The organism is Mycoavidus sp. B2-EB (assembly GCF_014218255.1).
GTDB lineage: Bacteria > Pseudomonadota > Gammaproteobacteria > Burkholderiales > Burkholderiaceae > Mycoavidus.
The window spans coordinates 1,728,668-1,841,946 of the sequence record NZ_AP021872.1 but is presented as its reverse complement, the minus strand read 5'-3'; the positions used below and the strand labels follow the sequence as shown (position 1 = coordinate 1,841,946).

109 protein-coding genes, 3 tRNA genes and 6 pseudogenes (2 of these 118 running past the window's edge) are annotated in these 113,279 nt (G+C 48.3%); 56 read left to right on the top strand and 62 right to left on the bottom strand.

Features of this window, described 5'->3' with window-relative positions:
- From argB to MPB2EB_RS08255, 6 genes are all read left to right on the top strand, one after another.
- Positions 1-216: the end of an acetylglutamate kinase gene (gene argB / locus MPB2EB_RS08280; protein ID WP_185181838.1), read on the top strand. The gene continues 684 nt to the left of window position 1, outside the view; only the last 216 of its 900 coding nucleotides appear in the window; its start codon lies beyond the left edge, outside the window; its stop codon occupies positions 214-216.
- An 80-nt stretch (positions 217-296) separates the two neighbouring features.
- Entirely contained in the window at positions 297-1,436 is a 1,140-nt protein-coding gene (locus tag MPB2EB_RS08275; RefSeq protein WP_185181837.1) for a homoserine O-acetyltransferase, read from the top strand.
- Positions 1,433-2,065, top strand: coding sequence for a methionine biosynthesis protein MetW (gene metW, locus MPB2EB_RS08270; protein WP_370576601.1), 633 nt, complete (start codon positions 1,433-1,435; stop codon positions 2,063-2,065). Before MPB2EB_RS08275 ends, metW begins: the two co-directional genes overlap by 4 nt.
- A gap of 59 nt (positions 2,066-2,124) precedes the next feature.
- Entirely contained in the window at positions 2,125-3,390 is a 1,266-nt protein-coding gene (locus tag MPB2EB_RS08265) for an AmpG family muropeptide MFS transporter (RefSeq protein WP_185181836.1), read from the top strand.
- Between the two features lie 8 nt (positions 3,391-3,398).
- Positions 3,399-4,238: a M48 family metallopeptidase gene (locus MPB2EB_RS08260; RefSeq protein WP_232534439.1), complete on the top strand. Its 840-nt coding sequence runs from the start codon at positions 3,399-3,401 to the stop codon at positions 4,236-4,238.
- A gap of 236 nt (positions 4,239-4,474) precedes the next feature.
- Positions 4,475-5,470, top strand: coding sequence for a glycerophosphodiester phosphodiesterase family protein (locus MPB2EB_RS08255; RefSeq protein WP_185181834.1), 996 nt, complete (start codon positions 4,475-4,477; stop codon positions 5,468-5,470).
- A gap of 210 nt (positions 5,471-5,680) precedes the next feature.
- On the opposite strand, the gene MPB2EB_RS08250 is transcribed toward MPB2EB_RS08255, so the two are convergent.
- The 4 genes from MPB2EB_RS08250 to gatC all read right to left on the bottom strand — a co-directional run bounded on the left by MPB2EB_RS08250 (position 5,681) and on the right by gatC (position 9,920).
- Positions 5,681-6,457 (bottom strand): exodeoxyribonuclease III, encoded by a 777-nt coding sequence (locus MPB2EB_RS08250; RefSeq protein ID WP_185181833.1) that lies wholly within the window; start codon positions 6,455-6,457, stop codon positions 5,681-5,683.
- 66 nt (positions 6,458-6,523) lie between these two features.
- Positions 6,524-8,023, bottom strand: a complete 1,500-nt coding sequence (gene gatB, locus MPB2EB_RS08245; RefSeq protein WP_185181832.1) for an Asp-tRNA(Asn)/Glu-tRNA(Gln) amidotransferase subunit GatB — start codon at positions 8,021-8,023, stop codon at positions 6,524-6,526.
- Positions 8,023-9,546 (bottom strand): Asp-tRNA(Asn)/Glu-tRNA(Gln) amidotransferase subunit GatA, encoded by a 1,524-nt coding sequence (gatA, locus tag MPB2EB_RS08240; protein ID WP_185181831.1) that lies wholly within the window; start codon positions 9,544-9,546, stop codon positions 8,023-8,025. Before gatA ends, gatB begins: the two co-directional genes overlap by 1 nt.
- A 74-nt stretch (positions 9,547-9,620) precedes the next feature.
- The gene (gene gatC / locus MPB2EB_RS08235; protein ID WP_185181830.1) at positions 9,621-9,920 is read right to left on the bottom strand and encodes an Asp-tRNA(Asn)/Glu-tRNA(Gln) amidotransferase subunit GatC; all 300 of its coding nucleotides are present in this window, start codon (positions 9,918-9,920) and stop codon (positions 9,621-9,623) included.
- Between the two features lie 154 nt (positions 9,921-10,074).
- Here gatC and MPB2EB_RS08230 point away from each other — a divergent pair, with 154 nt between their 5' ends.
- The 5 genes from MPB2EB_RS08230 (at position 10,075) to rodA (ending at position 16,474) form a co-directional block, all read left to right on the top strand.
- The gene (locus MPB2EB_RS08230; protein ID WP_185181829.1) at positions 10,075-11,118 is read left to right on the top strand and encodes a rod shape-determining protein; all 1,044 of its coding nucleotides are present in this window, start codon (positions 10,075-10,077) and stop codon (positions 11,116-11,118) included.
- 62 nt (positions 11,119-11,180) lie between these two features.
- A complete protein-coding gene (gene mreC / locus MPB2EB_RS08225; protein WP_185181828.1) occupies positions 11,181-12,227 on the top strand; it encodes a rod shape-determining protein MreC in 1,047 nt (348 codons plus the stop codon).
- Positions 12,224-12,736: a rod shape-determining protein MreD gene (gene mreD / locus MPB2EB_RS08220; protein WP_185181827.1), complete on the top strand. Its 513-nt coding sequence runs from the start codon at positions 12,224-12,226 to the stop codon at positions 12,734-12,736. Before mreC ends, mreD begins: the two co-directional genes overlap by 4 nt.
- A gap of 99 nt (positions 12,737-12,835) precedes the next feature.
- On the top strand, positions 12,836-14,797 hold the full coding sequence (gene mrdA, locus MPB2EB_RS08215) for a penicillin-binding protein 2 (protein ID WP_185181826.1): 1,962 nt from the start codon (positions 12,836-12,838) through the stop codon (positions 14,795-14,797).
- Positions 14,798-15,331: 534 nt separating this feature from the next.
- Positions 15,332-16,474, top strand: a complete 1,143-nt coding sequence (gene rodA, locus MPB2EB_RS08210) for a rod shape-determining protein RodA (RefSeq protein ID WP_185181825.1) — start codon at positions 15,332-15,334, stop codon at positions 16,472-16,474.
- On the opposite strand, the gene MPB2EB_RS08205 is transcribed toward rodA, so the two are convergent.
- The 5 genes from MPB2EB_RS08205 to MPB2EB_RS08185 form a co-directional block, all read right to left on the bottom strand.
- Entirely contained in the window at positions 16,471-16,941 is a 471-nt protein-coding gene (locus MPB2EB_RS08205) for a 6-carboxytetrahydropterin synthase (RefSeq protein ID WP_185181824.1), read from the bottom strand. The two genes, rodA and MPB2EB_RS08205, sit on opposite strands and share 4 nt — an antisense overlap.
- Positions 16,942-16,953: 12 nt before the next feature.
- Positions 16,954-17,589 carry a 7-carboxy-7-deazaguanine synthase gene (gene queE, locus MPB2EB_RS08200; protein ID WP_185181823.1) on the bottom strand — a complete coding sequence of 212 codons (636 nt, stop codon included), beginning with the start codon at positions 17,587-17,589 and terminating at the stop codon, positions 16,954-16,956.
- Between the two features lie 35 nt (positions 17,590-17,624).
- Positions 17,625-18,350 carry a 7-cyano-7-deazaguanine synthase QueC gene (gene queC, locus MPB2EB_RS08195; RefSeq protein WP_185181822.1) on the bottom strand — a complete coding sequence of 242 codons (726 nt, stop codon included), beginning with the start codon at positions 18,348-18,350 and terminating at the stop codon, positions 17,625-17,627.
- A 66-nt stretch (positions 18,351-18,416) separates the two neighbouring features.
- Positions 18,417-18,492: transfer RNA gene (locus MPB2EB_RS08190), tRNA-Phe, on the bottom strand.
- Positions 18,493-18,622: 130 nt separating this feature from the next.
- Positions 18,623-19,129, bottom strand: coding sequence for a 2-hydroxycarboxylate transporter family protein (locus MPB2EB_RS08185; RefSeq protein ID WP_232534438.1), 507 nt, complete (start codon positions 19,127-19,129; stop codon positions 18,623-18,625).
- A gap of 743 nt (positions 19,130-19,872) precedes the next feature.
- Between MPB2EB_RS08185 and MPB2EB_RS08180 the strand changes: the two genes are divergently transcribed.
- The 5 genes from MPB2EB_RS08180 (at position 19,873) to MPB2EB_RS08160 (ending at position 25,655) form a co-directional block, all read left to right on the top strand.
- Positions 19,873-20,808, top strand: coding sequence for a LysR family transcriptional regulator (locus tag MPB2EB_RS08180; RefSeq protein ID WP_185181820.1), 936 nt, complete (start codon positions 19,873-19,875; stop codon positions 20,806-20,808).
- Between the two features lie 28 nt (positions 20,809-20,836).
- Entirely contained in the window at positions 20,837-21,892 is a 1,056-nt protein-coding gene (locus MPB2EB_RS08175) for an ABC transporter substrate-binding protein (protein WP_232534437.1), read from the top strand.
- A gap of 454 nt (positions 21,893-22,346) precedes the next feature.
- Complete coding sequence (locus MPB2EB_RS08170) at positions 22,347-23,282, top strand: LysR family transcriptional regulator (RefSeq protein ID WP_185181819.1); 936 nt, start codon at positions 22,347-22,349, stop codon at positions 23,280-23,282.
- A 9-nt stretch (positions 23,283-23,291) separates the two neighbouring features.
- On the top strand, positions 23,292-24,383 hold the full coding sequence (locus MPB2EB_RS08165) for an ABC transporter substrate-binding protein (RefSeq protein WP_185181818.1): 1,092 nt from the start codon (positions 23,292-23,294) through the stop codon (positions 24,381-24,383).
- Between the two features lie 132 nt (positions 24,384-24,515).
- On the top strand, positions 24,516-25,655 hold the full coding sequence (locus MPB2EB_RS08160; RefSeq protein ID WP_185181817.1) for an ABC transporter substrate-binding protein: 1,140 nt from the start codon (positions 24,516-24,518) through the stop codon (positions 25,653-25,655).
- Between the two features lie 19 nt (positions 25,656-25,674).
- Here the strand turns inward: MPB2EB_RS08160 and MPB2EB_RS08155 are convergent, their stop codons facing one another.
- From MPB2EB_RS08155 to MPB2EB_RS08140, 4 genes are read right to left on the bottom strand one after another with little or no spacing between them, the layout of a single operon-like run.
- Complete coding sequence (locus MPB2EB_RS08155; protein ID WP_185181816.1) at positions 25,675-26,652, bottom strand: dipeptide ABC transporter ATP-binding protein; 978 nt, start codon at positions 26,650-26,652, stop codon at positions 25,675-25,677.
- Positions 26,649-27,647 (bottom strand): ABC transporter ATP-binding protein, encoded by a 999-nt coding sequence (locus tag MPB2EB_RS08150; protein ID WP_185181815.1) that lies wholly within the window; start codon positions 27,645-27,647, stop codon positions 26,649-26,651. Before MPB2EB_RS08150 ends, MPB2EB_RS08155 begins: the two co-directional genes overlap by 4 nt.
- Before the next feature lie 4 nt (positions 27,648-27,651).
- On the bottom strand, positions 27,652-28,521 hold the full coding sequence (locus MPB2EB_RS08145) for an ABC transporter permease subunit (RefSeq protein WP_185181814.1): 870 nt from the start codon (positions 28,519-28,521) through the stop codon (positions 27,652-27,654).
- A gap of 2 nt (positions 28,522-28,523) precedes the next feature.
- Entirely contained in the window at positions 28,524-29,534 is a 1,011-nt protein-coding gene (locus MPB2EB_RS08140) for an ABC transporter permease subunit (protein ID WP_185181813.1), read from the bottom strand.
- A 117-nt stretch (positions 29,535-29,651) separates the two neighbouring features.
- Here MPB2EB_RS08140 and MPB2EB_RS08135 point away from each other — a divergent pair, with 117 nt between their 5' ends.
- From MPB2EB_RS08135 to MPB2EB_RS08125, 3 genes are all read left to right on the top strand, one after another.
- Positions 29,652-30,470, top strand: coding sequence for a biotin--[acetyl-CoA-carboxylase] ligase (locus tag MPB2EB_RS08135; protein WP_185181812.1), 819 nt, complete (start codon positions 29,652-29,654; stop codon positions 30,468-30,470).
- Between the two features lie 56 nt (positions 30,471-30,526).
- On the top strand, positions 30,527-31,345 hold the full coding sequence (locus tag MPB2EB_RS08130; RefSeq protein ID WP_185181811.1) for a type III pantothenate kinase: 819 nt from the start codon (positions 30,527-30,529) through the stop codon (positions 31,343-31,345).
- A 165-nt stretch (positions 31,346-31,510) separates the two neighbouring features.
- Entirely contained in the window at positions 31,511-32,593 is a 1,083-nt protein-coding gene (locus MPB2EB_RS08125) for a hypothetical protein (protein ID WP_185181810.1), read from the top strand.
- Between the two features lie 16 nt (positions 32,594-32,609).
- Here the strand turns inward: MPB2EB_RS08125 and rfaE2 are convergent, their stop codons facing one another.
- The gene (gene rfaE2 / locus MPB2EB_RS08120; protein ID WP_185182717.1) at positions 32,610-33,095 is read right to left on the bottom strand and encodes a D-glycero-beta-D-manno-heptose 1-phosphate adenylyltransferase; all 486 of its coding nucleotides are present in this window, start codon (positions 33,093-33,095) and stop codon (positions 32,610-32,612) included.
- Positions 33,096-33,145: 50 nt separating this feature from the next.
- Between rfaE2 and MPB2EB_RS08115 the strand changes: the two genes are divergently transcribed.
- Positions 33,146-33,221 (top strand) — tRNA-Lys (locus MPB2EB_RS08115).
- Here MPB2EB_RS08115 and MPB2EB_RS08110 read toward each other — a convergent pair.
- The 6 genes from MPB2EB_RS08110 to MPB2EB_RS08085 form a co-directional block, all read right to left on the bottom strand.
- On the bottom strand, positions 33,209-33,670 hold the full coding sequence (locus MPB2EB_RS08110; protein WP_232534525.1) for a tyrosine-type recombinase/integrase: 462 nt from the start codon (positions 33,668-33,670) through the stop codon (positions 33,209-33,211). The two genes, MPB2EB_RS08115 and MPB2EB_RS08110, sit on opposite strands and share 13 nt — an antisense overlap.
- Positions 33,671-33,758: 88 nt before the next feature.
- Positions 33,759-34,847, bottom strand: a complete 1,089-nt coding sequence (locus tag MPB2EB_RS08105) for a YhcG family protein (protein WP_198422334.1) — start codon at positions 34,845-34,847, stop codon at positions 33,759-33,761.
- Between the two features lie 242 nt (positions 34,848-35,089).
- The gene (locus MPB2EB_RS08100; RefSeq protein ID WP_185181809.1) at positions 35,090-35,362 is read right to left on the bottom strand and encodes a hypothetical protein; all 273 of its coding nucleotides are present in this window, start codon (positions 35,360-35,362) and stop codon (positions 35,090-35,092) included.
- Between the two features lie 847 nt (positions 35,363-36,209).
- The gene (locus MPB2EB_RS08095; protein ID WP_370576600.1) at positions 36,210-37,316 is read right to left on the bottom strand and encodes a molecular chaperone DnaJ; all 1,107 of its coding nucleotides are present in this window, start codon (positions 37,314-37,316) and stop codon (positions 36,210-36,212) included.
- A gap of 173 nt (positions 37,317-37,489) precedes the next feature.
- Positions 37,490-37,906 carry a hypothetical protein gene (locus MPB2EB_RS08090; RefSeq protein WP_185181807.1) on the bottom strand — a complete coding sequence of 139 codons (417 nt, stop codon included), beginning with the start codon at positions 37,904-37,906 and terminating at the stop codon, positions 37,490-37,492.
- A 12-nt stretch (positions 37,907-37,918) separates the two neighbouring features.
- Positions 37,919-38,197 carry an HU family DNA-binding protein gene (locus MPB2EB_RS08085; protein ID WP_185181806.1) on the bottom strand — a complete coding sequence of 93 codons (279 nt, stop codon included), beginning with the start codon at positions 38,195-38,197 and terminating at the stop codon, positions 37,919-37,921.
- Positions 38,198-38,566: 369 nt separating this feature from the next.
- Here MPB2EB_RS08085 and mnmE point away from each other — a divergent pair, with 369 nt between their 5' ends.
- From mnmE to MPB2EB_RS08065, 4 genes are all read left to right on the top strand, one after another.
- A complete protein-coding gene (gene mnmE, locus MPB2EB_RS08080; RefSeq protein ID WP_185181805.1) occupies positions 38,567-39,958 on the top strand; it encodes a tRNA uridine-5-carboxymethylaminomethyl(34) synthesis GTPase MnmE in 1,392 nt (463 codons plus the stop codon).
- A 269-nt stretch (positions 39,959-40,227) separates the two neighbouring features.
- Positions 40,228-40,389, top strand: coding sequence for an Arm DNA-binding domain-containing protein (locus MPB2EB_RS08560; RefSeq protein WP_232534436.1), 162 nt, complete (start codon positions 40,228-40,230; stop codon positions 40,387-40,389).
- Positions 40,380-40,456, top strand: a tRNA-Lys gene (locus MPB2EB_RS08070). The genes MPB2EB_RS08560 and MPB2EB_RS08070 overlap by 10 nt, the downstream gene beginning before the upstream one ends.
- Before the next feature lie 179 nt (positions 40,457-40,635).
- Complete coding sequence (locus MPB2EB_RS08065; RefSeq protein WP_185181804.1) at positions 40,636-42,189, top strand: hypothetical protein; 1,554 nt, start codon at positions 40,636-40,638, stop codon at positions 42,187-42,189.
- A 97-nt stretch (positions 42,190-42,286) separates the two neighbouring features.
- Here MPB2EB_RS08065 and MPB2EB_RS08555 read toward each other — a convergent pair.
- Together MPB2EB_RS08555 and MPB2EB_RS08050 are read right to left on the bottom strand one after the other, a co-directional pair.
- A pseudogene (locus tag MPB2EB_RS08555) lies at positions 42,287-43,017 on the bottom strand (integrase core domain-containing protein); the annotation flags it as partial.
- Positions 43,018-43,348: 331 nt separating this feature from the next.
- Positions 43,349-44,866, bottom strand: a complete 1,518-nt coding sequence (locus MPB2EB_RS08050) for a hypothetical protein (RefSeq protein ID WP_185181802.1) — start codon at positions 44,864-44,866, stop codon at positions 43,349-43,351.
- 461 nt (positions 44,867-45,327) lie between these two features.
- Here MPB2EB_RS08050 and MPB2EB_RS08045 point away from each other — a divergent pair, with 461 nt between their 5' ends.
- A complete protein-coding gene (locus tag MPB2EB_RS08045; protein ID WP_185181801.1) occupies positions 45,328-45,537 on the top strand; it encodes a hypothetical protein in 210 nt (69 codons plus the stop codon).
- Positions 45,538-45,750: 213 nt separating this feature from the next.
- Positions 45,751-45,942, top strand: a pseudogene (locus tag MPB2EB_RS08040) (tRNA uridine-5-carboxymethylaminomethyl(34) synthesis GTPase MnmE); the annotation flags it as partial.
- Between the two features lie 25 nt (positions 45,943-45,967).
- Here the strand turns inward: MPB2EB_RS08040 and MPB2EB_RS08035 are convergent.
- Positions 45,968-46,291: a DUF1840 domain-containing protein gene (locus MPB2EB_RS08035; RefSeq protein WP_185181800.1), complete on the bottom strand. Its 324-nt coding sequence runs from the start codon at positions 46,289-46,291 to the stop codon at positions 45,968-45,970.
- 100 nt (positions 46,292-46,391) lie between these two features.
- Between MPB2EB_RS08035 and argS the strand changes: the two genes are divergently transcribed.
- The 5 genes and pseudogenes from argS to can form a co-directional block, all read left to right on the top strand.
- On the top strand, positions 46,392-48,158 hold the full coding sequence (gene argS, locus MPB2EB_RS08030) for an arginine--tRNA ligase (RefSeq protein WP_185181799.1): 1,767 nt from the start codon (positions 46,392-46,394) through the stop codon (positions 48,156-48,158).
- A 56-nt stretch (positions 48,159-48,214) separates the two neighbouring features.
- Positions 48,215-48,832, top strand: a complete 618-nt coding sequence (locus tag MPB2EB_RS08025; RefSeq protein WP_370576598.1) for an SPOR domain-containing protein — start codon at positions 48,215-48,217, stop codon at positions 48,830-48,832.
- A gap of 61 nt (positions 48,833-48,893) precedes the next feature.
- A complete protein-coding gene (locus tag MPB2EB_RS08020; protein WP_185181798.1) occupies positions 48,894-49,532 on the top strand; it encodes a thiol:disulfide interchange protein DsbA/DsbL in 639 nt (212 codons plus the stop codon).
- Positions 49,533-49,619: 87 nt separating this feature from the next.
- Entirely contained in the window at positions 49,620-51,233 is a 1,614-nt protein-coding gene (locus MPB2EB_RS08015) for an ABC transporter substrate-binding protein (RefSeq protein ID WP_185181797.1), read from the top strand.
- Positions 51,234-51,300: 67 nt separating this feature from the next.
- Positions 51,301-51,960, top strand: a pseudogene (gene can / locus MPB2EB_RS08010) (carbonate dehydratase); the annotation flags it as partial.
- On the opposite strand, the gene metH reads toward can, so the two are convergent.
- From metH to MPB2EB_RS07995, 3 genes are read right to left on the bottom strand one after another with little or no spacing between them, the layout of a single operon-like run.
- A complete protein-coding gene (metH, locus tag MPB2EB_RS08005) occupies positions 51,955-54,741 on the bottom strand; it encodes a methionine synthase (protein WP_185181795.1) in 2,787 nt (928 codons plus the stop codon). The pseudogene can and the gene metH overlap by 6 nt on opposite strands.
- Before the next feature lie 6 nt (positions 54,742-54,747).
- Positions 54,748-55,782, bottom strand: a complete 1,035-nt coding sequence (locus tag MPB2EB_RS08000; protein ID WP_185181794.1) for a homocysteine S-methyltransferase family protein — start codon at positions 55,780-55,782, stop codon at positions 54,748-54,750.
- Between the two features lie 35 nt (positions 55,783-55,817).
- A complete protein-coding gene (locus MPB2EB_RS07995) occupies positions 55,818-56,075 on the bottom strand; it encodes a DUF3567 domain-containing protein (RefSeq protein ID WP_185181793.1) in 258 nt (85 codons plus the stop codon).
- Positions 56,076-56,420: 345 nt separating this feature from the next.
- Here MPB2EB_RS07995 and MPB2EB_RS07990 point away from each other — a divergent pair, with 345 nt between their 5' ends.
- Positions 56,421-57,302 carry a ferritin-like domain-containing protein gene (locus MPB2EB_RS07990; RefSeq protein ID WP_185181792.1) on the top strand — a complete coding sequence of 294 codons (882 nt, stop codon included), beginning with the start codon at positions 56,421-56,423 and terminating at the stop codon, positions 57,300-57,302.
- 12 nt (positions 57,303-57,314) lie between these two features.
- Here MPB2EB_RS07990 and MPB2EB_RS07985 read toward each other — a convergent pair whose 3' ends face one another.
- The 6 genes and pseudogenes from MPB2EB_RS07985 to MPB2EB_RS07965 all read right to left on the bottom strand — a co-directional run bounded on the left by MPB2EB_RS07985 (position 57,315) and on the right by MPB2EB_RS07965 (position 60,574).
- Positions 57,315-57,803 (bottom strand): Fic family protein, encoded by a 489-nt coding sequence (locus MPB2EB_RS07985; RefSeq protein WP_232534435.1) that lies wholly within the window; start codon positions 57,801-57,803, stop codon positions 57,315-57,317.
- Positions 57,804-57,845: 42 nt separating this feature from the next.
- Positions 57,846-57,890, bottom strand: a pseudogene (locus MPB2EB_RS08660) (hypothetical protein); the annotation flags it as partial.
- On the bottom strand, positions 57,890-58,147 hold the full coding sequence (locus tag MPB2EB_RS07980; protein WP_185181791.1) for a DUF4172 domain-containing protein: 258 nt from the start codon (positions 58,145-58,147) through the stop codon (positions 57,890-57,892). The gene MPB2EB_RS07980 and the pseudogene MPB2EB_RS08660, both read right to left, overlap by 1 nt.
- A 20-nt stretch (positions 58,148-58,167) precedes the next feature.
- A complete protein-coding gene (locus MPB2EB_RS07975; protein WP_185181790.1) occupies positions 58,168-58,704 on the bottom strand; it encodes a TlpA disulfide reductase family protein in 537 nt (178 codons plus the stop codon).
- Between the two features lie 52 nt (positions 58,705-58,756).
- Positions 58,757-60,289, bottom strand: a complete 1,533-nt coding sequence (locus tag MPB2EB_RS07970) for a YifB family Mg chelatase-like AAA ATPase (RefSeq protein WP_185182712.1) — start codon at positions 60,287-60,289, stop codon at positions 58,757-58,759.
- Between the two features lie 30 nt (positions 60,290-60,319).
- Entirely contained in the window at positions 60,320-60,574 is a 255-nt protein-coding gene (locus MPB2EB_RS07965; RefSeq protein ID WP_185182711.1) for an accessory factor UbiK family protein, read from the bottom strand.
- 241 nt (positions 60,575-60,815) lie between these two features.
- Between MPB2EB_RS07965 and MPB2EB_RS07960 the strand changes: the two genes are divergently transcribed.
- The 8 genes from MPB2EB_RS07960 (at position 60,816) to MPB2EB_RS07925 (ending at position 71,173) form a co-directional block, all read left to right on the top strand.
- On the top strand, positions 60,816-61,154 hold the full coding sequence (locus MPB2EB_RS07960; protein ID WP_185181789.1) for a P-II family nitrogen regulator: 339 nt from the start codon (positions 60,816-60,818) through the stop codon (positions 61,152-61,154).
- Between the two features lie 118 nt (positions 61,155-61,272).
- Positions 61,273-61,743: a PTS sugar transporter subunit IIA gene (locus tag MPB2EB_RS07955; RefSeq protein WP_185181788.1), complete on the top strand. Its 471-nt coding sequence runs from the start codon at positions 61,273-61,275 to the stop codon at positions 61,741-61,743.
- Entirely contained in the window at positions 61,715-61,984 is a 270-nt protein-coding gene (locus MPB2EB_RS07950) for an HPr family phosphocarrier protein (protein ID WP_185181787.1), read from the top strand. Before MPB2EB_RS07955 ends, MPB2EB_RS07950 begins: the two co-directional genes overlap by 29 nt.
- Positions 61,985-62,034: 50 nt before the next feature.
- Positions 62,035-63,792, top strand: a complete 1,758-nt coding sequence (ptsP, locus tag MPB2EB_RS07945; protein ID WP_185181786.1) for a phosphoenolpyruvate--protein phosphotransferase — start codon at positions 62,035-62,037, stop codon at positions 63,790-63,792.
- Positions 63,793-63,995: 203 nt separating this feature from the next.
- Positions 63,996-65,402 (top strand): 3-isopropylmalate dehydratase large subunit, encoded by a 1,407-nt coding sequence (leuC, locus tag MPB2EB_RS07940; protein ID WP_185181785.1) that lies wholly within the window; start codon positions 63,996-63,998, stop codon positions 65,400-65,402.
- A gap of 3 nt (positions 65,403-65,405) precedes the next feature.
- The gene (gene leuD, locus MPB2EB_RS07935; protein WP_185181784.1) at positions 65,406-66,047 is read left to right on the top strand and encodes a 3-isopropylmalate dehydratase small subunit; all 642 of its coding nucleotides are present in this window, start codon (positions 65,406-65,408) and stop codon (positions 66,045-66,047) included.
- Between the two features lie 1,030 nt (positions 66,048-67,077).
- A complete protein-coding gene (locus MPB2EB_RS07930; protein ID WP_185181783.1) occupies positions 67,078-68,754 on the top strand; it encodes an ankyrin repeat domain-containing protein in 1,677 nt (558 codons plus the stop codon).
- 559 nt (positions 68,755-69,313) lie between these two features.
- Complete coding sequence (locus tag MPB2EB_RS07925; RefSeq protein WP_185181782.1) at positions 69,314-71,173, top strand: ankyrin repeat domain-containing protein; 1,860 nt, start codon at positions 69,314-69,316, stop codon at positions 71,171-71,173.
- A gap of 65 nt (positions 71,174-71,238) precedes the next feature.
- On the opposite strand, the pseudogene MPB2EB_RS07920 reads toward MPB2EB_RS07925, so the two are convergent.
- Positions 71,239-71,385 (bottom strand): annotated as a pseudogene (locus MPB2EB_RS07920) (IS30 family transposase); the annotation flags it as partial.
- A 247-nt stretch (positions 71,386-71,632) separates the two neighbouring features.
- On the opposite strand from MPB2EB_RS07920, the gene MPB2EB_RS07915 reads away from it, so the two are divergent.
- The gene (locus MPB2EB_RS07915) at positions 71,633-72,691 is read left to right on the top strand and encodes a D-2-hydroxyacid dehydrogenase family protein (RefSeq protein ID WP_185181781.1); all 1,059 of its coding nucleotides are present in this window, start codon (positions 71,633-71,635) and stop codon (positions 72,689-72,691) included.
- Between the two features lie 27 nt (positions 72,692-72,718).
- On the opposite strand, the gene MPB2EB_RS07910 is transcribed toward MPB2EB_RS07915, so the two are convergent.
- From MPB2EB_RS07910 to MPB2EB_RS07900, 3 genes are read right to left on the bottom strand one after another with little or no spacing between them, the layout of a single operon-like run.
- Complete coding sequence (locus tag MPB2EB_RS07910) at positions 72,719-73,009, bottom strand: H-NS family nucleoid-associated regulatory protein (RefSeq protein ID WP_185181780.1); 291 nt, start codon at positions 73,007-73,009, stop codon at positions 72,719-72,721.
- A gap of 59 nt (positions 73,010-73,068) precedes the next feature.
- On the bottom strand, positions 73,069-73,977 hold the full coding sequence (locus MPB2EB_RS07905) for a BadF/BadG/BcrA/BcrD ATPase family protein (protein WP_185181779.1): 909 nt from the start codon (positions 73,975-73,977) through the stop codon (positions 73,069-73,071).
- Positions 73,978-73,995: 18 nt separating this feature from the next.
- Positions 73,996-74,178 carry a hypothetical protein gene (locus MPB2EB_RS07900; RefSeq protein WP_370576597.1) on the bottom strand — a complete coding sequence of 61 codons (183 nt, stop codon included), beginning with the start codon at positions 74,176-74,178 and terminating at the stop codon, positions 73,996-73,998.
- A gap of 104 nt (positions 74,179-74,282) precedes the next feature.
- Between MPB2EB_RS07900 and MPB2EB_RS07895 the strand changes: the two genes are divergently transcribed.
- Entirely contained in the window at positions 74,283-75,062 is a 780-nt protein-coding gene (locus MPB2EB_RS07895; protein ID WP_185181778.1) for a phytanoyl-CoA dioxygenase family protein, read from the top strand.
- Here the strand turns inward: MPB2EB_RS07895 and MPB2EB_RS07890 are convergent.
- From MPB2EB_RS07890 to MPB2EB_RS07880, 3 genes are read right to left on the bottom strand one after another with little or no spacing between them, the layout of a single operon-like run.
- Positions 75,048-75,230 carry a DUF2474 domain-containing protein gene (locus MPB2EB_RS07890; protein WP_185181777.1) on the bottom strand — a complete coding sequence of 61 codons (183 nt, stop codon included), beginning with the start codon at positions 75,228-75,230 and terminating at the stop codon, positions 75,048-75,050. The genes MPB2EB_RS07895 and MPB2EB_RS07890 overlap by 15 nt on opposite strands.
- The gene (gene cydB / locus MPB2EB_RS07885) at positions 75,230-76,246 is read right to left on the bottom strand and encodes a cytochrome d ubiquinol oxidase subunit II (protein WP_185181776.1); all 1,017 of its coding nucleotides are present in this window, start codon (positions 76,244-76,246) and stop codon (positions 75,230-75,232) included. Before cydB ends, MPB2EB_RS07890 begins: the two co-directional genes overlap by 1 nt.
- 34 nt (positions 76,247-76,280) lie before the next feature.
- Positions 76,281-77,708, bottom strand: a complete 1,428-nt coding sequence (locus MPB2EB_RS07880; protein WP_185181775.1) for a cytochrome ubiquinol oxidase subunit I — start codon at positions 77,706-77,708, stop codon at positions 76,281-76,283.
- Between the two features lie 479 nt (positions 77,709-78,187).
- Between MPB2EB_RS07880 and MPB2EB_RS07875 the strand changes: the two genes are divergently transcribed.
- Entirely contained in the window at positions 78,188-79,675 is a 1,488-nt protein-coding gene (locus MPB2EB_RS07875) for a DASS family sodium-coupled anion symporter (protein ID WP_185181774.1), read from the top strand.
- On the opposite strand, the gene fliO is transcribed toward MPB2EB_RS07875, so the two are convergent.
- The 4 genes from fliO to MPB2EB_RS07855 all read right to left on the bottom strand — a co-directional run bounded on the left by fliO (position 79,672) and on the right by MPB2EB_RS07855 (position 82,257).
- Positions 79,672-80,055 carry a flagellar biosynthetic protein FliO gene (fliO, locus tag MPB2EB_RS07870; protein WP_185181773.1) on the bottom strand — a complete coding sequence of 128 codons (384 nt, stop codon included), beginning with the start codon at positions 80,053-80,055 and terminating at the stop codon, positions 79,672-79,674. The two genes, MPB2EB_RS07875 and fliO, sit on opposite strands and share 4 nt — an antisense overlap.
- Positions 80,056-80,081: 26 nt before the next feature.
- Positions 80,082-80,852, bottom strand: coding sequence for a ferredoxin--NADP reductase (locus MPB2EB_RS07865; RefSeq protein ID WP_185181772.1), 771 nt, complete (start codon positions 80,850-80,852; stop codon positions 80,082-80,084).
- 104 nt (positions 80,853-80,956) lie between these two features.
- Positions 80,957-81,769, bottom strand: a complete 813-nt coding sequence (locus MPB2EB_RS07860) for an endonuclease/exonuclease/phosphatase family protein (protein ID WP_185181771.1) — start codon at positions 81,767-81,769, stop codon at positions 80,957-80,959.
- A complete protein-coding gene (locus MPB2EB_RS07855) occupies positions 81,766-82,257 on the bottom strand; it encodes a hypothetical protein (RefSeq protein WP_185181770.1) in 492 nt (163 codons plus the stop codon). The genes MPB2EB_RS07860 and MPB2EB_RS07855 overlap by 4 nt, the downstream gene beginning before the upstream one ends.
- Positions 82,258-82,516: 259 nt before the next feature.
- On the opposite strand from MPB2EB_RS07855, the gene MPB2EB_RS07850 reads away from it, so the two are divergent.
- Both MPB2EB_RS07850 and MPB2EB_RS07845 read left to right on the top strand, forming a co-directional pair.
- Positions 82,517-83,659: a branched-chain amino acid ABC transporter substrate-binding protein gene (locus MPB2EB_RS07850; protein WP_185181769.1), complete on the top strand. Its 1,143-nt coding sequence runs from the start codon at positions 82,517-82,519 to the stop codon at positions 83,657-83,659.
- A gap of 408 nt (positions 83,660-84,067) precedes the next feature.
- Entirely contained in the window at positions 84,068-84,379 is a 312-nt protein-coding gene (locus MPB2EB_RS07845) for an H-NS family nucleoid-associated regulatory protein (protein WP_185181768.1), read from the top strand.
- 111 nt (positions 84,380-84,490) lie between these two features.
- Here the strand turns inward: MPB2EB_RS07845 and panB are convergent, their stop codons facing one another.
- The 5 genes and pseudogenes from panB to hda form a co-directional block, all read right to left on the bottom strand.
- Positions 84,491-85,327 carry a 3-methyl-2-oxobutanoate hydroxymethyltransferase gene (panB, locus tag MPB2EB_RS08550; RefSeq protein WP_232534523.1) on the bottom strand — a complete coding sequence of 279 codons (837 nt, stop codon included), beginning with the start codon at positions 85,325-85,327 and terminating at the stop codon, positions 84,491-84,493.
- 165 nt (positions 85,328-85,492) lie between these two features.
- Positions 85,493-85,873 (bottom strand): annotated as a pseudogene (gene folK, locus MPB2EB_RS08545) (2-amino-4-hydroxy-6-hydroxymethyldihydropteridine diphosphokinase); the annotation flags it as partial.
- Positions 85,874-85,884: 11 nt separating this feature from the next.
- Positions 85,885-87,357, bottom strand: coding sequence for a polynucleotide adenylyltransferase PcnB (gene pcnB / locus MPB2EB_RS07835; protein WP_185181766.1), 1,473 nt, complete (start codon positions 87,355-87,357; stop codon positions 85,885-85,887).
- Positions 87,354-88,037: an HAD family phosphatase gene (locus MPB2EB_RS07830; RefSeq protein ID WP_185181765.1), complete on the bottom strand. Its 684-nt coding sequence runs from the start codon at positions 88,035-88,037 to the stop codon at positions 87,354-87,356. The genes pcnB and MPB2EB_RS07830 overlap by 4 nt, the downstream gene beginning before the upstream one ends.
- 9 nt (positions 88,038-88,046) lie before the next feature.
- Entirely contained in the window at positions 88,047-88,775 is a 729-nt protein-coding gene (hda, locus tag MPB2EB_RS07825; protein WP_185182709.1) for a DnaA regulatory inactivator Hda, read from the bottom strand.
- A gap of 128 nt (positions 88,776-88,903) precedes the next feature.
- Here hda and purM point away from each other — a divergent pair, with 128 nt between their 5' ends.
- Positions 88,904-89,956, top strand: a complete 1,053-nt coding sequence (gene purM / locus MPB2EB_RS07820; RefSeq protein WP_185181764.1) for a phosphoribosylformylglycinamidine cyclo-ligase — start codon at positions 88,904-88,906, stop codon at positions 89,954-89,956.
- On the opposite strand, the gene fic is transcribed toward purM, so the two are convergent.
- The 3 genes from fic to mutL all read right to left on the bottom strand — a co-directional run bounded on the left by fic (position 89,953) and on the right by mutL (position 94,150).
- On the bottom strand, positions 89,953-91,035 hold the full coding sequence (gene fic / locus MPB2EB_RS07815; protein WP_185181763.1) for a protein adenylyltransferase Fic: 1,083 nt from the start codon (positions 91,033-91,035) through the stop codon (positions 89,953-89,955). The two genes, purM and fic, sit on opposite strands and share 4 nt — an antisense overlap.
- Positions 91,036-91,211: 176 nt before the next feature.
- On the bottom strand, positions 91,212-92,198 hold the full coding sequence (miaA, locus tag MPB2EB_RS07810) for a tRNA (adenosine(37)-N6)-dimethylallyltransferase MiaA (RefSeq protein ID WP_185181762.1): 987 nt from the start codon (positions 92,196-92,198) through the stop codon (positions 91,212-91,214).
- On the bottom strand, positions 92,195-94,150 hold the full coding sequence (mutL, locus tag MPB2EB_RS07805) for a DNA mismatch repair endonuclease MutL (protein ID WP_185181761.1): 1,956 nt from the start codon (positions 94,148-94,150) through the stop codon (positions 92,195-92,197). Before mutL ends, miaA begins: the two co-directional genes overlap by 4 nt.
- A gap of 274 nt (positions 94,151-94,424) precedes the next feature.
- On the opposite strand from mutL, the gene MPB2EB_RS07800 reads away from it, so the two are divergent.
- Entirely contained in the window at positions 94,425-95,066 is a 642-nt protein-coding gene (locus MPB2EB_RS07800) for a VTT domain-containing protein (RefSeq protein ID WP_185181760.1), read from the top strand.
- Here MPB2EB_RS07800 and MPB2EB_RS07795 read toward each other — a convergent pair.
- Positions 95,063-96,535 (bottom strand): N-acetylmuramoyl-L-alanine amidase, encoded by a 1,473-nt coding sequence (locus MPB2EB_RS07795; protein ID WP_185181759.1) that lies wholly within the window; start codon positions 96,533-96,535, stop codon positions 95,063-95,065. The two genes, MPB2EB_RS07800 and MPB2EB_RS07795, sit on opposite strands and share 4 nt — an antisense overlap.
- Positions 96,517-97,077 carry a tRNA (adenosine(37)-N6)-threonylcarbamoyltransferase complex ATPase subunit type 1 TsaE gene (locus MPB2EB_RS07790; RefSeq protein ID WP_185181758.1) on the bottom strand — a complete coding sequence of 187 codons (561 nt, stop codon included), beginning with the start codon at positions 97,075-97,077 and terminating at the stop codon, positions 96,517-96,519. Before MPB2EB_RS07790 ends, MPB2EB_RS07795 begins: the two co-directional genes overlap by 19 nt.
- 15 nt (positions 97,078-97,092) lie before the next feature.
- On the opposite strand from MPB2EB_RS07790, the gene queG reads away from it, so the two are divergent.
- The 4 genes from queG (at position 97,093) to ppa (ending at position 101,199) form a co-directional block, all read left to right on the top strand.
- Positions 97,093-98,331 carry a tRNA epoxyqueuosine(34) reductase QueG gene (gene queG, locus MPB2EB_RS07785; RefSeq protein WP_185181757.1) on the top strand — a complete coding sequence of 413 codons (1,239 nt, stop codon included), beginning with the start codon at positions 97,093-97,095 and terminating at the stop codon, positions 98,329-98,331.
- A gap of 756 nt (positions 98,332-99,087) precedes the next feature.
- A complete protein-coding gene (locus MPB2EB_RS07780) occupies positions 99,088-99,594 on the top strand; it encodes a methylated-DNA--[protein]-cysteine S-methyltransferase (RefSeq protein WP_185181756.1) in 507 nt (168 codons plus the stop codon).
- 16 nt (positions 99,595-99,610) lie between these two features.
- Positions 99,611-100,546: a site-specific tyrosine recombinase XerD gene (xerD, locus tag MPB2EB_RS07775; RefSeq protein WP_232534521.1), complete on the top strand. Its 936-nt coding sequence runs from the start codon at positions 99,611-99,613 to the stop codon at positions 100,544-100,546.
- Between the two features lie 125 nt (positions 100,547-100,671).
- Positions 100,672-101,199, top strand: coding sequence for an inorganic diphosphatase (gene ppa / locus MPB2EB_RS07770; RefSeq protein WP_185181754.1), 528 nt, complete (start codon positions 100,672-100,674; stop codon positions 101,197-101,199).
- Here the strand turns inward: ppa and MPB2EB_RS07765 are convergent.
- Complete coding sequence (locus MPB2EB_RS07765) at positions 101,183-102,826, bottom strand: class I adenylate-forming enzyme family protein (RefSeq protein ID WP_185181753.1); 1,644 nt, start codon at positions 102,824-102,826, stop codon at positions 101,183-101,185. The genes ppa and MPB2EB_RS07765 overlap by 17 nt on opposite strands.
- A gap of 295 nt (positions 102,827-103,121) precedes the next feature.
- Between MPB2EB_RS07765 and plsY the strand changes: the two genes are divergently transcribed.
- The gene (plsY, locus tag MPB2EB_RS07760) at positions 103,122-103,751 is read left to right on the top strand and encodes a glycerol-3-phosphate 1-O-acyltransferase PlsY (RefSeq protein WP_185181752.1); all 630 of its coding nucleotides are present in this window, start codon (positions 103,122-103,124) and stop codon (positions 103,749-103,751) included.
- 26 nt (positions 103,752-103,777) lie between these two features.
- Here the strand turns inward: plsY and MPB2EB_RS07755 are convergent, their stop codons facing one another.
- Positions 103,778-104,263: a YajQ family cyclic di-GMP-binding protein gene (locus MPB2EB_RS07755; RefSeq protein WP_185181751.1), complete on the bottom strand. Its 486-nt coding sequence runs from the start codon at positions 104,261-104,263 to the stop codon at positions 103,778-103,780.
- 179 nt (positions 104,264-104,442) lie between these two features.
- Here MPB2EB_RS07755 and murB point away from each other — a divergent pair, with 179 nt between their 5' ends.
- The gene (murB, locus tag MPB2EB_RS07750; protein WP_232534434.1) at positions 104,443-105,468 is read left to right on the top strand and encodes a UDP-N-acetylmuramate dehydrogenase; all 1,026 of its coding nucleotides are present in this window, start codon (positions 104,443-104,445) and stop codon (positions 105,466-105,468) included.
- Between the two features lie 5 nt (positions 105,469-105,473).
- Here murB and MPB2EB_RS07745 read toward each other — a convergent pair whose 3' ends face one another.
- Positions 105,474-106,703: an argininosuccinate synthase gene (locus tag MPB2EB_RS07745; RefSeq protein WP_185181750.1), complete on the bottom strand. Its 1,230-nt coding sequence runs from the start codon at positions 106,701-106,703 to the stop codon at positions 105,474-105,476.
- Between the two features lie 18 nt (positions 106,704-106,721).
- The gene (gene argF, locus MPB2EB_RS07740) at positions 106,722-107,651 is read right to left on the bottom strand and encodes an ornithine carbamoyltransferase (RefSeq protein ID WP_185181749.1); all 930 of its coding nucleotides are present in this window, start codon (positions 107,649-107,651) and stop codon (positions 106,722-106,724) included.
- A gap of 190 nt (positions 107,652-107,841) precedes the next feature.
- Here argF and MPB2EB_RS07735 point away from each other — a divergent pair, with 190 nt between their 5' ends.
- A complete protein-coding gene (locus MPB2EB_RS07735) occupies positions 107,842-108,156 on the top strand; it encodes a DUF3579 domain-containing protein (protein WP_185181748.1) in 315 nt (104 codons plus the stop codon).
- A gap of 130 nt (positions 108,157-108,286) precedes the next feature.
- Here MPB2EB_RS07735 and rpsT read toward each other — a convergent pair whose 3' ends face one another.
- Complete coding sequence (rpsT, locus tag MPB2EB_RS07730; RefSeq protein ID WP_185181747.1) at positions 108,287-108,571, bottom strand: 30S ribosomal protein S20; 285 nt, start codon at positions 108,569-108,571, stop codon at positions 108,287-108,289.
- Between the two features lie 161 nt (positions 108,572-108,732).
- Here rpsT and murJ point away from each other — a divergent pair, with 161 nt between their 5' ends.
- Complete coding sequence (gene murJ, locus MPB2EB_RS07725) at positions 108,733-110,283, top strand: murein biosynthesis integral membrane protein MurJ (RefSeq protein WP_185181746.1); 1,551 nt, start codon at positions 108,733-108,735, stop codon at positions 110,281-110,283.
- Positions 110,284-110,321: 38 nt separating this feature from the next.
- On the opposite strand, the gene adk is transcribed toward murJ, so the two are convergent.
- From adk to lpxK, 4 genes are all read right to left on the bottom strand, one after another.
- Positions 110,322-110,996, bottom strand: coding sequence for an adenylate kinase (gene adk, locus MPB2EB_RS07720; RefSeq protein ID WP_185181745.1), 675 nt, complete (start codon positions 110,994-110,996; stop codon positions 110,322-110,324).
- 79 nt (positions 110,997-111,075) lie between these two features.
- Positions 111,076-111,918 carry a 3-deoxy-manno-octulosonate cytidylyltransferase gene (gene kdsB / locus MPB2EB_RS07715; protein ID WP_185181744.1) on the bottom strand — a complete coding sequence of 281 codons (843 nt, stop codon included), beginning with the start codon at positions 111,916-111,918 and terminating at the stop codon, positions 111,076-111,078.
- A gap of 18 nt (positions 111,919-111,936) precedes the next feature.
- A complete protein-coding gene (locus MPB2EB_RS07710; RefSeq protein WP_185181743.1) occupies positions 111,937-112,140 on the bottom strand; it encodes a Trm112 family protein in 204 nt (67 codons plus the stop codon).
- Positions 112,121-113,143, bottom strand: coding sequence for a tetraacyldisaccharide 4'-kinase (lpxK, locus tag MPB2EB_RS07705; RefSeq protein WP_185181742.1), 1,023 nt, complete (start codon positions 113,141-113,143; stop codon positions 112,121-112,123). The genes MPB2EB_RS07710 and lpxK overlap by 20 nt, the downstream gene beginning before the upstream one ends.
- Before the next feature lie 130 nt (positions 113,144-113,273).
- Here lpxK and xseA point away from each other — a divergent pair, with 130 nt between their 5' ends.
- On the top strand, positions 113,274-113,279 hold the beginning of the coding sequence (gene xseA / locus MPB2EB_RS07700; protein WP_185181741.1) for an exodeoxyribonuclease VII large subunit. The gene runs 1,239 nt beyond the window's last position; only the first 6 of its 1,245 coding nucleotides appear in the window; the start codon lies at positions 113,274-113,276; its stop codon lies off the right edge, out of view.

Below are 113,279 nucleotides of genomic sequence, written 5' to 3'. Positions count from 1 at the left end.
GGTGAGTTGTTGGCGGATTTAAGCGCGAGCCAAATCGATGCGCTCTTTGCTGATGGTGCGATTTCCGGCGGCATGTTGCCCAAAATCAGAGCTGCGCTTGAGGCCGCTAAAAGTGGTATACCTGCGGTGCACATTATGGATGGTCGCATCGAGCATTCATTACTGCTCGAGATCTTGACTGAGCAATCGCTTGGCACGGTAATTCGTTCGCATTAAATTGCTTAAAGCAATCAGCAGCCTAAGTGCTGTGAATTTTTCTAATCCTCTTTTACATTAGGTGGCCTATCTCGCCCAGTATGGAATCATCGATTGGTATTGTCACAGCGAAAAAAATGCATTTTTCTGCGCCGCTCTTGCTGCAAAGCGGGCAGTCGCTAGTTGATTATGACTTGATGGTTGAAACTTACGGGGTATTGAATGCGCAAGGTTCAAATGCGGTCCTGATTTGTCATGCATTGAACGCTTCCCATCATGTTGCCGGGCACTATTTGCATGAGCCGCAGAGCCAGGGCTGGTGGGACAATATGGTTGGGCCCGGCAAGCCGCTGGATACGCGGCATTTTTTCATTATTGGCATTAATAATCTTGGCTCGTGTTTTGGTTCAACTGGACCGATGAGCTTAGATCCGGCAACGGGCCGCCCATATGGCGCACGTTTTCCCGTTGTGACGGTTGAGGATTGGGTGAATGCTCAAGCGCGCGTGGCTGATGCGCTGGGCATTGAGCGTTTTGCCGCGGTCATGGGCGGCAGCCTTGGTGGGATGCAGGCTTTAGCTTGGAGTATTATGTATCCGGAGCGCGTTGCGCATTGCCTGGCGATTGCCTCTACCCCCAAATTATCTGCGCAAAATATCGCTTTTAATGAAGTTGCTCGTTCTGCCATTTTGTCTGATCCAGACTTTCATGGTGGGGATTATTACACCCATGGTGTAAAGCCCCGTATAGGATTGCGTTTGGCCCGGATGATCGGTCATATTACGTATTTATCTGATGAAGATATGGCGGCTAAATTCGGGCGGGCGCGCTTTAGCCAGGGGAAAAATACATACAATTTTAATTTCGATATTGAGTTTGAGGTTGAATCCTACCTACGCTATCAAGGCGCTAAATTCGCTGAATATTTTGACGCGAATACTTATCTCTTAGCAACCCGCGCGCTGGATTATTTTGATCCGGCCCAGGCGTATGCCGGTGACCTATCTGCTGCATTGGCGAACACTCGCGCAAACTATCTGGTGGTATCGTTTACCACAGATTGGCGTTTTCCACCGGCCCGTTCCCAAGAATTAGTCAAAGCATTACTTGAGCATAAACGTGCGGTGACTTATGCAGAAATTAATGCACCGCATGGACACGATGCATTTTTGCTGGCCGATGAGCGGTATCATAATTTAGTACGGGCGTACTATACGCGCATCGTTCAGGAGTGCGCATGACACTTTTGAAACCACAGATTGATCCGCAGATTTTTAGCGCGTTGACACCGCGAGATGACTTCCGCGCGATTGCGCGCTGGGTGGAGCCGCGTTCAAGCGTACTTGATTTGGGCTGTGGAGATGGTTCATTGCTCGCTTTATTAAGCAGCGAACTAGAAGTGCGTGGTTTTGGCATTGAAATTGATGAGAAAGGCGTGGTGGCTTGCGTGCAAAAGGGCGTCAATGTGATTCAGCAAGACCTTGAGAGAGGGTTGCGTTTATTTGAAGATCAAAGTTTTGATTACGCAATTTTGTCACAAACCTTACAGACTATTCATCGCACCGCTGAAATTCTATCGGAGACTGTGCGGGTTGCGCGCGAATGTATTATTTCATTCCCTAATTTTGGTTATTGGCAGCATCGCTTGGCGGTTATGAGGGGATATATGCCGGTGTCAGAGTCGCTACCCTATCAATGGCACAATACGCCTAATGTTCGAGTATTAACGATCCATGATTTTGATGCTCACGCGCATGCTGCGGGCATTCAAATTATTGACCGTGTGGTCCTGCATCAAGGGCGGGTTATAGATTGGGGCCAAAATTGGCGTGGTAGCCTTGCGGTTTATCGTGTTAAGCGCTATAGATAAATAGCGGTTTGTCTAGTAGGCTAGGAATCGCCGTCACAAACTGAAATATAGGTTCTTATATGAGGCTTAAACACGGCTGGCATGCCTATTTCAACATGCGCATGTTGATTTGCTTTTTCTTAGGCTTTACCTCGGGTCTGCCGCTTTTCGTTTTGCTCAACCTGGTGCAAGCCTGGCTACGTTCTGAAAAAGTAGATTTGGAGTCGATTGGGCTGTTTGCTCTGATTCAATTTCCATACACGTGGAAGTTTATCTGGGCGCCTATCATGGACCGCTTTAGCCCTCAGTTGCTAGGGGTGCGATTAGGGCGGCGGCGGGCCTGGATGCTCTGCACCCAATTAGGGGTGGCAGGCCTGATTGCTGCACTCGGCTTTATTTCACCACGCGATACCTTATGGGTCGTGGCTGTACTGGCCGCCGCGCTGGCTTTTTTTAGCGCGAGTTTGGATATTGTCCTAGATGCTTATCGGCGCGAGTTATTAAATGATCATGAACAGGGACTAGGGACTGCGATTCATGTCAATGCGTATAAAATCTCAAGTCTAGTGCCAGGTGCGCTAGCGCTGATTTTGTCAGATCATATTCAATGGTCAACCGTGTTTCTAATCACGGCGGCCTTTATGTTGCCTGGCATCATTTTGGCGTTAGTGGTGCGTGAACCTACGGTGCACGTGGCGCCACCTAAAACCTTGCGAGATGCGGTTGTGTTGCCTTTCCAAGAGTTTATGAAGCGTAATGGTTGGCGGCATGCTTTGTTGGTTTTAGCTTTTATATTTTTATATAAGCTCGGCGATAGTATGGCAACTTCGCTAGCGACGGCTTTTTATCTTGATTTGGGGTTTACTAGAACCGAAATCGGGGTGATTGCTAAGACGGTTGGGCTCTGGGCCAGTATTGGGGGAGGCGTCGTAGGTGGCGTGCTCCTTATGCAGCTTGGCATTGCGCGTGGCTTATGGCTTTTTGGCGTGGCTCAAATGGTGGCTATCTTAGGCTTTGCTTGGCTTGCGTATATAGGGCCAGTGGAGCTTTGGCTGGCGCTTGTAATTGGTGGTGAAATGTTTGCGACGGGGCTTGGTACTGCCGCGTTTATTGCGTATATCGCGCAGACTACGAATCCACGTTATACGGCGACCCAATTTGCTTTGTTCACCAGCTTATCCGCCGTACCTCGCACTTTTGCTAATGCGGGCGCGGGTTATATTGTTGAACAGGTGGGCTGGTTTGAGTTCTTTTTTGTATGCATGGCGCTGGCTTTGCCTGGCATGTTATTGTTACCCTGGATTGCGCCGTGGAAGGCGCGGCAAGAGCCAACCAAAATGAGCTGAGTTACAGGATGTCAAACGGGAGTGGGTGCGCGATGCTACAGCAAGTTTTTTCTTTCGGTATTTCTATTTGTATTGGCATGGGCGTAGTGGGGGCTACTTTACGCTCTGCATATGCAGATGAAAATAAAGAAAGCCCCACGGTGTCTTCGCCCTCTCAACAAAATAATGCGATAGCCGCGCTTGATACGGCTCCAGTCGATACGTTAGAGCTGCAAGCGCAGGAGGCATACAAACAATTTATCGCTAAGGCTCAGCGTCAGAAACGCTTGCTGGCGCCAACCGATGGGCGCGTGCAGCGTGTGCAGGCGATTTTAGATAAACTGATCCCATACACTTTTAGATGGAATGAACGAGTACGAAATTGGCAATGGGAAGTGCAAGTCATTCGCCGCGCGCGTGCCGATGCTTATTGCTTGCCGGGCGGTAAAATCTTGATTGATAGCGGAATATTTAATCAGCTGCAGCTTAATGACCATGAAATGGCCGTGTTGCTTGCTCACGAAATTGCTCACGCGCTACGCGGACATGCCAGCGATCTGGCTAATCTGCGACCGGCTATTCCTTATACGCGAGAGGATGAGGCTGAAGCAGATGTGATTGGTAACGATATTGCTGCTCGCGCCGGGTATGATCCACGTGCGGCTATCTCACTCTGGGATCGGGTCGCCGTCATCGATCGGGCTAAGCCCCTGGAATACGCCAAAATACATCCGTTCATTGGGCGGCGCGTAGAGGAACTCAGCATGCGTATCTCTGATTTATTGCCACTTTACGCAAAAGCGCTTGGCAAAACAGTTGAGACGCTGGCGCCCTATAAAGCCGCGGGTAAAGTTAAGTCTCGCCCCTGACCCCGCCGACTTAATGCGTAAGGGGGGAAGAAGCACTGCGATTACGCTATAAAAGCGCTGCATTTATGTCCAAAAAAAGTAAGGAGTGGGATTTTTAGAGAGCGTAGAATGTTTTGCGATGTTGGCCGATCTCTGGTCGCAAAACACATAATAAGTCGCGCATTCTACAGCGCTCTGGGTTCAGTCATTATGAACTCCTTGAAATTATGAAAAGATTACTTGACTGGAAAAACAAAATGCACCTTAGATTTTTGAGAAAATGTCATGTTTGTTTTGTATTTGCGTTGACGATCTTCTGTTTGCTAGCGGCCTGCTCGAGCGAACTGGTTACACCGAGCGCGAACGCTATTGCGTTACCGCAGGTTGTTGCGCATCGCGGCGGCGCTGGCGACGCGCCAGAGAATACGCTTGAAGCGATTAGGCTCGCGGTTGCGCACGGTGCAGATGGGATGTGGCTCACTGTGCAGTTGAGCAAAGATGGTGTGCCGATACTATATCGCCCTGCTGACCTCGCTTCATTGACAAATGCGTCTGGCCCAGTCGCACATTACACAGCGGCCGAATTGGCACGGATGAATGTCGGATGGAATTTCAAGGACGAGAATGGACACTATCCATATTGTGACCGTCCGATTGGCATCCCAACACTACGCGATGCTTTGCGCACGTTACCAGTTGGTATGCCAGTAGTGCTTGATATGAAGGCCCTACCCGCTGAGCCACAGGCACGTGCGGTGGCGCAGGTGCTGAGCGACGAGAACGCATGGCCACATGTATTAATTTATTCAACCGAGGCCGCGTATCAACAGGTTTTCAGCAGCTATCCACAAGCCCAGTTATTCGAATCGCGCGATGCGACGCGCAGCCGGCTAATAAAGATTTTACTCAATGAAGACTGTAAAAGCGTACCGTTTACGTCTGTATGGACGGGTTTCGAATTGCACCGGAAGCTAGCAGTGACGGAAAATTTCACCCTTGGCGAAGGTATCTCGCAAGTTAATGCGACTATGTGGACACCTGCGACAGTCACCTGCTTCCGTCATCAGAATACATCAGTGAAGATCCTCGCATTTTCGGTAAATAATGCGCTCGACTACCGAACTGCAGCGTGTCTCGGCTTGGATGCCGTATTATCGGATTCGCCGCGGAAGATGATGGCGATCAAAGCTGAGTTAAGCTATAAGCCATTACAGTGCGATGCAACTGCAAAGAAAGCAACTGTTATGCACTAACCACGGGCGAAATTCCAATATTTTTCTCTCAGAATAACTGAGTGAATATTCAGTTATTACTTTAATAAGGTTGGTCTTTATAGGCTTTTCGGGGGCTAATTATTTGCAAGGTTTTTTATAGCGCGATCGCCCTGGGGAAAGAAGACGAGCTGACTCGTTTTCCTAAATTTTCGTTCTCTCCGTTTAGCCTTTCCTTATCCTAAGTTTGGACTACTTTAGCGAGTGAGCATAATCGATTGTCAGCGGGGCATGATCGCTGAATTTGATTTCTTTAAAAATTGAAGTGCTGAGCGCCTGTGCAGCAATGGCTGGAGTGGCGATCTGATAATCAATGCGCCACCCGACATTTTTTGCATAAGCTTGTCCGCGGTTACTCCACCAAGTATATTGATCTGCACGTGGATCAAGCTGGCGAAAAACATCTACATAATCGATTTCATCAAAAAGCTGAGTCAACCAGGCGCGCTCTTCAGGTAGAAAACCCGAGTTTTTTAGATTACCTTTCCAGTTCTTAATATCAATTTCTTTATGTGCGATATTAATATCGCCGCATAGAATGACTTCGCGTTGCTGTTTTAATTCAATTAAATGCGGCATAAAGGCTTCCATAAAACGATATTTTGCCTGCTGCCGTTCATTTGAACTGGAGCCGGAAGGCGCATAAACAGAGATGACTGACAGCTTGCCGTAGCGAATTTCGACATAGCGTCCTTCAGCATCGAACTCAGGGTTGCCAAAGCCGATAATGCAGTCATCGGGTTCATGTCGCATATAGAGTCCCACTCCGCTATAGCCTTTTTTAAGCGCATGTTGAAAGCAACTGAAATAACCATGCGGGGCTAAAAAATCAGGCGTCATATCGCCTTGCTGCGCTTTCAATTCTTGTACGCAAACAATATCGGCTTGCTGTTTGCCGAACCAATCAAAAAAGCCTTTTTTGGCCGCTGAACGAATACCATTCAGGTTGGCGCTAATAATTCTTAGCATTTGAGTTAAATTAGAATTTTGTTTTAGGGGGTCGAAAACTGACTCACTTTTCCTCTCGGAAGTGGATCAGACCAATTTTCGTTTTAAAATCTCATTGACCTGTTGTGGATTAGCCTTACCGCGGGTGGCTTTCATCGCTTGCCCGACTAATGCATTGAACGCTTTTTCTTTGCCCGCGCGAAATTCCTCAACTGACTTTGCATGGGCTACCAGTACTGCATCTATGATTGCATCGAGCTCGCTGGTATCAGAGATTTGCTTGAGCCCTTTGGCTTCAATGATGCGGTCTGCCGCTTGTTCATCGTTAGGTTTTTCATCCCAAATGGTCTGGAATACCTCTTTCGCAAGTTTATTGGAAATCGTCCCGTCGGCAATGCGCACAAGTAGCCGCGCGAGTTGCATGGCCGAGACTGGGCAAGCACAGATTTCAATGTTGTCACGCTTAAGCTGTGAGCTGAGTTCGCCCATCGCCCAATGGGCCGCCGCTTTGGCTAAATTCGGCTCAATCACGGCTTGTTTCTGTAATACGCAAATTTGTGCAACAACGGCTTCGTAATAGGCGGCCAGCGCGTTTGACGAAGTCAGCACATCGGCGTCATAGCAGGTCAGCCCATATTGTTCAATCAGGCGTTTTTGCATTGCGGCCGGCAATTCCGGTAATGTGCTGCGCACCTGTTCGATCCACGCGGTATCGATCACCAGTGGCATTAAATCTGGGTCAGGAAAATAGCGATAATCATGTGCATCTTCTTTGCTGCGCATCGGACGTGTCTCACGCCGCTCTGGATCGTATAAACGGGTTTCCTGTTTAACGGTGCCCCCATCTTCGATTAACTCGATTTGGCGTCTGATTTCGTAATTAATGGCTTCTTCCAAAAAGCGGAAAGAGTTTAGATTTTTGATTTCCGTGCGCGTGCCGAGTTCTGGTTGGTTGACTGGGCGCACCGATACATTAGCGTCGCAACGGAATGATCCTTCCTGCATGTTGCCGTCGCACACGCCAAGCCATACCACTAGTGCGTGTAAGGTTTTAGCATAGGCAAGCGCTTCGGCTGCACTATGTAATTCAGGTTCAGTCACAATTTCGAGTAAGGGTGTGCCAGCGCGATTTAAATCAATGCCGGTCATCTCAGAAAAATCTTCGTGTAATGATTTTCCTGCATCTTCTTCAAGATGCGCGCGGGTCAAGTGAATGGTTTTCTGATAGGCGGCTTGCTTGGTTTTTTCTTGTGCGGGAACGTGGAAGGTCAGTGTGCCGCCCTGTACGACAGGAAGTTTGCACTGGCTAATTTGATAGCCTTTGGGCAGGTCCGGATAAAAGTAATGCTTGCGCTCAAAAATACTCCGAGGCGTAATCGCGCCCTCGATTGCCAGGCCAAAGCGAATCGCGAGCTCAGCTGCCGCTCGGTTCATGACTGGCAAAACACCAGGTAAGGCTAGATCTATAACGCTAGCCTGCGTATTGGGGGGCATCCCAAATTGCGTTGCAGCACCAGAAAAAATCTTTGACGCGCAGGCTAGTTGCGCATGTGTTTCAAGGCCAATCGTGGCTTCCCATTGCATCATTAAACTCCCTCTGGCATACGGGTGTGCCAGTCTGTCACTTGCTGAAAGGCGTGCGCAATTTGTAACATGCGCGCTTCGCTAAAATAGTTGCCAATAATTTGTAGACCAACCGGCCTTGAGCTATGAGTGTTCTGCCCAAAACCGCAGGGGATGCTCATGCCCGGCAAGCCCGCTAAACTGATTGATAAGGTGTAAATATCAGCCAGATACATGTGCAGCGGATCATCGGTTTTTTCGCCCAGATTCCAGGCGACGGTAGGTGAGACCGGGCCCATCATAACGTCGCATTGAGCAAAGCCTTGTTGAAAATCTTGAGCGATAAGACGACGGATTTTCTGCGCCTGGACATAATACGCATCGTAATAACCATGCGATAACACATAGGTGCCAACTAGAATACGTCGTTTAACCTCAGCGCCGAATCCTTCTGTTCGCGTTTTTTGATATAAATCGGTGAGGTCGCGGTAGTGGGCCGCGCGATGGCCGTAGCGTACGCCATCAAAGCGTGAAAAATTAGAAGAAGCTTCCGCCGAAGCCAGCACGTAATACACCGGAATCGAAAGCTCGGTTTTGGGCAACGAAATCTCAACCAGAGTGGCCCCTAATGATTCATATACCTTGAGCGCAGTCTCAAGCGCAGAGCGTACCTCCGCGGCTAACCCCGCACTAAAATATTCTTTGGGTAGACCGATACGTAACCCTTTCAAGTTGGGTGGCTCTTGCGTTTGCCCAGTTGTGGCGGATTGACTCGGATGAGCTTGAGGGTTCCAGGCGTGTCCAAGATAGCGGTTAAAGTCTTCGGTCTCATGCGCTAGGCTGGTTGAGTCACGTGGATCAAAGCCCGCTAGCGCATTTAGGAGAAGCGCGCAGTCTGCTGCACTGACAGCGATTGGGCCTGCTTGATCTAATGAGGAAGCAAAGGCGATCATGCCGTATCGTGAAATCCGGCCATAGGTTGGTTTAATGCCAGTGACGCCAGTGAATGCGGCAGGTTGGCGAATCGAGCCGCCGGTATCGCTGCCGGTGGCGGCACTCACTAACCGCGCTGCGACTGCAGCGGCAGAGCCGCCGGATGAACCGCCTGGCACAGCCGCAAGATCCCATGGGTTTTGAGTCAAACCAAAAAAGGAGTTTTCTGTGGAGGAACCCATGCCGAATTCATCCATGTTGGTTTTGCCAACACAAACCATGCCAGCCTTAGCGAGCCGTTCAACCACGGTGGCATCGAATGGGCTGACATAGTGCGCGAGCATGTTTGAGCCAGCGGTGGATTTCCAGTCACGGGTTACAAAGACATCTTTGTGTGCAATGGGGATGCCGGTTAGGGGTCCCGCGTGTCCGTGCGCGATGGATACATCGGCTTGGGTTGCGGCGGCAAGCGTAGCTTCTGGGTTAACCTCAAGCAAGGCGTTAAGTGCATTGGCGGCCTCAATGCGCGCTAAAAAATGCTGCGCGAGTTCGACCGCCGACACGGCTTTGGTATCGAGCGCCAAGCGCAGTTCAGCTAAATTCTTTTGATGCATCGTGCAGTTTTCCGGGAAAAGCGAACGCAGTAGGTAAAAACAAAATAATGTGAGCGGATTGAGCTGGCTCGCATTTATTCGATTACTTTAGGGACTAGATAAAGGCCATCTTGTATGGCTGGTGCGTTACGCTGATATTCATCGCGCGCTGGGATTTCGGTTACTGTATCGGCACGCAAACGCAAGTGAGCATCTTGAATTTGCTCGATTGGATGAGCCAGCGGTTCAATCCCATCTGTATTAACCAATTGCATTTGGGCCACCAAATCAAAAAAATCATTAAGCTCTATCAGCGTACGCTCATCTTCGCCGGCAGCGAGCTCCAGGCGCGCGAGCTGAGCGATTTTTTTAACATCTATTAAGGTCAAAGCCATAGAAATAACTCAAAAAGTCTATCGGTCAGAAAAACTTGACTAAAAAGCGAAGTTTTATAGAAAATCATTTGCAGCACAAAAATAGTTTTCCTGCAAGGGAGAGCAAATTATAAGGTATGATTAGCTATTTTATTGAGTCAGTTAGGATCCTTTAATGTTTGGTTTTCTACGTAGTTACTTTTCTAATGACCTGGCGATTGATCTAGGTACCGCCAATACCCTGATTTATATGCGCGGTAAAGGTATTGTCTTAGATGAGCCATCAGTGGTGGCGATTCGCCAAGAAGGTGGGCCGAATGGCAAAAAAACCATTCAGGCGGTTGGCAAAGAGGCTAAACAAATGCTAGGCAAGGTGCCTGGCAATATTGAGGCCATTCGCCCCATGAAAGACGGCGTGATCGCAGATTTCACGGTCACTGAGCAGATGATAAAACAATTCATCAAAATGGCGCATGAATCACGCATGTTATCGCCGTCGCCGCGCATCATTATCTGTGTCCCATGCGGCTCAACCCAGGTTGAGCGTCGCGCGATTAAAGAAGCTGCCCATGGTGCCGGCGCGTCGCAAGTTTATTTGATTGAAGAGCCCATGGCCGCGGCGATTGGCGCAGGCTTGCCGGTTTCTGAGGCCACCGGTTCGATGGTGGTCGATATTGGCGGCGGTACGACCGAGGTTGGTGTGATTTCGCTGGGTGGTATTGTATATAAAGGATCAGTGCGGGTTGGCGGTGATAAATTCGATGAAGCCATTGTCAATTATATTCGGCGCAATTACGGCATGTTAATTGGCGAGCAAACGGCAGAAACCATTAAAAAGCAAATTGGCTCGGCTTTTCCGGGTTCTGAAGTCAAAGAAATGGAAGTTAAAGGGCGTAATTTGTCTGAGGGTATTCCTCGCAGCTTCACCGTCTCTAGTAATGAAGTGCTTGAAGCGCTCACTGAGCCGCTCAATCAAATTGTTTCGCAGGTCAAAATTGCACTCGAGCAAACGCCGCCAGAATTGGGCGCAGATGTGGCCGAGCGCGGCATGATGCTAACCGGTGGCGGGGCGCTGTTACATGATATTGACCGTCTGTTAGCTGAAGAGACTGGCTTGCCGGTTCTGATTGGTGAGGACCCGTTGACCTGTGTGGTACGCGGTTCAGGCATGGCGTTAGAACGGATGGATAAGCTGGGCAGCATTTTTTCGCATGATTAATCAACCTGAGTGTATGGGCGCTGCGCCGGCGCAGTCCAAATAATTAATGATTGGCGCTGACCATGGAATATAGTCCGCCGCCACTTTTCAAGCAGGGGCCGTCGGCATTTGCGCGGCTTATCATTTTCGTTACGTTAGCACTCGGGCTGTTGATTTGCGATGCCCGCTATCGTACGCTTGAGGCGCTACGTCAAATGATTGGGATTGGTCTTTATCCATTGCAACGCGTAGCGCTTGCGCCGCGTGATTTGGTGCGCGGCATCTCGGGCTTCTTCGTCATGCGTACGACGTTGCAGGCTGAAAATCAGGAACTCAAAACGCGCAACCTAAAACTCGCGCTACAAGCACTGCAAGCCGTTCAACTCGGCTCTGAGAATGCCCATCTACGTGCTTTGCTGCAATTTGAACAACGCGAAACCATGGGCGTGGTGTTAGCTGAGATTCAATATGATGCGCACGATCCTTTTACGCAAAAAGTGGTGATTGACCGTGGTTTGCGGCAGGGGATACAAGCGGGTGCGCCAGTGGTTAATGAAGAAGGTGTGATTGGTCAAGTAACGCGTGTCTACCCGCTGCAAGCTGAGGTTACCTTATTGACTGACAAAGACCAAGCGGTGCCAGTGCAATTGGTGCGTACTGGGGTAAGAAGCATTATTTATGGGACGCCGCGTGGCGATTTGCTTGAATTGCGCTATATTCCGGTCAGCACGGATATTCAAGTGGATGATCAATTAGTGACAAGCGGTCTGGACGGAGTTTTCCCGCCGGGCTTGCCAGTGGCGAGAGTCTTGCAAGTTGATCGTCAAGACGGGGCTGAATTCGCGCGTGTCATCTGCGTACCGTATACTCCAGTCCGTGGTGCGCGCCAGTTACTCGTACTGCATTATGAGGACCCGCCCCCGCTGGAATTAAATGACGCGGCGCATAATGGATTCAAAAATACTGCAAAAGCAACCGGCGACAACTCGCAGGTTAAAGCTAAAGCAACCCGTAATACGGTCCCAACGGAACCGATTAAGCCGCGCAAAAATACAAAATCGTCCATAAACGCTAAAAGCCCGCAGCAAAATTCTTCTGCGCCAGATACAACAAGCAAGGATTCGCAATGAATCGTTTGCATCACATTTTGTTGCCAGTGAGTCCGGTATTTATTGCATTGAGCCTGGCGGCGGCTTTTGTTTTAAATCTGCTGCCTTGGGGGCGGTTGATAGGCATGCCCGATTTTGTTGCTTTGGTCGTCCTGTTTTGGAATATCCATCAGCCGCGTAAAGTGGGTATGGGGATTTCCTTTGCATTGGGCTTATTAATGGATGTACACGACGCCAGCTTGTTTGGAGAGCATGCGCTAGCCTATACGCTACTTTCATATGGCGCGATTATGATCCATCGTCGAGTATTGTGGTTTTCTCTGCTGGGCCAGGCGCTGCATGTATTGCCCTTGCTCCTGCTAGCGCAAATTGTGCCATTTACGATTCGTTTAATGACCGGCGCCGCTTTTCCGGGATGGGGATATTTGATAGATGGTTTAGTTGAAGCCGCGCTTTGGCCAGTCGCAAGCTTGCTGCTGCTCGCCCCGCAAAAACGTTCCGCTCACAACGATGATACGCGTCCAATATGATGCAGCTGGCTAGTTTTAGCGTAAAACGCCTATCTGGTCGCTGGTTAGCGTTTCTACAAGCCTTTAGCTCGGGCTTATTGGCCGCCTGAGCCTAAATTTATGCCTGACTTTAAAGATACTGAACAGCAGTTGCAGCACTTTCGCCTGCGTGTGGCGGCGGCGGCGCTGTTTGTATTTCTGTGTTTTGCCCTGTTGGCGGCGCGTTTTCTATATTTGCAGATTTGGCGCTACGGACAATATTCGCTACAGGCAGATGAAAACCGCATCTCGGTCGCGCCTATGGTGCCAAGGCGAGGGGTTATTGCTGACCGCAATGGTATTGTATTAGCCCAAAATTATTCTGCTTATACGCTCGAAATTACCCCGGCAAAAATTAATGGTACGCTAGATGAGGTGATAAATAGCCTATCGCAAATTGTGGTGGTTGACGCGCGCGACCGACGCCGCTTTAAAAAGCTGTTAGAAGATTCAAAAAACTTTGAAAGTCTGCCTCTGCGTATCCGCCTTTCGGATACGGAAGTTGCGCGTTTCACAGCACAACGCTTTCGGTTTCCAGGCGTTGAGGTGCGTATTCGCTGGTTACGCCAATACCCGCTTGGCGCCACTGCAGCGCATGTAATTGGTTATATTGGTCGGCTCTCGCAGCGTGACCAGGAGCGCATTCGAAACGCGAGCGACCTGAATGATAGCGGGGTTAGAGCTTATGACCCGCGGCTTGATATGGACAATTATAAAGGCACCGACCATATCGGCAAAATTGGTGTTGAACAGAGTTATGAGACTGAGTTACACGGCCAGACGGGTTTTGAAGAGGTCGAAGTGACCGCGGGCGGACGCCCGGTGCGGACTTTGTCGCGCAGCCAATCCATCGCTGGCAATAACCTGATGCTCTCGTTAGATATTAGTTTGCAGCAAATTGCAGAGCAAGCTTTTGCCGGCCGGCGCGGGGCGCTCGTGGCGATTGAGCCAGCTACGGGCGATGTATTGGCTTTTGTTTCCGCTCCTAGCTTCGATCCAAATGCGTTTGTTGATGGGATAGATCAGCAAACGTGGGATGAATTAAATACCTCAACCGATCGTCCACTGTTAAATCGCCCATTGCAGGGGGCTTATCCGCCGGGTTCAACCTATAAGCCATTTGTTGCCCTCGCTGGGTTAGCTTTGGGCAAACGCACTCCGCAGTGGGGTTTTCAGGATCCTGGTTTTTATACTCTGGCGGGCCATACCTTCCGCGATGATGTGCCAGGTGGCCATGGCTGGGTGGATATGTATCGCTCGATTGTGCAATCATGCGACACTTATTACTATATGTTGGCGCGTGATCTGGGCGTGAATGCAATGGCCGACTTTATGGCGCCATGGGGTTTTGGGCAGTTAACCGGGATTGATATTGAAGGTGAGATGAGAGGTGTCTTGCCTTCGACCCACTGGAAAAAGAAAGCGTACCACCGACGCCCTGACCTACAACGATGGTACGACGGTGACACAATCAGCTTAGGAATTGGGCAAGGGTATAACTCATTTACTACGTTGCAACTGGCTCATGCAACTGCGACTCTAGCCAATGATGGCGTGGTGATGAAGCCCCATTTGGTAAAAACCATCGAACATCCGCGGACTCATGAAACCCGTCTGACAGTGCCAAGTGCGAGCTACCAAATCAATGTGAATCAGAAAGATATTGATTTTATTAAGCGCGCTATGGTTGGCGTGATGACGCAAGGAACCGCGGCAAATGCTTTTAGAGGAGCAAGCTACCAAGCGGCTGGCAAGACGGGTACTGCACAAGTCTTTTCATTGCAAGGTGCAAAATATCGTGCGCATACGTTAGCCGAGCATCGGCGCGATCATGCCTTATTTGTGGCTTACGCTCCTGCTGACAAGCCAACCATTGCGCTTGCGGTAGTCGTTGAAAATGGCGGCTGGGGGGCGCAGGCTGCCGCACCTATTGCCCGTAAGGTGCTTGATTATTATTTGGTAGAGCGTTTCAAACCAAAGGCCAACGCCGCTGCAATGCCGGCTCTGCCAGGTGCTGTGTCTGAAAAACCGGTCATCCAATAATCCGTAAGGTTCGTTGTGCCAGATTCGTCAAACCAGGAAATCTTGAAATATCTGGCGTTGCAAATCGCTACTACCAAGTAGCAAACACTCTCTGCTTCAAGCAAAACTATCTTGAGAGATTTGCAATATTTACAATCTGTTTATATTAAAGGGTAAGCATAGGGGGGCAGCGTGGGTATTGCAGGATTGGGATAAAGATGCCTTATGAGTGGGTGCACTGGGACATATTGGGACGTATTGGGACAAGTTCGGTTCTGACGGTTTTTGAGGGGTTTAAGTAATTTAGGCAAGGCCAGTCATGCCGTGGGCATCCAACATGCAAACGATACAGCATACCTTCGACCATTAAAAAATGCACATTCTGCTTGCGATAAATCTGCTCATCAAGCAGAATCTTTTCCAGCCTCGACCAAAATTCATCTGTAAGAAGTAATTGGGGCATTGCAAACGGATGTGTCTTAGTGTGGAACGTCAACAATACGAGTTTGCTCCTATTTCTTAAACAATGAACTACAAACTTCAACGCGTCCTAGAATGTTGATTGAAACTTACTCAAAACGCATTAAACCGTTTTTCACCGGTTTTGATCGGACTTTTGTCCTTTTTGTTGTGCTGTTAATTGCAGTTGGCATACTGACTTTATATAGCGCAAGTTTTAATATGCCGGGACGCGTACAAGACCAACTGCGTAATGTCTTATTAACCTTTGTTCTAATGTGGGGAATTGCCAATTTATCGCCACAAATATTAATGCGTTTGGCGGTTCCCTTGTACACGGTGGGCATTAGTTTACTGATTGCTGTCGCGCTATTCGGTTTGGTGCGCAAAGGCGCACAGCGCTGGATTAATATTGGGATTGTGGTTCAGCCCTCCGAAATCATGAAAATCGCCATGCCATTGATGTTGGCGTGGTATTACCAACGGCGTGAGAGTGCGCTGCGTTGGTACGATCATATTGCAGCATTGGCACTGCTTGCCATCCCCGTCGGTTTGATCGCTAAGCAACCGGACTTGGGTACAGCCGTGCTGGTTTTTGCCGCCGGATTTTTTGTGATTTATTTGGCCGGTCTGAGCTTTAAATTAATTTTGCCGATCTTGCTGGCGGTGACGATTGCGGCGGGTTCGTTGATTGCATTTGAGCATAAAATCTGCCAGCCGCAAACACAATGGCCCCTATTGCATGACTACCAAAAGCATCGTATTTGCACATTGCTTGATCCAACCACAGATCCGCTTGGCAAAGGTTTTCATACGATTCAAGCCGTCATTGCGATTGGCTCAGGGGGCATCTTTGGCAAGGGCTGGCTAAAAGGGACTCAAGCCCATCTCGAATTTATTCCTGAGCGGCATACAGATTTTATTTTTGCCGTGTATGCAGAAGAATTTGGCCTGGTTGGCAGTATTGCGCTGCTCTTATTGTATTTATGCCTGATTGTGCGCGGATTATATGTTGCCGCGAATGGCGCGACGCTTTTTGCTCGTTTATTGGCAGGCTCGCTTACGTTAAGCTTTTTCACCTATGCGTTTGTTAACATTGGCATGGTGATTGGTTTATTACCCGTAGTTGGCGTGCCGCTGCCATTCATGAGCTACGGTGGAACTGCCTTGGTTACGCTGGGTATTGCGGTGGGTTTAGTCCTGAGTATGGGGCGGCAAAAACGTCTAATCCAGAGTTAAATTGAGGTAGCGCTTGAATGAACTGAGCGCTCAACCTCTGCCCAACAATTTGGCGTTTCATATAAACGCACCCGTTTAAGTTGTAATTCTGCGCCATAGTGATGGTTATATGCGGCAGTAAGCCGATCAAAAGCAATCCGCGCAAGATTTTCGACGGTTGGGATATGCTCAAGGACAACGGTTTTGTGGTTGGGCAGCGTTGCCAGAAAATCCCGTACTGGCGTATCGCCAGCGTACACTAAAAAAGCATGATCCCAGTGCTCAACCAAGTGCGCAAGAGCGAGCGCTTTCACCTGTGCAAAATCCATCACCATACCGCGGTCGGGCGCACCTTCAGTAAGAATGGGCTCGCCCTCTAGCGTAATTTCAAGTACATAACGATGCCCATGTAAATTACAGCATAAGCTACGGTGGTCTGGGATCCGGTGGCCAGCATCAAATTCAAGTTTGCGAGTGATTGTTAACACAGAAGTACTAATTTAAGGGATGTTTAAATATTTGTGGGTTTGTATCGATAAGCGCCAGCGCGGATGCTGTTTACACCAATCGATCGCAAATTGCGTATTCAATGCGCGCGCAGCATTATCCATAGGTTGCACCAAAAAATGCTCGAAATCGAGTGACTCATAAGCTAAAAGTTGCTGATTAGCCTGCGGCACCACAACTTTTAGCTCATGGCCCTGCGTCACGACTAATGGTGCGTCTGCTTTGGGGCTAACGCAAATCCAATCAATGCCGGCGGGTATCGGTAGCGTGCCATTGGTTTCAAGCGCAATTTCAAAGTGTGCGGCATGCAGCGCTTGGATTAAATCATCATCAAGCTGGAGTAAGGGTTCCCCGCCAGTACAGACAACCAAGCGATGCCTTGCATCTGATGGCCAGAGAGCAGAAATTTGAGCGACTAATGACGCGGCATTTTTATATTTCCCACCCTTTTCGCCATCTGTCCCAACAAAATCCGTATCACAAAAGCGGCAAACCGCTTGGGCGCGATTTTGCTCGCGGCCAGACCATAAATTACAACCCGCAAAGCGGCAAAATACAGCAGGACGACCGGCATTAATGCCTTCGCCTTGCAATGTATAAAAAATTTCTTTAATCGAATAAGAAGCCATAACCAAGAGTTTACCGGCTTAAGGCTACCCTGTTTTTAATTTAGGCCCGCTACGAAGGCGGTATACCCTTGTTTACGCAACATGCAAGATGGACATTCGCCGCAACCATAGCCCCAGTCATGTAGTGTATTACGCTTGCCCAGATAGCAGGTGTGTGTTTCAAGTCGAACTAAGTCAACCAATAACTCGCCGCCAAGCGTATAGGCAAGCTGCCAGGTTTGCGCTTTATCAAGCCACATCAACGGAGTTTCGATCACAAAACGGCGATCCATCCCCAGATTGAGGGCGACTTGCAGTGCTTTGACGGTATCGTCACGGCAATCTGGATAACCGGAAAAATCAGTTTCGCACATTCCTGCTACGAGTACCTGTAAATTCCGTCGATACGCGAATGCGGCAGCGACCGTCAAGAACAGTAAATTACGGCCTGGCACAAAGGTATTGGGTAACCCGTTAGCAAGTGTCTCAATCTGAATATCGCGCGTCATGGCCGTATCGCTGATAGCCCCAAATACAGACAAATCGACCAGATGATCACCATGTAAGCGGGTACGCCAAGGCGCGAATGCTTCAGTTTCTATGAGACGCGTTCGAAAAAGGTTGCGGCATTCAAGTTCAACCCGATGGCGTTGGCCGTAATCAAAGCCGATGGTTTCAACATGATGAAACCGCTGCAGCGCCCAGGCAAGGCAGGTCGCCGAATCTTGGCCGCCGGAGAATAGTACGAGTGCACGGCTATGAGGGTTTGTTTGCGCCGCCACTTTAGTCTCCTGTCATGGAACCTATGGACAAAAGAAAGACTTGCTAACACCCAAGTCCTGAAGTACTGGTGGCCCGGGGCGGGTTCGAACCACCGACACACGGATTTTCAGTCCGCTGCTCTACCGACTGAGCTACCAGGCCACAAAGCCGAGAGTATAGCAAAGAACTCTTGCGTGTGTATAGATTTGCCGCTTGCGATGTTTATGCCATTCGCGTTCAGCGCAGCATTTTTTGTTCCTGGATAGATTTTCGATACGCTTTCGGAAGAATCTTATATAAAAAATTTTCGGAAGGAGGGATTCGCTATGCAAAATCGGGATTTTTCTAGGACAGAGCCTGCGGCAAGGGGAATAAAAATCTTGACGATGCCAGTGATAAGCGCCTGGCGATTCATGCTAAGGATGCTGCCAACGATGACACAAGCACTAAATAAATAGACAAATTTAGTCGAGTGCCAAAAGTCGCTGATTACCGTAATTAATTCACTAGGTAAGATTTTGTAATGGGCCAGACAGGCTGGAAGGAGGATGCTTACGATAACCGGCCCGCCTATTTGTCGTAGAACCGGAATGCGCTCACCTATTGCGGCACAGGTAAAGCCGCATGCGGCAAGCAGCGCGATCATGATTGAAATATCGCCAGAGATTTCTTTTAGGGCTAGCAGAATTCCTAGGCAAGCAAGGATAAGGAAATATGCCGGCAACGGGATAATGCCAACTCTCTTATTAATTAGCCTTTGCCAGTGAGCGCACCTGAATAAAAGTCTGAGTCTCCCCATTTCCGTGAATTTATCAAATTTGCTTCAGACCCAAAGCGACAGGCATTGCTTGCAGAATACGCGATTGGCCCAATACAGCGAGACGCCTTCAATTATATTAAACCTAAGCAGGCTATGCATCTTACAAGCTATCCCACGAATCTTGAAAAAGGGCGGCACGTTGATGCTACTTATTGGCTTAAAAATCAAAATAGCATGATCCTACGTTTTAATGAATGGATGCTAGGTCAAGCGAGGGCATAATACTGTTCTCAGCAGTGGTTGCATCTATTTGCAGATCTCACGAACCTAAAATTTATTTGACCCTTGCTATTCAAAGCACCCCCTAAGTGTTTTCAGAATTCTATCGAGAGGGCACTTCTAAAAAAGCAACGGCATGAAAAATACGATTGCTTAAAGGGAGGGATTGTCATGGAGTTATGCTGTATCGAAGATGTACTCGTCTCCAATAAAATGACTCCAGCGCCGCAGTATGGTCGGAAAAAGATATTCGTCAAATAGGAACACCTAGTTTTATCGTTGTTTTTTCAATAGAAGGGCGGCGGCTATATTCGGTGAGTAAACTCTTAAAGTGTGGTTTGTGAACCACTCTATCATTAAAACGGGTTGTAGGTTTCCGCTGCTTAGAGTAGATTGTTTGTTGCTCATTTGGCAATGTTAAGAAATAAATAAGCAATCCTGGTTTTTTTGGTTTCACTCTATAATTTTTTAAACTAAATAAGGGTGCTTTGGGGGCAAAGAAGATGATCATTAATCAAAAAAGACTGCGCTATTTCTATGCGGTGCACACCAATGGAAAAATCCGCAAAGCCGCAGATTATTTAGATATTGATTGTTCTGTCATCACTCGCCAGATTGCGCTATTAGAAGAAGAGATAGGTGAAAAGTTATTCGAGCGGCATTCTCGAGGTATGACATTAACGGAGGTGGGGGCATTATTGCTTGATTACTACCGCTATACTCAGAATGCCCAGCAAGCTTTTGAGACAGGTTTACAGGAATTGCGCGGAATGAAGCGAGGAGCAATTCGTATTGTTGTGCTCAAAGCGTATGGTGAGCTTCTAGTAGAGAGTGTGCTCAGTGATTTCTGTAAAGAGCATTCTGGTTTAAATATTTCGATTACAGAAACCAGTACAGCCGATCAAGCAGTGGCTGAGGTCATCGCGGATGAGGCACATATAGGAATTATGAGCCATTATTCTCTAAATAACCAAAATATTAAATACAGTGTTTGTGCGTCGCTTCCTATGTGTTTAGTGGTAAGTCATAAGCACCCGCTGGCGGTCCAGAAAAAGGTTACTTTCTCGGATGCAGCACGTTACCCGCTGGCGTTGCCGTCCCCTACATCTAATTTGTGGCATATGATTCGGGAAGCCGAACGCTTGGAGAACATCCAACTCACTCCGGCATTTATCAGTGACTCTATCTCTGCTCGGAAAAAATTTTCTAGTATTGATAACGGCGGAACGTTGATGTCAGCACTTGCTGCGGCCCAAGAAATTAAAACCGGTCAGCTGGTGGCACTTGAAATAGATCACCAATGTTTTCAAGCGTTCCAACTCTGTTTGGTTGTCAAAAGGAATAAGCCATTTCTTCCGGCAATGAATCAACTACTTAGAACGCTCGAAGCAAAACTACGGGTTTGCGCGCAGACGGCTAAGGGCCTGAGCGCTCATTAATGAGACTTAATAACTGTGGAGCCCCTTTTTGATTACTCGCCGCACAACCATTAAGGCACTAGCCGTTGCTGCAACCGCCCCTTTTGTCTGGACGCCTTCCCGGGCGGCTTCGCGACAGATCATCATACGTGATCCTGGTGGAATTTATGCAAAAATATACCAAGACATTTTATACAAGCCTTTTACGCAAGAGACGGGTATTGGAGTGATCAGCATCCAGTCTGATGCAGAACCGACTGCGCAGATTCGGACGATGGTTGAGAGTAAGTGTTATCTATGGGATATGGTGGCGATCAGTCATCGGGCGGTTCTATTTATGACAACAGACAAGGTTTATCTGGAAAAGCACGAGCTTGAAGATGATCCTATTGTTTCATCGATTCCACCTCATTTTAGATCCGCATACGGAGTGGGCACGAATGCATATGCGACTGTACTTGCCTATAGGACAGATGCTTTTAAAAGGCATCAAGCACCTCAATCATGGAAAGATTTTTGGGATGTAGAAAGATTCCCTGGCCGTCGCAGTCTACGTAAGCTTCCTTATGACACGATTGAAATTGCATTAATGGCGGATGGTGTTCCGCTAGAGAAAATTTATCCGTGTAATCTTGATAGAGCGCTTAGTAGCCTTGATACGATTAAACCCCATGTCTCAGTCTGGTGGGGAGGGAGCGGACCACAGACCGAACATTTGCTGAAAACCCGTGAAGTTGATTTAATTCCGGTTTTTAGTATTTGGGCGCAGGCTGCCATAGATGCTGGTGCGCCGGTTGCAATTTCATGGGAACAGCACCTTTACGGATGTCACAATTGGGCAATTTTGAAAGGAAGCCCTAATGCCGATGCCTGCCGAAAATTTATTCGGTTTGCCTGTCACCCAAAGCGGCAAGCGCTACTCGCGCCATACGGAATTGGACCTACTCACCCTGATGCGTTTAAGTCAAATTATATTCATTCGAAATATGTTAGGCGTCTTCCAACTCATCCAGATAACCTTAAAAAAGGTTTATTTATTGATGCTTCGTATTGGCTTAAACAAGATGACATCATCCAACGATTTAACCACTGGCTATTGGTTTGATACCCGTAACTAGTACATTCTTATCTCCTAGATCTGAGTATTCATTTAACCTCCCCATCAAGCATAGCCTTTAAGCGTTAGCGTTTAGGGTACATAAAAGAAGCAACGGTATTTGCACATGCCGCTGCTTAAGAGAGGATTAGCCATGACTCATTCTGTATCAAAGGTGCGCTCGCTCTTCAATCAGCTGATTCTGATGCGAGTTAGTGTGGCCAAGAAAAAATATTCATCGAATAGGTCGGACAAGCTTTAACGCTGTTTTTTCCAGCAACAGGCGTACCATCGAAGTGTTACCTTTTGCTCACTGTATATTTAATCAGCTACTACTTTTTTCTTTTTTAAGGTAGATTATTTACTACTTATTTAACAACATCAAAGCAGAAAAAGCGAATCTTAGCCGGTATGAGGTTACTCTATAATTTTCTGCAGCGGGAATAGTTTAGGAACGGGGACGATGGTCATCAATCAGAAGCGACTGCTTTATTTCCATGCGGTTTATGCCCAAGGAAAAATCCGCAAAGCAGCAGATCATTTAAATACGGACTGTTCTGTCATTACCCGCCAGATTCAGCTATTAGAACAGGAGTTGGGCGCTAAACTGTTTGAGAGGCGTCCTAGAGGGATGGCGCCGACTGAGGCGGGTGAATTATTAATGGAATACTATCGGGGCCAATATAAATTAGAAGAGACTCTAATGGTTCGCTTACAAGAGCTGGAGCAACGGGGCAATATTCATCTTGCTATGCCTACTGCCTTTGTGATTCCATTAATGAGCATATTTGATGATTTCCGCCTTCAATACCCTAATGTGCATCTTCATATCGAAGAAATTTTTGAGTCTAATAAAATTGTCAGCTTAGTTGCTGAAGATATTGTGCATATAGGCGTAATTCATTGTTGCTCTAATTTTCCGGATATTCGTTGCTACGCAAGCGAGCCTTTACCTTTAAGGCTATTGGTCAATAAAACTCATCCGCTCTCTGATCGGCGCAAGGTCACTTTTTCAGAAGCGATAAGCTATCCATTTTCATTAGCTGCTGCCACAGATATTGTTTCATCCTCAATAAAGAAAGCCGCTCTTTCCGAGAAAATTGAGCTGCCTCTTCCAGTATTCGTTAGTAATTCAACCGTAGCCCGGAAAATCTTTGCTTGCACGGGCTCGGGTGGAATATTTATGTCGGAATTTTCAGCGTATGAGGAAATTAAAACGGGTAAGCTGGTGGCGCTGGAAGTCGAACATCCAGTTTTTAATTCAGCCGAGCTGAGCCTCATTGTTAGACGAGGCAAATCACTTTCGTCAGCAGCGAATCAATTGCTTAGATTGCTTTCTTCAAGATTACCTATGTTCAGACAGCTTAAGCCAGAGGCTAGTGATAGCCTAATACATTGAGGACTCCAGATGAATCATCCACCTAACGAAAAACGTAGAGCAGCGGTTAGAAAAATGGTTGCTTTAAGCGCAGCAGTGGTAGCTTCGCCTTTTGTCATTACCTCTGCTAGGGGAGCGGGTAAAGAAAGTGTTAAGCAAAAAATAGTCATCCGTACTTCGGGCGGCTATCTTCAGCAGGCATACACAGAAATCCTATTCAAACCTTTTAAGCAAAAATTTGGGATTGAAGTGATCGGCATTCCATCCAACGCCGAGCCCACCGCAGAAGTTAAGGCAATGGTCGAAACCAAAGCTTACACATGGAATATGGCAAGTCTTAGCCATCGGGCGATCCAGTTTTTGGGTCCAGCTTATCTAGAGCCACATGGACTTGAACATGATCCCGTGGTCTCAACCATTATGCCGCAATTCATGTCACCTTACAGCGTAGGGACGAACGTATTTACGATCGTGCTTGCGTATCGCACGGATGCTTTTAAAGCGCGCCAAGCGCCAAGAACATGGCAGGATTTTTGGGATACCAATAACTTTCCTGGCCGCCGCGGGCTGCGCAGAAGCCCCTTCGATACCATCGAACAAGCGCTTATGGCAGATGGCGTTCCTCCGAGTCAAGTTTACCCATGTGAACTCGATCGTGCCTTTCGCAGTCTGGACAGAATTAAATCTCATATCTCCGTCTGGTACCAAAATGCCCCGGAAACTGAACAACTTCTTAAATCTGGCGAAGTCGATTTAATCCCGGCTTTTACGGACCGCGTGCTAGCTGCGATTAAGGCTGGCGCACCCGTTACATTTTCGTGGGATCAGCATATCTATGGATACGATAATTGGACCATTCTAAAAGGCGCACCTAACGTTGATGCTTGCCGTGAATTCATCAAATTTGCCTCACATCCACGGCAGCAGGCACTGCTTGCACCGTACGGGATAGGGCCCACCCAACCGGAGGTTTTAAAGCCAGGCTATATTGATCTAAAGCATGCCAAGCTGCTTGCGACTTATCCAGACAACCTCAAAAAAGGTCTCCCTAGCAACGCTTTATACTGGATGAACCATCAAAGCTCGGTGATTGAGCGCTATAGTCGGTGGATGCTAAGTTAGCTAAACGTTTAACCGATTCGAGCTGACTTCCGCTGTCTTTACCTTTACGTAAGTTAGTGAAGTAAAAATCATCCGCTAGCCAATAGGCATAAAGTGGGAATTTACCCTGTTCCATCAACATTAGGAACGTAAATGGAAGATCAAAATAAGCCTAACAATAACCGCCGTAACCTGATGAAGGCAGTCGCGGCGGTAGGGATAACAGCAGTTTCTATTCCGTTCATTATGACTTCTCGAAAAACGGCTCAGAAACGCCTTCCTCATAAAGATCAAGACATTGTCATTCGCACTTCGGGCGGGAAAAGCCACCTCGCTTATACCAAGATACTTTTTGAACCTTTTACCGAAGAAACAGGTATTAAAGTAACTGGCATTCCATCCAATGTGGAGCCTATCGCAGAAATTAAAACGATGGTTAATACGCAAACGTATCACTGGAGTATGGCGTGTTTAGGCAGCAGAGCAATCCCCATTCTTAGTCAGTTAGGCTATTTAGAACCGCATGGGCTAATGAATGATAATGTCGTCAAAAACATGATTCCGCAGGCTTTATCAAACTATAGCGTTGGGAAGAATGTTTACACTACAGTATTGGCCTATCGGACAGATATTTTTAAAGGCCGTTCTATACCGAGAACGTGGGGAGATTTTTGGAACGTGGAAAAATTTCCTGGCCTGCGCGGCCTACGTCAAATCCCGTTCGATACGCTTGAAGAAGCGCTGATGGCTGATGGCGTGGCTCCTAGCGAAGTGTATTCTTGTGCGGATGGAGTTAACCGTGCATTTCGCAGCTTAGATAAAATTAAGTCGCATATCTCTATCTGGTGGCAGAATAACCCGCAAGCTGAGCATCTATTAAAAGCCGGGGAAGTGCATCTGATTCCGGCTTTTTCCACTTCTGTCATATCTGCCATGGAGGCGGGGGCACCCGTTACATTCTCCTGGGATCAACACATTTACGCATATGACAGTTGGACTATTTTAAGGGGAGCACCTAACGCTGACGCTTGCCGAGAATTTATCCGGTTTGCGACGGATCCTGAGAGGCAAGCGCGCCTTATACCCTATGGGATTGCACCCACTCAACCGGCCGCGTTGGAACCCAGTATTTTGAAAAAAAACGATATTAATCCCAAGTATCTAACGTTACTCGCAACGTACCCAGACAATTTAAAAAAAGGCCTGTTTAATGATGGTTTGTATTGGATGGATAAGCATAGCTCGATTATCGAACGGTTTAACGAATGGAGGCTAGGCCAAGCAGGCGCTTGAATGTTTAGCGCTTAATCCATTAAATCTCTAGCTCATCGGCCCGATGACAAGCAACCTGCCGATGATCCACCTCGCGTAAGACGGGCACTTCATGCCGACAACGCTCAATCGCATAAGGGCAACGCTGGTGAAACGTGCAGCCGGCCGGAGGATTCAGCGGGGACGGAAGCTCTCCTTCAAGGTGAATTTGAATGCGTCTTTCAGAAGAGCGGATTGCTGGGGTAGCGGACATAAGGGCGCGCGTATAGGGATGACGGGCGCGGGCAAAAAGCGTATTTTTGTCGCCAAATTCAACAATCCCCCCAAGATACATGACCATCACGTCATGCGCGATATGTTCGACTACAGATAGATCATGCGAGATAAATACATAGCTAATACCGAAACGATCCTGTAAATCCATGAAAAGATTGAGGATTTGCGCTTGAATAGACACATCAAGCGCAGAGACGGGCTCATCGGCCACTACAATTTGCGGCTCAAGAATCATCGCCCGAGCAATCGCAATGCGTTGTTGCTGGCCGCCAGAAAACATATGTGGGTAACGCCTCATATGCTCAGGCCGTAAGCCAACCGTAGCGATCATTTCCTCGATGCGCGCCAAGCGGGTGGCCTGATCGAAATCCGTATTAATAATGAGGGGTTCGGCTAAAGTAGCGTAAACGGTTTTTCTTGGGTTAAGCGACGCAAATGGATGCTGGAAAACCATTTGTACGCAGCGGCGTAGCATTGCACGGGTAGCGCGGTTAGCGGTAGCAGCGTTATGACCATTGATCAAAAGTGTGCCTGAAGTAGGCTCTTCAACCATCGTAATTTGGCGTGCAAGCGTTGATTTGCCACAGCCTGATTCCCCAACTACGGCAAGCGTTTTGCCGCGCGCGAGAGAAAATGACACTTGATTCAATGCGCTCACTAAGCTGTGCCCAAGGAATCCTTGGCGCACCGAATAATGTTTAGTTAAACCTTCCGCGACAAGCACGGTGTCAGGGGCATTCATGATGTAAAGTAAGAGGCGGCAGGTGTATGAGCGGCTGATTGCAAATTAAGCGGTTTAATGCAGCGTACCGCGCCTCCTTCAAGAGGTGTCAATGGCGGCCGCGCTTGTTCACAAGCGTCAATTCTATATTTACACCGCGGCGCAAATAGGCAGCCTGGCGGACGGTCCTGATGCCCAGGTACCACGCCTGACAGCGCTACGAGGCGCTTGGCTCCGCGGTTATGCTCGGGAATTGCCGTCAGTAATGCTTCTGTATAGGGGTGATGCGGTTGCTCAAAAATTTTGGGCACGTCATTTGTTTCAACAATCTCGCCCGCATACATGACCGCGACTCGTCGCGCAACTTGCGAGACTACGGCAAGATCATGCGAAATTAATACGAGCGCCATACAACGTTCTTTTTGTAAATCAACCAGCAATTGCATAATCTGGGCTTGAATGGTGACATCAAGCGCAGTGGTTGGTTCATCGGCAATCAGCAATTTGGGATTGCAGGCAATCGCCATAGCAATCATTACGCGCTGATTCATCCCGCCCGAGAGTTGGTGTGGGAAAGAGTTGATGCGATTTTTGGCATCTGAAATCCCAACTTGATCAAGTAACTCTAGCGTACGCGCATGGAGCGCCGCGCCACGTAAGTCTTCATGTTGATGCAGTACTTCTTTGATCTGTGCGCCTACGGTGTAGCTTGGATTAAGGCTTGCCAAAGGGTCTTGAAACACCATTGAAATATCTTTGCCGATAATTTTTCGCCGGGCCCGAGGCGATGCATTGAGCAAATCTTGCCCATTGAACTGGATCTTGTCGGCGCGTACTTGACCCGGTGCATCAATGAGTCCCATTAAAGCCAGCATGGTAATGCTTTTGCCACACCCTGATTCACCGACAATCCCTACGACCTCGCCAGGTGCAATGTCGAAATCGATGCGCTCCACGACTGGCGGTCCACCAAAACTGATCGAAAGCTGGCGGATAGTTAAAAGGTTTGGTTTCATCTAGTTAATAAATTTGCTTTAATTTGGGGTCAAGGGCATCGCGCAACCCATCGCCAAGCAAGTTAATGGAAAGTACGGTGACCAGAATAGCAACCCCGGGCATGGTCACCATCCACCAGGCGCTATTCATATAATCGCGCGCGGAAGCCAGCATTGAACCCCACTCAGCCAGCGGAGGCTGTACGCCAATCCCGAGAAAACCTAGCGCTGCGGCATCCAGCAGCGCGGTTGAAAAGCCAAGGGTTGCTTGCACGATTAACGGGGCTGCGCAATTTGGCAATACTTGCGAAAACATCAGCCGAAAAGTGCTTGCCCCTGCTACGCGGGACGCAACCACATATTCTTTGCTTAACTCAGCCAGTGCCGAAGCGCGAGTGAGCCGCACATAACCGGGCAGAGTGACAATTGCGATGGCATACATTGTATTGGTGAGTCCTGGGCCGAGTATCGCGACTACTGCAACGGCCAATAAAAGCGCAGGTAATGCCAGCAGCACATCAATCAGACGCATGATAGGCGCATCCAGCCAGCGCTGAAAAAATGCAGCGCATAAGCCAAGCACGGTCCCTAGCGAAAGCGCGAGTAAGACTGAAATGCTGCCGATCCAAAATGATAAGCGCGCCCCATATATTAACCGAGAAAGAATGTCGCGCCCGGCTTGATCTGTGCCCAATATAAAGCGCCAAGAACCATTTTCTTGCCAAGCAGGGGGGACGCGAATCGCATCTCGATATTGCTCAATCGGATCATACGGCGCGAGTACAGGTGCGAAGATTGCAGTAAGCATAAGTGCGATAAGTAGCGCGCCTGCTAAGACTGCTCCCCGATGGGTGCGGAAATGCGCCCAAAATTCTCTTAAGTTGGATTCGTTCATTGCTACCTCGAATGGCGAATACGCGGGTTAAGCACGCCGTATAACACATCGACCAGCAAATTAACGATGATAACGAGTGTAGCCAGCACTAAAATGCCACTTTGCACAATCGGATAATCGCGCCGGTTGATGGCATCAATCAGCCATTTGCCGACCCCGGGCCAAGAGAAAATCGTCTCGGTGAGTACTGCGCCTGAAAGCAGTGAGCCAACTTGCAAGCCAATCACGGTTACCACCGGAATTAATGCATTGCGTAGCGCATGGACGATGATCACGCGGCTTGGCGAGAGCCCTTTGGCGCGCGCAGTGCGAATATAGTTCTCACGCAAAACTTCGAGCATGGAGGAGCGGGTCATACGCGCAATCACCGCTAGCGGAATGGTACCTAATACAATGGATGGCAAAATTAAATGATGTAGGGCAGAACGAAAAGCGCCTTCTTGGTCAGAAAGCCAGGTATCAATCAGCGTAAAACCGGTAACCGAGGGGATATCATATTGAATTGCCAAGTGCCCTGATACAGGCACCCAACCAAGCTGTACGGAAAAAAACATAATGAGGATTAATCCCCACCAAAAGATCGGCATTGAATAGCCTGCTAGCGCGATGCTCATCATTGCGCGATCAAGCAGCGAGCCGGGCTTAAGCGCTGCCAAAATACCCGCCGGCAAACCAATCAGGAGGGCGAAACAAAGCGCTCCCAATGAGAGCTCAAGCGTTGCCGGAAAGCGGGCTAAGAATTCATCCATAACGCTGGTATGAGTGGCGAGTGAAATACCGAGATCACCGTGCAGAACCTTTGATAAATAACGCAGATATTGCACCGGTAATGGCAAATCCAGTCCGAGGTGGTGCATCGCTTCAGCATGAGCTTCTGGCGTAATGCCGCGATCGCCCATCATGATTTCGATGGGGTCGCCGGGAATCACATGAATGAGCGTAAAGGTAAGTACCGTAATGCCGATAAAAGTCGGCACGAACATACCAAGACGGTGGAGAATAGATCGCAACATAGCGTTATTTTATAACTGATGACTTCAGTGATTGTACGGCAGACCAACCTAGCATGGTGTGCGGTCAGCTAAAATACGCTCACTATGGTTTCTTCTTTAACTTCCGTATTATCTAACATGCGGCGCATTGATCGTGAGCAGCTTCGTATGCTTTTATCGTCCTCTTTACAAAAATTGACGATTGAGGTGGTTGACGAAACGGGTTCGACGAATGCGGATTTAATCGCTCGTCTAAAGACTGTGAGTCAGCCTAGATTGCCCATCGTGCGCGCTGCGTATCGACAAACAGCTGGGCGCGGGCGACATGGGCGGCCATGGGTTGCCTCGCCTGGCAATGCGTTACTTTTTTCGTTTGCTTGTGAAATACTTCGGCCACCGGCTGAGCTGGCCGGACTTAGCCTTGCCGTAAGTACCGCAGTGATGGCTGGATTACACGCTCTGATGCCCACGGACATGCATCGTCTGGCGTTGAAATGGCCGAATGATATTTTGCTGGATGGCGCAAAATTAGCGGGTATTTTGATTGAAATTGCGCGCAGCAGTCATACTTCAAGTATGGCAGTGATCGGGATTGGGCTCAATCTTGATGGTGAGGCGGCGTTAGCAGCCCAGTTGAGTGCGCAGGCTAATCCACCTGCGGTTTTAGCACGCGTATTGCCGCAGGTTGCGATGACCAATGTGCTGGCGCATCTGCTGAATGCCCTGGCTGCCATGCTCGAGCGTTTCAGTGAGCATGGCTTAGCGCCTTTTTTGCCAGCATGGAATGACAGCCATGCTTATGCGGGCAAAAAAGTATTTGTATTAGAGGGTAATCGTGAAATTCTAAGGGGTATTGCAATGGGCGTTGACGCATATGGTCGATTGTTGATTGATACGGGCAACGGCATGCAAACCCTTGCCAGCGGCGATGTTTCTTTGCGAGCGCATATTCTGTAATATCGCCGGTTTTTACTTACTTTGCCTATAAACAGGCTTTTTTCAATAAATTCATAATGTTTTCTGTTTCATCAGCAGCTCCTTTTCTTTTAATCGATGCGGGTAATAGCCGCATTAAATGGGCGTTGGCCGACGCAGGTGGTGTGCGTTTTGCCTCCGGCGCTTTTGCACACGAACGCGGCGCTTTACTTTCATTGCCAGAGCCGGATTGGTCGATGTTGCCAGCGCCAGGTAGCGTTTGGATTGCCAATGTGGCGGGAGAACGTACGGCGCGACGGCTTGAAACTTTAACCAGCACCCGCTGGCCAGATGCACCGCGTCATACGATAAACGCGCAGCCTTATCAGTGTGGGGTGCGCAATGGTTATCGGGATTACCGGCAACTCGGCAGTGACCGTTGGGCAGGTCTGATTGGCGCGCGCGCAACGTATCCAGCAGAACATCTATTAATTGCTACTTTGGGCACTGCCACTACACTGGAAGCACTTTATGCCGACGGCAATTTTGCGGGTGGTTTGATCGCGCCTGGCGGAACCATGATGATGCACGCATTGGGGCAGCATACCGCGTTGCTGCCGACGGCTGAACAAATGACGAGAGAGTGCGAGTCACAGCAGAATGGCGAGCAAGTTGGAGCCTTATTTGCAACCGATACGCAGACGGCGTTGCATGAGGGTTGTTTACTTGCTCAAGCGAGCTTAATTGAGCGTGCTTGGCGCGATTTATCCACGCGCATAGGCGCTCCGGTGCGATGCGTATTAAGTGGGGGGGCAGCGCATAGCGTGGCACGCTTATTGGCCATTGATTACTCATATCATGAGCACTTAGTACTTACGGGGCTTGCATTAATTGCACGAGAGCAAATGTGCGTTTAATGATCGTTAAATTCGTATGGCCTAAGTTTTAGGATGGTTTACGCCTCATTATTGCCCTAGTATCAAACTATAAAGTTATGCCGTAAGCGCTATAAAGAATCGGCGCTGAATGACTGTAAAGCTTAGAAAGTTGATGCGGGGCAATCATGCAAGAGGTGCCACATCGTGTTTAAAAGGCTTTTGGGTTTCACCTCTAAGACAAAGCAAGATTTAAGTCATCAAGCCACTTTAAATTCCAATGCTTCGAGCCGGGGAACGCCCCATTTAAGCGAAAGAAATAAACCATTAAAAGGTTCGCTTAATGAGGTTTTAGGGTTGTTGAAAGAGAAAACCTTGATTAATTCTAATCTTCGGCACACCCCTAATAAAATCACACCTAAGAAGGGTTTTTTAAAGAAAAAATCCGACAAAGAAACCATAAAAATTAGTGAAAAATTCAATAATAGTGATCTTTTTAGGGCTTTAGGGTTTTTGCAAGCCGCGCCATCTCCAAAGCATGTCTTGGTAGCAGACGGTTCATTAGAGAGTGGGGTCCAATTTGAATGGATTAATCCTCATCGGAAATTTTTTCCTGCAACCCAAGTAGAAGAACAAAAGCTAGAGACAAAAATGAACTTTGCGCTACAAGCATTGGATAAACTTTTGACTCATCAGTTCAATTTTTTAAATGGCACGAATAGCAAAGACTATGACGGACAAAATGCACATTGGCCGGTCCAGACAACGCAAGAGGGTGTCAACGCGAAGTATCAGCAAGCCTTCAAAAATTTAGCAGAAGATTTAACTCAGGAAGTTGAGGAATATATCCATACATTCAGTTTAGACTCGGAGAATAGAGATTCTCTAGAGATTTTGAGGCTTGCGCGCGAATTTGAGGCGTTACCAGAAAAAAGGGAAGCCGTAGGCGAGTTCTCAACACATGGCGTTGAGGCTCGAATTTCATGGATGCCTTCCGCTGAAGTGGCTTCTTTAAGTCAAGAAGAAAAAGCTGAGTTTGATGCAAAAGCGATGCTTGCAAATGAATTATTAAAGAAGAAAGAGCAAAAATTAAAAGAAATTATAGAAGAGGAAAGACTGGCTGCCTCAAAATACGTTGCGAAAAAAATGCTCTTTCTAACCACACAAAAACTGGACGCGCCTAGATCAGGTCGATCTAGCAGTCGAAGCCTGCAAATCAGGGCACTTGAGAATAGGCTGAGGCAAAAGATACGGGATCTTAACGGCCAAATGAAAGCAAGAGAGAAGTAAGGGGAAATCGCCTCACTTAGCCTGAAAAGGTGCGTGCTTTACGCAATAAGGCAGACGTTGAGCGCTGATGCTCAAATGGAATCGCCAGTGCTTGTCCGCCCCAACCCCTTACCAGCTTGGCTTCTGGCAATGTTTCCATATCATAATCACCGCCTTTAACGAGTATATCGGGCCGCAACGCATCAATCAATGTGATTGGGGTGAATTCTTCAAAGCACACCACCCAATCTACACATGCAAGTGCGGCGATAAGGGCCATGCGATCTGCTTCATGATTAATTGGGCGATCCTTGCCTTTGCCCAGTAAACGTACCGACGCATCGCTATTCACGCCAACGATTAAACATGCGCCCAATGTGCGCGCTTGAGCTAGATAACTGACATGGCCACGGTGCAAAATATCGAACACTCCGTTGGTAAAAACAACGGGTGCTGAAAGGGTTGGGCGTTTTGCTGCGAGCTGTTCGCGAGTTACGATTTTTTGTTCAAAATGAGTCAGCATAGGAAATACGTTTTTGAATGTCATCAGCTTGCTATAATACGCTTTCTCTTGGGGCGTTAGCTCAGTTGGTAGAGCAGCGGACTCTTAATCCGTAGGTCGAGCGTTCGAGCCGCTCACGCCCCACCAGATTCTATAAGGGTTTTACCAAATTTCTTGGCATAGGTTGATTGTGCTTTGTGTAATCGTGCCAGCAAAATAGCTAGGATGATTCTCATCCTCTGCCCAAATTTATCCATTGCCGCCTGAATGTGTTGTCCGTTCTGGTGCGAATAGCGTTCAACCATTGCTAGTGTTTTATGCCCACTGATCCGTTTAACAGTAGGCAAATCGATACCTGCCTGAACAAGGTGTGTGATGGCGGTATGGCGCAAGGTATGACGTACCACGCTCCTAGGGTCAAGTCCGGCAGCGAGGACGGCTTTAATAAAAGGCTTGCGAATATCAACGGTGTGACCCGACTTTGCGGCGGGTGATGGAAATAGCCCGAGCGTACCAGGCTGTAGCGCCGCTACATAGTCTGCTACGTCAACAACAGGAAATTTTGGAAGAGGTGCGGTGACTGTTTTTTTGCTCAGTGGCCTGGAATATAATTGAAATATCAGATTAGGTAATGACTAAAACAGATGACATTCCTTTTGTGATCCCAGGGTTTTTGAACAATCGCTACCCGTCTAATTTTTGCTTTATCTCTTTTATTTCTCGTCTGAGCTCTGCTTCTAGCTCTTCTTCCGTTGGCAAATGAAATTGGTATTTACTGGCAAAAACTTGCTTAGTCTTATCACCAAGCGTATATTGAACCATTGCGTCACTTTTATCAGTACAGAGTATCAGACCGATCGTCGGGTTATCGTCTTTTGCAATAATTTCCCGGTCAAAATAATTAACATATAACAGCATCTGGCCTAAATCAGCATGTGATAGTTTTCTAATCTTAAGATCAATAATGACGTAACATTTTAAAATGACATGATAGAAGACAAGATCTGCATAAAAATGATCGCCATCTAAGGAAAGCCGCTTTTGCCTTGCCACAAATGCAAAGCCTTTACCCAACTCTAATAAAAAATGCTGTAGATTATTTATTAAAGCTTCTTCGAGTTCTGATTCAACTAATCGATGTGATTCTGGTAGATTGAGAAATTCAAGAACCATGGGTTCTTTAATAGTATCCTCTGGTTTAGTAATTTCCTGACCTTTACAGGCTAGCCTCATTATGCCATCTCTATCTTTGCTTCTAGCTAGCCGATCAAACAATAAGCTCGCAATCTGCCTTTCAAGTTCTCGACCCGACCAATGATTTCTTTCGGCTTCAATTTCATAGAACTGCCGTGCTTCAGGTCGATCCAATCTCATCAACGCACGGTAATGGATCCACCCTAGCCTAGCATTCAATTGCTTTTCTGATTCACCACGCACTGCGTGGTGAATTGGCATGTGATCAGAATAAATCAAGTAGAATTGGCGGATATCTCGTAAAGTAGAAATACCGAATCCGCGACCATATTTCTTTGTAAGCCTCTCTGAAAGTGCGGGCAATAAATTGCTCCCATATTCTGCCCGTGTATGCCCTTTTTGCTCTGCTTGCACTATATCACGACCAATACACCAGTAAGCACTGACCATTTGTTTATCGATAACACGATAAACAGTTTGGCGAGCGCTATCGATGTAACTTTCGGCTTGCTTGTAAAGTTGCTCAATAACCAAAGGCATTAAACTAATTTCATTAGAAGTTAATTTCTTATCTTGCATATACGATTCAAAATTTCTAAATTAATAGAACAAATTTCTTTCTGCGATTAATGAGATATGTAACCCAATCGCTATCAAACTGGCCCCGGGCCGCTTATCGGTAAATCTCACGTCGATTGACGATTTGTGTAACATAAGGACACGCAAAACATCGCCTTAAATAGGGCTGTAAACTGGAACCGCAGAATATGGAGCACACGATATATTCTGCGGCTTTAACACATACTATACCAGTGGCCCGCTTATTCACCCCTTCCTATTTCATCCGTTGCCCATTCTTCTAATTGAGCGGCCAGGGTTTCCACCTCAGTGATAAATAGCGCGGAACTGACTTCCGCCAGATCGAATAAGCTTTCCATTGTTCTCGGCGCAAGCGCTGGATTCTCGTTTGGCATATTCATCAACTCCAAATTGTTACGCGCCAGCTTACAGAGTGTGCCTAAGCCAGAGACTAGCTTGATTGCCTGTTCTAAACTATTAAGAATAGAAATTGTATTGAGTTCGGCACGTTGCATGGCAGTACGAGTGCGAGAACAGAAAGTATCTCGCTCAAACTCAAGAGGGTGGGGAACAAAAACGGTATGCTCAGAATAAGCAGAAGCAGGTAGAGGCCATGATTCAATCTCCTAAAAAGCCGCATGGCGGCTGTCCGCCTTCCGTTTTCCAAGCTGTCAAACCTGATCGCACCTGTATATGCGCCGAATAAATACTATCGCTAGTATTGAACTAAGTTAAATAAATATATTGCCGTTATAAGCAAATAAATTGCCCGGGACTGTAGCATGTAGTATCTCCGGTTTAGGGACGTGATTTGGATTCACCTTTGAGCCACGAGCGCCTTCGGCCCCCTGCATCGGCACAAGTCTAATCAGAATATCTTGTGCGAGTATCATGAGCGGGGCTGTAGGCTCTTTATTTTGATCGCGTTATTTCGGCTTGTATCTGCTACTGGAGTAAGTTCTCAGATCAAATAATACGCAAAACGGTTTATTCAGGGCCAACTAAAAAGTTTGTGTAATTTCTGTGTAATCGCGCATAGAAAATTACACAAAAATGAAGAATTACATAAAATAGTAGATAGTGCGATATTTAGCTAAACCCTTTATAAACAGGCGTTTTTAGAAGATTTGAGCATGATCCAGAACAGATATCCTGATTACTACTTAATCCGTAGGCCGAGCGTTCGAGCCGCTCACGCCCCACCATATGCCATAAGATGCAGTAATTTCAATTTTTCCAGCCAGATCGGGATAAAAAAAGCATGAAGAGCCGGAAGTAAACGTTCAAAACATGTTTCCATGTTTCATCAGCATGAGCTGGGGGATTGGTTTAAATTGGGGGCATTATAAAAATTTTATCTTGCTATACGAATGACGCAGATCTAGCCGGCACGAGCCTGAGGGTTTTGAGCCAGCCCTTCAGATTTTTGATGTTTTCGAATGCGACAAGATCATGCTCAAGGGCTTGGATGTTTTTCTGGAAACTTTTGATTTCAATAGCGAGATCTTTTAAAACGCTATCTGGGGACAGCTCCTCGAAAGGCCCAATTCCGTAAGTGTGCCGAAATGTAGCTTCGACATGCCGGATTTCTTGATCCAATTCGAGAACTTGCTCTTTCAAGACTTTATTGTAGTGTTTCAGCCGGTTTTCGCTGATGCTATTGATCGAATGTTGATCGATATGCTCCAGTTCCAGTTGCAGCTCTAACAACTGCAATAGGTTGTTCTTGGCATAAGCGGCATTGACACGTTGCATCAGTTTGGTTTTCCGATCCCGTTCTTGCGGATCAACTTCTCGATCGGGGTGCAGAGTACTGGCTAATTTTCGATAGACCTCACGGATGGAAAGGCTGATCTGCGCCTGTTCTTCTTGTGCGCGAGCTTCTGCTGCACGTTGTCTGGGCGACTTTTTTCTTGCTGTCCGACGGGCTTCCCGCGCTGTAGTTTCAGCTTCCGTTTTTACTTGTTTTTGCTCGATATGTGCTTGAGCATGGTGCAATAAATCTTCCGGCGAGCTGATGTCCAGATCGTCGCCTAGATCGACACCGAGTATCATCTCCAACACCGATTTCATATCGTCAACTTCGCTAGCCGTTTCGCTATCGTAGTCGATCGGGTTGTATTTATTGTAAATGGTCTTCAAGCTCTCCTCTTCGTCGATCAGATCACGCGCCCAATCGACGATTACGGCAGCGGTCTTGCGACGCTCGGTTTGGGTTAGCTCCTTTCGGCCATAGGCCCGATCGAGGCAATGTACCATCTGGATTTGCAAAGCGCCCGACGCCTGTTCAAGAGGCAAGAGATCGTTGACGTACCGTTGTTGAAACGCGAGTGTCGCAGTTTCCCAAGCGCCAAGCCGATTGCGGCGCTTATCAATCTGTCTGATCAGAGAATTGAAAGCCTTTTGTTCTTTCGATAGGGCCAGGTTGCTTTGAGCAGGTGCTATGTTAAGAGACCAATTGTTTGCCATAGTCATACGCTGGATTTTTACTGAAAATAAGAGAAAAATAAGATTTCTTTTATTCTAACGCGAGATACGGCTCAATCTCTACAAGGTCAAGCAAGAATGAGGACATCCATTGCTTGAGCTATCATTTTTCTTCAATCAATGCTTAGTGAAGCAAGATAGAAAAAGAAGTGCTACTAATGCCTGGTCAGCGTTTTTGGATCTGTGATCTGGGTAAGCGAAAAACGGAACATTTCATTCTGACCATTCTTTGAATAGACGAATGCTCCCAGTTCAATATCAGAAAAATAAAAAACGACTGCAGGCGGAAGCGTATTTTGAATAACGCATGTGCCCTGGTAAAAATGCTCACTGGGCGTTTTAGAAAACGCCAGTCCGGTGACGGTGATTTCTTGACCTAGCTGCCAATTGGCGCTGTTATGGATGGCCGCTAGCACCCCTCTCAGCGTATCGTCTTTTGTAGGGGTTGAAATGGGATGGCTATTCTTTAACAAAAGCCCTTTATCCATTAACTCGAAAAAGTAGTCCCATACCTTGTCTAACTTGTCGGACTCCATGAGCAGTTGTTTTAGCGTTGCGATTGAGTAATCCATAGAGGCCTCCGCTTATTTGCCTGCCACGCTTTCTTTAAGCGCCTGACCGGCTGAAAACGCCGGGACCTTCTTGGTCTTAATCTGAATCTCTTTTCCAGTCTGAGGGTTACGACCCGTGCGAGCTAAGCGTTGGTTCACTTTAAACGTCCCAAAACCTACTAACTGAACGGACTCCCCTTTTTTCAAAGTCTTGGCTATTTGACTAAGAACACTTTCCAGAGCTGCTTTTGCTTGCATTTTCGACAATTCGCACTCTTTTGCAACAGCCTCAACTAACTCCATTTTATTCATTCATTTATCCTTGTTACGTAATTTCTCAAAGTTTTATGCCTTAGTAATTTATAAACTTCCGATCTTCCATGGTTATTTGGATCTTACCTAGCGTCGCCTATGCCGCGCCCCTATACCAAGGAACCTCAACATCTTATGTCACTCAGAGCAATTGTGCTATGTTTTCTGTTGGCTAAAATATAGCAATTAGTTATTGAAAATGATCAGACGATAAAAGAGGATTTTAACCGGTGGCTGGCTCGGGCTGAGGTAGGATAGATGGACTGTCGTATGCTTAGCGCGAGGGTTTGGGTTAATCTATTGGAGATCAGCTAGATTCAGCGACGACTCTAGTCGGTGTATGATTGCGCCCTACTTTTTTATTGTGCCATGTCTACAACTCATCAAGATCCAATTATTGCCATTGCTACTGCTCCTGGTCGGGGTGGGATTGGCGTCGTACGTATATCGTTTGGTAAATTGGGTACAGAGGTAGTGGCGCGGTTGATGTTAGCGGTTTGTGGTCAGGAGCTTACGCCGCGTCATGCGACTTATGTGCCATTCCTGGGCGCCCAAGGTGAGGTTTTGGACCGCGGTATTGGTCTGTATTTTGTTGCGCCGCATTCCTATACTGGTGAGCATGTGCTTGAGTTGCAAGGGCATGGTGGGCCAGTTGTTTTGCAGTTATTGTTACAACGTTGCCTGGCGGTGCATGAGGTGCCCCGTTTGCGTTTAGCTGAGCCTGGCGAATTTACGCGCCGGGCTTTTCTGAATGATAAGCTTGATCTAGCGCAGGCCGAAGCGGTGGCTGATTTGATTGAGGCGAGTACGGAGGCCGCTGCCCGTTGCGCTGGGCGCTCGCTGGATGGGGTGTTTTCACGTGCGATTCAGCGGCTGGTGGATGACTTAATTCGCCTGAGAATGTTGGTTGAAGCAACGCTGGATTTTCCGGAAGAAGAAATTGATTTTCTGGAGGCGGCAGATGCCCATGGCAAATTGGCTGCACTGCGCTATGCATTGACCCAGATTCAAGCGGATGCGCGGCAAGGTGCATTGTTGCGCGAAGGACTTTCAGTCGTCTTGGTCGGCCAACCTAATGTTGGTAAATCTTCATTATTGAATGCACTGGCTGGCGCAGAGCTAGCGATTGTGACGCCGATTGCTGGCACCACGCGCGATAAAGTTGCGCAGACGATTCAGATTCAAGGGATCCCGCTGCATATTATTGATACCGCAGGTCTGCGCGAGACAGAAGATGAGATCGAGCAGATTGGCATTGCTCGTACTTGGCAGGCGATTAAGCAAGCGGATATTGTGTTGCATCTGCTAGATGCCCGCATAGGTTTCACACCTGAGGATGAGGCAATTATTGCGAGCTTGCCGGCGGGCGTGCCAATACTTCAAATTCATAACAAAATCGATTTGCTTGCGGAGGCGGCTGGTGCAGATGCAGCGGCGGAAGCTCAAGCTATTGTCGTACGCTTATCCGCAAAATCAGGTGTTGGGATTGACCATTTGCGCGCACAGTTGCTTGAGCTTGCGGGTTGGCAGGCTGGGACTGAAAATATTTATTCGGCACGTGAGCGCCATTTGATTGCGCTGCGTGCGGCCGCTCAACACCTACAGAATGCGGCAGAGCAGGCCGCGCAGCATGCACAAGCGCTTGACCTTTTTGCTGAAGAACTGCGTTTGGCGCAACTCCGGCTCAATGAAATCACGGGTGAATTTACTTCAGATGATCTATTGGGCGAGATTTTTAGCCGATTCTGTATTGGAAAATGATATAAGGTTTTTTAACGTCCAGAGAAATCTTTAAATGCCTTTAATCCATATTGAATGCTGACTTTTTTGTTCTTATAATGTCCGGGTAGATACACAGGCAGCCGATGATTTTTATGTCCAAGTATGTGTCCAAATGACTGCTTGGACATATGGAGGGGCTATGCCGCTGACCGATATACTGCACTAAAAGCCTTGAGGCCTAAGGACAGGACCTACACCGTGAGCGATGAGCGTGGTTTATAGTTGAGGTATTCCCGACCGGGGGCATTGTGTGGCGTTATCGCTACCGGTTCAGTGGCCGGTATGGAAAGCTGACGCTGGGCAAGTATCCTGCCCTGACCCTGAAAAATGCCCGTCTCAAGCGGGATGAGGCCGCATGTGCGATTTACAGACATCAGCTTGCTATAATACGCCTTCTCTTGGGGCGTTAGCTCAGTTGGTAGAGCAGCGGACTCTTAATCCGTAGGTCGAGCGTTCGAGCCCGCTCACGCCCCACCATAGCCCATAAGGGCTTTGCCAAATTCCTGGGTATCGGGTGATTTGGCTTTGTGTAATTGTGCCAGCAAAATAGCTTGGCCTCGGCAATCCTCATCCTCTGCTCAAATTTATCCATTGTAAAAGCCTAGCAGAGCCCAGGTTATAATTGCAATTACATATTGCAATCAAGAGATTTCCTAATGGTTCCATTTCCTATTACCTCTATTACGTTATCTTCTACTGGCAGAGGTTTTAATGCTTTCTCAATCGACACATTGTTGACTTATCTGGACCTTCCCCTCCGTGCAGATATGGAAATGAATCCCGAAAATATTATAAAAATATTTACTAATACTGTTGACGAGATAATGGAGCGAAAAGAAGGGCTATTGAGTTTATCACTGGAAAATTGGCTATTTTTTTCGAAATCATTAATTAAAATTACGGAAAAATTAATATACAAAAAATTCGAAAATGAAAGTTCTGCAAATAAAAACATCAAGGATTTTTTAAGTTATATAAATAAAATAACCCTATTTTTTAACTCGTTAGAAAACATTGGATTGGAAAAAGAAAGTGTAGCTGCTTATCAAGCAGCATACTCTGTTATTCTTCATAAAATAATGGAAATGTATTTTTCGAATTTATCACCAGAAAATTTATCATCTGTGTCGCTAGCTTTGATTGAGCCGCAAGCAAAATTGGCAAATAAGAAGATCACGCTATTACTAAATTATGCAAACAAACTTTTTCCTTTTTCTATCGCACAAGGAGAATTTAAACAAACAGAAGAAAGCATAAATTCTTGCAGAAAAGCATTTTCTGTTATTTTTAATGAGATAGGGAATCATAAAAATGGACTATCGAATTTATCGATAGAAAGCTTATCAGATATTTTAACAACTGTGACTAAGGCATATATAAAAGGTGTGCTATCTGAAAATCAGTTTATAGGGATTTTTCGAATTGTTTTTAATGAATTGGCGCGAAGTTCGAATGAAGGTAAGCTTAAGGATTTGCCGATAGAAAAAATGCTTATTTTTGCAGATGCTTTGGTTGAGTCTAAGGAGATTTATAAAAAATCATCTAATTTGTTTACGTCTTTCGATAATAAAGTAGAAGTGGGCAGTAAAAAAACTTCACTATTGCCAATCATAAAAAGACGGCTTGATACAAATTTGAGTTATTTAAATGCATTTTTAATGATTTCTAATTTTATTTTTAGTTCAAGATTGAATAGTTCAACTACTTTATTGGTGAAGGCGGCTAAAGATGATTTAACAAAAAAAGTTTCTAAAGACTTCTTGGCTATGCGGTCATCGATAGTAGAAGCTCAAAATACTTTTGCTATTGAAAATTTATTACAGCAAACATTAGAAGTGCCGCTAGAGTCGTTAAAATCAGTTGAAAGAAGCAATCAGAGGCAGACCGCATTGCTAGAAATGCCGCAAGAAAAGCAAAATAAATTGGAGACAGTCCAGAAAAATTTGGAAGATTTCGTTACTTCTTTAAAAAAAGTTGTGCAAGCCTTGGTTTTTGAGATAGCTAGTTCTAAAAAACAAGTAACGGAAAAAGAAAAATCATCTCTTCAGGTTCTTTTTAGAGTTGCAGAAACTATTGAGTTTTCTCAAGAAATTCAAAAGAAAATGAAGTGGTTTGAAGCAGATACAGCAGAAAAAAATGGGTGGTTTTATGCGCGATCCGATGTCAATGCCCCTAAGGTAGGCAAGGCTAAAGCTATTTGCCCAGCATAGAATGGCAAAAAGCATTTGCATTTAATCAAGGTGTTCGTCGCTGCTTGGATAAGAGAGAATCGGTAAAGAGTAGCCCTCCCCCCAAAAGTAGTGCCACCTAAAATAGAAAAATGCGGCTCCTAGAGGTCCTCTGTTGAGGGCTCATTCTGCATTGACGGGCGAACTCAGCAGGTGTCATCCATTCGTGTGCAGAGTGGGGACGATCTTCGTTATAGTACTGCCGCCATGCCTCGATTTTGCCCTTTGCATTGTCTAAAGACAAGAACCAATGTACGTTCAGATATTCCTGTCGGAAGCGACCATTGAACGACTCTACTTTGGCATTATCCGTAGGCCTACCTGGCCTAGAGAAATCTAGCTCGACCACCTTGTTCATAGGCCCATTGCTGCCTCAAGCGCGCAGCTTTGTTCTGCCTCGGCGATATGTCTAATGACAATCCTATTGCTGGTAGAGGCGATATACTCGCTTGTGGTTGTCCTTCCAGCCTTCACGTCGTAGTAGCACCTACACGCGTCGATAACCGTAATGTATTCGCGACAGGGTCATATCTTTGTATGCATCATTAAAGATGCGGCATCTCTAGCCTGAGCTGGATATCTTTATCATCGCACAGGCCTGAAGCTGACTGGCGCTCCATACCACTGTGCGATACCTCAGCCTACGATCTATGGGCAAGAAGGCCTTAATGCTTTTTTGAGAATACATCCTGTAGACATACCTTATCTAGCGACAGTGAGCAGACTATTCTGCTTTAGGCGGCGTAATTCCGAAGGCCCTAGCCCTCCATATTTCTTGCGTCAGCTATAGAATGTCGCTTGAGATATTCCCCCATTCTATAATGGGACTTAAAAGTAGAGTTTAGCCGACGAATTATGCTGCCAGCGCGATCTTTTATGCAGATGAAGCTAAAAAAAGACACTAAAAATAAAGCGGAACGGTGTTGACAGAACGAAAGGGGATTACGCGCATACGACTTTTACTATAGCAAGTTGGCTCAGTGATACGCCAACTTGCTAGTGGCAGCGGATGAAACACATCAATATCGCTTAGTAGAGAAAAGAGTGGTCGAGTGGTTAACTTTTCAACGATTCTCGCTCAAAACCAAAATTTAATCTCTCTGGTATCTTTCACGTTTCACCCCGCCGTAACGCTTTTTGCTTAAGTTTCAGTACTTACCGTGAGATTTTTGGTTTCTGTGTCATCGGTTTCCTCATTGATGATACTGATTAGCGCCTGGAGATTTTTATTTTCTGTTTCATCGTTTCTCTTATTAAATGCGTTGACTAATTTATTGAGTCTTTCGTCATTGTTTTCCTCATTGAGCAAGTCAATTAAATCATTGATATTTTTGATTTCTTCATTAACAATTTCTTCATGGAGTATATCGGTTAAACGATTGAGATTTTTTATTTTTGTGCCATCGATTTGCTTATTGAATGCACCGATTAGTGTATTGAGAGACTCGATTTCTGCATTACCATTTCTCTTGTTGAGTATATCTGCTAATTTATTGAGTATATCATTGACAGGAGTTGAATCTATATCGTCAGACGATATGTTTGATACAAAGGCAGAAGGAAATCCAGAGGCCTGTCGATAATTTATGCCGATTAATTTATTAATTTTCTCGATTATTTTATCCTGTTCTTTATCTTCTAGTACGTCGATTAATCCATTTATATTTTTTATTAGATCAGGGGATTCGTCTCTCGGCAAAAATCCCACGAACTCTTCAAAAATTTCAAGTAAATTATTTTCCTCATTATGTGTTATTGATTTAATTCTCGTTATGCATCTTGGTCCAACAAGGCATTCGCATTCCCCACTATTAAGCGTATTCCCAGGTAGACCAGAGATATTGACGGCCGGCATACCCCAAAAATATCTTATTGTCGGCGTCCTAATAGAAAGCTGATTTGCTTCACGGCTTATATAGTCCAAGGCTATATATTCTGAAATGCTACATGACAATGGCGAAGGAGAATACATAAACCTTCCTTCTTGCATGGAATAATCGAGTTGCTGCCCACGGTAGATTGGGCCATTTTCTACCATTGATTGAAGTTGATAAATTTTCCCATCATATTCTTTTATATGCTTTCTGAAAAAAGCCCCCATTATTTCTAATGTTTCTAAAAAAATAGAGGATAGAGCATAGAATTTATCGTTTTTGAACGTCTCTATGATATTTTTTCCACCCCATGCTTCTTCTGAATGTTTATGTTTTCTTGTATCGGAGGTCTCTTCAATTGTTTTTTTAATAAAAACTACGGCATCGCTATAGCTTTTTATACCTGTTTCTTCACGGTTCATTGCTGAAATTATTATTTTAATCAATTCCCCATTGCACACATAATCTTTCAGGATTTTTATCCCTATACTCAATTCCGGCCGGTCTGAAAGTAACTGAGTAATTATATTTTTTGAATATGAAATATAATCGCTCCCATAATTTTTATGGAATAAATCTATTTTTTCTCGCAATTCGTCTCTTGTGATTTTATGTTGAGGGAAACCAACATGCACAGATGACTCTTCATTATTAACTAATGTGTCTTCAGGTGAAAAGCATCGTGTCTCACCAAAGAACTCTAGAGGTACTCTTTTGGGCTGATGTAAATTCTCATTTGCACTGCCTCTTATATTTAATTCCTCTAGTTTTGTAGGGTATTGCATATGAGAATTTCCCCGTGCCGTTTCAGTAACAACTGACGCGCTTGTGGATTGTGGGGAAGTAGGGGGAGGGGTATTGGGTCGTAACGATATTGGGTTAACCACTTTTTATCCTTTAAATAGGTAAAGTACAAGATAATATTCTTTCAAAACATTATCAAACACACTTTGATAAGTCACTCTGCACAAGTTCCTCCACATTCTGTAACTTCTGCAAGTCAAGGCATAGTGGAAGGAAGTGCTCAGAAAAATATAGAGTTAATTTTACACTGATGTAAACTCGTTTTCATAGACATTTTTAAATTACTAAACTCCGTAAAGGAGGTTTGTAATGCATCAAAGCAAAGCGCTGTATCCATGGACATTTTGTGAACAAATTCTAGAGCCCGTGCAAGAGCGCTAATACGCTATCTAAAGAGTTCGGATGCTTGTGCTAAAACGATCTAAATTGGGTAGCAGATGCTATGTTCATGCTGACGAATGCAGGTTTTCTCTATCCGGCCATTGCCTTGGGTGTGTGGGGCTGGGCGATCGGCGAGTCTCTTGTGACAGAATATATGCTCGATGCTTTGAGTGTGGCGCTTGAACACTGCCAACCCCCAAATGTGATCTATCACAACGATCAGAGGTGTCATACGAATTACTCGATCGTCGAAAATTTAAGTGCAATCTGATGCGCGCCTAGTTGTATCTACATGGGTTGAGGCTTGGTGCAACTCCAAACGTGGAGATTCTGCACTCGATTATGTCTCACCTATTAATTTTGAAGGGAAATACTTGCAAAAAAACGACATGCTTAATCGTTGTGAGTTTGATGACCTTCTACACGAGTTAGGCAATCTGAAGTTGGGTAAGGTGGATTCTTTTTTGCCCAGTGTCCATGCCAATTGATTGCGCTGCGTGCGGCCGCTCAACACCTACAGAATGCGGCAGAGCAGGCCGCGCAGCATGCACAAGCGCTTGACCTTTTTGCTGAAGAACTGCGTTTGGCGCAACTCCGGCTCAATGAAATCACGGGTGAATTTACTTCAGATGATTTATTGGGCGAGATTTTTAGCCGGTTCTGTATTGGAAAATGACTGTGCCATCGTGGTGTGCCAGCATTTAAATGCCCCAAATAATATCGGCATCTTGCTGATGCGCAGTACGCATCATATCAAGTAATGGAAAAGCGCGTTGCGCAAGTCCGACAGGTATTTCATCGGAGGCCTCGTTTTTGTCATGCTGATGCTCCGCCCGCGCTAGCGCCTCTTTTTGTTGTGCGTTATGAATCGCAGCCTCTAAGCGAGCGATGGCTTGCGCCAGTTCATCGTGGCTAATCACGCCCCGCTGATCGAGCTGTTTGCCGATGATGCTGAGTAAGAACTGCGCAAGATTATTGAGCATGATAATGTCAGGAGCGGCTTTTGATTTAAAAGTAATCAGCATAGGATGTCCTTGAATTTGGTGAGGGTAGACCGAATGCTTCACATCACTGCTAGAATCCTAGTTTCTGCGCAAATGCGCGCATTTCGTTCCTTTGCCTTGCATGTTACCAGCCCAAAAACAAATTATCGAATCCATTTTTATTGACGCGGTTAAGAATTTAGCACCGTCATTTGCGCATGAGGTGGATTTACCTATCACGCTTGAGCGCCCTAAAGTTGCCGCCCATGGTGATGTGGCCAGTAACCTCGCGCTACAGCTGGCCAAACCGTGGCGGATGAATCCGCGCCAGCTTGCACAGCAGCTCGCCGATCACGTATGTGCCCATCCGCGCGCGTCAGGTTTGATTGAGTCGGCTGAAATTGCCGGGCCAGGCTTTATCAATTTGAAGTTATCTGCTGCGGCAAAGCAAGCGGTGGTGTTGGCTGTGCTGAATGAAACCACGACGTTTGGGTGCCTTGAGGCCGCGGCTGAGCAACCCGCCAGGCGCGTGCTGCTTGAATTTGTGTCCGCTAACCCGACAGGTCCGCTGCATGTGGGGCATGGTCGGCAAGCGGCGTTAGGCGATAGCTTGGCGAATGTGCTGAGTACGCAAGGTTGGTGTGTGCATCGCGAGTTTTACTACAATGACGCGGGTGTGCAAATTCATAACCTTGCGTTATCGGTGCAAGCGCGCGCGCGCGGTTTGGCGCCGGGGCATGCAGATTGGCCGGAAACCGCTTACAACGGAGAATATATTGCTGAAATCGCGCGCGATTATCTTGCGGGAGCTACGATCGTAAGGCCAGAGGCTGAGCCGGTAAAGGGCTTAGGTGAGGTGACTGATCTCGACGCCATCCGGCGTTTTGCCGTGGCGTATTTGCGTCGTGAGCAGGATATGGATTTGCAGGCGTTTGGGGTTAAGTTCGATCAATATTATCTTGAATCGTCGCTATATAGCGATGGTCGGGTTGAGGCAACGGTCGCCGCGTTGGTGGCGGCTGGCAAAACATATGAACAAGAGGGTGCGTTATGGTTACGCACCACGGATGAAGGCGATGATAAAGATCGGGTGATGCGTAAAACCGATGGGAGTTATACGTATTTTGTGCCGGATATTGCTTACCATGTGACAAAATGGCAGCGCGGCTTTCATAAAGTCATTAATGTGCAGGGCTCAGATCACCATGGGACGGTGGCGCGCGTGCGGGCTGGTTTACAGCAATTAGGGCTGAATATACCGCCGGGCTACCCAGATTATGTGTTGCACAAAATGGTGACGGTGATGCGCAATGGCCAGGAAGTGAAGCTTTCTAAACGTGCAGGCAGTTATGTGACCGTGCGTGATTTGATTGAATGGTCAGGTGGCGGGTCAGGCGCATCAGAAAAACGACAGCCCGCCTTGGCGAATGATGAAATCCGACGCGGCCGCGATACCGTACGCTTTTTTTTAGTTTCTCGTAAAGCTGATACAGAGTTTGTGTTTGACATTGATCTGGCGTTGCAGCAAAGTGATGAAAATCCGGTGTATTACGTGCAATACGCACATGCGCGCATTTGTTCAGTGCTGGCGCAGTGGGGCGGAGATTCGTTGACGCTGGCGCAGGCGAATCTTGCGTCTCTGGTCAGTCCGCATGAGAACGCATTACTCAAATGTCTGGCGGAATATCCCGAGATGTTAACGCGCGCGGCGACAGAGCTTGCACCACACGCTGTGGCTTTTTATTTGCGCGAGCTCGCCGGCCAATTCCATGCGTTTTACAATGCTGAACGGGTTTTGGTTGAGGATGCCGCGCAGCGCAGTGCGCGGTTAGCGCTGATTGCGGCCACCCGCCAGGTTTTAGCGAATGGTTTAGCCGTACTTGGCGTAAGTGCGCCGACCAAAATGTAATTGAAAGCCCCCATGATGAATGGGCCTTATTTTAGAATTATTTGGGTAGTGTTTGAATGATGAAAAAGCAGCGCCGTGCTTCTAAGCAAAGCGGAGGAACGCTTTTGGGTCTTGTGCTTGGCCTAACTGTTGGCTTGGCGATTGCGATTGTGGTTGCATTATATGTGACGCGCGGGCCTACGCCTTTTGTGGCAAAGAATGGTATGCCGCCTAATACGGAGAATGTAAGCAATCCAACTAATGCTGATCCCAATCGTTTGTTGCAAGGACATCCTCCTAGCCGGCCGGCAGCGCCCGTTGGACAGTTTTCTGAGGGTTCGACGTCGCCACGATTAAACTCTCCTAGCGACCCGCAGGTTATCGAAGTGCCGTTGGCGACTGCGCCGAATGGGCCAGTGGCCAATAAACCAGAGGGAGCGCTGAATGGAGCGAATGCCAGTTATGCGTTGCAGGTCGGCGCATATAAGACAAAAGCGGATGCCGAGCAGCAGCGGGCTAAGCTAGCGTTGCAAGGTTTTGAATCGAAAATAACGCGCTATGAGGGCGCCGGTATTTTGTACTATCGTGTGCGGCTGGGTCCATTTACGCAGTTTGAGCAAATGAATCGGGTGCGCTTGCGGTTAACCGAGGCGGGTATTGATACAGCGATTATCCGTTCGCCAAACAGTCCATGAAATGCCTTGGTTTAGATGATATATTTTTGTATTTTTAACTCGATAGTGGTTATAGATTGATATGAAAAAATCGCTTAGCGTTTTACTTGCCTTTATCTTTTTTGCAGTCAGTGGTGTTTATGCTTCGGCGCTTACGCCGCAAGCGGGCAAACACTATAAAGTGCTGAAAACACCTCAGTCAGTGAGTGTGCCCGCAGGCAAGATCGAAGTGATTGAGTTTTTCTGGTACGGTTGTCCGCATTGCAAAGATTTTGAACCTCTAATTGAAAGCTGGGCTAGCAAGCAAGGCCCTGATGTGGTTTTTAAGCGTGTACCGATTGCTTTTGACGCCAGCCTTGAGGTCTATCAGAAACTGTATCATGCCCTTGATAAACTTGGGGTTGCAACTCAAATGGCCCCCAAAATCTTTAAGGCCATTCATGTTGATAAAAACTATTTGCAAACGACTGAGGCGCAAGTAGAATTTGTTGCGCAGCATGGTGTGGACAAGCAAAAATTTCTTGATATTTATCAATCTTTTAGTACGGCAGCAGAGGTACGGCGTGATAATCAATTGATGGCGGATTATAAACTTACGGGGGTGCCCGCCTTAGCGGTACAGGGGAAATATGAGGTTTCGCCGGCGCTGACAAATAGTTTGGAAGGGGTCATGCCGGTGTTAGACTTTGTTATCTCGCAGATTCGCGCGAAAAAAATGTGAGTTCGCTGTTAAAACATCAAAAGCCTGCAAACGGGGAGCCGGTATGAAGGTTGCACCCAGATGCTAACTATCATGGAGAAAGGCGTTATGAAGCGAAAATTAATTGTTGCTGGCTGTGCGGGTTTATTCTTGCTGAGCGCATCATTAGTGGCTGCAGCTAAGCCTGCCGCGCTTAAGTCGTTAACCATTTGTACGGAAGCGAGCCCCGATGGTTTTGATGTAGTTCAGTACAATGCATTAGTGACCACGAATGCGAGTGCCGATCTTATTTTTAATGGCCTGGTTGCTTTCGATGAGGCGACCAGTAAAGTCGTGCCTGCCTTGGCCGAGAAGTGGGACGTGAGTGCGGATGGCCTAAGTTATACTTTTTATTTACGCCAAAATGTTCATTTTCATACACGGGGCATTTTTAAGCCGAGTCGTGCCTTTAATGCGGATGATGTAGCATTTACCTTTGATCGCATGCTCAATCCGGCCAACCCGTGGCATAAGGTGGCAGGCCCTAGCGGTTTTCCACACGCGCAATCCCTGCAATTGCCTGAACGGGTGCAAGCCATCCAAAAACTTGGCCCGAATACAATCCGCTTCACGTTGAAAAAACCCGATGCTACCTTTTTGTCGGTGTTAACAATGGGTTTTGCTTCGATCTATTCAGCCGAATATGCAGATCAACTACTCAAAGCCAATCGCTTCTCAGATTTTAATTTAGAACCCGTAGGCACGGGCCCATTTAAGCTGCGTAATTATCAGAGAGATGCGCTCATTCGTTATGACCGCAACCCTCAGTATTGGGGCGCGCGCCCACAGATTGACCAGCTTATTTATGCGATTACCCCCGATCCAGCCGTGCGCGCGCAAAGGCTGAACGCTGGAGAATGCCAAGTTTCATTGTCGCCACGGCCGCAAGATGTGAGTGCAGCGCGGGCAGATCAAGTGTTAAAAATCGTTGAAGCCCCAGGTTTCATGACGGCTTTCGTTGCGCTGAATACGCAGCATAAACCGCTCGATAATAAAAAAGTGCGCCAAGCGATTAATTTAGCCTTTGATCGCTCCAATTATTTGAATACTTTATTTAACGGTACGGCTTTGCCTGCTAGCAATCCCTATCCGCCAGGTACTTGGAGTTATGCACAAAATCTTCAACCCTGGCCGCATAACATTGCGCGCGCCAAACAATTGCTCGCTGAGGCTGGCTATCCTAAGGGCTTCGAGACGGTCATCTGGACTCGTCCAACCGGGAGCACTTTAAATCCGAACCCACAAACGGGCGCTGAATTATTGCAAGCTGATCTTGAAAAAATTGGCATCAAGGCGCAAGTAAGGATTGTTGAGTGGGGTGAGTTAATCCGTGAGGCGAAACAAGGCGCACATGATCTCTTGTTTATGGGCTGGGCGGGTGACAATGGTGATCCAGATAATTTTCTGACGCCGCAATTTAGCTGTGCAGCGGTACGTTCGGGTACCAACTTTGCGCGTTTTTGTCAGCCTGAATTAGATAATTTGATTGCTCAAGCCAAGGTTACAACGGATCAAGCGCGGCGTACGCAGTTATATCTTGCCGCGCAGAAAATCATTTACGATGAAGCGCTGTGGATTCCGATCGGCCACCCTAAAGTGACTGCATTGACCCGTGGCAACATTGTTGGATACCGCGTGAGTCCATTTGGGCGGCAGAATTTCACTGCTGTATCCGTTAATTAAATGGGTCAGCTAGCGTGCTGTGTAAATTGGAAAAGGGCCATAAGGGATGCATGAAATGAATCATCCGGTGCAAGAACAACCTAATCCTCTGCGTCATTTATTTGATAACAATAGTGCGTGGGTTACGCGCATGTTGGCTGAGGATCCGAATTATTTCTTAAGCCTAAAGGATCAGCAAACCCCGGAATATCTATGGATTGGCTGCTCTGATTCGCGCGTGCCGGCAAATCAAATTATTGGTTTGCCTCCCGGCGAAGTATTTGTCCACCGTAATATTGCCAATGTGATTGTCCATTCCGATTTGAATTGTTTATCAGTGATTCAATTCGCGGTTGATTTGCTTAAAGTTAAGCATATTATGGTGGTGGGCCATTATGGTTGTTCTGGCGTGGGCGCGGCGCTATTTGAGCGGCGTGTAGGGCTTGCCGATAACTGGTTGCGCCATATTCAGGATGTTCAGGACAAGCATCGGGCGCTGCTTGAACAAAAACCCATTGGGGAAGAGCGGCATCGGCTTTTAATTGAGCTTAATGCGATTGAACAAACGGTCAATGTATGTGGCACCACGGTTGTGCAAGATGCATGGGCGCGTGGCCAATCCTTAATGATTCACGCTTGGGTCTACGGTGTGCATGATGGCTGTTTACGTGATCTTGGCATGACCGTGTCTGAGCCAGGCGCGCTCGCGGCAACTTATGCGGGCTGCTTAGAGGCGCTTGCGTCAAAGTAGTGCAGCTAATGCGCGTTGTGCGTCCGTGACGGATAGCCCGGTACGACGGGCATAATCATCAAGTTGATCGGCGCCAATTTTACCGACAGAGAAATAAGTACTGTCGGGATGCGCTAAATAAAAACCTGAGACGCTTGCTGCTGGCAGCATGGCAAGCGATTCGGTGAGCTGCATGTCTATCTTATCGCAATCCATCAGGCTGAACATAGCGTGCTTTACTAAGTGGTCTGGGCAAGCAGGATAGCCAGGCGCGGGGCGGATGCCTACGTATTTCTCGTGGATTAACTCGTTATGGCTGAGTTGTTCATCGGCCGCATAGCCCCAAAACTCTTTGCGGATGCGTTCATGCAAGCGTTCCGCAAAACTTTCCGCCAGACGATCGGCAAGCGCCTTAAGCATGATGGCGCTATAGTCATCTTGAGCCTGTTCAAATTGCTGCACTTTTTTATCGATATTGAGGCCAGCAGTGACGGCAAAAAGGCCAATATAATCGGCAATCTGGGTTTCTTTCGGCGCGATAAAATCCGCTAAGGCGCGGTTTGGCCGGCGGATTTTTTCTTGATTCGGGCCATCAATAATTGGGCGTTCACTTTGTTGGCGCAGCGTATGCCAGGTTAGAGCAATATGCTTGCGGGTGCCATCGGTATAGATCTCAATGTCATCGTCATGCACGGTATTGGCCGGTAATAAGGCGAAAACCCCATGGGCGGTCAGCCAGCGGCCAGCAATCAGTTGCGTGAGCATATTTTGCGCATCTTCATATACGCGCCGTGCGGCTTCGCCAACGATGGGGTCAGTGAGAATTGCTGGAAATGGGCCCGCCAGATCCCAGGTTTGAAAAAACGGCCCCCAATCAATGTAACGCGCAAGTTCGGCCAGGTTGTAATTTTTAAGTACGCGGCGGCCAATCAATTTGGGTTTTGTAGGAGAGGTCGCGGCCCAATCAATGCGGTGCCGATTTGCCCGTGCTTGGCTAAGTGGCAACATCGGTTGGGTTTTTTTGTTCGCGTGTTGTTCTCGAATGCGCTCATAATTCGCTTTCAATTCAGCAATATAAGTTGCCGAATGCGTTTCTGAAAGCAGGCTGGAAGCAACGGATACAGCACGCGAAGCATCCGGTACGTAGATCACGGGGCCGTCATAGTGCGGCGCGATCTTAACCGCAGTATGCACGCGTGAAGTGGTTGCGCCGCCGATCAAAAGAGGAATGTTGCGGGCGCGCAAGATTTCGTCGCGTTGCATTTCAGCGGCGACATACGCCATTTCTTCAAGACTGGGTGTGATCAACCCTGATAAGCCGATCATGTCGGCTTTCTCAGCTTTGGCCTTGGCGAGAATTTCACTGCAAGGCACCATCACGCCCATATTGATGACTTCAAAATTATTGCACTGCAAGACAACCGAGACAATATTTTTGCCAATATCATGCACATCGCCCTTAACGGTTGCAATGACAATTTTGCCTTTGGGTTTTGCGTCGCCGCCGTGTGCGGTGAGTTGGTTTTTTTCTGCTTCAATAAAAGGTAGTAGATGTGCTACCGCTTGTTTCATCACGCGGGCTGATTTGACAACTTGGGGTAGAAACATCTTGCCCGCGCCAAACAGGTCGCCGACCCGGTTCATGCCATCCATTAATGGCCCTTCAATGACCTGGATCGGACGTTCATATTGTTGGCGCGCAGCTTCAGTGTCTTCAATAATAAACTGAGTAATGCCGTGGACTAAGGCGTGGGCTAGGCGGTCTTTGACGGATTGTTGTCGCCAGAGCAGAGTTTCTTGGTTTTTTGCGCCACCGCCTTGCTTATATTGCTCGGTAATCTCGAGTAAACGCTCCGTTGCACTCAGGCCATTTGCAGTTTGTACCGAGCGGTTGAGCACGACATCTTCAACGCGTTCGCGCAGGGGGGGGTCTAGCTCAGCATAAATTCCCAACTGTCCGGCGTTGACAATCCCCATATCCATGCCGGCACGAATTGCATGGTATAGAAAAACCGTGTGAATGGCTTCGCGCACGGCATCATTGCCACGAAATGAAAAAGATACATTTGAGACTCCGCCGCTGACTTTAGCGTAGGGCAAGTGGGCTTTGATCCAGCGCGTTGCTTCTATAAAATCGACCGCATAATTATTATGTTCATCAATGCCGGTTGCAATCGCAAAAATATTCGGATCAAAAATAATATCTTCTGGGGCGAAGCCGACTTGTTTGACAAGAATCCGATAGCTACGCTCGCAGATCGCTATTTTGCGCGCAAAACTATCGGCTTGACCGCTTTCGTCAAACGCCATTACAACGGCAGCTGCGCCATAACGGCGAATCGACTGCGCTTGTTGCTTAAATACCTCTACGCCTTCTTTAAGTGAGATGGAGTTAACGATCGCTTTGCCTTGCACGCATTTAAGGCCGGCTTCTAATACGTCCCATTTGGAGGAGTCAAGCATAATCGGCACGCGAGCGATATCTGGCTCGGCCGCAATTAAATTCAAAAAGCGCACCATCGCGGCTTTTGAATCCAGCATGGCTTCATCCATATTGATATCGATGATCTGCGCGCCATTTTCGACTTGTTGGCGTGCAACACTTAAAGCCGCGTCGAATTGATCGTTTAGGATCATGCGTGCAAACGCTTTGGAACCGGTGACATTGGTCCGCTCGCCAATGTTCACGAAGCGCGTTTGCGCGCCAATATTAAAAGCCTCGAGACCAGCGAGTCGCAGCGTGGGTTCAATACCTATTTGATGAGGGGCGCGGCGGTTAAGGTCGGTGGCGTCCGTCATAGATGATTATGCTGAAGATGAATAGGGGCGCGCTGGTAAATCCTGGATTGCATGGGCAATTGCAGCGATATGTTCAGGCGTGGTGCCACAGCAGCCGCCAGCGAGATTGATGAGGCCCGCTTGGGCAAATTCTGCGAGTAGGCGGGCGGTGATTTCGGGTGTTTCGTCAAAGCCGGTTTCGCTCATGGGATTGGGCAGCCCAGCGTTGGGGTAGCATGACACGGCACAATCGCACAATTTGGCCAGTTCAGCAATATAAGGGCGCATCAGAGCTGCGCCCAGCGCGCAATTCAAGCCAAAAGCTAAAGGCCGTGCATGACGCAATGAATTCCAAAATGCTTCAACGGTTTGACCGGACAAAATACGGCCAGAAGCATCTGTGACGGTGCCGGAGATAATGATCGGCAAAGTTTCTCCAGTGGCCTCAAATAATTCATCAAGTGCAAAAAGTGCGGCTTTTGCATTGAGTGTATCGAAGATCGTTTCCACCAGAAAAAGATCGACGCCGCCGGTTAAAAGAGCATGTGCTTGCTGATAATAGGCGTCTCGTAGCACATCAAAGGTAATATTGCGTGCTCCTGGGTCATTGACTTCGGGAGAAATGCTCGCTGTTTTAGGAGTCGGGCCAATTGCACCCGCGACAAAACGCGGTTGATTCGCGCGACTATAGTGATCGCAGGCGGCCCGTGCCAGTTGGGCTGAGGCTAGATTCATTTCGGTCGCCAGCGCTTCCATTTGGTAATCCGCTTGGGCGATGTGCGTTGCGCCAAAAGTATTGGTTTCAATAATATCGGCGCCCGCAGCTAAATATTGCTCATGGATCGTACGGATAAGCGCGGGCTGCGTGAGTGAGAGCAGTTCATTATTGCCCTTAATATCATGTTGGAAATGAGCAAAACGCTCGCCACGGTACTGTGCTTCAGTTAGGCGATAGCGCTGGATCATAGTGCCCATGGCACCATCCAGAATAAGGATGCGCGCTGCCAACAGCGCAGGCAGCGCAGCGCCACGTGTATAGCGCGTAACTTGAGTGCGAGACAAAACGTTTGTGTATTTGGACTCAGCGCCAAGCGACTTTAGTGCAAAACGACCGGATGTGTCATTAAACTATCGAATTGGCCAAGAAAATCGTCTATTTCGTCAGTAGAGGGCTGTAGCTCGATCAATTTTTGCACATTTTCTCGGAATTGTTCTGCCATAGCACCATCAATAAACAGTTCCCGTTGTAGATTTTTCGCCACTATTTCATACCCTCCAGTTTTTAGAGCAAAGCTGCCAACTTGGGCTGGAAATTCGACAATACAATAATTTTGGCTGTTATAAATCATTTGCATGATGTTGACTCCTAGTTCCGAGATTTCGGTGATGCAAAATGCATATGGAGCAGCTTGGGTAAAATTCAATAGACAGCCTACTTATCAATACTTGGTTACTCCATCGTAGCGCGCTTTAGCCAAAATGGGGGGGAATATGTAAATTATTGAGGATTTCTTCAATAAGCCTCGTACATGACCCAATGAATGAATCGTTGAGCGGGCCATCATTGGCCAATTATAAACTGGGTAGACTTAAGGCAATGAACAAGCCCGCATAGGAGCATGCTATCATAAAGGGAAGGGCAGTTAATGGAAGTCGTTCGCTCAATGTTTTATGGCTAGCGCGACACAGGAACAAAATATATGAACATGATGCTTTACCCCGAATTATATAAATCGCTGGAAGCCGTACGCTGGGACATGGAAAAAGACATTCCATGGGACCGTTTCGACGCGTCTTTATTGACCGCGGAGCAGGCTGAAACCATCAAAATGAATGCCATTACCGAGTGGGCGGCGCTGCCTGCAACCGAAATGTTCTTGCGTGATAACCACCATGATAGTGACTTTTCCGCATTCATGAGCATTTGGTTTTTTGAAGAGCAAAAGCATTCCTTGGTCTTGATGGAATACTTACGGCGTTTTCGCCCTGAATTATTACCTACGGAAGAAGAGCTCCATGCTGTGCGTTTTCCATTTGACCCAGCGCCTCCGTTAGAAACGCTGATGCTGCACTTTTGTGGTGAAATCCGCTTAAATCATTGGTATCGGTGCGCGGCTGCTTGGCATACCGAGCCCGTGATCCAATATATTTATGAAACTATTTCGCGCGATGAAGCAAGGCATGGCGGCGCATATTTGCGCTATATGAAAAAAGCACTGGCGCAATCCGGCGATGTTGCGCGTGCGGCGTTCGCTAAAATTGGCGTGCTTATGGCGTCGGCGCGGCGCACTGAGAAACCGTTGCACCCCACTAATTTACATGTGAATCGCGCTCTGTTTCCGCGTGACACAGTGCAATCACGTTTGCCTGATCCTGAATGGCTTGAGCATTGGTTGGATGCGCAAATCCAATTTGATGGTGCTTGGGAAGGCAAAGTCGTCGATCGAATTTTGCATAACTTGTCTCTTATTTTTGAGCGGACGTTTAAAACCGTGCAAGAATTAAACCGTTATCGCAAAGAAATAGTTTTACGCTTACAAGCCCAGAACAGCGATGCAGGTGAGGCTCCTCAACCCGCCTAAGCAGCTGAGTTTTCAGTTTGCGGAGATGGGCTGATGGGGGCCGTAGTTGCTGGGATAGATGATTTCATAACTGGTGCTACGTCCCCCTTTGCCCGTAGGAGTAAGGCAACCTTTCGCCACTAACTCGCTTAATTCGCGGTATGCTGTGGCGCGGCTGGTTTTAGTCAGACTCACATACTTCCGTGTATTCATCCCTCCTTCAAACCCTTTAGCGCCAGCGTCTAATAAACGGTTAAGCACTTTATGCTGACGTTCATTCAGGCCGCTTGCTTGATGATAGAGCCAGAAGCGCGCTTTAGCCAAGGTATTGGTTATGGTGTGTTGTGCCGCAGTGGCAGCGGCTTCAATCTGGGTTAAAAACCAAGTCAACCATTCCGTAACCTCTAGCCCCCCTTTCTGTGTGCGTTCAAGGTGGGTGTAATAGCTTGTACGTTCCCGCAAAATTTGTGCCGATAGGCTAAAAAAGCACATCGATACCCGCTCATCTTGCGCTAAGGCCATATCTGTAAGGGCGCGCGCAAGCCGGCCGTTGCCATCTTCAAATGGATGTAAGGTGACAAACCATAGATGGGCGAGTCCGGCTCGGATTAAGCCGTCGCTACTCGCCTCATTAGCATTACGATGAGCCCGTCAATAGCGCGTACTGGAGCAGGTAGCCCAGCCGTAGGTAAGCCTAAATGTTGAGCGACCGATGAACGGACCGCATCCAAATCGAGTTTTTCGCCTTCAATGGCGCTGGTCGTTAAACCGTCTTCAACTAGGATCGTGGCGATTGCTTCGCGGGTTAGCTGGGTATCCAGCAAACGTGTGGCGCCTAAGATTTTGCCTTGGGCTAATCGCTTCATGAGCAACTTGCTAAAGTATGTTATTGGGTATTGCGCCTGAGTGCCGCTTCGAGTAATTGATGTAATTCGCGTGGTTCTGGCGCGCCAGTATAGCGTTTCAAGATGCGTCCACCTTTATCAATCACAAAAGTCGTAGGCGTGAGTTGAATCTTGTCAAATTGCTGGGCGGCGCTGCCGTCATCAAGCGCTACTTTGAATGGCAACTGGCGTGTTTGACTGTAATTTCTTACATAGCTCGGCGTATCGTAGTTCATGGCCACCGCAATGATTTCAAGCCCTTGGTCTTTGAAGGTGTTGTAAGCGTGCACTAGCGTGGGCATTTCTTGAATGCAGCTAGGGCAGCTCGTGGCCCAAAAATTCACCAGATAAACTTTGCCAGCGAGTTGTTCGGTTGAAATTTTTTGGCCTGAAAGAAGGGTAAACGTCACATTGGGCGCGCGCTGTGCCGCATTGAATGTAAACCATGCGGCACAGCCTAGGGCGGTGACGATGATCGATGCAACGATATACGTGATCAGTCGGCAGTGAGGAGAGCCGTGGCTCTGGAAAATACGCATAATGTAAATTGTGAAGAATAGAATAGTTGGCCGTCAACAATAATTTTTTGCTTTATTTACACACCCGCCGATACTGAATGGCTTCAGCAATATGGGAGGCGTCGGGTATTTTAGCATCGGCTAGATCGGCAATCGTGCGCGCCACTTTAAGCACTCGGTAATACGTCCGCGCTGACCAGCCAAAGCGGGAGCTTGCCTGATGCAATAAAGCTTCTCCCGCATGGTCGGGCCGGCACATTGCATCGATCTCACGGCTCGTTAAGAGCCAGTTGGGCTGTTGTTGCCGGGTCAGCTGCCGCGCGCGGGCGGCGCTGACACGGGCGGCTATGGTGGCGCTGGCCTCGGATGGAAGTGTAGTGCGTTCGGCCAATTCGGCGGGAGTCAGCGCGCAAACCTCAATGTGTAGATCAATCCGATCCAATAGTGGCCCGGATAATTTACGCCAGTAGCGGTCAGCGTTTTCGGGTGAGCAATGGCAGCGTCCTTTGGTATCGCCAAACCAGCCGCAGGGACAAGGATTCATTGCTGCAACTAATTGGCAAGCGGCAGGAAATTCAACCTGATGTGAAGCGCGTGAAAGAGTGATGGAGTGGGTTTCGAGGGGCTCTCGTAGCATTTCAAGTGCCGCCCGGTTAAATTCCGGTAACTCGTCCAGAAATAATACCCCATGATGTGCGAGCGTAATTTCCCCTGGCCGGGGGGGATTGCCACCGCCAATTAAGGCGGCCGCGCTAGCTGAATGGTGTGGCGCGCGAAACGGCCGCCGCCGCCATTGCGTTGGCGTAAAGCCGATTGCGCTTACGCTTAATAAAGCGGCAGAAGCCAGTGCTTCGGCATCAGACATAGGGGGCAAGATACCTGCAAGACGGGCGGCTAACATCGATTTGCCGGAACCTGGTGGACCGATTAACAAAATATGATGGCCTCCCGCCGCGGCCACTTCAAGCGCGCGTTTAGCCGCGTTTTGACCGATAATTTCGGCCATATCGGGTAACGGGGCGGGGGCTGCCGGCGCAATCGGTTTAAACGGTTGGAGCGGGGGCTTAAGCACGCCGGCTAAATGAGCGCATAGGGTACGTAGATCAGGCGCGCCGAACGCCGTAACATGCGGCGCTAGCGCCGCCTCAGCGGCGCACTCTAGCGGTAGGTAAATCTCCGCTGGGGTTGGGCGCGGCGGATGAGCTGCGACTTGGGCCGCCAGCCCGCAGGCAATGGCGAAAGCCCCGCGCATTGGCCGCAAAGCGCCGGTAAGAGATAATTCGCCGGCAAATTCGTGGGGGTGTAGCGCTTCGGCGGGTAATTGCTCGCTAGCGGCCAAAATACCTAGCGCAATGGGTAGATCAAAATGGCCGGATTGTTTTGGCAGGTCAGCCGGCGCTAAATTGACCGTAATGCGGCGTACGGGAAAAGTAAAACCGGAGTTTTGCAGCGCGGCGCGCACCCGCTCTCGGCTTTCACGAACTTCAAGCTCGGGTAAACCAACAATTGAAAATGCGGGCAAGCCATTCGCCAGATGGACTTCGACGGTGACTTCAAGCGCGCTCGCCGCTGTGAGCGCGCGGCTGCGAACCACGGCAAGCGACATGGGTTGCGGCCCAAGACTCATTGAGTTTGTTTAGTTTTCTTGGGTCGAATTGAGTTGGCGCTCAAGCTGAACAATCCGTTGTTCAAGTTCTTCAACCATAGCGCGTGTGCGTGCAAGGACTTGCGTTTGAATCTCGAACTCTTCGCGTGTGACAAGGTCTAGTTTAGCAAAGCCTTGAGTGAGCATCGCTTTTATATTTTGCTCAATATCTTTGACGGGTGAATTTTTAAGTAAATCGGAAATTTTCGTTTGTAAGTCTTGAAAGAGTTCGCTAGGTTTCATGATGTATCCTCGGAGCAATGCACAGAAGCTGTGCGTAAAAAACGGAAGATGCGTGAGACAATGGCTACGTTATGGAAATCAATGATATGCCATACTAGTCACTGCTGAGTATCGGCGTAATGGCATAAATTACACCGAGATAGAGCGACTGTAGCATGAATGTTTCCCATCCTTGTGGCTATTGTGCGTGAATTGGCCATTCGGGCTAGATCAATATTTTTTTGGATTTTTGACGGAGTTTCTAATGAAGTGGATTACCGCAATCATCAAGCCATTTAAACTCGATGAAGTGCGTGAAGCCTTGTCAGAAATTGGTATTTCTGGAATTACTGTGACTGAAGTTAAGGGCTTTGGGCGACAGAAAGGGCATACGGAATTATATCGTGGCGCTGAATATGTCATTGATTTCTTGCCGAAAGTAAAAATTGAAATCGCAGTGCCGAAAGAGCTTGTTGAGCAAGTGATTGATGCGATTGAGCATGCTGCACGCACAGGAAAAATCGGTGATGGTAAGATTTTTGTGGCGCCAATCGAGCAAGCGATCCGAATTCGGACGGGCGAAACGGGCGCGAATGCTCTTTAAATATTGGTGCGAAGCAGCATTAACCGCTTTCTATGAGGATATGCTAATCTTGTTGCCATGATATGGTATATTTGACTAACGCATTGCATCGTCATGAAGTCTTTTATTTCAGGCTAATATGGCAGGTATTCTAATCATCGCTCATGCTCCGCTCGCGAGTGCATTGAAATCCTGTTTGGCGCATATTTACGGTGAGCTGCCTGCGCGTATTGGGGCAATTGATGTTACGCCTGATAGCGACCCAGCAAAGCTACTTGCCGCAGCGCAGCATGCACTGTCTGATTTAATAAAAGACAATGGCGCGTTGGTGTTGACCGATCTTTTTGGGGCGACTCCCGCCAATATTGCTAGTCAGTTAGCGCACCTACCGCAGGTGCAGGTGCTAGCTGGCGTTAATCTACCCATGTTGGTGCGCGCAGTTTGCTACCGCACCACCCCGCTTGCCCAACTGGCGAAGAAAGCGTTAGCGGGTGGAGCAAAAGGCATTCAGGCTATCGCTGCTCCTTCAGCTGCGTTGCCGTGCACCTCATCTTTATCAGAGTTTTATCAACCGGAGCGCCATGCTACAACAAGAAACCATCATTATTAATAAACTAGGCCTACACGCACGCGCTTCTGCCAAATTGACACAATTGGCTGCGCGTTACCAATGCCAAATCTGGATTACCCGTAACGGTCGTCGCATTAACGCTAAAAGTATTATGGGCGTTATGATGTTGGCGGCTGGTCTCGGTAGTAGCGTACTCATTGAAGCAGATGGAGTCGATGAAATAGACGCTATGGCGGCATTGTTGACGCTGATTGCGGACAAATTTGGAGAAGGAGGATAGTCCGTTGTTAACGCTTTCGTAAAGAATAAAAACTATCTTAGGAGATCCACGTGTCTTTCATGCTGCATGGAATCCCAATCTCCAGCGGTATCGCGATTGGGCGGGCTTATCTGATTGCACCGACCGGGCTTGAAGTCGATCACTATTTCATTGATGCGGACCAAATCGAAGCGGAGGTCGCGCGGTTTTGCGCGGCGCAAGATGCTGCGCAGCATGAACTCGAGATTTTATGCGCGGAATTGCCGCTGGATGCGCCAAGCGAAATGAGTGCATTTGTCAACCTGCACACCTTAATTTTGCGTGACACGATGTTGGCTGAGGCTACGGTTGATTTAATTCGCACTCGTCACTACAACGCCGAGTGGGCACTGATGGAACAGCTTGAGCGTTTGAGCCGTCATTTCGATGAAATTGAAGATGAATATCTACGTGAGCGTAAGGCAGATATTGAACAAGTCGTCGAGCGCGTATTAAAAGCGCTGGCAGGTTCATCCTTTGCCGTGGCGGTAGCTGCCGATAAAGCCACAAAAGTGGATAACCATTATGAAATGATTATCGTGGCGCATGATATTGCACCTGTCGATATGCTGCAATTTAAAACTAAAACCTTTCATGGTTTTGTCACCGATTTGGGCGGGCGGACTTCACACACGGCAATTATGGCGCGCAGTTTGGGCATTCCGGCAGCGCTTGGCGTGCAGCAGGCCAGCTCTTTGATTCGCCAAGATGATTTGATCATTGTAGATGGTGCACAAGGCATCGTTATCGTTGATCCTACTCCGATCGTGCTGGAAGAATATGCTTACCGGCAAAGTGAGAAAACGCTTGAGCAACGCAAATTACAGCGGCTTAAATTCTCCCCCACGCAAACGTTAGACGGCACGCCCATCGGACTATACGCAAATATTGAATTACCTGAAGACGCTGCTGCTGCACTGGCGGCTGGAGTGGTTGGCATTGGCTTGTTTCGGACAGAGTTTTTATACATGCGTAACCGCCATGATCTACCTGGCGAAGAAGAACAATTTGAGGCGTATCGGCAGGTGGTTGAGGCAATGAAAGGTTTGCCGGTCACGATTCGTACCATTGATGTAGGCTCGGATAAACCGCTTGATATGCGTGATGGAGATGCTGAAGTTGCGGTGAATCCTGCGCTGGGCCTACGCGCAATTCGTTGGAGCTTGTCCGAACCGCAGATGTTTCTTACTCAACTGCGAGCTATTTTGCGGGCTTCGGCTTTTGGGCCGGTTAAGCTCCTTATCCCGATGTTGGCGCATGCCCAAGAAATTGCGCAAACGCTTGATTTGCTTGAACTTGCTAAACGGCAGTGTGATGATGCTGGACTGGCTTATAGTTTAGAGCTTAAGCTTGGCGCAATGATCGAAATTCCAGCGGCGGCAATTGCGGTTCAGCTTTTCTTAAAGCATTTTGATTTCTTGTCGATTGGCACGAACGACTTGATTCAATATACGCTTGCTATTGATCGTTCGGACAGCGCAGTGGCCCATTTGTATGAACCCTTGCATCCGGCTGTCTTGCATTTAATTGCGCACACGTTACGTCAAGCAAAACAAGCGGGTGTATCGGTATCAGTGTGCGGTGAAATGGCTGGAGATCCAGTGTTTACCCGTTTACTGCTTGGCATGGGTTTAACGGAATTCTCGACTCATCTGAGTCAACTGCTCGTGGTTAAGCAAGAAATCTTGCGGGCGCATCTACCCACCCTAGAAATGTCTGTGAAAGAAGTCCTGGCTGCGTATGAGCCGGCTGAGTTGCAAGCTGCGCTGCATCGCTTGACGCAGGTTTAAGGCGCCATGATGTTGCGCTAAACGCTCTAACTCAATAAAAAGGGTCAGGCTGATCTAATCGATGTAGCGCTAATATGCGAAACGGACTGATGATCGTGCTGCGCAGCGCAACTGAAAATTTCGGATTTGTTTGCCAGCACGAGTCTATCGTGTTTATGCTAACAAAGCGCGGCGTAGCAATTTAATGGTTTTGATTGAAAGAAATGACTAAAACTTTATACGATAAACTTTGGGACGCACATGTCGTACATGCCGAAGAAGAGGGTACGGCATTACTGTATATCGACCGTCATTTGCTACATGAAGTCACCAGCCCGCAAGCTTTTGAGGGTTTGCGGTTAGCGCAGCGCCCGGTATGGCGCGTCGGCGCTAATTTGGGGGTGGCAGATCATAATGTACCCACGGTGCAGAGAGCGCATGGGATCGTAGATGCGATCTCGAAATTACAAATTGATACCCTGGATGCCAATTGCGCAGATTTTGGCATCGTGCAATTCAAAATGAATGATATGCGCCAGGGTATTGTGCATGTTATTGGTCCGGAGCAAGGGGCTACTTTACCTGGCATGACCGTGGTCTGTGGGGATTCGCACACTTCGACGCATGGCGCATTCGGTGCGCTGGCGTTTGGTATTGGTACCTCGGAAGTAGAGCATGTATTGGCGACGCAAACCCTGATGCAAAAGAAAAGCAAAAATATGCTAATCAAGGTTGATGGGCAATTGCCCTCGGGCTGTACTGCCAAAGACCTCGTGCTGATGGTGATTGGAAAAATAGGTACTGCAGGGGGTACCGGTTATGCAATCGAGTTTGCTGGCTCAACCATCCGTGCGCTCAGCATGGAGGGTCGCATGACCGTGTGCAATATGGCGATCGAAGCCGGCGCGCGCGCTGGCATGGTGGCAGTGGATGAGACAACGCTAGAATATTTGCGTGGCCGTCCATTTGCGCCTGCGCAAGATAAATGGGAGCAAGCGGCAGCTTATTGGCGTACGTTAGTTTCAGATGCGGATGCGCAGTTTGAACAGGTGCTTGAATTCGACGCTAGAACCATCAAACCGCAAGTCACTTGGGGTACCTCTCCCGAGATGGTCGTGGCAATCGATGCCAAAGTGCCGCATCCTGAAGATGAGTTGGATCCAGTGAAACGCACAGCGGTTGAGCGCGCCTTGCAGTATATGGCTCTTAAGCCGGGGGTGCCGCTGCAATCCATCCCGTTGGACAAAATTTTCATTGGTTCGTGTACCAATGCGCGGATTGAAGATCTCCGCGCGGCGGCCCAGATGGTGCAAAAGTTGGGGCGGCGCGTTGCACCTAATATTAAGCTGGCAATGGTCGTAGCAGGTTCAGGTTTAGTCAAAGCGCAAGCTGAGCAAGAAGGGCTGGATCAAATCTTTCTGAAAGCTGGATTCGAATGGCGTGAACCGGGTTGCTCAATGTGTTTAGCCATGAATGCTGATCGTCTAGAGGTAGGGGAGCGTTGCGCCTCGACCTCAAATCGTAACTTTGAGGGTCGCCAGGGAGCAGGAGGGCGCACGCATTTAGTGAGCCCTGCGATGGCTGCGGCGGCAGCGATTGAAGGGCATTTTGTGGATATTCGGCAGATATAACTCATGGAAAAATTCACTCTTCACACTGGCCTTGTGGTTCCGCTTGATCGTGCTAATGTAGATACGGACGCGATTATCCCAAAGCAGTTTTTAAAATCCATTCAGCGGACCGGGTTTGGCCCTAATCTGTTTGATGAATGGCGCTATCTTGATCCAGGCGAGCCTGGACAAGACCCGACGCAGCGAATGTTAAATCCAGCTTTTGTGTTGAATCAGCCGCGTTATCAGAACGCATCGATTCTGCTTGCACGCCAGAATTTTGGTTGTGGTAGCTCGCGTGAACATGCGCCATGGGCGCTCCAGCAATATGGCCTGCGCGCCATTATTGCGCCTAGCTTTGCGGATATTTTTTATAACAATTGCTTTAAAAATGGTCTGTTGCCGATTGTCTTGACTAAAGAGCAAGTTGATCAATTATTTGATGAGACACAGGCGAACCACGGGTATCAATTGAGCATTGATCTGAATGCGCAGTGTGTGCGCATGCCAACCGGGCAAGAATATGTTTTTGAAGTGGCGGCTTTTCATAAATACTGTTTGCTAAATGGTTTAGATGAAATTGGGTTGAGCTTGCAGCATGCAGAGAAGATTAAGCAATTTGAAGCAGTGCGGTTATTCAACCAACCCTGGCTTGATATTCGATGATCTGGAAAAGCGGTGTAGTCGTGGCTGAAGTAAGCTTAGACATTGGCCACCCTTTATTAACCTAAGTGGGGCTTCATATCTGCTGAGACAGAAGAAAATCGGCACGTTTATTTATACTGCACGAGCAGCACAGCCCAAGCTTGAGACAGGTTCTACAGGTATGTTCAGGCCTTATCTTTTGCCAAAAATACAATTTTATCTGTGTTCGCTAAATCTTAGTTTTAGCTTTTTATAAAGCCAGCCTGGAGCTATATAAATATAGTCGATTGTATTTAATATAGAGTAGCCGCCTTTCGTAGAAGAGGCGCAAGACCCTGCTTCCTAAATAAAATTGAGTTTGCGACAAAATACTCTGTCGCTTTATTGCTTAATACGGTTCGCGGGTAAGTGATTGAGCCTGGTCAAATAATGTTGATATAAGAGCTCCCCCATATTTAATGCCAAGGCTAATGGTAGTAGTGTTGCTAAGAATGAGATAAATTCTGAGCCTGGTGGGAAAGTAAAAAAATAATAGAATGCGTCGCTTATTTATTCCTCTGAAAGCTTATTTAATATCTCGTCGCGTAGAAATTATATTGATAAATTTTTACCTAAATAAACTTCTATATTATTAGTTAAACCTTAAGCTCCGGTTCTAATGGGTGACTATAAAAGTCTGACATTATTCAGTGAACTCAATCTATAAGGAGATATTGATGGTGATTTGTGATATTGCATAAAAGATCTTTATCTGAGTGGTAAGTTTATTCCGCAGAATGAATCGGATAAGGTGCTGCTGGCTAAATATATATCTCCTGGTGAGCAAAAGATGCTTTATGTATAGCTATTAATCAAGGTGTGGTAGGTGCGGTCTCAAAAATCAAGTACAATAGATTTGGTCAATCTTACTTTTCCTAAAAATACTTTCTAAGAGTTATCCCGCTGGGATGAGTAACTTCGTCTAATCCGAAGGTGCTTCGTAAAAAGTGTGCGACGTCTTCTTACAAAGCTTAACCTGTGCTTTGTTGAAAAATACAGGATAGGAATTTTTATGACAGCTCATCATAGAATAATTGCCGCAGCGTCTACAAGCTCAGGCAACTCAGAATTGCAGGCGCGGGATGCAAATACTCCACCTAAAACGACCCCTAGCGCTAAGAGACGATCATCTTTTCCAATTTCAAGCTTACTAGAGAATAAGCTCGAAAAAAGTTCTAATTCGCCAAAAATTCAGGGCGAGTCTCCTTCTGCTCTACGTGCCCCGAGCCCCCGGCCTTATATTCTAAAGAGTGACTCGGATAAAGAATTGTCAGTGAAAAATATGAGCGCTGGTGAGCGCTCAGAAGAATTACTTAAAGCTCTGCTGCAGGGCGATAGAGCAATGATGGATCTTTTACTGAAATATGGCGTCGACGTAAATTTGCCAAATGATAAAGGTGATTTACCTATACATTGTGCTGCAATGATGGGCGATGTTGATGCGTTGCGGAGTTTGGTGAATAAGGGTGCAAAACTTAGTGAGTCGAAACCATCACTTCTAGAGATTGCTGAGTTTCAGGGGGAGATAAATGTATTTGCCCTCATGACGGAGTTTTATTTTAATGACTCCTATATTCCAAAATCTGACTCGGATAAAAAGTTGTTAGCAAATAATATGAGTGATGCTGAGCGCAAAGAGGCATTAAGTAAAGCCTCGCTACAGAATGATAGCGTAATGGAGAACATTTTACTTGAATATGAGGCTAGTATAAATTTGCAAAATGATAAAAATCCAGAAAAGAACATGAGTGATGGTGAGCGCATAGAAGGATTAAATAGAGCCCGGCCGCAGGGAGATAGCGCAATGAAGAACATTTCATTTGAATATAAGGTCAATATAAATTTGCAAAATGCTAAAAGTAATTCCTCTATATCGCATGTTGCAAAAGAGTTTTATTTCAATGATTCCTATACTTTAAGAGCTGACCCGGCTAAAGAATTGTTGGTGAAGAACATGAGTGCTGGTGAGCGCTCAAAAGAATTACATAGATCTCTGCTGCAGGGCGATAAAACGATGATGGATCTCTTACTGAAATATGGCGTCGACGTAAATTCGCCAAATGACAAAGGTGATTTACCTATACATTATGCTGCAGCGAGGGGCGATGTGTATGCGTTGCGGCGTTTAGTAGATATGGGCGCAGAACTTAATAAATCGACGGCGGCTGAAACCTCAATTCTAGAGATTGCAGAGTTCTATAGAGTTAGAAGCGTATTAGCCTTCGTAAAAGATCTTTATTTGAATGGCCAGTTTATTCCGCAACATGATGCGGATAAGCTGCTATTGGCTAAATATATAAATGCAGCTGAAAGAAAGCCGGCTCTATGTAGGGCGATTAATCAGGATGATATTCAGATGGTCAATGCTTTGTTTAAGCGTCGTATTGATGTCAACTTTAAATCTGACAAAGATAATAATACCCCTGCGCATCTCGCAGCCAAAATTGGCAACCAAGAAATTCTGAAGAGTTTGTTGGATGCGGGCGCAAACCCTAATGTAGAGAATGCTAAAGGTGAGGTTGTCTTAAAGGTAGTTTTAAATTCTAAAAGCTCTGAAAATATTAATTTGTTGAAAGATTTTTATTCAAGACATCCTAAGCTTCTGGACGAGGCTAAATACATATCTGCAATCCAGTGGGATCGTGAAATGATGCGTTTTTTATTTGGCTATGATAATGGAAGTTCTTAAGAATTAAATGCAACGGATTTAGCCAATCTTATATTTTAGGATTTCTGAGATAGAGTTTTTTAAACGGCTAGCACCGACGCGTTTCAGATTTATTTTTTCTGTTCTTGTTTAATTTTAATCTATATTAAGTAAATGACTGTGTCCAATTATTTAAAGGGCCAATCCAGTGTGCCTAAGGCACACATAGGCTATTTTATCGAAATTTAGGCATCTCTATCTCGACGCTAAACCTTTGCGACGAAAGAATTTTCGAGTTATTCCGTACAACTCAATAGAGGGGCGCTCTAGTTGATAGCTAGTCTATATTAAGATCCGATAGGTTTCTCTTTAGCGCAATATGGTGGGTGAGGCCGCTGCGGCGTGATCTGGTTACCCAGAGAATTAATCTAAATATATCTAAACAGTGGCTTCGTATAATACCGCCTTGCTTCGCGAAGGCGGTGTAAGATTCTGTTATAAATAATAAACTTATATTTATATAAGGCGCTGTTATTGAATTAATCGATATAGCTAAATCTAATTATTTAGTTTGGTCCCGGTGCGTAATTAAGGAATTTTTATGGGCTCTCCTAGAATAAATAACACTTTTCCTGTAGGTGCAAACACTGAGGGTAATTCAGGGGTGGTTTCTGCAGAAAAAAAACTGAGAAATATGGTGAGCAGCTATGCAAACCTGGATCCAAACTTTGAAGCATTGCCATCTCGATCCGATTCTAAAAAATTAATAAAATTAATCGTTAAAGATAAATATGAAGAAAAAAATATGCCATCTTCAGCTATCTCCTACTTTTACCCCCATTCTGCATCGATTTCTAGTTCTAACCTATCTTCTGAATTAGATCTTAATAAAGATGGAGAAGTAGATAAGCCTTTTTCATTGACGTCGACTCTTCCCCCTTCCATATTGACTTCTAGCTTTGAGGTATCTTCCGAGCTTGATGCTCGGCTCGATGTTAATGAAGCGCTGCGCCAGCGAAACTTTTGGATAAAAACTCTGAGAGAGCTCGAGCTGGGTAAGCCAGCTCGAGGGTCTGAGTGGACTGAGGGAGAGTCGGAGTGGACTGAAGGTATAAAAGATACTAATGAATTGCAGAAAAAAATAGAAAATTGGAGCCAGATTTTTTCTGGCGCTTATGATAAATGGACGAAGTTAATAAAATCGGGATGGAAAAATTGGGACAATTGGAAGCAGCAGGAAATACTGCATTGGGCTATCTCTCACCAAGATGATAAGCTGGCGGAGAGCCTGTTAAGGCTTGGGGGCGATGTAAATTCGCCAGATCGTGCAGGTATTTTGCTCGTGCATGTTATAGCCTCAGAAGGCGGTCTCCCACTGCTACAGCATGTATGGCGTATGGGAGCCGAGCTTAATAGGCCTAATGCGTCTGGGAAAATGGCCTGGCAAATTGCGCTGATGCGAGGTAATCAAAAAGTGATTCCTTTTTTATTAAAAAACTCAAAAGACAGCGCGGGTAATCCTCCTCCACATATTGCCGCAATAGATGGGGATATGATTTTATTGCATCATCTGATGAAGATGAAGGCAGATTTCAATATGCTTAATCAAAATAAGCAGACGGTTGCGCAAGTTGCCAAAGGAAATCACGGGGTGATGCATTTTTTGGCGGGATGCTATTTGAGAAATGATTATATACCAATGCATAATGTGGATAAGGATTTGTTGGTTGGATATATGGGTAGCCATGATAATCGATGGGTGGTTATAAATAATTCAATAATTAGCAAAGATGTGTATATGTTGGATTCATTGTTTAATTATTGGAGCATTAATCCAAATGCAAAAAATAATTATGGTAATCGGCCTATACATCTTGCAGCAAAGGTTGGTGGTATTGAGGTTTTAAAATTTTTTGTTGAGCGTGGCGCAAATCTAAATGCGCTTAACTCGTTTAAAAAAACTGCGCTTCAGGTTGCAGATGATTCTGGAAATACTGAGATACGCGATTACATTAAGACACTTTATTTGAATGGTCAGTTTATTCCGCAGCATGCTCCGGATAAGCTGCTGTTGGCTAAATATATGAGTTCTAATGAAACAAAGCAAACTCTATGTAGAGCGATTGATCGGGATGATATTCAGATGGTCAATGCTTTGCTTAAGCTTCGTATTGATGTCAACTTCCAAGCTGACAAAGATAAGAACACCCCTGCCCATCTCGCGGCAAAAACGGGTAACCAAGAAATACTGAAAATTCTGTTGGATGCGGGTGCAAACCCTAATGTAAAGAATGCTAAAGATGAGCTTGTATTAAAGATAGCTTTAAATTCTAAAAATTCTGAAAGCATTAATTTATTGAAAGATTTTTATTCAAGACGCCCTAGGCTTCTGGCAGAGGCCCAGTACATGGCTGCAGTCCAGTGGGATAGTGAAATGATAGAGTGTATTATTGGGCGATGATCATGGACGGGCTTAAGAATCAAGTGCAACTCATTTAATCAATCTTACATTTTCGAATTTCTGAGCTAAAGCTTGCTCGGGGGAGAGCCATTCCAAAGCCTGGCGATGTCGTTAAGGCCGGTTTGACTGAGGCTAGAAAGATCGATGCCTTTAGGCAAGAACTGGCAAAGTAAGCGGTTGGTATTTTTGTTACTGCCCCGCTGCCAAGGGGCCAATCCAGTGTGCTAGTTGGAAAAGGGGTGGGGTCCCAAAGCTCAATCAAGCATGAGTCGAAGAGACGAACGCAAGTGAACTGTCTACCTAATCCAAAACCTTAATCTAAAATTAGTTCAATAATTTTTCGCTTGGTCAATATACCCGAAGCAACGCGTTTGTCTAATCGGTGCATGAGCTGCTAAAAAGAAACTGTTTAACAGTATTCGAGCATATTCGGCGCTAACCCTTTTTTATATTCTGGCCATGAAAATAGCTATTCTTGATGATTACCAAGACGCGGTTCGGAAATTAGAGTGCTTTCAATTGTTGGCCGCTCATGATGTTAAGATTTTTAACCATATGGTGCGCGGTTTGGGGCAGCTTCCTAACCGCTTGGCTGAAATTGAGGCTCTGGTGCTTATCCGTGAGCGCACGCGGGTTGGCGAACCTTTGTTAGATAAACTGCCCCGGCTTAAAATTATCAGCCAAACAGGAAGCGTGGGCGAGCACATCGATATTCCTGCCTGCACTGAACGTGGCATTGTTGTGCTCGAGGGTAAAGGCGCTTCGGTTGCGCCGGCAGAGTTGACTTGGGCGCTGATTATGGCTGCACAACGGCGGATCCCCCATTATGTGACTAATTTGAAACAAGGTGCGTGGCAGCAGTCAGGGTTAAAAACTTTGGCAATGCCGTCAAATTTTGGGCTCGGCCAAGTGTTGCGTGGACAGACCCTTGGGGTTTGGGGGTATGGCCGAATCGGTAAGCTAGTGGCAAGCTATGGGCGTGCTTTCGGGATGCGGGTGGTGATTTGGGGGCGCGAGGCTTCGCTTGAGGCGGCGCGGGTGGATGGTCTGGAGATCGCGCCAAGCCGTGCGACATTTTTTGCCGAGAGTGATGTGCTCAGTATTCATTTGCGCTTGAATCACGAAACGCGTGGCATCGTGACCTATGCTGATTTACAGGAAATGAAGCCAACGGCTTTGTTTGTCAATACGAGTCGGGCAGAACTGATTGAAGAGGATGCGCTCGTACGCGCGTTAGCGGCGGGCCGTCCTGGGATGGCGGCAATTGACGTTTATGAGAGTGAACCGGTTCTGCAAGGCTACCCTTTGCTGCGCATGGAAAACGTGATCTGTACCCCACATATCGGTTATGTAGAGCGTGAAAGCTATGAAATGTATTTCCGCGCCGCGTTTGAAAATGTCTTAGCTTATCTCAGAGGCGACATTTATAACGCTGTTAATCCGGAGGCATTATCCTCAAATCACCGTCATTTACGAGGAGAGCACATCTCCACTATGCCCGAGATTGCACGTGCATAGTGGATACGGCGAGCGCCTATTTTTAAATTAAATTAAAAATTTCTCTTTGCTCTTTCCGGCGATCCAATGCGGTGGTTTGCCGCGGCCGCTCCAGGTTTGTCCTGTGCGTGGATTTTTATATTTAGGCGGTTGCGGTGCTTTGGCGCCAGCGCGAGACGGCTTAGTCTTGGTCAACCCTAGATCAGACAAGCTGAGGCCATAATCAATTATTTTTTGCTTAATTTCAGCGATAACGCTGGCCAATTCTTTTTTTCGAACCTCCTGCGCTTGTGCTTGCAATTGTTGAATCTGGAGCTGTAGAGCCTGATAAGTGGCCATTTTTTGTTTTCCCTATGATATTAAAACAAAACTGGATTATAAATGATCTCATAAAAAATTTATTTGCAAAAGTAAAAATCAGTGCGGTTGTTACATAATGCGAGTTGTAATGCCCCTTGCACAGAATTTCCTTGCGCAGGCCGTAAGCGGGGGCTGTGGGTCATGGGCACATAGGGGGTAAAAGCCGCTGCGAGCCCTCCGCATAGCGCAACCGGTAAAGTGTGGCTTGGATCGAGTGCATCTATCATACTGGCAATTTCATCGCCGGCGCTGGTGAGCAGCGTTTGGGCAAAGGGATGGTCAGCATGAGCAAAAGCCAGTGGCGCAAGCGATGCGAATTGGGTTTGCCTAGCGTTGCCTAACCATATGAGCATGCTCTCTCGGTCATCTACGCTAAGCGCGTTCAAGATCGCGTTAGCAAATGTATCGCGCGCAGTTCGCGCGTCTAGGGCGTGTTGAGCGTGTTGGGCGAGCCGCAGACCTAAGGCGGCGCCACTGGCTTCATCGCCGGAAGGAAAGCCATAGCCGCCTATTATCTTGCGTTTGCCCTCAGCATTTAGGGCCACGCCTACACTCCCAGTGCCAAGAGCAATAATCACGCCCGGCTGACCGCTATGCGCGCCCAGCAAGGTTGTATAACCATCGGTTTCAACCGCAAGCGTTTGGCATACAGGCGCTTGTGCAATGAACTGGGCGCGCCAGCCCGGATTGTCCGCTCCGGCCAGACCGCAGCCCAGTACGCATTGAGTTGAATCGAAGGATTTGCCGATTTGGTTAAATACGGCGGTGCAGAGCATGATAATTTCGCGCCACGCGGCATTCACTCCGAGCCCAAGCGCTGAAGGCCCGCCATGTGCTTGGGCGAGTATCGTACTATGTGCATCCGCTAATAATATGCGCGTGCCAGTTCCGCCACCATCAATCCCGATTAAATAATAAGGCGTCTTGAGTCTTTCAGATGAAGTCATGCCCGGTATTATCAGGGGCTACACTAAAGCAGGCAATCCTTCAATAAAAATTAAACCAAATAAAGCGCCAAGCAGTGCCCCAATGATACGTAAGCTGGTTAATTTGAATTTAGAAGCAACGGGAATTGAGCCTAGCATAATTGCGCCAGCCAAAGCCAGTGGGAGTAACAGAATGAGGTCATTGAGCGTTAAGTAATTCATAATTATCTCCATTCCTTAGCCCTTACTTTTTCAGTATAGTTGATAGTTTGGTTAAATATGTTCAAGGGCAGTCATAATTTAAGTTTTGAGTGAGCGGATAGGTGATGGTCGATAATTTGAAATTAGAGCAAGAGATTGCAGTACTGCGCGAAGAGGGCTTTGTAGTGGTGCGTGGATTAGTCGATCCTAAGCACTGCGCGGCGCTTAGACATACGGCTGAGGCGCAGCTGGCTGTGAGCGCTGCGCCACTTGAGTATGAAGCGGATTTGCGTTATCCCGGCGCTCCTACGTCACGGCAAGCGGCAGGCGGTGAGACCGTGCGCCGGTTGTTGGATGCGTATGGTCGTGATGCATTATTTCGGGAATGGGCTGTGGCGCCACAGATCGCGGCCTGGATGGAGAGATATTGGGATGAACCCGCGGTGTTATCGCGTGCGCATCATAACTGTATCATGACGAAGCATCCAGCATACGGCAGCTTAACGGGTTGGCACCGCGACGCTCGCTATTGGTCATTTAAGCGCGATGAGCTTATTTCCGTCTGGTTGGCGCTGGGTCCTGAAAAGGCTGAAAATGGTGCTCTTTGGTTTGTGCCTAAATCTCATCGTTTAAGGTTGTCCGCTGAGCGTTTTGACCAGGCTAAGTTTTTTCGCGCGGAGCAGCCGGAAAATGCCGAATTAATGCAAACCGCTTGCGCCACTGAGCTCGCGGCGGGGGATGTGGTGTTTTTTCATTGTAATACCTTGCATTCGGCCGGGCCAAATCAGACCGACGCAGTAAAATTTTCACTGGTTTTTACTTATCATGGCATGAGCAATCCACCACTGCCGGATTCGCGTTCTGCGGCACAGGATGAAGTTGCGCTTGCTTCAAGCCGGACTTAAGCCCACTGCGCGCATCAATATGCGAAACAAATAAGCGACAGCGCCCAGGGCGAGCACACTGACGGCCCAGAGCACTATAAACCAGCCCAGCTTTTCGTACCATCCGCCTAAGCTCGGCTTGCTGGCTGGTGGGGGTAATTCGTTGGGGTCAGGGCTGTTGTTAGGCATCAGTGATAACCTTCGCCGTGGCGGGTTTTGCCGCGAAAGACGTAATAACTCCATGCGGTGTATAGCAGTATCACCGGTAAAATGAGGAGCACGCCAATCAATGCAAAGCCCTGGCTTTGGCTTGGAGAAGAGGCCTGCCAAATGGTGATGTGGGGTGGGACAATATTGGGCCATAGGCTAATGCCCAACCCACTGTAACCCAAAAAAATCAGGGCTAAGGTGAGTAAGAATGGGGCCGCATGGGCATGTTTAGCGGTTCTGAGCAGATAATACATCGCCAGCGCGACCAATAATGGAACGGGCAAGAAATAAAATAAATTAGGTAAACTAAACCAGCGGTGCGCGATCGCTGCATGCGTAAGCGGGGTCCATAGGCTAATCACTGCGATCACCGCTAACAGAATCCAGGCTAGAGGGCGGGTGAGTGCGCGCATGCGTTGTTGCAGCTCACCATCGGTTTTCATGATGAGCCACGTGCTGCCGAGTAAAGCGTAAGCAGCCACTAGACCCAAACCCGTAAACACCGAAAATGGCGTAAGCCAGTGCAATATATTGTTGCCGATGTAAGCGCCGGTATTCATATCTACCGCGTCAATCCCATGAATAAATGCGCCCAGCGTGACGCCTTGAAAAAAGGTGGCAGCGATTGAGCCGCCGATAAACGCTTTATCCCAGAAGTGTTGCTCGTGCTCGGCTGCTTTGAAACGGAATTCAAACGCGACGCCACGGAAGATTAAGCCCACCAACATGAATACGAGCGGTAAATAGAACGCGCTCAGCACGGCCGCATAAGCTATCGGAAAAGCGGCCATTAAGCCTGCCCCGCCAAGTACTAGCCAGGTTTCATTGCCATCCCAAACGGGGGCGACAGTGTTCATCATGACATCGCGGTCTTCCTTCTTTTTAAAAAAAGGATAGAGAATGCCGATACCCAAATCAAAGCCGTCCATAATGACGTACATCATCACGCCAAATAGAATAATCACGGCCCAAAGGAGCGGAAGATCGATGCCCATGGTAAGCCCCATAGATTAAAAAGAAGTTGCTGGATTAATGTCCTGGACGGGTATTCTCTTTTGAGACTGCAGGGGCAGCCGAAAGCGGTCGCATGGGTTGATGCAGTTGACCTGGCCCACCTGGATTGATCTCTTTGCCCTCATTAAGAGTAGGGCCTTGCTTCGCTAAGCGCATCATGTAAGCAATGCCGGCACCGAACACGGCTAGGTAGACGAGCACAAAGATAACCAAAGAAATGCCTAGTTGTAATGCACTGTGCGTAGATACGGCATCGGCCGTGCGCATCACACCGTAGACCGTCCAAGGCTGGCGTCCAATTTCAGTGGTATACCAACCCGCGAGAATCGCGAGAATCCCGGTGGGCCCCATCCATAGCGCAAAGTGCATAAATGCGCGAGAGTGATATAAGCGCTTACGGCAGCGTAAATAAAATCCCCACACGCCTAACGCAATCATTAAAACCCCTAAGCCAACCATCATGCGGAAGGTCCAGAATACAATCGTGGCGTTAGGGCGATCGGCGGGCGCAAATTCTTTTAGGCCCGGAATTTGACCATCCCAGCTATGAGCCAGAATTAAGCCGCCTAAACGGGGGACTTGAAGCGCATAACGTGTTTCTTCGCGGCTCATATCGGGCCAGCCGAACAATGTCAGTGGCATCCCTGGGCTGTCGTGGTTTTCCCAATGCCCTTCAATGGCAGCGATTTTGGCCGGCTGATGTTTAAGGGTGTTGAGGCCATGGAAATCACCAATCAGTGCTTGTAGCGGCGCTACCAATAGTGCCATCCAAAGCGCCATCGAAAACATTTTGCGAATCGCGGGTTGATGGCGGCCGCGCAAAAGATGCCAGGCCGCTACAGCCGCGACGAAAAGCGCCGTGGCAAGAAAGGCGGCCACGCCCATATGCGCGAGCCGGTATGGGAAGGATGGATTAAAAATAATTTGTAGCCAATCGGTTGGCACAACTTTGCCATCCACGATTTCATAGCCGGCAGGCGTATGCATCCAACTATTGGAGGCAATAATCCACGTGGCGGAGACTAAGGTGCCAAGCGCAACCATGACCGTCGCTAAAAAATGCAACCCAGGGCCGACTCGATTCCAACCGAACAGCATGACGCCTAAAAATCCGGCTTCTAGGAAAAAAGCGGTGAGTACTTCATAGGTCAGCAAAGGTCCGGTGACACTGCCTGCAAAGGCTGAAAAATAGCTCCAATTCGTACCAAATTGGTAGGCCATTACGAGGCCAGAAACTACGCCCATGCCAAAATTAATGGCGAAAATCTTTAACCAGAAATGATAGAGGTCTTGATAAACCTGTTTACGAGAATGTAGCCACCATCCTTCAAGCACCGCCAGATAGCTGGCGAGTCCAATCGTTAAGGCGGGAAAAATAATATGAAACGAGACGGTGAAGCCAAATTGAACTCGAGCAAGTGTTAAGGCATCCAGCGCAATCATATTATTTAAATAGTTGAAATTTTTACTAAAAATTGATACTTTCTCGATAGCTATGCTAGATGAGCTGCTGGCTTAGCCGAGAAAGAGCGAAAAAACTTCCAGTGCTTAAGCAAAAAACGTTTAGACGGCTTAGGCGGGCTTCTATTGTGTCGAGGCGTTAGAGCATCATTTTTTTATAAATGAGGCAATCGCCCCGGCACATTTAGGGTGAATTTTAACGCAATTTTGGCGATTAAAGCAGCTCATCCTGGAAACGGGCGCATAGAAAACGCGTTGAATCCGTGTGGAAAATGCGTAAAAAGGTAGAAAGCAGTTAAGCAGTGTGCGAGGTTTTGCTACGCACGCTGCGCAGAAAATGATGAAGTGGACATCGAAAAACTCAAAAATTATAAGCTGATATAAAATTCATCTGTGTAGAGTAATAGATTGCGCTTCAAGTTTGGCGTTGATTGTGACGCTTGGTTTAAAAAGGAAACAGAATGTCTAAATCTTCCGTAGCCGCTCCTAACAAGTCGGCCTTTCCTATTTCCTTGGGCTTGATGGTTGCCTCTATAGTGTTACTCGGCCTGGTTTTAATGCCACCTTTACCGGGTCTGTCGCTAGCCGGACAGCGGATGTTAGCTATCTTGGCGTTTGCGGTGATTGTCTGGATTACAGAGGCCGTGACCTATGAGGTCAGTGCGATATTAATTACTGTGTTGATCGCTTTTTTGATTGGCACTGCGCCGCGGGTGGACAATCCGGACGTGGTTTATGGTACGGCCGGTGCTCTATCAATGGCGTTGGCGGGTTTTTCCGATCGCGCGTTGGCGCTTGTGGCGGCGGCGCTTTTTATTTCCGCTGGCATGACTTCTACGGGTTTTGATAAACGCATCGCGTTAGTTACGCTGTCTAAAATTGGCGCCAGCACGCAGCGCATCATGCTTGGCACGGTGTTGGTGACGGCGGTGCTTTCTTTAGTCGTGCCTAGTGCTACTGCGCGCGGAGCATGCATGGTGCCAATTATGCTTGGGATCGTGTCTGCTTTTGGGTTAGACCGACGCTCTAATATTGCTGCTGGCATTATGATTGTGGTGGCGCAAAGCATCAGTATTTGGAATATTGGGATTCAAACTGCGGCGGCCCAAAATTTACTGACGGTCGGCTTTATGGAGCGGATTTTGGGGCAGCGCGTAACTTGGGGCGAATGGCTGTTGGCCGGTTTGCCGTGGGCGATTGTGATGTCGGTGGTTCTGTTGTATATCGTGCGCAAAATGTTGCCGCCAGAAACGGAGTCGATTCCCGGGGGCGCGGATGCTGTGCGCCGAGCATTGGCGGAGCTGGGGCCGATGACTTCTGCCCAAAAGCGCTTAATGCTGGTTTCGTTGACGTTGCTTGCATTTTGGTCGACCGAAGGTAAGTTGCACTCATTTGATACGACTTCAGTCACCTTTGTCGGACTTGCTCTTTTGCTGATGCCCCGGATCGGCGTGATGGATTGGAAAACGCTTGAAGCCCGGACCCCTTGGGGAACTTTGATTGTATTTGGCGTGGGCATTAGCCTAGGAACGGCTTTGTTAACCACGCAGGCAGGTCAATGGCTTGGGGATCAAGTCGTGCACCATACGGGCATGGATGGGTTGAGTCCTGGTCTGATATTCGCGGTGCTGAGTCTATTTTTAATCGTGATCCATCTAGGGTTTGCGAGTGCGACGGCGCTGACTTCAGCGATGCTGCCAATCTTAATTGCTGTATTGCAGACCTTGCCAGGAGATTTTAATCGACTTGGCTTGACCATGCTGCTGGGCTTTTCCGTAAGCTTCGGTTTTGTTTTGCCGATTAATGCTCCGCAAAATATGGTTTGCTTAGCGACCAATACTTTTACCACGCGACAATTTACCAAGGTGGGTTTCGTCGTGACGGTGGTGGGCTATCTGATGTTATTGGTTTTCTCGCAAACCTATTGGAAGTTTCTGGGTTGGATCTAATTCACGGTAACCGGCGGATCACTGGCGGCGGGCATGGTGTGGAGTGTACATACATTGCCACCTGCCACACCTAGCACAAGCCAGGTACTGCCTATTTCAACGACCATCACTTTTTCTTTTGGCGTAAGAGCGGTACTGCTAACGACTTTAATTAAGCTGGTGCGGCGTAGCGATGGCCGCACGCCAAAGCGGCGGGCCACCCAGGCGCACGCATAGGCAAGCCCAATCACGGCAATCAGCCAAGCAATCGTCTGCGCTACGGAGCTAACGTTCACCGCGCTGGGCAGAGGGCGGCTTTCATTGGCGAAAGCCGTAAGCGGCAGCCATACGGCCGCTGCGAGGGTTTGATATAACGCGCGGCGGACATGAATGCCATACATGATTGAGCTCCGAGAGAGAGTTAAGTTTAATCAACAAATGCCCGTTCAACCACATAATGCCCCGGTTGCGAGTGGGTGCCTTCGATAAACCCCATGGTTTTCAGTAGAGCCCGCGTATCCTTGAGCATATGCGGGCTACCGCATAACATTAAGCGATCACGCTCAACTGAAAACGAGGGTAAATCTGTATCCTCAAATAGCTTGCCGTCTTGAATTAAATCTGTGATTCGGCCGCGATTGAGAAAGGGCTCTCGAGTAACTGTCGGGTAATAGATGAGTTGGTCCCGAATCAACTGACCAATATGTTCATTTTGCGGCAATGACTGCGTAATATATTCTTTATAGGCTAGTTCATCAATAAAGCGGCAAGTGTGGGTCAACACAATGCGTTCATAGCTGCTATAGATCTCTGGGTCTTTGATCATACTCATGAACGGAGCTAACCCCGTGCCGGTTGATAGCAACCAAAGAGTAGAGCCAGGCAATAGATGGTGCGTCACGAGAGTGCCGGTTGATTTTTTGCTGATATAAACGGGATCGCCAATTTTCAGATGTTGCAGGCGTGAGGTGAGCGGGCCATCCTGTACTTTGATTGACAGGAACTCTAAATTTTCTTCGTAGTTGGCGCTAGCCATGCTGTAGGCGCGCACGAGGGGTTTATTGTCAACTTCAAGTCCGACTAGAGTGAATTGGCCGTTATCAAAACGAAAAGAAGGATCACGTGTACAGGTGAAGCTGAAAAGCGTGTCAGTCCAATGGCGGATACTTAATACAGTTTGCTGGGTTAGATTGCTCATGATAAATCGGTCTTAGGTAACAGCACATAGCCTATTAATTAGGGTAGCCTTCATTCTACCCTTTATTGCAAATAAGAGTGATTCTCGTTCCTGATGCTGCGTTTTTATAGCGTTATTTTCTGCTGTATGGGAGTCGGGGGAGCCAGGCGCAAGCGCGCGATATACGGTAGGTGATCTGATAACCAGGCTGCTTTGGATGCGGGGATGAGCTCCATCGGCGTAAATTCACGCACAAACATTTTATCCAACGCTAAAGCTGGCGAGAAAGCTGGAAAGGTTTTGGCGGCTTGTCCTAGTGTCATGGCGACTTCGCATAGACCTAGTGCCTGAAAGATAGGAATCGAATCACTTTTCCAGTCATTAAAATCGCCGGCGAGAATCAGGGGGCCGTTAGGTGCCTCGCGGACAATCCAATGCGCGAGCCATTCCATTTGCCGCAAACGCGCGGCGCGGGTCAGCGCAAGATGGACGCACAGTAATATGACGGGCCGTTGGTTAACGATGGTGCGTGCTACTAGTAGCCCACGTTGCTCAAAGCGATGAGCAGAAATGTCCCAGCGTTCGCCGGGGGTGAGGGGGGAAGAAGAAAGAATCGCATTGCCGTGTCGCCAGGAGGGTTTGTGCACATTGGGTCCAAGTGCGAGATGCAGTTGTAAGGCGGTGGATATTTCAGTGGCGTGGCAATGCCAATCTTCGTCTGCAGTTGTAATTCTGGATTTGTTGCTGGATGTAGATCGGCGCTGTGCCATGACTTCTTGTAAAAAATAGGCATCCGCAGGAATGCGTTGCATCCAACGTCGCATGGCTTGCCAGGTTTGAAACCCAAGCGGCGAACGGCCTTTGTGTAAATTCCAGCTTACGGCAACAAATTCATGCGGATCGCGTGGAGCCGTGTGTAAAGGAAATAGGGATTTCATGCAGGATTAAGGTGGGCCCGCAACCGATAAATGAGCGTGGGGTTGTGTGGGAGAATTTGCCAGTTTGTCCAGCTATCGAAAGGTACGATGAGGGCTGGATGGCTTGCGCTGACGACGCGAGGAGCGGCCGGTGCAGTACAGTTCGATACGACTGCTGAGGTGATTTTTTCGAGTGTTTCGCGCGTCTCAAGCGTAAACATCACCGCTTTGGGGGTCAAATTATCGGGCGTGACGGTAATCGTACGGGATAATTCGAGCGCGGGCTGATTGCAACCGATCTTCGGTTGACCTAGATAGTGTTTGGTTTCAGTATACGATTGGCCGAGAGGGGTCTGGCCGACTAAGCTAGCCACCTGCTGCCCTTCTTGGATAATCTGTAGCTCCCAATGCACGATCGGGGTTGAGGGCTGAGCGCAAGCTAGTGCGCCCCCCCAAAAAAGCAGGCTACATAAGGACGCCATCAGGATTTTAGGAGATAGGCGGTACATAATCCTTTCCACTCAAGGTTGAGCTGAGAATCAGCTTATATCTGCAAATGCAGCATAAAAAAAGCTACTATACTATGCGGCGTTTTGCCATTGCGAGCGCGTCACAATAGTAACAATAACTGAGTCGCTATAGATTCTAAATGACTTGAAATATTGCTTCACCCTCTTAAGCGTTTAACTTACTGCGCAGACTTTAAATTAGACTTCATAGTGAGTAAGAGAGAGCGCTGAGTTTTTGACTTCTAACTGGAGCTTCTGTATGCACAATAAATTTCAAAAAATGTTGCCCATCAGTGCTGCTGTCATGCTGTCTATCGCTTTACCTGTGATGGCGGCGGAGCAGGTGGTCAAAATTGGTCATGTTGCCCCCCTCACAGGCAGTATTGCGCACCTTGGCAAAGATAATGAAAATGGGGCGCGTTTAGCCATTGAAGAGATTAATGCTAAAGGTTTAGTCATTGGCAAAAAGACGGTCACCTTGCAACTTGATGCGCAAGATGATGGCGCTGACCCGCGCCAAGCCACGCAAGCCGCGCAAAAACTGGTCGACGATAAGGTCGTGGGTGTAGTTGGGCATTTGAATTCAGGCACTTCGATTCCGGCTTCTAGAATTTATAGCGATGCTGGACTTGTTCAAATTTCCCCTTCTTCAACTAACCCTCAATATACCCAGCAAGGTTTTAAAACAACTTACCGCGTAGTTGCCACAGATGTTCAACAAGGGCCTGCGCTGGCCCGCTATGCCCAAAGTGCGGGATTAAAAAAGATCGTAGTGGTTGATGATGCAACTGCTTATGGCAAAGGACTCGCCGATCAGTTTAAAAAGGCCGCGCAAGATAAGGAAGGTTTGCACGTTTTGTTGCATGAGGCAAGCAATGATAAAGCAACTGATTTCAGAGCTATTTTGACCAAAATCAAGAAGTTGCGTCCAGATGCTATCTTTTATGGTGGGATGGATGCGACTGGCGGACTGTTCGCATGGCAAGCGAAGCAGCTTCAAATGACGGCCAAAGTACTTGCGGGTGATGGAGTCTGTACTGAGAATTTAGTCAATTTGGCGAAAGATGCGACAGATAATGTCATTTGTTCGCAAGCTGGCATAGCATTGGAAAAAATGCCGGGTGGCGCGGAGTTTGAGAAAAAATATCTAAAGCGTTTTGAGACATCGATTCAGATTTATGCGCCATTTACTTATGAGGCTGTGTACATTATCGTTGAGGCGATGAAGCGTGCCAATTCAATTGATCCCGCAAAGATTTTGATGGAGATGCCTGCGACCAACCGCGTAGGCGTGATTGGCGAAACGCGATTTGATGAAAAGGGGGATTTGAAAGCGCCCGTTATTTCTCTCTACAATTACAAAAATGGAAAAAAGACTCTACTAGAAACTGTTAAGATGTGACTTTTTTGTAAGATGGTTTGCCTGTGCGCCAGGTGAAGATAATGTGAGGTATAATGCCGCCATATGGATATAATAAGCGAGTAGATAGCAACGTTGCGTGAAGTCAAAGGGTTGGCGATTTTTGGTGAATCTTAATTAACGCTTTCGCAATCGTCTAGATACGGAGACGGTTTTTAGATGTGGGCTTGGAGTCAGCATTAAAAATGGCTGGTTAAGCGATTCAAGCTACCCAAAAAAATCAGTTGATGGATTATACGAAGTTCGTTGAAAGAGAAATTAATAAAAATTATTCATTTTTCTTTGCAAAATCAGAATTAATCTGTATATTAACGCCTAATTAATAACTTGAATAGCTGGACTCATAAAAAGTCTGGACGTTCACATTTTAACTTTGGGAAGGAATTTATTATGTCTTCATATGAAGAGTTGCTTGCACAACAAGCAAAATTGGAAAAACAAATCGAAGAAGCTAAAGCTAGAGAATGTGCTGCAGTTATCGATGAAATAAAGAAAAAAATTGCTATCTTTGGCATTACGCTCGATGAGCTTGGCTTAAGTAAGAGAGAGCTTAATCTGAGAAAATCAAAGATGGATAAACAGCGCGTACGTATGCCTGTTGCGCCTAAATATCGTGATCCAAATACCGGTGTAACCTGGTCAGGTCGTGGCAAGCCACCTAAGTGGATTGTGGGCAAAGATCGTGCTTCTTTTCTTATCTAATCTAAAATTAGACTGAGTTTTAGTCAAAAAACTCAAACGGTAGGAGCGCCCCAGATTTTTGCTTGAGGCCTCCCAGCAGTGGGTTTTTTGTCGGCAGCCTGGTTGCTTCGCTCAGAATGTATGCTCGGCTGCTGGAAATACGCCCATTTTAACTTCGCGTACATAAGTTTCGACAGCCGCTTGCAAAATAGACTGATTTGAGGCCTGTTGCGCTTGCACGCTGACGAAATTTTTTGCAAAGCGCGGGCGTTTGCCTGAAGACACCCCTAGCAAATCGTACAGTACGAGCACTTGTCCGGAGCAGTTAGGGCCGGCTCCAATGCCAATCGTAGGAATGAGCAGGGCGTCCGTTAATTGCGCGCCAAGCGCAGTGGGCACTGCTTCTATGACTAACAATTGGGCGCCCGCCTGTTGTAGCGCTTGTGCATCGCTCAGCAATTGCTTAGCAGCGGCTCCGGTTTTGCCTTGTACCTTAAAACCGCCTAATGTATGCACTGATTGCGGTGTTAAGCCAATATGAGCGCAGACTGGAATTGAGCGTTCAACCAGAAACCGCACGGTATCACTCAACCACTTCCCCCCTTCGAGCTTAACCATCTGAGCGCCCGCGCGCATTAGGGTAACGGCGTTGGCAAATGCCTCGGTTGGCGTAGCGTAACTACCAAATGGTAAATCAGCAACGATGAGCGCCTTAGGCTGACTGCGCGCAACGCAAGCTGTATGGTAAGCGAGTTCGGCGACCGTGACGGGGAGCGTAGTGGTATGGCCTTGTATTACATTGCCTAAAGAATCCCCAATCAGTAACACGTCGACTCCGGCCTGATCGAGAAGGGCGGCGAAGCTGGCGTCATAACAAGTTAGCGCAGCGATTTTCTCCTCTTTTCCGCGCATGATTTGCAGGTGCGGTACAGTAATCGCCTTACGTGAAGTTTCTGCTAAATAGTTCATATTGGGTCTGTCAATAAAAGTTGAGCTAGAAAAAGCGCTGCCGAGCGCATCAAATTGGATCAAATCTTTGTCTAAAATCTTATCAATGCGCTGCGCAGCGACCGCTGGCAAAAAGGCATCGGCGCGTCCGCGCTGTGGAATTTCAAAGTTGGCATCCAGTTCAAGTAAAGGCAGCAGCACGAATGCGCGCTCAGTCAAACGCGGGTGTGGAATAATTAGATCGGCGGTGTCAATCGCAAGCTGGTCGTATAACAGAATATCTAGATCCAGCGTACGCGGCGCATTACGGTAAGAGCGCAGGCGGCCAAAGTAATCTTCGCCAGCTGCGCATAATCTGAGTAACTGGAAAGGCGAGAGCGTGGTTTCGAGCGCTAGCGCGCAGTTGTAATAATCATTGCCGCTGGCTTGGACTGGCGCACTGCGGTAAAAGCTAGATCGGGCGCGCAGGGTGACATTTGCTTGCTGGGCCAGCCAGCTGATCGCAGCGTGTAGCGTTTCACATGCATTGCCAAGGTTTGCGCCAAGACCAAGATAAGCGATCGCCATAGTTTGCTTTTTTAGCTCAATTTTTCCACTGGGTTAAGCGTTGATTTGCCCGCATCCTGGGATTCTTTGGGCTTGGCACGGCCACGTCGTCTACGGCGGCGGGGAGAGGATTCCGGTCCGCTTTCTGTGAGCAAGGCCTCGCGCTGGGCGGAATCCGCTGCGATAAAAGCCGTCCACCATTGTGCCAAGGCAGGATCGAGTTCACCTGATTCACAACGCAACAGCAAAAAATCATAAGCGGCTCTAAAACGCGGGTGTTCCAGCAACTTGAATGCGCTGTTGCCGCGCTTTTCAAGGCGAGGTTGCAAGCCCCAAATTTCTTTCATGTCTCCGAGATGGCGCCGTTGAATCGCCAATTTTTTCATCTGCGCATAGAGCGTTTCATCCATTGCGCGATGGAGCGCAGGAATGGGGTACTCATTGGCGGCTTTATACTTTTGCCAGTGCTCGCGTACTTCATGCCATAACAAGGCCGCGAATAGAAAACTAGCGGAGACATATTTACCTGCGCGAATACGCTCATCGGTATTGCTGAGAGCAAGCGTAATAAATTTTTCGCTTTGTGGGTGCTCAAAAGCGGTATCGAGCATGGGCAATAAATCATCATGCAGCCCGGTAGCGCGCAATTGGCGCAAACAGTCGAGTGCTTGACCGCAGAGCAGCAGTTTGAGGGTTTCATCAAACAGCCGAGCGCTCGGCACATTGCCGAGCAATTCGGCGAGGGAGCTAATCGGCTTGCCGGTCGCTTCTTCAATTTCAAAGCCGAGTTTTGCCGCAAAACGTACCACGCGCAACATCCGCACCGGATCTTCACGATAGCGCGTAACGGGGTCTCCAATCATGCGTAAAAGCCGCGCGCGAATATCGGCCATGCCATGATGGTAATCGAGCACCGTTTGCGTCGCTGGATCATAGTACATCGCATTGATGGTGAAATCGCGCCGTGCCGCATCTTCGTGTTGTTGTCCCCAAAGATTGTCGCGCAGAACGCGTCCGCTGGCATCGATTGCATGTAGACGATGGTCTAACTCGCCGCGCCGCGCACGCGCGCTTTGGCCTGCAGGCAGAGGGGCACGGGTTGCAGCGGCGGATGCACTTAAACTGGCCCGGAAAGTCGAGACCTCAATAATTTCTTGCCCGAATGGGACATGAACAATTTGAAAGCGCCGCCCAATTAAGCGCGCTCGCCGAAATAGCTTTTGCACTTGTTCAGGCGTGGCATCGGTTGCCACATCAAAATCTTTTGGCGCCACGCCTAGTAGCAAATCACGTACTGCACCGCCCACAATAAATGCATTGTAACCTTCTTGTTGTAAGGTACTCGTTACGCGCAGCGCATGCCGTGAGATCAAGGCAGAATCGATTTGATGGATACGGGCCGGTACGCTCACCGGTGGTTTTTTATGAGATGCTTGTTTGGCGCCACGATTGGATGCGGGCAATTCAGCTTGGCCCAATAGTTTGCGAATAAATTTTCTAATCACGAGGTTTTGAATAAATCTAAAATACGCCAGCCTTTCGATTGAGCATGAGCACGCAGCTTGTCATCTGGGTTAGTCGCAATCGGAGTGCTGACTTTTTCGAGTAATGGAATGTCGTTGTGTGAATCACTATAAAAATAGCTTTGTTTAAAACTTGTCCAATTTTTATCGAGCGACTGTAGCCAAGCTTCAGTACGTATGATTTTACCTTCACGATAACTGGGCAAGCCATCAATTTCGCCTGTATACGCAGCAGTCGGATCGTCATTCATCGTGGCGGGCTCAGGTGCGATGAGATGATCAATGCCGAAGGCGCGAGCGATAGGCGTTGTAATGAAACTATTGGTTGCTGTCACAATACAGCATATATCACCAGCGGCCTGGTGGCGCTGGATGAGGGCAAAGGCAGCCGGGTGTAGCGGGGTAATGACTTCTTGCATAAATTGAGCATGCCAGGTGGCTAATTGCGCGCGCGAATATCGCGTCAGCGGCGCGAGCGCATAACGCAGATAGGCATCAATATCGAGCTGGCCTGCTTGGTAGTCTGCATAGAAGCGTTCATTTTTACGCTCAAAATCTGTTGCCTCGACTAAACCCTGGCGTACCGCAAAGCGGCCCCATTCGTAGTCGCTATCTGTTGGTAGCAACGTATGGTCAAGATCAAATAGAGCAAGGTTCATCATACCGGCATTTTACTCGAAGCACGGAGCTGCGGTGAGCACCGTCGTTTCTTGATTCGATAACATGGCGCGGAGTAAGGGTAGGGTGATGGGTCGGTGTTGTTCCAAAGAAAAACGGTCAAGCGCATCGAGCAAGCCGATTAAGGTTTGCATATCACGTCTGAAGTGCGCAAGTAGATAAGGCAGCACATCTGCCGCGAGGGCGATGCCGCGCGCTTGAGCGGCGCGCTCGAGGGCGGCTATTTTGCCCACATCATCGAGTGGTATAAGCTGGTATACCAGCCCCCAGCCCAGCCGGGTACGCAAATCTTCGCGTACTTTGAGTAAGCGTGGAGGCATCTGGCCCGTTGCGATCAAAGCGCAATGCGTATGGGCCTTGACCTCATTAAACAAATTGAAGGCGGCAATTTGCTGGATGGGCGAGAGCATATCGCAATCATCGATTGCATAAAGGGTTACAGCTGGATCAAATTCAAACACAGCTAAGTCCACGCACGGTCCGGCAAGACGAGCATGGCCCGGGCCTGCGCGGTGGCATAGCGCATGCAGTAAATGACTCCGCCCATTCCCGGCTTCACCCCATAGATAAAAAGCCCGCTCAGCGGCATGGCCATTCGCTAGCGCTTCATTCAGTGCGGTAAGCTGTGTCACAAGCTCGGTATTTGCGCCGGTGATGAAATTATCAAACGTAGCGCTAGGCGGGTCCCCGAAATCAAGCAATAACTGGCGCGACACAAATATAAAAGAAAGGCAAAAAATAAAAAATAGAGATAAAACCCACAGTCTGTTATTTATGGAGCGGGAACATCGGTTAAAATCCGTATTCTACCGGACTTCTCGAAACGGTTATTTCCGTTGCGTTGGATTGAATGAATTCATCAAATTTTGCTAAACCCTCGGGCCTGACTTATAAAGACTCAGGCGTTGATATAGAAGCTGGCGATGCGCTGGTTGAACGCATTAAACCGTTCGCTAAACGCACGCTGCGCTCCGGTGTATTGGCCGGCATTGGCGGCTTTGGCGGGCTGTTTGAGGTGCCCAAAAAATATCAAGAGCCCGTTTTGGTATCGGGTACGGATGGCGTGGGCACTAAGCTTAAATTGGCTTTCCAGCTCAACCGGCACGACACCATTGGGCAAGATTTGGTTGCCATGAGCGTGAATGATATTCTCGCACAAGGGGCTGAGCCACTTTTTTTCCTTGACTATTTTGCTTGCGGCAAGCTTGATGTTGAAACCGCAGCGGCGGTGATCCAAGGGATTGCGACAGGGTGCGAGCTCGCGGGCTGTGCCTTAATTGGCGGCGAGACGGCTGAAATGCCGGAAATGTACCCGGTGGGCGAATACGATTTAGCCGGTTTTGCTGTAGGTGCGGTTGAAAAAAGCAAAATCATTGATGGTCATACAATTGCGGCCGGCGATGTTGTGCTTGGCCTGGCCTCAAGCGGTATCCACGCAAATGGCTATTCGTTGGTGCGGCGGATTATCCAGCAAGAGCAAGTTGATTTAGCCGATCAACTGGAGGGCCGTGCATTGGCTGACGCACTGATGGCGCCTACGCGTATTTATGTCAAACCGGTGCTGGCTTTGCTTGAAAAAATAACGGTCAAAGGTATCGCGCATATTACGGGTGGTGGCCTGCTGGAAAATATTCCACGGATGCTAGCGGACCCTTTATGCGCTGAGCTAGATCAGCATGCTTGGCCGTTGCCGCCTTTATTTAGTTGGTTAGCGGAGCGGGGTGGCGTGGCAGATGACGAAATGCACCGTGTATTCAATTGCGGCATTGGGATGGTGCTGGTGGTCTCCGCACAGAATGCGCAAGCGGCGCTAGCTGAGCTTGCCGCCTCAGGTGAAGCAGCCTGGCTGATTGGTAAGATTCGTGAGCGGGCTGAAGGTGAAGCGCAAACGATAGTTACTTAACGCTGGATTAGCAACTTTAAGAAGGCGGGGTTGATAAAAATCTTTTCTCGGCCGGCTTGGGTGGCTTGTAATAAGCCAATATTACATAGCTGCTTGAGATAGATGGAGGCGGTTTGTCTTTGGGCAATGCCCGCCTCAACTACATTTGCAATGCGGCAATAAGGCTGTACAAAAATAAGCTCGGTTAATTCGCGGCTATAAATTTGTGGCGTGTCTCGGCGCATCAAAATGGCAGTTTCTTCAATTAATGATCTGATTGATTTAATAAAATCGGTTGTCCATTGGGCCGTTTGGGTGACTGCATCCAGCATAAAAAGAATCCACTCTTGCCAGCGTTGCTCAGTGGTGACCGCAAGCAGGAGGCGGTAGTACGTCTCCTTAGCGGCAATGATGGCGCGCGATAAATATAGAACTGGGATCTCGAGTAACCCCTGGTCAACTAAATACAGTAAATTCAGCACGCGGCCTGTGCGGCCGTTGCCATCGATAAATGGGTGAATGGCTTCAAATTGATAATGACCGATGGCCATGCGTATGAGCGGATCAATCTCATCCGATTCATGCAAAAATCGCTCCCAGTTGGCTAATTTGTCTCGAATCACGGCCTCGCTTGCTGGCGGTGTATAAATCACTGTGCTGTTCTTATCGTTCATCAGCGCTGTACCTGGCGTGCGTCGAATATCTAATTCAACGCCCTTGATGGTGCGGCACACTTGAACCGCGGTTGCCAGGCTAAAAGGTCGTTGCGCCAAACTCCGAAAGCCTTCATACAGAGCTGTACGATAGCGTAAAGCTTCTTTAGTAGATGGGTCAGCCTGGAGTGCGTGCTCATTGGCGAACTGAAATAGCCGGTCAGTGGTGGTCACAATATTTTCAATTTCTGAACTTGCTTGCGCTTCAAGCAATGGAATACTGTTAATCAACACCGCCTGGTTTGGAATCAATTCACCCGCTTGTTTGAGCTGGGCTAATGCAGCACGGGCTGTAATACACGCCTTCAGAATCGCTTTGGATTCAATCTCTGCGCGTGGGGGCAGGGTGGGCAGCGCGTTATAGGGTGTAAGCGGATCGAATATCATGTGTCGATATTATCGCATTTTATCGACATATAGAACAAATGTGTTTAAAGGGTCGACATATTTCGCCTATTTTCACTACGGAGCAGATGCAGAGTTTGGGCCCAATTTTATTGGTTCGAGCGTCTCGAATGGATCCTGAGCCAGTCAATCGTAGCGAACTGTTTGGTTTACCCCTATTAATCGGTGAGAGGATGAGTACTCCAAATACGCATCGCGGTTTTTATAACTTGTGTGCTGACATCAGGCGCGCAGCAGTCAATCATCAAGCGTTTATCTATTGCGCGCAACCACGTTAATTGTCGTTTACACAGCTGACGCGTAGCGACTATCCCCTGTTCGCGCATCGTGGCCTGGTTGATTTTACCGTCCAGGTACGCCCAGATCTGACGATAACCCACGCAGCGCATGGCGGGTAAGTCTGCATGCAGGTCGCCACGCGCCCGCAAGCGCGTTACCTCAGCCACGAAACCTGCTTCGAGCATGGTGTCAAAGCGTGTTTCAATGCGTTTATGTAATACACCCCGGTCGGATGGTTCAAGTGCAATAGGCAAATAATCATACGGCGCATTCGCATGATCTTTAACCGCCAGCAACTGAGACATCGGTTGCCTGGTGAGTAGCCATACTTCGAGTGCGCGTTGAATGCGCTGCGCATCATTGGGCGCAAGTCTAGCGGCTAGCTCAGGATCACAGGCGGCCAGGCGCGCATGTAAAGCAGGCCAGCCGTCACGCGCGGCTTCACGGTCAAGCGTGGCGCGCACTTGCGGGTCAGCGCTAGGTAAAATAGCGAGGCCGGTAGTCAGGGCTTTGTAATACAGCATGGTCCCGCCAACTAATAACGGCAGTGCTTTACGCGCATAAATTTCGCCAATTAAGCGTTGCGCATCCGCTTTAAAAGCTGCAGCGGAATAAGTCTGGGAGGGGTCAAGGATGTCAATCAGATGATGCGTAACCAGGGCGCGCTCGGCGCTAGTCGGTTTGGCTGTGCCAATATCCATTTCTCGGTACACTAAAGCCGAGTCAAGGCTGATAATCTCAAGCGGCACATGTTTGGCAAGAGCGAGTGCCGCAGCGGTTTTACCCGATGCAGTTGGGCCAAGTAGGCAGATTACAGGGGGATAGGGCGGCTGATCTGGGGCGTGGTGTTGGGTGGCTAAATTCATTGTCCACGCATAAAGAGCCGATCTAGATCAGTGAGTGAGAGCTGATACCAGGTGGGTCGCCCGTGATTACATTGATTGGCGCGTGGAGTCCTTTCCATTTGGCGCAACAACCCATTCATTTCACTCAGCGTTAAGCGTTGGTTTGCTCGCACTGCATGGTGACAAGCCAACGTACCGAGCAGCTCATGTTGGTGTTCAAGTAGCACTCGCGAGCCGCCATGAGCATGAAGGTCCTCTAGCACCGCATGCGCGAGAGCGGATAAATCAGCGTCTTTAAGAAGCGCGGGGACAGCCCGAATAGCGAGCGTGGTTGGAGATTGGATCGTAATATCAAAACCTAGAGCAGAGAGGGTTGCTTGATTTTCCTCGATGGTGCCAATCTCAACCTCGCTGGCGGGGATCGATAATGGAAGCAGCAGGGGTTGCATCGCAATCGAACGTTCAGCTAGCGCAGTTTTGAACTGCTCATAGATTACTCGTTCATGAGCGGCGTGCATATCAACCAGCACCAAGCCAAGCTTATTTTGAGCGAGAATATAAATATTATGTAGCTGGCCGAGGGCGAATCCCAGTGGATGATCTTCTTCGGCCGCAGCGCTGGCAGTGGCGGCTGCCGTAGGGGGGGGCGCGGGTTCAGCGCCAGGCTCGGTTAAATGGGCTGGGCTTAAGGGTGCGGCCGCAGCGCTTGCATCTGGGGGCGTAGACGGAGCAGACGCCGTTTGTGGTGCAGAGCCTGTTGCAGGGCGCGTCGTATTGGGGTCAGCCCTACGCGGGCCAAAAAGTGCGTCATAAACTGCCAGAGGTTGTTCTACCCGAGTTTGAATTGGCAGCGTGCCTTGCCGCATGCGTGCTTGCGGTAGCCAAGGTGGATTGGTTGCCGATTCGCTTGAGGTGGTTAAGCCGCTCAGTGGCGCAAGGTGTGTCGCGTGCCCGCCTGCTGTTGTGGGATGCGAGAGCCCTGCTTGCTGTGCGAGCGTGCGCTGCACTGCATGAAAGATAAATTGATGAATTGCACGAGAATCGCGGAAACGGACTTCAATCTTAGATGGATGCACGTTGACGTCAACCGATTCGGGCGGGACTTCGAGCATCAGCACATAGGCTGGATGGCGTTCTCCATGTAAGACATCTTCATAGGCAGAGCGCACTGCGTGCGTCAGCAATTTGTCTCGCACAAAGCGACCATTGACGAAGAAATATTGCTGATCAGCTCGTCCGCGGCTGGCTGTAGGCAGGCCAACAAAACCATTCAGCGCAATCGGCCCGGCTTGTTCTGCAAGTGGCAAATGGGCCAGAGCAAAGGCGTCGCCAAGAATTTTGGCGACGCGTAGCGAAGCTGATCCAGCATTCCAGTGTTCGACGGCGCGGCCATTATGGTGCACCGAAATGGCAACTTCTGGCCGCGCTAGCGCTGCGCGACGAATCACATCTAAGCAATGGCCGAATTCAGTTTGTTCGCTTTTTAAAAATTTGCGGCGGGCGGGCGTGTTGAAATACAGTTCACAGACCTCGATCGAAGTGCCAATCCCTCCTGCTGCGGGAGCCAGGGCACCGGTTTGCGCATCAATCGACATCGCATGGGGTGCCTCAGCCGTGCGGCTCGTGAGCGATACTTGCGCCACGGAGGCAATTGAAGCCAGCGCTTCGCCACGAAAACCCAGCGTGCGCACGGCTTCTAGTTCTGCCAGAGAATGAATTTTGCTGGTGGCATGGCGCATCAACGCAAGCGGTAGCTCGTCAGGCGCAATTCCGTTGCCATCGTCAACGATGGAGATACGCTTGACGCCGCCCGCTTCAAGTGAAATGCGCAATGATTGTGCGCCAGCGTCAAACGCATTTTCAATTAACTCTTTCACCACCGAAGCAGGGCGTTCAACCACTTCACCTGCTGCAATTTGGCTGATTAATTGATCTGGCAGCGGTTGAATAGACCGTGGGCGTAGGGTTGTCATAGGGCGCAAAAACAAAGAGAATAATTGGAATTATATAGTTGTCTGCGCCGGCGAAAAAAATAGATATATTTGTGCGGAGTGATCTAAGTCGTTGAGAAGTCGCGGGGGAAAGCGTTTTGCCATTTTGAGTCATGCACGAAAGTTGAGCGTCTCAAAGGCTGGCCGGCCAACTTTCAGCGGATGAATTCCCGGTATTAATTTCTGTGCGTGCTGAAAAGATTGCCCCCCTCTAATTCCGGTATGATTGGCTCTTTGCAAATTTCAGGAGAAAGGCTTGGAAACGCTGTTGCATTTTGCTGGAATGTTGCTCCATATAGATCGTTTTTTGGGGACGTTTATTCAGCAATATGGTGCCTGGATTTACGTTGTATTGTTTTTGATTGTATTTTGCGAAACAGGTTTAGTGGTGTTTCCATTTTTGCCGGGTGATTCATTACTCTTTGTGGGCGGGGCTTTTTGTGCCATGGGGGCGATGTCGTTATCGGTTCTGATCGTGCTGTTGTTAATCGCAGCAATCGTTGGAAATACGCTGAACTATCGCATCGGTCATTTTATTGGGCCCAAAATATTTGCCTCGAACTACCGTTGGCTTGATCGCGTTGCTTTGATGAAAACCCAAAATTTCTATGCGCGGCATGGCGGTAAAACAATTGTATTGGCACGTTTTATTCCGGTGGTACGAACTTTTGCCCCTTTTGTCGCTGGCCTATCCAAAATGCGCGCGGCCCGGTTTCAGTTGTTTAATATATCAGGCGCGCTGCTGTGGGTGTTCAGTCTTGTATTGGCGGGGTATTTCTTCGGGAATCTGCCTTTTGTCAAACAATATTTGAATGTGATTGTCTTGGTTGGCGTGGCGACCGCGGCCGTGCCGGTGTTCGTTGGCTGGCTTTGGCAATGGCTGCGGCCCAAGCGCTAAAGCATTTTGTTTTTGGCCAGCGGCGGATTGGCTGAAAAATAACGCTTAATGCCGCGCAAAATCGCATTCGCCATTTGTTCGCGATAGGCTGGAGTATTGAGTTTAGCCTCTTCTTCGGGGTTGCTGATAAACGCAGTTTCCACTAAAACCGACGGAATATCTGGCGCTTTTAATACCGCAAAGCTGGCTTGTTCAACCGCATTTTTATGGAGTTTGTTAATCTGTCCGATTTCGTTAAGCACGTAATTGCCATAGCGCATACTGTCATTGATTTGCGCTGTGGTCGACATATCCAGCAAGGCGTGCGATACCGATTTATCTTGCGTTTTAATATTCACGCCGCCGATTAAGTCGGAGGTGTTTTCTTTATTGGCAATCCACCTTGCGGTAGTGCTGGAGGCGCCATGGTTGGACAATGCAAAGACGGATGAGCCTTGGGCCCTTGGGGTGATAAAGGCGTCCGCGTGAATTGAAATAAATAAATCCGCTTCCACTCGGCGCGCTTTTTGCACACGGACATGTAACGGTACGAAATAATCATCGTCGCGTGTCATCATCGCGCGCATATCCGGTAATGCATCAATTTTGGTGCGTAAGCGGCGCGCAATATCGAGCACTACGTTTTTCTCGTAAGTCCCTTTTTTGCCGATCGCGCCAGGGTCTTCGCCACCATGTCCAGGATCAATCGCAATCGTGAGCAGGCGTACTGTATGTGCTTTAGCCGGGGTTTGTTTACTCAGGCCATATTTATCATCGCCAGCGCGTGTGGAGGGTGTTCGAGCTGTATCTTTAGAAGGAGGCTGTTGCGTGAGCAGATCCGGTGCTTCTGAGGATGAGGCCTCGGCCTTTGTAAAGCGCTCAAAAAAAGCATCGCTCGGATCTAGAGGCGCTGGTGTTCTCGGTCCGGTGAGTGCGGATGGGGTATGCTGAGCATTGGCCATCGCTTTTGCTTCGGTCTTAGCGATTAAATCCAGCAGTGGGTCGGGCGGGATGGCTGGGTATAAATCGAACACCAGTCGATGGCGATAGCGACTAATCGGGGGGAGCGTAAAGACTTGAGGTTTTACGGCATCTTTCAGGTCCAGCACGAGCCGCACGGTATCAGGTGTAAACTGCCCTACGCGTACGTGGTGAATTTGCGGGTCATTCGGCGTGATTTTTGCAACCAGCTCTTTTAGCGTTGTGTCCAGCGTAAGGCCTTGAAAATCCACTACAATTCGCTCGGGTTCTTGTAACAGCCGAGAGGTGTAAGTGAGCGGTTGATCTGACTCTATGGTTAAACGCGTGTAATCTTGAGCGGGCCATACGCGCACGCCAAGAATGGATGCTGCATATGCAGATTTGGGCAATAGACCTAGGAGTAAAACCGAAGCGCCGGCGCATAAGAGCTGACGCCGTCGCCAAATAGGTGGCGTAGTGGCGCTAGATTCAAATGAACGAAAAGGTTTGATTAACATCGAGCAAGGCATTCTTTTCCGGTGTGACTCAGTGCGCGGACCAGCAAACGCCGCCCAGCGCCTGCGAGTTCAAGCGTAAACTCAAGATCGGGTGCGCCCAGCAAGTCTCCTGCCTGTTGCGGCCACTCGATTAGATAAAGTGCGCGCATATTGAAATATTCCCTAAACCCAGCATCAATCCATTCGGTTGGATCAGCGAAGCGATATAGGTCAAAATGGAAAATCTTGAGCGGTAAATCAACATTGGGCAGAGTGGTTTGACTGGAGGTTGCTACGGGTTTGGCAACTTCAAGTGTGTAAGGTTCAACTAATGTGTAAGTTGGGCTGCGCACTCGGCCAGTATAGCCCAGTGCGCGCAGGGTGGCGCGTACGAGCGCGGTCTTGCCCATCCCGAGCTCGCCATAGAGATGGACCTGTAACCCTGGAAAATCTTTGGTGTACAGTGCCATTAGCGCGTGTGCGAAGCTTTCGCCAAGCTTCGCAGTGGCCGCCTCATTAGGCAGCTCAAATACGCGCTCAAGTAGTGAGGCGATTTTAACTGCGGTCGCGCGCATACGTAAAATATTCAGATGAATGCAAAGGTAGATAATTTACCAGACAAATCTAAGCAAGTGACGTCTTTGACCGGCTCTCAGCTTGAAGCGGGGGCATTGGCCGAGCTGGTGCCGCGTATGCGAGCTTGGGCGCGTGAGTTGGGTTTTAACGCATTGGGTATTACTGACACGGATTTATCTGCGGCCGAGCCAGGTTTTTTAGCTTGGTTGGCGGCGGGTTTTCACGGTGAAATGGAGTATATGGCGAAACATCGCGCGCAACGCTTGCAACCTGCTGAATTAGTTGCGGGCACGGTGCGCGTGATTTCTGTGCGTATGCCTTATTTGTCAGCGCAGACTACGTTAGAGGGTAGCGCCGAGCTGGGCGCAACACAGGCAGATTGGCGCGCGATTGAAGCCGCCCGCCTGGAGGATCCAACCCAGGCTGTGATTTCGATCTACGCGCGGGGACGCGATTACCATAAGGTATTGCGGCAACGGCTACAAAAGCTGGCGGATCGGATTCAGGCTGAAATTGGCCCTTTTGGTTATCGAGCCTTTACGGATTCTGCGCCGGTATTTGAAGTGGCATTGGCGCAAAAGGCTCACCTTGGTTGGCGTGGTAAGCACACTTTATTATTACATCGAGATGAGGGGTCATTATTTTTCTTAGGTGAAATTTTTGTTGATTTACCCTTGTCGGTTGATGCATCGCATTCGTCAGCGTCTCTAGAAAATTCAGCCACTCAGCAACCGACTGAGGATGGTGCGTATTGCGGTCGTTGTACGCGTTGCATTGATGTCTGTCCAACGGGCGCTATTGTGGCTCCCTATCGACTTGATGCGCGGCGTTGCATTTCTTATTTGACGATTGAATTAAAAGGCAGTATTCCAGAGCCTCTGCGCCCTTTATTAGGTAACCGCGTTTATGGGTGCGATGACTGCCAGCTAGTTTGCCCGTGGAATAAATTTGCCCGTCCAAGTAGTGTGGGAGACTTTGCTGTGCGTAATAGATTAGACCAAGCGTCATTAATTGAGCTTTTTGCTTGGAGTGAGTCTGATTTTGAGGCGCGGCTTGCAGGTAGCGCTATCCGCCGAATAGGTTATCAACGCTGGTTACGCAACCTAGCTGTGGGCTTAGGCAATGCACGGCGTGCCGCTTGGGTAGCCGGCCGTACTCTTGAACATACGCAACTCACCCAGGCACTGCAACAGCGCGCGCAGGATTCATCTGCTTTAGTGCGCGAGCATGTGCAGTGGGCGTTATGCCAATAAGAGCAAAAAAGTTTACTGAATGCTGGTGCAGCACCCAGTAAAGCCGCTGTTATAAGGCCATGTTTGATGGTTAAACTAAGTCCAAGTTTTTCCAATTTAGAGTCAAAGCGCTCTCCCATTACGTGTATTTCCTTGCGTAACTCTTCATGTTTGACATCCATGTCTTTACGTAGAATATCTATGTCTTTACGTAGAAATTCATATTTAACATCCGTGTCTTTACGCAGGCCACCTATTTCACGTTGCAAATCTTCTTTAGTGGCTAGCTCTTGCAGATGATTATTAAAAATGTCGGCCAAGATTTCCGCGCCGCCTTCTGCTTGGTTCGGGGGAACGCCCATACCTATAAGGCGTTTAGCTAATTTTAAAGTATCAAAAGCGGTAACAAACATTGCGAGCTCCTTCAGCTCTTTCAAAGTTAAGACGTGTGCCATTTTTCCATTCTACCCAGTCATTTTTTGATCCCTTTGTTGCGGATATAAGGCCAGTGTTGCTCTGTAGCAAAGCAACTTAAATTAACTTTATAGGTTAATTATAAACTTAAAATGAGAAATTTCAAGTGTTTTTTAATATTTAAGCCTCGCTAGAGGCATCGCGTTGTACATAGGCTAGTGCGCCAGAGGGTTTTTTAGATAGTCCACTATAGTTTGCTAAGTTTTGCTAAGCTTTATAGTCTTACAGAAAGTCAAAGTGAGCCTCTTAGCTGCCTGAGCTATAGAGAGACTCTGGTGGGGTGTTAAAAGAGAGGTTAAGCCAATGCACCTGATTGCTAGATTTAACGCCGTATTTGCTACGCCATTTGGTAAAGTGGGGATTCGCACGGAAGCGAATACGATATGTGAAATTGTTTATTTGCCGAACACGGCCCAGGATGTGTCGCCTAACAATGCGCTGGCGCGCCAGGCTGTGCGTCAAATTGAGCGGTATCTTAAACACCCTAATGCCACTTTTGATTTGCCGCTCGCTGATGTAGGGAGTGTTTTTCAACGTCGTGTGTGGCAGGCGATCAGTGCGATTGCGCCAGGGACTGTGCAGACATATGGGCAACTTGCGCGTTTAATTGGCAGTGCGCCGCGTGCGGTGGGGCAAGCCTGTGGCTCGAATTACTTTCCGTTAGTGATTCCTTGTCACCGCGTGGTTGGAACAAACGGTATTGGTGGCTTTGCCCATCATGCGGGTGACGGATATTTTCGCACGGTGAAGCGCTGGTTGCTCGCGCATGAAGGCATTAACTATAACTCTGACTCAGCCCGCGCTATTTGAAAATAAATCCCCCATGATGCTAAACGCACCCCCCCAACCCAATGCAGCCGAGGCGAGCGTTCTCAATCTAAGTCAGGCAGCAATCGACATGTTTTGCGATGCATTATGGCTTGAATGTGGGTTGGCAAAGAATACGCTTGAGGCATATCGGCGTGACTTAAGGCTTTTCGCTGAGTGGCTGGCTAAGCATGAGGCAACCATACTGGATGAAGTCAGTGAGGCGCAGTTAAGCACCTATTTTGCGGTACGTAGCGCAGATAAAGCGAGTTCCGCTAATCGACGGCTTTCGGTTTTGCGGCGTTATTGCGCTTGGGCCTTGCGCGAGCGGCGGCTAACCGTTGATCCTACGTTGAAAATCCAAGCGGCTAAAAAACCTATGCGCTTTCCCTCTAATTTATCCGAGGCGCAGATAGAAGCGCTATTAGCCGCGCCGGATCTAACCACGTCGTTGGGTTTGCGCGATAGAACCATGCTTGAGCTGATGTATGCAAGCGGTTTGCGTGTCTCCGAGTTGGTGCTGCTGAAAACGGTGGAAGTCAGTCTAAACGACGGTGTTGTGCGGATTTTGGGCAAAGGTTCAAAAGAGCGCTTGGTTCCGTTTGGCGCGGAAGCGCAAGGCTGGATTGAACGCTATCTGCGTGTGGCGCGCCCCGCGCTGTTGCAAAATCGATCGGCCGACGCATTGTTTATTACGGTACGCAGTGCGGGTATGACGCGTCAGCAATTTTGGCACATCATTAAACATTATGCGCAGCTAGCGGAGATTCATGCTCCGTTATCGCCCCATACATTGCGCCATGCTTTTGCTACCCATTTGTTGAATCATGGCGCAGATTTACGCGTTGTGCAGCTCTTGCTCGGCCACGCTGATATTTCTACGACACAGATTTACACGCATGTCGCCCGTGAGCGGTTGAGTGTATTGCATGCCATGCATCATCCGCGTGGTTAATGATGTCTGAGTCCAGGGTTAATCGCTATAATTGAGTTTTTCAGCGGCCACACGTTAGGTGTATTGTGGCGGCCTATCTTATTTCCAATGACCGAAGTCCTTTCAAATATTAAACAGGAAAATCCATGAGCTTTAATCACATCCCCGCCGGTAAAGACTTGCCTACTGATTTTAATGTCATCATCGAGATTCCCGCGCAGAGCGAGCCAGTCAAATATGAAGCCGATAAGGAGTATGGTTTGTTGGTGGTAGATCGCTTTATCGGCACGGGTATGCGTTATCCAGCAAACTATGGCTTTATTCCACAAACGCTCGCCGGTGACGGAGATCCGGTGGATGCGTTAGTGCTTACGCCTTTCCCCCTGCTTGCCGGCTCACTGGTACGCGCCCGCGCGCTGGGCATGTTAAGAATGACGGATGAATCAGGCGTAGATGCAAAATTAATTGTGGTCCCAGTTGATAAGGTTTGCCCAATGATGGCGCACCTTAAAACCATTGAAGATGTTCCGGCCTATTTAAAAGATCAAATTCGGCATTTTTTCGAGCACTATAAAGCGTTGGAAAAGGGTAAATGGGTGAAAGTGGAAGGTTGGCAAGGTTTAGATGCGGCTCACCGCGAAATTAGCGAAGGGGTTGCTAATTACCGTCAGTAACGAGTTGCTGTAAGGCGCGTTTTAAAATCTTTCCGGTGGGGGCTGTGGGCAACGCTTTGAGCAGATGGATTTCAGCCGGTTGTTTGTATGGCGCAAGACGTGTAACGCACCAGCTAGCAAAGGTTTGCGGGGTTGCATGGAGGCCCGGTTTCAGCTCGATAAAGGCGATGATTTCTTCATCGCTGGACGAAGAGCGCCCAACCACTGCGGAATGCATGACATCTGGATGGCTATTTAAAACTTGCTCGATTTCGGCTGGATAAACATTAAAGCCCGCGCGAATGATCAATTCTGTGCAGCGGCCCATAATATGTAATGCGTGGTTTTCATCCTGGCGCGCCAGATCGCCCGTTTTGAGCCAACCATTCGCAATCGTGCTTTGCGTTGCAAGCGAGTCGCGGTAATAGCCAAGCATGACATTGGGTCCTTGTATCCATAACTCGCCAACTTTGCCAGGTTTGAGATGAGCGCCATCGGGCCCAACAATGCGGACTTGAATGCCTGGGATGGGGGGGCCTACTGAAGTATCGGTAGGTGCGAGGTCAAGCCTAGTTTGGGCAATGGTTGGGCTACTTTCAGTCATGCCATAGCCATTATGCAGCGACATACCGTAGAACGCTTCAGCGCGTCTTTTCAGCGCGAGATCAAGCGGCGCACCACCTGAATATACAAAGCGTAGCTGTGGCGCATGCCAACGCTCGGGATGCGCTTGTGCATACTCGATTAATTTTGCGTGCATGGCGGGCACCCCTTGTAAAATCGTGATGCTTTCATGCGCTAGCGCAGCGCACACGCTCTCAGGCGAAAAACGAGGCGCCAGCCGTAAGCTGGCGCCTGCGAATAATGTGCCGAGACAGACGGAAGCCAGTCCATACACATGCGAGATAGGGAGCACCGCATATACAACATCGTTGGCCGTGACGCGGCGTAATGTGCTAGAGACTGCGGCAATAAAAAGTAAATTGCGGTGCGATAGCATCACGCCTTTCGGTGCGCCTGTCGTGCCTGTTGTATAGAGCAGTGCAGCGCACTGTTGGCAGGTATCCGTAGCGGGGTTTTGTGCCTCAGACGGAGCGTCATGCCGCATTAACGGGTTGCCTAGCGAGCGGGGAGAGGTGCTGGCTTTGGCAAAAGCTAGGGCGCCAAGGTTAAAAGCTACGTAGGCAAGAGGGTGCGCGTGATCATGTTTGGCGTGCTGTTGCGCAGCAGGGGAGGCGTCAAGGGTGTAGATTGAAAGCAGTGGGTTTGCGTGCGCACGGATTCGATCAATTTCAACGCGGGTGAGTCGAGCATTCACTGGAAGCGGCCATGCATTGAGCCGAGTAAGCGCGAGCATCAGTACAATCAGCGCGATGCAATTCTCATTGATGATCATAATCCGATCATTTTCTTGCACGCCCATTAGGCGCAGTTGCTGTGCCATGGCATCAATCGCGTCACGCAAATCCGCATAGCTTAGATGGCGGTTGTTTTCGATCAGCGCAAGAGCAGCGGGTTGATGTTGCGCAATGCGCGCAGGCAGTTCATCAATCCGTTTAGGTAAGCTCGCCAGCAGAGTGGGCAGGGACTGGAGATCGGCAAAATCGCGTGATGCCGCGTCTATCGTCTGGTTAGGTGTGTTGTACATATGTTTTGGGGCCAGGCATGTTTCCATCATTTGGCATTCAGCCGAGATCAGAGAATGGTTGAGCTATTTTAAATCAATGTGGGCGTATCTTAGATTCGATCAAGATGGGTATGAATTTCACCCCCTACAGCAGAAACCCACTGAAACGACTTCATTAGGCTCGATGCCGTGTTGAGCGTAGTAGGAATTGACGGCCTCCTTTAGGACAATGAGGACGTCAATTCAGTACAATAGTGCTTACGTCTCTCTAAAGCAGGTTCTCGTTAACTTTGCTGCCTTTTTTCAAGAAGATTTTATGATTTATTTATTTATCGCAGCTTTAGCTTATGGTATCGGTTCAATCTCGTTTGCTGTGGTTGTAAGTGCTGTGATGGGATTGCAAGATCCGCGCCGTTATGGATCAAAAAATCCGGGTGCGACGAATGTGCTGCGTAGTGGCAATCAGCTCGCGGCAGTGCTCACCTTAATCGGTGATGCGCTAAAAGGCTGGTTGGCAGTCTGGCTGACGGCAAAGTTTGTCCACTATTTTGCTAGCCAATACGAGGTGGGTAATGAAGCCATTGGGTTGGCTGCGATGGCTGTGTTCGTAGGCCACCTGTGGCCAGTATTTTTCCATTTTAAAGGGGGGAAAGGGGTCGCCACGGCTGCCGGTGTGTTGTTTGCCATGCATCCTATTCTCGGCATGGCAACGGCTGCTAGCTGGTTGATTATGGCTTTCTTTTTTCGTTATTCCTCGCTCGCAGCGTTAGTCGCGGCCATTTTTGCGCCATTTTATGAAGTGTTTATGTTTGGCTTCGACGCTAACTCAATTGCTGTGCTGGCGATGAGTGTGCTCTTAATCTTTCGGCATCGCTCAAATATCCAGAACCTATTTGTGGGCAAGGAAAGCCGGATTGGTCAGAAGCCTAAAGACAAATCGCTCTAACCAAGCTGAATTCCTGAATGAATGGCCTAATCCCGAAAGTTATTAAAATCAAGTGGCGTATCTTTGATTTCATTGCGTAACAGGGCAATGACCGCCTGTAACTCATCCCGTTTATTACCAGAGATGCGTACGGCGTCGCCCTGGATGCTGGCTTGGGTTTTGATTTTACTGTCTTTGACGAGTTTGACAATTTTTTTAGCCAGCTCGCCGGTTACCCCGTTTTTAACCGTAATCAGCTGTTTGATTTTGTCGCCGCCAATTTTTTCGATTTTGCCGTAATCTAGAAAGCGCACATCGACTTGGCGCTTGGCCATTTTGGAAATTAAAATGTCTTTGAGCTGGCTCAGTTTAAAATCATCATCCGCATAAGCGGTGAGTTCGCGTTCTTTTTGCTCAATCCGTGCATCAGAGCCTTTAAAATCGAAGCGCGTGGAAATTTCTTTGTTTGTTTGATCCACCGCGTTTTTAACTTCAATCAAATTAGCTTCGCTTACCACATCAAATGTTGGCATGATTTTCTCCGAGAAAATGTGTATAAACTGTAGCGTTAGCCACAGCAAGTAGATCAGCTTTTATAATCACCTGTTCGCAAAATATGCGGTAGTTTATCAAGCAACCAATCTAGATAAAGCATCATTCTACCGAGACCGCTCATTTTGCTCAAATTTCGCTGCTCTATATTTAAAAAATAATGTCTGAATTGATGACCGATTACGCTTTGCAGGCGCATAACACGTTCGGCTTTAATGCGCGTGCGCGCTATGCGCAATGCATTGAAAACGAGGCTATGCTGAGAGCGGCGTTAGTTGATCCGCGCACGGCACACTTGCCGCGTTTAGTCTTAGGGGGCGGCAGTAATATCGTATTAACCGGCGATTTTGCTGGAGTCGCTTGGTTAATTGGCATTAAAGGTCGGCATCTAACCTATGAAGATGAGCATGCTTGGTTTGTAGAGGCTGGCGCGGGTGAAAATTGGCATGAATTTGTCGCTTGGACGCTTGACCAGGGTTGGCCGGGTTTAGAAAATCTGGCGTTGATTCCAGGTGTAGTGGGCGCCGCGCCAATCCAAAATATTGGTGCATATGGTTTAGAGGTCGCCGAATATTTTGTGCGTCTGACTGCAATTGAGATCGCAACTGGCGCAACCAGGGTGTTTGATAAAGGTGATTGCGGTTTTGCTTATCGTGATAGCTTTTTTAAGCAGCAGGGGCGTGGGCGTTTTGTGATTATCTCCGTCACTTTTCGTCTGCCCAAAGCGTGGCGGCCGCGTTGTGATTATGCGGAACTTGCGCGGCAATTCTCGGGGGCGGATCTGCCGTGCGCTAAACCGGCGCCGCACGAAATTTTTCAGGCGGTGGTAGCGATCCGTCGCGCTAAACTTCCCGATCCGGCGGAGATTGGCAATGTGGGCAGCTTTTTTAAAAATCCCGTGATCAGCGCTGAAGAGTTTGATTTACTGCTGGCTCATGAACCGAATCTAGTCGCCTATCGCCAACCCGACCGGCGCGTAAAGCTCGCCGCAGGCTGGCTGATTGAGCAGTGTGGTTGGAAAGGGGGCCGCTTGGGGCGGGCGGCAGTGCACGCGCAACATGCGTTAGTCTTGATCAATCAAGGACACGCCAATGGGGCAGACATCCTTGCGTTAGCGGGCGCAATTCAACGCGATGTACAGGCGCGGTTCGGCGTGCAGCTTGAATTGGAGCCCGCCGTGATATAAGCGTTTTATGACGCGCGCCGCCGCCGCGTATTTTCTGCAATTCTCATGCGTAACGCGTTGAGTTTGATAAAACCACCCGCATCGGCCTGATTATAGGCGCCGCCGTCATCATCAAAAGTTGCAATCGTTTGATCGAATAGGCTGTTTTTTGAATCGCGCGCCACCACGCTAACATTGCCTTTATAGAGCTTGAGGCGGACCCAGCCATTCACGTTTTGCTGCGTATGGTCGATCAATACTTGCAATGCGCGGCGCTCGGGGCTCCACCAGTAACCATTGTAAATTAGGGTGGCATAACGGGCCATTAGGTCATCTTTTAGATGCGCGACTTCACGATCTAAGGTAATAGATTCAATGCCGCGATGGGCTTTTAACAGAATTGTGCCGCCCGGAGTTTCATAGCAACCGCGGGACTTCATGCCAACATAGCGGTTTTCGACTAGATCCAAGCGGCCAACGCCATGCTCGCCCCCGATCTGGTTGAGCGCGGTGAGCATTTGGGCGGGGGTTAAGCGTTGGCCATTCAGCGCAATGGGGTCACCCTGCTCATATTCAAGCTCTAGGTAGCAAGGTTGCTCAGGGGCCTGCTCAGGAGCCACAGTCCAACGCCACATTTCAGCTTCGGCTTGTGCTTTAGGGTCTTCAAGGTGACGGCCTTCGTAAGAGATGTGCAGCAGATTGGCGTCCATTGAATACGGTGCGCCGCCTTGTTTATGCTTCATTTCAATTGGAATGCCGGCTTGTTCCGCATAGACGAGAAGCTTTTCACGCGAGAGCAGATCCCATTCGCGCCAGGGCGCAATCACTTTAATATTGGGTTCAAGCGCATAATAGCCTAGCTCAAAACGCACTTGATCATTGCCTTTGCCGGTAGCGCCGTGGGAGACTGCTTGTGCTGCGGTTTGGCGCGCGATTTCAATTTGTCGTTTGGCGATAAGGGGCCGCGCAATTGAAGTGCCTAATAGGTACTCGCCTTCGTACAGGGTATTGCAGCGAAACATCGGAAACACAAAATCGCGGACGAATTCCTCGCGTAGATCGTCGATAAAAATATTCTCGGGCTTAATGCCCAGCTGGATGGCTTTTTGACGCGCAGGCTCCAGTTCTTCGCCTTGGCCGATGTCGGCGGTGAATGTAATCACTTCGGCCTGATAGTTGTCTTGCAACCATTTAAGGATGACGGAAGTATCAAGGCCGCCTGAATAGGCGAGTACAACTTTCGGATGAGTGCTCATGATTGATCTAGAGATAGATTAATGGCCAATACGGCCGAGTAAGAGAAATTCCATCAAAGCCTTTTGCACGTGCAGGCGATTTTCCGCTTCTTCCCAAACCACACTTTGCGGGCCGTCAATCACTTCAGCGGTGACTTCCTCACCGCGATGGGCGGGTAGGCAATGCATAAAAAGCGCATCTGGGTGAGCCTGTGCCATCATCTCTGCATTCACGCACCAGTTGGCGAATGCACGTTGGCGGGCTTCATTTTCTGCCTCAAAACCCATGCTGGTCCAAACGTCCGTAGTCACTAGATCAGCCCCTGCACAGGCCGCGCGTGGATCCTCATATTCTTCAATCCAATGCAGTGCCTCGGGGCTCAGGCGCGCGCGCTCAAATGGGTAGCCCGGTGGGGTAGAAATATGGAGTTTAAAACCAAGAATTTGAGCTGCTTCAGCCCAGGTATAAGCCATATTATTGGCATCGCCAATCCATGCCACGGTTTTGCCGGAAATCGGTGTGCGCCGTTCATAATAAGTAAAAATGTCAGCTAAAACCTGACATGGATGGTATTCGTTGGTCAATCCGTTAATGACGGGTACCCGCGAGTGATCGGCAAAACGTTGTAACACATCCTGGCCGAAAGTGCGGATCATGATGATATCTACCATCCGCGAAATAACCTGAGCGGCATCTTCAATGGGTTCGCCACGGCCTAATTGGGTGTCTTTCGTGCTCATAAAGACCGCATGACCGCCTAACTGATGAATGCCGGCTTCAAATGAAAGTCGGGTACGAGTCGAATTTTTTTCAAAAATCATTGCCAGCGTGCAATCATGCAACGGATGGTAGGTTTCGTAATTTTTGAATTTTTGTTTCAAATAGCGGGCGCGTTCAAGCACGTAAATGTATTCATCGTGCGAAAAATCTTTAAATTGCAGGTAATGACGAATTTTTTTCGAGTTCATAGAGCACATATGGCCGCCTGCTTACCGCGTTAGCGCGGTATCGACAGAGCCGTTTTTTTGAGAAGCATACTAAAGCATAAAGGATTCGCGGGTGTTTGACGAGTCTTCGTGGTTGAAGACCGGCAACGGCGCGGCTTGCTTCTACGCTATAATTGCAAATGCTTTACACTGAAATTTGCCAGTTCTTTCCATGACCAAAGCTTTACCGAGCGAATATTTTATCCAGGGCGTAACCGAAAGCGGGCAGAGGTTTCGGCCGAGTGATTGGCCGGAACGTTTATGCGGGGTGATGTCGTCATTTGGGCCAGGCGCAAGCGGGCCGAACGCGCGGCTTAAATATTCTTTCTATGTGCGGCCGGTTATGGTGGGCGATTTAAAATGCGTAGCTGTGGATGAACGGCTACGCACGCTTGAACCGGCAGCATTCGACTTCGTCATGAATTTTGCAAAGGATAATCAACTTATTGTGACGCAAGCGTGTTCGTTACCCGATTTTCCCGTATAACCTACACCTGAAGCGGGGCGCGAATGCCATGCAGAGCAAGGCGAGATTTTAAGTTCTCGCCTAATGACTAAATAAGTTGATTCGTTGCAGCGCGCTCCGATTTTTTAGAGCGGCTTGATTTATCTTCTCGTTATTCAGCAGCAACCGCGGGTACGGATAAGCTTTTTACTGCGGCAGCAAGACGGCTTTTGTGACGAGCCGTTTTGTTTTTATGCACGAGTTTTTTGTCGGCAATAACATCAAGAGTTTTTGCAGATTGTTTAAATACTTCATTCGCTTGTGCTACGTCGCCGGCGGCAATCGCCTTACGAACAGCTTTAATCGCTGTACGAAATTTTGAGCGTAGCGCCGAGTTATGCGCATTCGCCTTAGCGGCTTGGCGAGCACGCTTGCGAGCTTGTGCGGAGTTAGCCATGACAATTCCTTTTTTGTCTGTTCAACGGTCATGATTTCCGACGCAAACAAATGGAATCGGAAAATGACGGAAATTCTTACGACTTGGGATTATAACAGGGCTCGCATAAAAGTAGCAAATTTGCCCAAATCGGCACGCGAGTCTACGTATAATATTGCTGCATGAATCTACTTAAAACGCTTTTCACGGTGAGCGGATTTACTCTGCTATCGAGGATCACTGGCCTAGTTCGTGAGATGCTGTTCGCCCGCGCATTTGGGACTAGCCTATATACCGATGCCTTTAATATTGCTTTCAGAATTCCGAACTTACTGCGCCGTTTATGGGCCGAAGGGGCATTCTCGCAAGCCTTTGTGCCGATCTTAGGCGAATTCAAAAATCAACATGGCCAGGTGTCGACGAAAGCGCTGGTCGATGCAAGCGCTACGGTATTGGCATGGATCCTTGTGCTGTTGTCAGTCGCAGGGGTGAGTGGCGCTTCATGGGTTATTTGGGGGGTCGCCACGGGGTTGCAAGCGGATGCTCAGGCTTTTTCCTCCGCGGTGTTTATGACGCGCGTTATGTTTCCTTATATTGCGTTGGTCTCGCTCGCCTCGTTGGCTTCAGGTGTATTGAATACCTACCGTCATTTTGCGCTGCCCGCAGCGGCCCCGGTTTTGCTTAATTTGAGCTTTATCATTGCATCCTTGTGGGTTGCCCCCTATTTAGACACCCCGATTTACGCGTTGGCTTTTGCCGTAATCGCCGGGGGGGTGTTGCAGCTTGCCGTGCAATTGCCTGCGCTGGCAAAGCTTGGCATGTTGCCCAAAATCAGTGCTCGTCCGTTTAAGGCGTTTGCCCATCCTGGTGTTAAGCGAGTCTTGGCGAAGATGGTGCCGGCTACTTTCGCGGTATCGGTGGCGCAACTGAGCCTGATTATTAATACCAATATTGCATCAAGACTCACGGCTGGCAGCGTATCGTGGTTGTCGTATGCGGATCGTTTAATGGAGTTTCCTAGCGCGTTGTTAGGGGTTGCGCTCGGTACTATTTTGTTGCCAAGTTTGGCGCAAGCCCATGCAGAAGCGAATGCGGCTGAATATTCGGGGTTGCTTGACTGGGGCTTAAGGCTGACATTTTTGCTCGCAGCACCTAGCGCCATCGCGCTGTTGATTTATGCTGAGCCGCTGATTGCAACCTTATATCATTACGGTCGTTTTAGTGCGCTTGATGTGGCGATGGTGAGCCATGCGTTAAGTGCCTATGGGATTGGTTTGGTCGGGCTCATTTTAGTTAAAATTCTCGCCCCAGGTTTTTATGCAAAACAGGATATCAAAACGCCGGTCAAAATTGCCTTGGCGGTGTTAGCCATAACGCAACTGTGTAATTACATTTTTGTGCCGTTTTTTGCCCACATGGGGCTATCTTTGTCGATTGGGATTGGCGCTTGCATTAATGCGCTTTTGCTTTTTGTCGGTTTATATAAAAAAGGTATTTATCAGCCATCGCCGGGTTGGAGGCGCTTTTTTGTGCAGCTTACTTTTGCCTGCTCCGTATTGGCGATGGTGCTGTGGGCGTTCCGCCAGCATTTCGACTGGCTTGAGCTTGGCGCGTCGCCCATCATCAGAATGCTGCTGCTGGCCGCTAGTTTGTTGCTTGCGGCCGCCGTTTATTTTGCGACATTGTGGTTGTTAGGATTCAAATATGCTTGGTTTAAGCGCCAGACGCGGTGATGGATGCCGCGTCTGCATGGGAGCGGTGGTTCTAGTACTTATTGCAGAGCATCAAAGATGCGCTGGCGAATTTCGTCGACGCTCCCCTGTCCGCTAATGCGCCGATAGCGGGCGGGCGTAGTCGTATCGCGGTTGCCGTCTGCGCTGCCTTGGTTTGCCCAATTTGCGTAGTAATCAACTAACGGCTTGGTTTGCTCTTGATAGACAGCAAGTCGTTTGCGTACGGTTTCTTCTTCGTCATCTTTGCGCTGAATCAGCGCCTCGCCAGTCATATCGTCTCGGTCTTTGACTTTGGGCGGGTGAAATTGGATATGGTAGCTCCGGCCTGAAGCGGGATGTACCCGCCGGCCGCTGATGCGCAAGATCACTTCATCAAACGGGACATCAATTTCTATCACATAGTCAAGCGCCACGCCAGCCTGCCGCAGTGCATCCGCTTGGGGCAAGGTGCGTGGAAAACCGTCAAACAGATAGCCGTTTGCGCAGTCGGGCTGCTGTAAGCGCTCTTTGACCAAACTAATAATTAATTCATCTGGCACCAGCTCCCCAGCGTCCATGAAGGTGCGCGCTTTGAGACCGAGCGGAGCTCCCGTATTGATTGCGGAACGCAGCATATCGCCGGTCGAAATTTGCGGGATGCCAAATTTTTCTCGGATAAAGTTTGCCTGGGTACCCTTGCCTGCGCCAGGGGGGCCGAGCAGGATCAAACGCATGATGTGATTCTCCGAATAGGGTGATTTATCGCACTAAGCAACATTTTAAATATGACTGATTATGCCATGGTTGCTTGGTTTATGTTTTTTCCGAGCGCCGGCCTTGGGCCAGCGCTTCAAAGTGCTGGCGTACGCGTGCCAGATCGGCCGGCACATCGACGCCTGCTACGGGGATTTGTTTGGTAATCAGTACCGCGATACGTTCACCATGCCAAAGTGCGCGTAACTGTTCCAGGGCCTCGGTTTCCTCAAGCGGCGCCGCAGCTAAATCTGGAAAGCGGCGCAAAAAGGCGGCGCGGTATGCATATAAACCGATATGTCGATATACGGTGCAGGGTGGGGCGGGCAGGGTTGGCAGATTAGGCCAGGGCGGGTACGCATCGCGCGCCCATGGAATCGGCGCGCGCGAGAAATACAGGGCGTGGCCATTTTTATCGAGTACCGTTTTTACCACATTCGGGTCAAAGATCTCGGCGGCTGCCGTGATTGGATATGCTGCGGTGGCGATTGCGCACGCTTTTTGCTGGGCTAGATGGGCGACGACGCTTTGGATCAATTTAGGCTCTAATAGCGGCTCGTCGCCTTGCGCATTGACCACGATTGTATCGTCACTCCAACCAAACTGCTCAACCACTTCAGCGAGCCGATCCGTGCCAGATAGATGCGTTTGGCGCGTGAGTACGGCCGCAAAGCCATATTGATGTGCAGCGTCCATAATGGCTTGCGCATCGGTTGCGATAATGACGTGCTGCGCCCCGGCTGCGCGTGCGCGCTGTGCCACATGCACCACCATAGGTTGTCCATCAATCTCCAACAACGTTTTGCCTGGCAAGCGAGATGAAGCCAGGCGGGCTGGGATCACAGCGATAAAAGGCGGAGGGGCGGGCGCATTAAGTGCGCTAGAAGCAGGATGATCACACATTTGCAAGAGTGGGTTAATTTATTCTGGTTTGCCGTCGGCCGGCTCCAGCAATTTGCCTGCGACGGTTTGGCGCGCGCGCTCAACCAACAGCACGGGAATGCCGTCTTGAATTGGATAAGCGAGCTTATCGACCTGGCAAATTAATTCATCTGCAGTGCGATCATGAGTCAATGCGCCTTTGCACAAAGGGCACACCAAAATTTCAAGTAAGCGAGTGTCCACGGACTTTCTCTGTAATAAGGGTCAGTAGGTGCGCATCAAGCGTAGTCTCAGCGGGTACAACCCAGAGTCGAGCATCACGCCAATCCTGACATTTTACTGCATCCTTTTCGGTAATTAGAATGATTTCAGCGCAGGTATCGATAAACGGATGGGTTGCATACGCGAAATGATCAGGTAGCGCACGTGTCGCCATTAAAGTTAGACCTTGTGCGCGCAAAGTTGAAAAGAAACGTTCAGGCGCGCCGATGCCCGCAGCAGCCAGGATGCGTTTGCCAATAAATTGGCTTAATGGACGGCGCACCGCAGGATGCTCTAAATGCCAAGCGGTGCTGGCGGTTAGCTTTAAGGCAAAAGTATTTGGCCAATTTGGTAGCGTATAAGGGGCCGGGCAGTTAATCAAAGTTGCGTCGCGTCGACGCCAGAGCGGTTCACGCAATGGACCCGCGGGCAGGAGTAACCCATTCCCGCCAAGCCGATCATCGAAAACCACCAATTCGACTGCGCGCGCTAGCCGATAGTGTTGTAAACCATCATCACTGATAATAAGATCTACGTCTGGGTGCTGTGCGCAGAGCGCGCGCGCCGCGGCGACCCTATTGGGGCAAACCCAAACCGGCGCACCGGTGCGCTGTGCAATTAAAAGGGGTTCATCGCCAACTGCAGTGGCGGCGGATTGCGCAGTGACTGCGCGGGGCGCTTTAATCTGCGCGCCATAGCCTCTTGAAATAACGCCAGGACAAAATCCTGCCTGGCGCAATCCTTCGATCAAAGCAATGACAGTCGGTGTTTTGCCGGTACCGCCGACAGTCACATTGCCAACGATAATAACGGGCACTGAAACAGACTCAACTCGGCGCAAGCCAAAAGCAAAACTGGCATAGCGCAATGCTGTGACTAGGCCGAACACCAGAGAGAAAGGTAGCAGGCCCCACGCAAATACGCCCCGACGTTGCCATTCACGCGATAAAAAATGTTCGAGATGCAACTTCCAGGGTTTGAACATATTTGAGACTGAAGTACTTTAATTGCTGTGGGCGGATTAAGATAGCGCTTGATTATGTCCTAAAAGAACATTTTTTACGGGCAATTAGATAAAATTTGCAACAAAATAGTTTTAAGCGAATGTAAGGTAAATGGAA

Coding starts and splice junctions, on each gene's coding strand:
- MPB2EB_RS08275 (WP_185181837.1), top strand. CDS start 297: ATGGAATCATCGATTGGTATTGTCACAGCGAAAAAAATGCATTTTTCT.
- metW (WP_370576601.1), top strand. CDS start 1,433: ATGACACTTTTGAAACCACAGATTGATCCGCAGATTTTTAGCGCGTTG.
- MPB2EB_RS08265 (WP_185181836.1), top strand. CDS start 2,125: ATGAGGCTTAAACACGGCTGGCATGCCTATTTCAACATGCGCATGTTG.
- MPB2EB_RS08260 (WP_232534439.1), top strand. CDS start 3,399: ATGTCAAACGGGAGTGGGTGCGCGATGCTACAGCAAGTTTTTTCTTTC.
- MPB2EB_RS08255 (WP_185181834.1), top strand. CDS start 4,475: ATGCACCTTAGATTTTTGAGAAAATGTCATGTTTGTTTTGTATTTGCG.
- MPB2EB_RS08250 (WP_185181833.1), bottom strand. CDS start 6,457: ATGCTAAGAATTATTAGCGCCAACCTGAATGGTATTCGTTCAGCGGCC.
- gatB (WP_185181832.1), bottom strand. CDS start 8,023: ATGATGCAATGGGAAGCCACGATTGGCCTTGAAACACATGCGCAACTA.
- gatA (WP_185181831.1), bottom strand. CDS start 9,546: ATGCATCAAAAGAATTTAGCTGAACTGCGCTTGGCGCTCGATACCAAA.
- gatC (WP_185181830.1), bottom strand. CDS start 9,920: ATGGCTTTGACCTTAATAGATGTTAAAAAAATCGCTCAGCTCGCGCGC.
- MPB2EB_RS08230 (WP_185181829.1), top strand. CDS start 10,075: ATGTTTGGTTTTCTACGTAGTTACTTTTCTAATGACCTGGCGATTGAT.
- mreC (WP_185181828.1), top strand. CDS start 11,181: ATGGAATATAGTCCGCCGCCACTTTTCAAGCAGGGGCCGTCGGCATTT.
- mreD (WP_185181827.1), top strand. CDS start 12,224: ATGAATCGTTTGCATCACATTTTGTTGCCAGTGAGTCCGGTATTTATT.
- mrdA (WP_185181826.1), top strand. CDS start 12,836: ATGCCTGACTTTAAAGATACTGAACAGCAGTTGCAGCACTTTCGCCTG.
- rodA (WP_185181825.1), top strand. CDS start 15,332: ATGTTGATTGAAACTTACTCAAAACGCATTAAACCGTTTTTCACCGGT.
- queE (WP_185181823.1), bottom strand. CDS start 17,589: ATGGCTTCTTATTCGATTAAAGAAATTTTTTATACATTGCAAGGCGAA.
- MPB2EB_RS08185 (WP_232534438.1), bottom strand. CDS start 19,129: ATGGGGAGACTCAGACTTTTATTCAGGTGCGCTCACTGGCAAAGGCTA.
- MPB2EB_RS08180 (WP_185181820.1), top strand. CDS start 19,873: ATGATCATTAATCAAAAAAGACTGCGCTATTTCTATGCGGTGCACACC.
- MPB2EB_RS08170 (WP_185181819.1), top strand. CDS start 22,347: ATGGTCATCAATCAGAAGCGACTGCTTTATTTCCATGCGGTTTATGCC.
- MPB2EB_RS08165 (WP_185181818.1), top strand. CDS start 23,292: ATGAATCATCCACCTAACGAAAAACGTAGAGCAGCGGTTAGAAAAATG.
- MPB2EB_RS08160 (WP_185181817.1), top strand. CDS start 24,516: ATGGAAGATCAAAATAAGCCTAACAATAACCGCCGTAACCTGATGAAG.
- MPB2EB_RS08155 (WP_185181816.1), bottom strand. CDS start 26,652: ATGAATGCCCCTGACACCGTGCTTGTCGCGGAAGGTTTAACTAAACAT.
- MPB2EB_RS08150 (WP_185181815.1), bottom strand. CDS start 27,647: ATGAAACCAAACCTTTTAACTATCCGCCAGCTTTCGATCAGTTTTGGT.
- MPB2EB_RS08145 (WP_185181814.1), bottom strand. CDS start 28,521: ATGAACGAATCCAACTTAAGAGAATTTTGGGCGCATTTCCGCACCCAT.
- MPB2EB_RS08140 (WP_185181813.1), bottom strand. CDS start 29,534: ATGTTGCGATCTATTCTCCACCGTCTTGGTATGTTCGTGCCGACTTTT.
- MPB2EB_RS08135 (WP_185181812.1), top strand. CDS start 29,652: ATGCGGCGCATTGATCGTGAGCAGCTTCGTATGCTTTTATCGTCCTCT.
- MPB2EB_RS08130 (WP_185181811.1), top strand. CDS start 30,527: ATGTTTTCTGTTTCATCAGCAGCTCCTTTTCTTTTAATCGATGCGGGT.
- rfaE2 (WP_185182717.1), bottom strand. CDS start 33,095: ATGCTGACTCATTTTGAACAAAAAATCGTAACTCGCGAACAGCTCGCA.
- MPB2EB_RS08105 (WP_198422334.1), bottom strand. CDS start 34,847: ATGCAAGATAAGAAATTAACTTCTAATGAAATTAGTTTAATGCCTTTG.
- MPB2EB_RS08100 (WP_185181809.1), bottom strand. CDS start 35,362: ATGCAACGTGCCGAACTCAATACAATTTCTATTCTTAATAGTTTAGAA.
- MPB2EB_RS08095 (WP_370576600.1), bottom strand. CDS start 37,316: ATGGCAAACAATTGGTCTCTTAACATAGCACCTGCTCAAAGCAACCTG.
- MPB2EB_RS08090 (WP_185181807.1), bottom strand. CDS start 37,906: ATGGATTACTCAATCGCAACGCTAAAACAACTGCTCATGGAGTCCGAC.
- MPB2EB_RS08085 (WP_185181806.1), bottom strand. CDS start 38,197: ATGAATAAAATGGAGTTAGTTGAGGCTGTTGCAAAAGAGTGCGAATTG.
- mnmE (WP_185181805.1), top strand. CDS start 38,567: ATGTCTACAACTCATCAAGATCCAATTATTGCCATTGCTACTGCTCCT.
- MPB2EB_RS08065 (WP_185181804.1), top strand. CDS start 40,636: ATGGTTCCATTTCCTATTACCTCTATTACGTTATCTTCTACTGGCAGA.
- MPB2EB_RS08050 (WP_185181802.1), bottom strand. CDS start 44,866: ATGCAATACCCTACAAAACTAGAGGAATTAAATATAAGAGGCAGTGCA.
- MPB2EB_RS08045 (WP_185181801.1), top strand. CDS start 45,328: ATGTTCATGCTGACGAATGCAGGTTTTCTCTATCCGGCCATTGCCTTG.
- MPB2EB_RS08035 (WP_185181800.1), bottom strand. CDS start 46,291: ATGCTGATTACTTTTAAATCAAAAGCCGCTCCTGACATTATCATGCTC.
- argS (WP_185181799.1), top strand. CDS start 46,392: ATGTTACCAGCCCAAAAACAAATTATCGAATCCATTTTTATTGACGCG.
- MPB2EB_RS08025 (WP_370576598.1), top strand. CDS start 48,215: ATGATGAAAAAGCAGCGCCGTGCTTCTAAGCAAAGCGGAGGAACGCTT.
- MPB2EB_RS08020 (WP_185181798.1), top strand. CDS start 48,894: ATGAAAAAATCGCTTAGCGTTTTACTTGCCTTTATCTTTTTTGCAGTC.
- MPB2EB_RS08015 (WP_185181797.1), top strand. CDS start 49,620: ATGAAGCGAAAATTAATTGTTGCTGGCTGTGCGGGTTTATTCTTGCTG.
- metH (WP_185181795.1), bottom strand. CDS start 54,741: ATGACGGACGCCACCGACCTTAACCGCCGCGCCCCTCATCAAATAGGT.
- MPB2EB_RS07995 (WP_185181793.1), bottom strand. CDS start 56,075: ATGCAAATGATTTATAACAGCCAAAATTATTGTATTGTCGAATTTCCA.
- MPB2EB_RS07990 (WP_185181792.1), top strand. CDS start 56,421: ATGAACATGATGCTTTACCCCGAATTATATAAATCGCTGGAAGCCGTA.
- MPB2EB_RS07985 (WP_232534435.1), bottom strand. CDS start 57,803: ATGGCCTTAGCGCAAGATGAGCGGGTATCGATGTGCTTTTTTAGCCTA.
- MPB2EB_RS07980 (WP_185181791.1), bottom strand. CDS start 58,147: ATGAAGCGATTAGCCCAAGGCAAAATCTTAGGCGCCACACGTTTGCTG.
- MPB2EB_RS07975 (WP_185181790.1), bottom strand. CDS start 58,704: ATGCGTATTTTCCAGAGCCACGGCTCTCCTCACTGCCGACTGATCACG.
- MPB2EB_RS07970 (WP_185182712.1), bottom strand. CDS start 60,289: ATGTCGCTTGCCGTGGTTCGCAGCCGCGCGCTCACAGCGGCGAGCGCG.
- MPB2EB_RS07960 (WP_185181789.1), top strand. CDS start 60,816: ATGAAGTGGATTACCGCAATCATCAAGCCATTTAAACTCGATGAAGTG.
- MPB2EB_RS07955 (WP_185181788.1), top strand. CDS start 61,273: ATGGCAGGTATTCTAATCATCGCTCATGCTCCGCTCGCGAGTGCATTG.
- MPB2EB_RS07950 (WP_185181787.1), top strand. CDS start 61,715: ATGCTACAACAAGAAACCATCATTATTAATAAACTAGGCCTACACGCA.
- leuC (WP_185181785.1), top strand. CDS start 63,996: ATGACTAAAACTTTATACGATAAACTTTGGGACGCACATGTCGTACAT.
- leuD (WP_185181784.1), top strand. CDS start 65,406: ATGGAAAAATTCACTCTTCACACTGGCCTTGTGGTTCCGCTTGATCGT.
- MPB2EB_RS07930 (WP_185181783.1), top strand. CDS start 67,078: ATGACAGCTCATCATAGAATAATTGCCGCAGCGTCTACAAGCTCAGGC.
- MPB2EB_RS07925 (WP_185181782.1), top strand. CDS start 69,314: ATGGGCTCTCCTAGAATAAATAACACTTTTCCTGTAGGTGCAAACACT.
- MPB2EB_RS07915 (WP_185181781.1), top strand. CDS start 71,633: ATGAAAATAGCTATTCTTGATGATTACCAAGACGCGGTTCGGAAATTA.
- MPB2EB_RS07910 (WP_185181780.1), bottom strand. CDS start 73,009: ATGGCCACTTATCAGGCTCTACAGCTCCAGATTCAACAATTGCAAGCA.
- MPB2EB_RS07905 (WP_185181779.1), bottom strand. CDS start 73,977: ATGACTTCATCTGAAAGACTCAAGACGCCTTATTATTTAATCGGGATT.
- MPB2EB_RS07900 (WP_370576597.1), bottom strand. CDS start 74,178: ATGAATTACTTAACGCTCAATGACCTCATTCTGTTACTCCCACTGGCT.
- MPB2EB_RS07895 (WP_185181778.1), top strand. CDS start 74,283: ATGGTCGATAATTTGAAATTAGAGCAAGAGATTGCAGTACTGCGCGAA.
- MPB2EB_RS07890 (WP_185181777.1), bottom strand. CDS start 75,230: ATGCCTAACAACAGCCCTGACCCCAACGAATTACCCCCACCAGCCAGC.
- cydB (WP_185181776.1), bottom strand. CDS start 76,246: ATGGGCATCGATCTTCCGCTCCTTTGGGCCGTGATTATTCTATTTGGC.
- MPB2EB_RS07880 (WP_185181775.1), bottom strand. CDS start 77,708: ATGATTGCGCTGGATGCCTTAACACTTGCTCGAGTTCAATTTGGCTTC.
- MPB2EB_RS07875 (WP_185181774.1), top strand. CDS start 78,188: ATGTCTAAATCTTCCGTAGCCGCTCCTAACAAGTCGGCCTTTCCTATT.
- fliO (WP_185181773.1), bottom strand. CDS start 80,055: ATGTATGGCATTCATGTCCGCCGCGCGTTATATCAAACCCTCGCAGCG.
- MPB2EB_RS07865 (WP_185181772.1), bottom strand. CDS start 80,852: ATGAGCAATCTAACCCAGCAAACTGTATTAAGTATCCGCCATTGGACT.
- MPB2EB_RS07860 (WP_185181771.1), bottom strand. CDS start 81,769: ATGAAATCCCTATTTCCTTTACACACGGCTCCACGCGATCCGCATGAA.
- MPB2EB_RS07855 (WP_185181770.1), bottom strand. CDS start 82,257: ATGTACCGCCTATCTCCTAAAATCCTGATGGCGTCCTTATGTAGCCTG.
- MPB2EB_RS07850 (WP_185181769.1), top strand. CDS start 82,517: ATGCACAATAAATTTCAAAAAATGTTGCCCATCAGTGCTGCTGTCATG.
- MPB2EB_RS07845 (WP_185181768.1), top strand. CDS start 84,068: ATGTCTTCATATGAAGAGTTGCTTGCACAACAAGCAAAATTGGAAAAA.
- panB (WP_232534523.1), bottom strand. CDS start 85,327: ATGAACTATTTAGCAGAAACTTCACGTAAGGCGATTACTGTACCGCAC.
- MPB2EB_RS07830 (WP_185181765.1), bottom strand. CDS start 88,037: ATGATGAACCTTGCTCTATTTGATCTTGACCATACGTTGCTACCAACA.
- purM (WP_185181764.1), top strand. CDS start 88,904: ATGAATTCATCAAATTTTGCTAAACCCTCGGGCCTGACTTATAAAGAC.
- fic (WP_185181763.1), bottom strand. CDS start 91,035: ATGATATTCGATCCGCTTACACCCTATAACGCGCTGCCCACCCTGCCC.
- miaA (WP_185181762.1), bottom strand. CDS start 92,198: ATGAATTTAGCCACCCAACACCACGCCCCAGATCAGCCGCCCTATCCC.
- mutL (WP_185181761.1), bottom strand. CDS start 94,150: ATGACAACCCTACGCCCACGGTCTATTCAACCGCTGCCAGATCAATTA.
- MPB2EB_RS07795 (WP_185181759.1), bottom strand. CDS start 96,535: ATGCCTTGCTCGATGTTAATCAAACCTTTTCGTTCATTTGAATCTAGC.
- MPB2EB_RS07790 (WP_185181758.1), bottom strand. CDS start 97,077: ATGCGCGCGACCGCAGTTAAAATCGCCTCACTACTTGAGCGCGTATTT.
- queG (WP_185181757.1), top strand. CDS start 97,093: ATGAATGCAAAGGTAGATAATTTACCAGACAAATCTAAGCAAGTGACG.
- MPB2EB_RS07780 (WP_185181756.1), top strand. CDS start 99,088: ATGCACCTGATTGCTAGATTTAACGCCGTATTTGCTACGCCATTTGGT.
- xerD (WP_232534521.1), top strand. CDS start 99,611: ATGCTAAACGCACCCCCCCAACCCAATGCAGCCGAGGCGAGCGTTCTC.
- ppa (WP_185181754.1), top strand. CDS start 100,672: ATGAGCTTTAATCACATCCCCGCCGGTAAAGACTTGCCTACTGATTTT.
- MPB2EB_RS07765 (WP_185181753.1), bottom strand. CDS start 102,826: ATGTACAACACACCTAACCAGACGATAGACGCGGCATCACGCGATTTT.
- plsY (WP_185181752.1), top strand. CDS start 103,122: ATGATTTATTTATTTATCGCAGCTTTAGCTTATGGTATCGGTTCAATC.
- MPB2EB_RS07755 (WP_185181751.1), bottom strand. CDS start 104,263: ATGCCAACATTTGATGTGGTAAGCGAAGCTAATTTGATTGAAGTTAAA.
- murB (WP_232534434.1), top strand. CDS start 104,443: ATGTCTGAATTGATGACCGATTACGCTTTGCAGGCGCATAACACGTTC.
- MPB2EB_RS07745 (WP_185181750.1), bottom strand. CDS start 106,703: ATGAGCACTCATCCGAAAGTTGTACTCGCCTATTCAGGCGGCCTTGAT.
- argF (WP_185181749.1), bottom strand. CDS start 107,651: ATGAACTCGAAAAAAATTCGTCATTACCTGCAATTTAAAGATTTTTCG.
- MPB2EB_RS07735 (WP_185181748.1), top strand. CDS start 107,842: ATGACCAAAGCTTTACCGAGCGAATATTTTATCCAGGGCGTAACCGAA.
- rpsT (WP_185181747.1), bottom strand. CDS start 108,571: ATGGCTAACTCCGCACAAGCTCGCAAGCGTGCTCGCCAAGCCGCTAAG.
- murJ (WP_185181746.1), top strand. CDS start 108,733: ATGAATCTACTTAAAACGCTTTTCACGGTGAGCGGATTTACTCTGCTA.
- adk (WP_185181745.1), bottom strand. CDS start 110,996: ATGCGTTTGATCCTGCTCGGCCCCCCTGGCGCAGGCAAGGGTACCCAG.
- kdsB (WP_185181744.1), bottom strand. CDS start 111,918: ATGTGTGATCATCCTGCTTCTAGCGCACTTAATGCGCCCGCCCCTCCG.
- lpxK (WP_185181742.1), bottom strand. CDS start 113,143: ATGTTCAAACCCTGGAAGTTGCATCTCGAACATTTTTTATCGCGTGAA.